General features: G+C 69.4%; 77 protein-coding genes, 1 pseudogene and 1 riboswitch. Of the genes and pseudogenes, 47 read left to right on the forward strand and 31 right to left on the reverse strand.

Translation table 11 applies throughout. The annotated features are described in order from the left end of the window. The first annotated feature begins 14 nt into the window (after nucleotides 1-14). Nucleotides 15-10,307: an amino acid adenylation domain-containing protein gene (locus AB0L97_RS31185; protein ID WP_364436698.1), complete on the forward strand. Its 10,293-nt coding sequence runs from the start codon at nucleotides 15-17 to the stop codon at nucleotides 10,305-10,307. Beyond that, nucleotides 10,304-10,981 carry a DUF6875 domain-containing protein gene (locus AB0L97_RS31190; protein WP_364436544.1) on the forward strand — a complete coding sequence of 226 codons (678 nt, stop codon included), beginning with the start codon at nucleotides 10,304-10,306 and terminating at the stop codon, nucleotides 10,979-10,981. The genes AB0L97_RS31185 and AB0L97_RS31190 overlap by 4 nt, the downstream gene beginning before the upstream one ends. Before the next feature lie 73 nt (nucleotides 10,982-11,054). Here the strand turns inward: AB0L97_RS31190 and AB0L97_RS31195 are convergent, their stop codons facing one another. The 5 genes from AB0L97_RS31195 to AB0L97_RS31215 all read right to left on the reverse strand — a co-directional run bounded on the left by AB0L97_RS31195 (nucleotide 11,055) and on the right by AB0L97_RS31215 (nucleotide 17,144). Further along, nucleotides 11,055-11,972 (reverse strand): trypsin-like peptidase domain-containing protein, encoded by a 918-nt coding sequence (locus tag AB0L97_RS31195; RefSeq protein WP_364436547.1) that lies wholly within the window; start codon nucleotides 11,970-11,972, stop codon nucleotides 11,055-11,057. A gap of 153 nt (nucleotides 11,973-12,125) precedes the next feature. Continuing rightward, the gene (locus AB0L97_RS31200) at nucleotides 12,126-12,494 is read right to left on the reverse strand and encodes a nuclear transport factor 2 family protein (RefSeq protein ID WP_356968530.1); all 369 of its coding nucleotides are present in this window, start codon (nucleotides 12,492-12,494) and stop codon (nucleotides 12,126-12,128) included. A gap of 141 nt (nucleotides 12,495-12,635) precedes the next feature. Next, complete coding sequence (locus tag AB0L97_RS31205; protein WP_364436552.1) at nucleotides 12,636-13,574, reverse strand: CorA family divalent cation transporter; 939 nt, start codon at nucleotides 13,572-13,574, stop codon at nucleotides 12,636-12,638. A gap of 673 nt (nucleotides 13,575-14,247) precedes the next feature. Further along, nucleotides 14,248-16,044, reverse strand: a complete 1,797-nt coding sequence (locus tag AB0L97_RS31210) for a TerD family protein (RefSeq protein ID WP_364436555.1) — start codon at nucleotides 16,042-16,044, stop codon at nucleotides 14,248-14,250. Nucleotides 16,045-16,304: 260 nt separating this feature from the next. Next, nucleotides 16,305-17,144: a helix-turn-helix transcriptional regulator gene (locus AB0L97_RS31215; protein WP_364436558.1), complete on the reverse strand. Its 840-nt coding sequence runs from the start codon at nucleotides 17,142-17,144 to the stop codon at nucleotides 16,305-16,307. Between the two features lie 525 nt (nucleotides 17,145-17,669). Between AB0L97_RS31215 and AB0L97_RS31220 the strand changes: the two genes are divergently transcribed. The 6 genes from AB0L97_RS31220 (at nucleotide 17,670) to AB0L97_RS31245 (ending at nucleotide 23,612) form a co-directional block, all read left to right on the forward strand. After that, the gene (locus AB0L97_RS31220; protein ID WP_364436561.1) at nucleotides 17,670-18,158 is read left to right on the forward strand and encodes a hypothetical protein; all 489 of its coding nucleotides are present in this window, start codon (nucleotides 17,670-17,672) and stop codon (nucleotides 18,156-18,158) included. Further along, nucleotides 18,155-18,553, forward strand: a complete 399-nt coding sequence (locus tag AB0L97_RS31225) for a hypothetical protein (RefSeq protein ID WP_356968539.1) — start codon at nucleotides 18,155-18,157, stop codon at nucleotides 18,551-18,553. The genes AB0L97_RS31220 and AB0L97_RS31225 overlap by 4 nt, the downstream gene beginning before the upstream one ends. Before the next feature lie 377 nt (nucleotides 18,554-18,930). After that, nucleotides 18,931-20,235, forward strand: a complete 1,305-nt coding sequence (locus tag AB0L97_RS31230) for a hypothetical protein (RefSeq protein ID WP_364436565.1) — start codon at nucleotides 18,931-18,933, stop codon at nucleotides 20,233-20,235. A 39-nt stretch (nucleotides 20,236-20,274) separates the two neighbouring features. Continuing rightward, on the forward strand, nucleotides 20,275-20,724 hold the full coding sequence (locus tag AB0L97_RS31235) for a helix-turn-helix transcriptional regulator (protein WP_355078458.1): 450 nt from the start codon (nucleotides 20,275-20,277) through the stop codon (nucleotides 20,722-20,724). A 5-nt stretch (nucleotides 20,725-20,729) separates the two neighbouring features. Next, on the forward strand, nucleotides 20,730-21,140 hold the full coding sequence (locus AB0L97_RS31240; RefSeq protein ID WP_355078459.1) for a VOC family protein: 411 nt from the start codon (nucleotides 20,730-20,732) through the stop codon (nucleotides 21,138-21,140). A gap of 78 nt (nucleotides 21,141-21,218) precedes the next feature. Further along, on the forward strand, nucleotides 21,219-23,612 hold the full coding sequence (locus AB0L97_RS31245) for an excinuclease ABC subunit UvrA (protein ID WP_364436570.1): 2,394 nt from the start codon (nucleotides 21,219-21,221) through the stop codon (nucleotides 23,610-23,612). Nucleotides 23,613-23,650: 38 nt separating this feature from the next. Here AB0L97_RS31245 and AB0L97_RS31250 read toward each other — a convergent pair whose 3' ends face one another. After that, nucleotides 23,651-24,178 (reverse strand): TetR/AcrR family transcriptional regulator, encoded by a 528-nt coding sequence (locus AB0L97_RS31250; RefSeq protein WP_364436573.1) that lies wholly within the window; start codon nucleotides 24,176-24,178, stop codon nucleotides 23,651-23,653. 93 nt (nucleotides 24,179-24,271) lie between these two features. Here AB0L97_RS31250 and AB0L97_RS31255 point away from each other — a divergent pair, with 93 nt between their 5' ends. Beyond that, on the forward strand, nucleotides 24,272-25,222 hold the full coding sequence (locus AB0L97_RS31255) for a zinc-binding dehydrogenase (protein ID WP_355078462.1): 951 nt from the start codon (nucleotides 24,272-24,274) through the stop codon (nucleotides 25,220-25,222). A gap of 147 nt (nucleotides 25,223-25,369) precedes the next feature. Here AB0L97_RS31255 and AB0L97_RS31260 read toward each other — a convergent pair whose 3' ends face one another. The 3 genes from AB0L97_RS31260 to AB0L97_RS31270 are packed head-to-tail and all read right to left on the reverse strand — an operon-like array spanning nucleotide 25,370 to nucleotide 26,643. Continuing rightward, on the reverse strand, nucleotides 25,370-25,813 hold the full coding sequence (locus tag AB0L97_RS31260) for an SRPBCC domain-containing protein (protein ID WP_356968547.1): 444 nt from the start codon (nucleotides 25,811-25,813) through the stop codon (nucleotides 25,370-25,372). A gap of 39 nt (nucleotides 25,814-25,852) precedes the next feature. Continuing rightward, nucleotides 25,853-26,194 carry a metalloregulator ArsR/SmtB family transcription factor gene (locus tag AB0L97_RS31265; RefSeq protein WP_356968549.1) on the reverse strand — a complete coding sequence of 114 codons (342 nt, stop codon included), beginning with the start codon at nucleotides 26,192-26,194 and terminating at the stop codon, nucleotides 25,853-25,855. After that, nucleotides 26,191-26,643, reverse strand: a complete 453-nt coding sequence (locus AB0L97_RS31270) for an SRPBCC family protein (protein WP_364436701.1) — start codon at nucleotides 26,641-26,643, stop codon at nucleotides 26,191-26,193. The genes AB0L97_RS31265 and AB0L97_RS31270 overlap by 4 nt, the downstream gene beginning before the upstream one ends. Nucleotides 26,644-27,254: 611 nt before the next feature. Between AB0L97_RS31270 and AB0L97_RS31275 the strand changes: the two genes are divergently transcribed. Next, nucleotides 27,255-28,847, forward strand: a complete 1,593-nt coding sequence (locus tag AB0L97_RS31275) for a phosphatase PAP2 family protein (protein WP_364436580.1) — start codon at nucleotides 27,255-27,257, stop codon at nucleotides 28,845-28,847. Nucleotides 28,848-28,854: 7 nt separating this feature from the next. Here the strand turns inward: AB0L97_RS31275 and AB0L97_RS31280 are convergent, their stop codons facing one another. Then, nucleotides 28,855-29,421: a hypothetical protein gene (locus AB0L97_RS31280; protein WP_364436583.1), complete on the reverse strand. Its 567-nt coding sequence runs from the start codon at nucleotides 29,419-29,421 to the stop codon at nucleotides 28,855-28,857. A gap of 133 nt (nucleotides 29,422-29,554) precedes the next feature. On the opposite strand from AB0L97_RS31280, the gene AB0L97_RS31285 reads away from it, so the two are divergent. Further along, nucleotides 29,555-30,097 carry a YaeQ family protein gene (locus tag AB0L97_RS31285; RefSeq protein WP_364436586.1) on the forward strand — a complete coding sequence of 181 codons (543 nt, stop codon included), beginning with the start codon at nucleotides 29,555-29,557 and terminating at the stop codon, nucleotides 30,095-30,097. Between the two features lie 26 nt (nucleotides 30,098-30,123). Here the strand turns inward: AB0L97_RS31285 and AB0L97_RS31290 are convergent, their stop codons facing one another. The 6 genes from AB0L97_RS31290 to AB0L97_RS31315 form a co-directional block, all read right to left on the reverse strand. Then, nucleotides 30,124-30,576 (reverse strand): hypothetical protein, encoded by a 453-nt coding sequence (locus AB0L97_RS31290; protein WP_364436589.1) that lies wholly within the window; start codon nucleotides 30,574-30,576, stop codon nucleotides 30,124-30,126. Nucleotides 30,577-30,866: 290 nt separating this feature from the next. Continuing rightward, a complete protein-coding gene (locus AB0L97_RS31295) occupies nucleotides 30,867-32,588 on the reverse strand; it encodes an urease subunit alpha (RefSeq protein ID WP_364436592.1) in 1,722 nt (573 codons plus the stop codon). 60 nt (nucleotides 32,589-32,648) lie between these two features. After that, nucleotides 32,649-32,960, reverse strand: coding sequence for an urease subunit beta (locus AB0L97_RS31300; RefSeq protein WP_355078470.1), 312 nt, complete (start codon nucleotides 32,958-32,960; stop codon nucleotides 32,649-32,651). Nucleotides 32,961-33,010: 50 nt separating this feature from the next. After that, nucleotides 33,011-33,313 carry an urease subunit gamma gene (locus AB0L97_RS31305; protein WP_364436596.1) on the reverse strand — a complete coding sequence of 101 codons (303 nt, stop codon included), beginning with the start codon at nucleotides 33,311-33,313 and terminating at the stop codon, nucleotides 33,011-33,013. 76 nt (nucleotides 33,314-33,389) lie between these two features. Further along, nucleotides 33,390-33,779: a PaaI family thioesterase gene (locus AB0L97_RS31310; protein ID WP_355078546.1), complete on the reverse strand. Its 390-nt coding sequence runs from the start codon at nucleotides 33,777-33,779 to the stop codon at nucleotides 33,390-33,392. Nucleotides 33,780-34,032: 253 nt separating this feature from the next. After that, nucleotides 34,033-34,740, reverse strand: a complete 708-nt coding sequence (locus tag AB0L97_RS31315) for a hypothetical protein (protein ID WP_364436599.1) — start codon at nucleotides 34,738-34,740, stop codon at nucleotides 34,033-34,035. A 131-nt stretch (nucleotides 34,741-34,871) separates the two neighbouring features. Here AB0L97_RS31315 and AB0L97_RS31320 point away from each other — a divergent pair, with 131 nt between their 5' ends. The 13 genes from AB0L97_RS31320 to AB0L97_RS31380 all read left to right on the forward strand — a co-directional run bounded on the left by AB0L97_RS31320 (nucleotide 34,872) and on the right by AB0L97_RS31380 (nucleotide 49,536). Then, a complete protein-coding gene (locus AB0L97_RS31320) occupies nucleotides 34,872-35,918 on the forward strand; it encodes an iron ABC transporter permease (protein ID WP_364436602.1) in 1,047 nt (348 codons plus the stop codon). After that, nucleotides 35,915-37,006: an iron chelate uptake ABC transporter family permease subunit gene (locus AB0L97_RS31325; RefSeq protein ID WP_364436606.1), complete on the forward strand. Its 1,092-nt coding sequence runs from the start codon at nucleotides 35,915-35,917 to the stop codon at nucleotides 37,004-37,006. The genes AB0L97_RS31320 and AB0L97_RS31325 overlap by 4 nt, the downstream gene beginning before the upstream one ends. Further along, nucleotides 37,003-37,902 (forward strand): ABC transporter ATP-binding protein, encoded by a 900-nt coding sequence (locus AB0L97_RS31330; RefSeq protein WP_364436609.1) that lies wholly within the window; start codon nucleotides 37,003-37,005, stop codon nucleotides 37,900-37,902. Before AB0L97_RS31325 ends, AB0L97_RS31330 begins: the two co-directional genes overlap by 4 nt. 71 nt (nucleotides 37,903-37,973) lie before the next feature. After that, a complete protein-coding gene (locus tag AB0L97_RS31335; protein WP_039797864.1) occupies nucleotides 37,974-38,366 on the forward strand; it encodes a BlaI/MecI/CopY family transcriptional regulator in 393 nt (130 codons plus the stop codon). A 43-nt stretch (nucleotides 38,367-38,409) separates the two neighbouring features. Then, entirely contained in the window at nucleotides 38,410-39,348 is a 939-nt protein-coding gene (locus tag AB0L97_RS31340) for a M56 family metallopeptidase (RefSeq protein ID WP_364436613.1), read from the forward strand. A 182-nt stretch (nucleotides 39,349-39,530) separates the two neighbouring features. Then, on the forward strand, nucleotides 39,531-41,132 hold the full coding sequence (locus AB0L97_RS31345) for a DEAD/DEAH box helicase (protein ID WP_364436617.1): 1,602 nt from the start codon (nucleotides 39,531-39,533) through the stop codon (nucleotides 41,130-41,132). A gap of 3 nt (nucleotides 41,133-41,135) precedes the next feature. Then, a complete protein-coding gene (locus AB0L97_RS31350) occupies nucleotides 41,136-41,981 on the forward strand; it encodes a DMT family transporter (protein WP_355078477.1) in 846 nt (281 codons plus the stop codon). A 110-nt stretch (nucleotides 41,982-42,091) separates the two neighbouring features. Further along, nucleotides 42,092-43,528 (forward strand): GuaB1 family IMP dehydrogenase-related protein, encoded by a 1,437-nt coding sequence (locus AB0L97_RS31355; protein WP_355078478.1) that lies wholly within the window; start codon nucleotides 42,092-42,094, stop codon nucleotides 43,526-43,528. Between the two features lie 244 nt (nucleotides 43,529-43,772). Next, the gene (locus AB0L97_RS31360; protein ID WP_355078547.1) at nucleotides 43,773-45,155 is read left to right on the forward strand and encodes a hemolysin family protein; all 1,383 of its coding nucleotides are present in this window, start codon (nucleotides 43,773-43,775) and stop codon (nucleotides 45,153-45,155) included. Then, nucleotides 45,148-46,212, forward strand: coding sequence for a hemolysin family protein (locus AB0L97_RS31365; protein ID WP_355078479.1), 1,065 nt, complete (start codon nucleotides 45,148-45,150; stop codon nucleotides 46,210-46,212). Before AB0L97_RS31360 ends, AB0L97_RS31365 begins: the two co-directional genes overlap by 8 nt. A gap of 37 nt (nucleotides 46,213-46,249) precedes the next feature. Next, the gene (locus AB0L97_RS31370) at nucleotides 46,250-47,164 is read left to right on the forward strand and encodes a 3-methyladenine DNA glycosylase (protein ID WP_364436706.1); all 915 of its coding nucleotides are present in this window, start codon (nucleotides 46,250-46,252) and stop codon (nucleotides 47,162-47,164) included. Nucleotides 47,165-47,317: 153 nt separating this feature from the next. Then, a complete protein-coding gene (locus tag AB0L97_RS31375; protein ID WP_364436622.1) occupies nucleotides 47,318-48,892 on the forward strand; it encodes a hypothetical protein in 1,575 nt (524 codons plus the stop codon). 14 nt (nucleotides 48,893-48,906) lie between these two features. Further along, entirely contained in the window at nucleotides 48,907-49,536 is a 630-nt protein-coding gene (locus tag AB0L97_RS31380) for a DUF305 domain-containing protein (protein WP_364436625.1), read from the forward strand. A 12-nt stretch (nucleotides 49,537-49,548) separates the two neighbouring features. Here the strand turns inward: AB0L97_RS31380 and AB0L97_RS31385 are convergent, their stop codons facing one another. Further along, nucleotides 49,549-50,307, reverse strand: coding sequence for an NAD(P)H-dependent oxidoreductase (locus AB0L97_RS31385; protein WP_364436628.1), 759 nt, complete (start codon nucleotides 50,305-50,307; stop codon nucleotides 49,549-49,551). A 165-nt stretch (nucleotides 50,308-50,472) separates the two neighbouring features. Here AB0L97_RS31385 and AB0L97_RS31390 point away from each other — a divergent pair, with 165 nt between their 5' ends. Next, nucleotides 50,473-51,207 carry a hypothetical protein gene (locus AB0L97_RS31390; RefSeq protein WP_364436631.1) on the forward strand — a complete coding sequence of 245 codons (735 nt, stop codon included), beginning with the start codon at nucleotides 50,473-50,475 and terminating at the stop codon, nucleotides 51,205-51,207. 28 nt (nucleotides 51,208-51,235) lie between these two features. On the opposite strand, the gene AB0L97_RS31395 is transcribed toward AB0L97_RS31390, so the two are convergent. Both AB0L97_RS31395 and AB0L97_RS31400 read right to left on the reverse strand, forming a co-directional pair. After that, entirely contained in the window at nucleotides 51,236-51,751 is a 516-nt protein-coding gene (locus AB0L97_RS31395; protein WP_355078484.1) for a hypothetical protein, read from the reverse strand. A 620-nt stretch (nucleotides 51,752-52,371) separates the two neighbouring features. Then, on the reverse strand, nucleotides 52,372-54,552 hold the full coding sequence (locus tag AB0L97_RS31400) for a malate synthase G (RefSeq protein WP_364436634.1): 2,181 nt from the start codon (nucleotides 54,550-54,552) through the stop codon (nucleotides 52,372-52,374). A gap of 242 nt (nucleotides 54,553-54,794) precedes the next feature. Between AB0L97_RS31400 and AB0L97_RS31405 the strand changes: the two genes are divergently transcribed. From AB0L97_RS31405 to AB0L97_RS31415, 3 genes are read left to right on the forward strand one after another with little or no spacing between them, the layout of a single operon-like run. Beyond that, nucleotides 54,795-55,535, forward strand: coding sequence for an SDR family oxidoreductase (locus tag AB0L97_RS31405; protein WP_364436637.1), 741 nt, complete (start codon nucleotides 54,795-54,797; stop codon nucleotides 55,533-55,535). Further along, nucleotides 55,532-56,581: an alcohol dehydrogenase catalytic domain-containing protein gene (locus AB0L97_RS31410; protein WP_364436640.1), complete on the forward strand. Its 1,050-nt coding sequence runs from the start codon at nucleotides 55,532-55,534 to the stop codon at nucleotides 56,579-56,581. Before AB0L97_RS31405 ends, AB0L97_RS31410 begins: the two co-directional genes overlap by 4 nt. Continuing rightward, the gene (locus tag AB0L97_RS31415; RefSeq protein ID WP_355078488.1) at nucleotides 56,578-57,216 is read left to right on the forward strand and encodes a TetR/AcrR family transcriptional regulator; all 639 of its coding nucleotides are present in this window, start codon (nucleotides 56,578-56,580) and stop codon (nucleotides 57,214-57,216) included. Before AB0L97_RS31410 ends, AB0L97_RS31415 begins: the two co-directional genes overlap by 4 nt. A 206-nt stretch (nucleotides 57,217-57,422) precedes the next feature. Here the strand turns inward: AB0L97_RS31415 and AB0L97_RS31420 are convergent, their stop codons facing one another. After that, nucleotides 57,423-58,121 carry a helix-turn-helix domain-containing protein gene (locus AB0L97_RS31420; protein ID WP_364436644.1) on the reverse strand — a complete coding sequence of 233 codons (699 nt, stop codon included), beginning with the start codon at nucleotides 58,119-58,121 and terminating at the stop codon, nucleotides 57,423-57,425. Nucleotides 58,122-58,210: 89 nt separating this feature from the next. Here AB0L97_RS31420 and AB0L97_RS31425 point away from each other — a divergent pair, with 89 nt between their 5' ends. The 8 genes from AB0L97_RS31425 (at nucleotide 58,211) to AB0L97_RS31460 (ending at nucleotide 63,808) form a co-directional block, all read left to right on the forward strand. Next, on the forward strand, nucleotides 58,211-59,350 hold the full coding sequence (locus AB0L97_RS31425) for an acyl-CoA dehydrogenase family protein (RefSeq protein WP_364436647.1): 1,140 nt from the start codon (nucleotides 58,211-58,213) through the stop codon (nucleotides 59,348-59,350). Nucleotides 59,351-59,430: 80 nt separating this feature from the next. Beyond that, the gene (locus tag AB0L97_RS31430) at nucleotides 59,431-59,967 is read left to right on the forward strand and encodes a DM13 domain-containing protein (RefSeq protein ID WP_355078492.1); all 537 of its coding nucleotides are present in this window, start codon (nucleotides 59,431-59,433) and stop codon (nucleotides 59,965-59,967) included. A gap of 34 nt (nucleotides 59,968-60,001) precedes the next feature. Beyond that, the gene (locus AB0L97_RS31435) at nucleotides 60,002-60,229 is read left to right on the forward strand and encodes a hypothetical protein (RefSeq protein ID WP_355078493.1); all 228 of its coding nucleotides are present in this window, start codon (nucleotides 60,002-60,004) and stop codon (nucleotides 60,227-60,229) included. 54 nt (nucleotides 60,230-60,283) lie between these two features. After that, nucleotides 60,284-60,826, forward strand: a complete 543-nt coding sequence (locus AB0L97_RS31440; protein WP_355078494.1) for an HNH endonuclease — start codon at nucleotides 60,284-60,286, stop codon at nucleotides 60,824-60,826. Nucleotides 60,827-60,854: 28 nt separating this feature from the next. Next, nucleotides 60,855-61,127, forward strand: coding sequence for a WhiB family transcriptional regulator (locus AB0L97_RS31445; protein ID WP_355078495.1), 273 nt, complete (start codon nucleotides 60,855-60,857; stop codon nucleotides 61,125-61,127). A gap of 178 nt (nucleotides 61,128-61,305) precedes the next feature. Continuing rightward, nucleotides 61,306-62,910, forward strand: a complete 1,605-nt coding sequence (locus AB0L97_RS31450) for a VWA domain-containing protein (RefSeq protein ID WP_364436654.1) — start codon at nucleotides 61,306-61,308, stop codon at nucleotides 62,908-62,910. A gap of 77 nt (nucleotides 62,911-62,987) precedes the next feature. Then, nucleotides 62,988-63,329 carry a metalloregulator ArsR/SmtB family transcription factor gene (locus AB0L97_RS31455; protein ID WP_364436657.1) on the forward strand — a complete coding sequence of 114 codons (342 nt, stop codon included), beginning with the start codon at nucleotides 62,988-62,990 and terminating at the stop codon, nucleotides 63,327-63,329. Continuing rightward, a complete protein-coding gene (locus AB0L97_RS31460; protein ID WP_356968600.1) occupies nucleotides 63,326-63,808 on the forward strand; it encodes an SRPBCC family protein in 483 nt (160 codons plus the stop codon). The genes AB0L97_RS31455 and AB0L97_RS31460 overlap by 4 nt, the downstream gene beginning before the upstream one ends. Before the next feature lie 25 nt (nucleotides 63,809-63,833). On the opposite strand, the gene gcvP is transcribed toward AB0L97_RS31460, so the two are convergent. From gcvP to AB0L97_RS31500, 8 genes are all read right to left on the reverse strand, one after another. Further along, nucleotides 63,834-66,644 carry an aminomethyl-transferring glycine dehydrogenase gene (gene gcvP / locus AB0L97_RS31465; protein WP_364436661.1) on the reverse strand — a complete coding sequence of 937 codons (2,811 nt, stop codon included), beginning with the start codon at nucleotides 66,642-66,644 and terminating at the stop codon, nucleotides 63,834-63,836. Nucleotides 66,645-66,801: 157 nt separating this feature from the next. Then, nucleotides 66,802-66,902, reverse strand: a riboswitch (glycine riboswitch). 102 nt (nucleotides 66,903-67,004) lie between these two features. Continuing rightward, nucleotides 67,005-68,357, reverse strand: coding sequence for a M14 family zinc carboxypeptidase (locus AB0L97_RS31470; RefSeq protein ID WP_364436664.1), 1,353 nt, complete (start codon nucleotides 68,355-68,357; stop codon nucleotides 67,005-67,007). Nucleotides 68,358-68,469: 112 nt separating this feature from the next. Next, entirely contained in the window at nucleotides 68,470-69,027 is a 558-nt protein-coding gene (locus AB0L97_RS31475; RefSeq protein WP_067811025.1) for a MerR family transcriptional regulator, read from the reverse strand. A 187-nt stretch (nucleotides 69,028-69,214) separates the two neighbouring features. Next, nucleotides 69,215-69,688, reverse strand: coding sequence for a bifunctional nuclease family protein (locus AB0L97_RS31480; protein ID WP_039797829.1), 474 nt, complete (start codon nucleotides 69,686-69,688; stop codon nucleotides 69,215-69,217). A gap of 159 nt (nucleotides 69,689-69,847) precedes the next feature. Further along, entirely contained in the window at nucleotides 69,848-70,651 is an 804-nt protein-coding gene (locus tag AB0L97_RS31485; protein ID WP_364436709.1) for a MerR family transcriptional regulator, read from the reverse strand. Between the two features lie 93 nt (nucleotides 70,652-70,744). Beyond that, nucleotides 70,745-71,230 (reverse strand): FHA domain-containing protein, encoded by a 486-nt coding sequence (locus AB0L97_RS31490; RefSeq protein ID WP_043690204.1) that lies wholly within the window; start codon nucleotides 71,228-71,230, stop codon nucleotides 70,745-70,747. Between the two features lie 168 nt (nucleotides 71,231-71,398). Beyond that, nucleotides 71,399-71,797, reverse strand: coding sequence for a glycine cleavage system protein GcvH (gene gcvH / locus AB0L97_RS31495; protein WP_355078501.1), 399 nt, complete (start codon nucleotides 71,795-71,797; stop codon nucleotides 71,399-71,401). 42 nt (nucleotides 71,798-71,839) lie between these two features. Then, a complete protein-coding gene (locus tag AB0L97_RS31500) occupies nucleotides 71,840-72,433 on the reverse strand; it encodes a CDP-alcohol phosphatidyltransferase family protein (protein WP_355078550.1) in 594 nt (197 codons plus the stop codon). A gap of 219 nt (nucleotides 72,434-72,652) precedes the next feature. Here AB0L97_RS31500 and AB0L97_RS31505 point away from each other — a divergent pair, with 219 nt between their 5' ends. The 3 genes from AB0L97_RS31505 to AB0L97_RS31515 all read left to right on the forward strand — a co-directional run bounded on the left by AB0L97_RS31505 (nucleotide 72,653) and on the right by AB0L97_RS31515 (nucleotide 76,807). After that, nucleotides 72,653-74,347, forward strand: a complete 1,695-nt coding sequence (locus AB0L97_RS31505; RefSeq protein WP_364436671.1) for a GMC family oxidoreductase — start codon at nucleotides 72,653-72,655, stop codon at nucleotides 74,345-74,347. A gap of 50 nt (nucleotides 74,348-74,397) precedes the next feature. Further along, nucleotides 74,398-75,795 (forward strand): DUF2252 domain-containing protein, encoded by a 1,398-nt coding sequence (locus tag AB0L97_RS31510; protein ID WP_364436674.1) that lies wholly within the window; start codon nucleotides 74,398-74,400, stop codon nucleotides 75,793-75,795. Nucleotides 75,796-75,910: 115 nt separating this feature from the next. Beyond that, complete coding sequence (locus tag AB0L97_RS31515; RefSeq protein WP_364436677.1) at nucleotides 75,911-76,807, forward strand: nuclease-related domain-containing protein; 897 nt, start codon at nucleotides 75,911-75,913, stop codon at nucleotides 76,805-76,807. Between the two features lie 31 nt (nucleotides 76,808-76,838). On the opposite strand, the gene AB0L97_RS31520 is transcribed toward AB0L97_RS31515, so the two are convergent. Then, a complete protein-coding gene (locus AB0L97_RS31520; protein WP_364436680.1) occupies nucleotides 76,839-78,791 on the reverse strand; it encodes an acyl-CoA dehydrogenase in 1,953 nt (650 codons plus the stop codon). A 102-nt stretch (nucleotides 78,792-78,893) separates the two neighbouring features. Between AB0L97_RS31520 and AB0L97_RS31525 the strand changes: the two genes are divergently transcribed. From AB0L97_RS31525 to AB0L97_RS31540, 4 genes are all read left to right on the forward strand, one after another. Continuing rightward, nucleotides 78,894-79,547 (forward strand): TetR family transcriptional regulator, encoded by a 654-nt coding sequence (locus tag AB0L97_RS31525; RefSeq protein WP_355078506.1) that lies wholly within the window; start codon nucleotides 78,894-78,896, stop codon nucleotides 79,545-79,547. Beyond that, complete coding sequence (locus AB0L97_RS31530) at nucleotides 79,547-80,479, forward strand: ABC transporter ATP-binding protein (protein ID WP_364436684.1); 933 nt, start codon at nucleotides 79,547-79,549, stop codon at nucleotides 80,477-80,479. Before AB0L97_RS31525 ends, AB0L97_RS31530 begins: the two co-directional genes overlap by 1 nt. Continuing rightward, complete coding sequence (locus tag AB0L97_RS31535; RefSeq protein WP_364436687.1) at nucleotides 80,476-82,110, forward strand: ABC transporter permease; 1,635 nt, start codon at nucleotides 80,476-80,478, stop codon at nucleotides 82,108-82,110. The genes AB0L97_RS31530 and AB0L97_RS31535 overlap by 4 nt, the downstream gene beginning before the upstream one ends. A 150-nt stretch (nucleotides 82,111-82,260) precedes the next feature. After that, nucleotides 82,261-82,383 (forward strand): hypothetical protein, encoded by a 123-nt coding sequence (locus AB0L97_RS31540; protein WP_364436691.1) that lies wholly within the window; start codon nucleotides 82,261-82,263, stop codon nucleotides 82,381-82,383. 217 nt (nucleotides 82,384-82,600) lie between these two features. Here AB0L97_RS31540 and AB0L97_RS31545 read toward each other — a convergent pair whose 3' ends face one another. Next, nucleotides 82,601-83,455: an LLM class F420-dependent oxidoreductase gene (locus AB0L97_RS31545; protein ID WP_364436713.1), complete on the reverse strand. Its 855-nt coding sequence runs from the start codon at nucleotides 83,453-83,455 to the stop codon at nucleotides 82,601-82,603. Between the two features lie 260 nt (nucleotides 83,456-83,715). Here AB0L97_RS31545 and AB0L97_RS31550 point away from each other — a divergent pair, with 260 nt between their 5' ends. The 4 genes from AB0L97_RS31550 (at nucleotide 83,716) to AB0L97_RS31565 (ending at nucleotide 89,991) form a co-directional block, all read left to right on the forward strand. Continuing rightward, nucleotides 83,716-85,113 carry a threonine/serine exporter family protein gene (locus tag AB0L97_RS31550; RefSeq protein ID WP_364436716.1) on the forward strand — a complete coding sequence of 466 codons (1,398 nt, stop codon included), beginning with the start codon at nucleotides 83,716-83,718 and terminating at the stop codon, nucleotides 85,111-85,113. A 106-nt stretch (nucleotides 85,114-85,219) separates the two neighbouring features. After that, nucleotides 85,220-85,876, forward strand: coding sequence for a biliverdin-producing heme oxygenase (locus tag AB0L97_RS31555; protein WP_355078510.1), 657 nt, complete (start codon nucleotides 85,220-85,222; stop codon nucleotides 85,874-85,876). An 85-nt stretch (nucleotides 85,877-85,961) separates the two neighbouring features. Next, nucleotides 85,962-87,665, forward strand: coding sequence for a bifunctional metallophosphatase/5'-nucleotidase (locus AB0L97_RS31560; RefSeq protein WP_364436695.1), 1,704 nt, complete (start codon nucleotides 85,962-85,964; stop codon nucleotides 87,663-87,665). A 301-nt stretch (nucleotides 87,666-87,966) separates the two neighbouring features. Further along, a complete protein-coding gene (locus tag AB0L97_RS31565; protein ID WP_355078512.1) occupies nucleotides 87,967-89,991 on the forward strand; it encodes an SDR family oxidoreductase in 2,025 nt (674 codons plus the stop codon). Between the two features lie 40 nt (nucleotides 89,992-90,031). Here AB0L97_RS31565 and AB0L97_RS31570 read toward each other — a convergent pair. Beyond that, nucleotides 90,032-90,124: pseudogene (locus AB0L97_RS31570) on the reverse strand (ferritin); the annotation flags it as partial.

Here is a 90,124-nt window from a genome sequence, read left to right on the forward strand (position 1 = left end):
CCCTCGAACACACCATCACCCAAGCATTCACCGACATACTCCACACCAACACCATCGGACTCGACGACTCCTTCTTCACCCTCGGCGGCGACAGCATCATGTCGATCCAGTTGGTCAATCGAGCCAGGGCGGCGGGTGTGGTGTTCACCCCGCGCGACGTGTTCGACCGCAAGACGGTCGCCGGGCTGGCCGAGGTCGCCGTCCGCGGCGGCACCGCGGCGACCGCGCTCGCGGCCGAACTGCCCGGCGGAGGCGTGGGGCCGGTGCCGGTCACGCCGATCGTCCGGTGGCTGCTCGAGCGGGCCGGGTCGGGGTTCGGCCGCTTCTCGCAGGCGGTGTTGCTCGGACTGCCGCCGGGGATCGACCGGCAGCAGCTGGTGGGCACGGTGCAGGCGGTACTCGATCGGCACGACATGCTGCGCGCGCGGCTGCGCCCGACCGACGACGGAAGTTGGGCGTGGGAAGCCTTGCCCGCCGGGGCGATTCGAGCCGAGGACGTCATCCGTCGGGTGGCGATGCCGGAAGCCCCGGGAAGCGCCGAGTTCCGTGCTTCTGTGGCGGCGGAGTTGGACGCCGCCGCGGACCGGCTCGATCCGGGCGCCGGGGTCGTGCTGCAGGTGGTCTGGTTCGACCCGGTAGCCACGACGGAGCCGGGCCGGGCGCTGGTGGTGGCGCACCATACGGCCGTCGACGGAGTGTCCTGGCGGGTGCTGGTGCCGGATCTCGCGATCGCGTGGGCGCGGATCGAGTCCGGCGAACCACCCGAGCTGGCCCCGGTCGGGACGTCCATGCGCAGGTGGGCCCACGGGCTGGTCGAATCGGCCGGAAGCGCCGAGCGGCGCGCCGAATTCGGATTCTGGAAAGCGATGGCCGCCGGAGACGATCCGGTGATCGGATCCCGCTCCCTCGACCCCGCGATCGATGTCGCCGCCACTGCCCGCACGGTCGAGATCGATGTTCCCCCCGAGGTGACCGAGGCGTTGTTGACCACCGTGCCCGCGGCATTCCACGGCGAGGTGAGCGACGGGCTGCTGGCCGCGCTGGCGGTGGCGGTGACGAAGTGGCGGCGCGAGCACGACACGGTCGCGTCCGGCGATCTCGCGGACGTCGTGATCGGTTTGGAAGGGCACGGCCGCGAGGAGCGCGCGGTTCCCGGCTCGGATCTGGCCCGGACGGTCGGCTGGTTCACCACGAGTTTCCCGATGCGCCTCGACCTGTCCGGCATCGATGTCGACGACGCGACCGCGGGCGGGCCCGCGCTGGGGGCAGCGGTCAAGTCGGTGAAGGAACAGTTGCGCAAGGTCCCGGACCACGGGATCGGCTACGGCTTGCTGCGGTATCTCAACACCGATACCGGACCGGAACTCGAGAGCATGCCGACACCGCAGATCGGATTCAACTACCTCGGCCGCGTCGCCACGAAGGTGCCCGGAGGAGCGCCGTCGGCCGGATGGCTACCGGTGGACGACGGCGGGGACCTCTCGGGCGCCGAGTTCACCGGTGCGCTCGATCCGGACCTGCCGATGTCGGCGGTGCTCGACATCAACGCCCTCGTCCTGGACGACGGCGACCGGCGGCGGCTGCGGGCGAAGTGGTCGTATCCGGCCGGGGTGCTCACCGCCGACCAGGTGCACGAGGTGGCGGAGTCGTGGCGCCGGGTACTGACCGCGTTGGCGGCATACAGCCGCCGCGCCGGGACCGGCGGACGGACGCCGTCGGATCTGGACCTCGTCGATCTCACCCAGTCCGATATCGAGCGGCTCGAGACCGGATATCCGGCGCTGAGCGATGTCTGGCCGTTGACTCCGTTGCAGGAGGGATTGCTGTTCCATGCGGTGTTCGCCGAGGAGTCGGTGGACGCCTATGTGGTCCAGCTGGTCCTCGAACTGGGTGGGCGAGTCGATGCGCAGCGGCTGCGCCGAGCCGGGCAGGCGCTGCTGAACCGGCATGCGAATCTGCGCGCGGCGTTCGTCACCGACACCGGGCCGGTGCAGGTGGTCGACGAAGACGTCGAGGCGCCATGGACGGAGCTGGACCTGTCCGGGCTGGACGACGGGGAACGGGATCGAGAGTGGACTCGGTTGATGGCCGAGGACCGCGCGACCCGGTTCGACCCGTCGCGCGCCCCACTGCTGCGCTGGATGCTGGTCACCATCGGGCCGGAGCGCTTCCGGCTGGTGCTGACCAACCATCACCTGCTGCTGGACGGCTGGTCGATGCCGCTGCTCCTGAGGGAGTTGCTGGTGCTCTACGCCACCGACGGCGACGACGCGATGCTCCCTCGTGTCCGGCCCTATCGGGACTTCTTGGCATGGCTGGTGCGGCAGGACCCGACCGCTTCGCTCGACGCCTGGGCCCGTGCGTTCGACGGCGCCGACGAGCCGACTCTGATGGCTCCGTCCGACCCCCGCCGCCGCTACACCGAATCACGAGATGTCCTCGGCGAATTGACCGAGGAACAGACCGCGGACTTGACGAACCTTGCGCGGGCACGCGGAGTCACCCTCAACACCGTGGTCCAGACGGCCTGGGCGATTGTGTTGGGCGCCTTGACATCCCGGACGGATGTCACCTTCGGCACCACTGTCTCCGGACGGCCTCCGCAACTTTCGGACGTCGAATCGATGATCGGGCTGTTCGTCAACACGCTGCCGGTGCGTGTCCGGCTCGACCGCACCGAGAGTTTGGGGCAGCTGCTCGACCGGATCCAGGCCGAACAAGCCGCGCTGCTCGATCACCACTACGTGGGCCTGACCGACATCGAACGGGTGGCCGGGCCGGGAGCGGTGTTCGACACGATGACGGTGTTCGAGTCCTATCCGGTCGATCGTGGCGGGCTCACCGCGGACACCGACATCGCGGGCATGCGGCTGCTCGATGTGAGCGGCACCGACGCGGCGCACTATCCGATCGGCGTTGTCGCCCAGGTCGACACGCGATTGCGTCTCCACATCAAGTACCTGCCCGATCTCTTCGACCACGACATGATGGACGCGACGCTGCGTCGAGTTCTGCGCGTGCTGGGCGCGGTCGCCGCCGACCCGGATCTACCACTGTCCCGGCTGGATCTGCTGTCCTCCGCGGAATACCGCGAGTTGGCGCCCGTGTCGGGTCGTCCGACGGTGTCGGCGCAGGTCTTGCCGGATCTGCTGGCCGCGGCGGTGGCGAACGATCCGGGTGCGGTCGCGGCGGTGTGCGGCGATCGCCGGTGGACCTACGGTGAACTGGATGCGGAGTCGAATCGACTGGCACGCATGCTGATCGGCCTGGGAGCGGGGCCGGAGACGAGCGTCGCGGTCGGATTGCCGCGGTCGGTCGAGTCGGTGCTGGCGGTCTGGGCCGTGGCGAAGTCCGGGGCGGCGTTCGCGCCGATGGACCCCGAGTATCCGGCCGGCCGCATCGCGTACATGCTCACCGATTCGGGTGTGGCGGTGGGGATCACGCTGTCGCGATGGCGGGATCGTTTCCCCGGATCGGTGCGATGGCTGGTGCTCGACGAACCGGCGGTCGAAGCGCAGCTGGCGGAATTCCCGGCAGCGCCGGTGCGCGACGAGGAGCGAACACGGCCGGTGCGGCCCGACCACGCGGCGTACGTGATCTACACGTCCGGGTCGACGGGAGAGCCGAAAGGCGTGGTGGTGTCGCACAAGGGGCTGGCGAATCTGGTGGATGATCAATGCACGCGTTTGGGTGTCGGGCCGGGCACGCGGGTGCTGCACGCCGCGTCTCCGAGTTTCGACGCGGCGGTACTCGAATACCTCTGGGCGTTCGCGACGGGCGGGCAACTGGTGATCGCGCCGCCGACTGTCTACGGCGGGGACGAGCTGGCGCAAATCTTGGCGCGGGAGCGGGTTTCGCACGCGGCGCTGACGCCGACGGCCTTGGCGACGGTCGATCCGGCCGGGCTCGGAGGCCTCGGGACGGTCGTGATCGGCGGCGAGGAGCCCCCACCGGAGTTGGTGTCGCGGTGGGCGCCGGGCCGCAGATTGTTCAACACTTACGGTCCTGCCGAGGCCACGATCCAGACCGACGCCGGGCGCCCGCTGGTGGCGGGTGAGGCCGTGACGACCGGCAGCCCGATCCGCGGGGTGCAGGAAATCGTGCTCGACACCTGGTTGCGGCCGGTACCGGTCGGAGTCGTCGGCGAGTTGTATCTGGCGGGTCCCGCTTTGGCGCGCGGCTATCGCAACCGGTTGGGCACGACCGCGTCTCGGTTCGTCGCCAATCCGTTCGCGGGACCGGGGCAGCGCATGTACCGGACCGGTGACCTGGTGCGGTGGCTGCGGTCGCCGACCGGACATCTGACGCTGGACTACATGGGCCGGACGGATTCTCAGGTGAAGATCCGTGGTTTCCGGATCGAGCTCGGCGAGGTCGAATCGGCGCTGCTCGCGTACGCGGGTGTGGCGAACGCGGTGGCAGCCGTGCGCCGAGGCACGGTCACCGGCGACCGGTTGATCGGGTACGTGGTCCCCGAGTCCGGCGCCGAACTCGACACGGACGCGGTCCGCGAGTTCGCCGCGGAGCGGTTGGCCTCGCACATGGTGCCCGCGACCGTCGTGGTGATCGACGCGCTACCGAAGACGGCGAACGGCAAGCTGGACCGCACCGCTCTGCCCGAGCCGGACTTCACCCCCCGTGCCGGATCCCGGGCACCGGCCACCGAGGTCGAGACGACGCTGGCCGGACTGTTCGCGGAGGTACTCGGACTCGACGAGGTCGGGGCGGACGATTCGTTCTTCGCTATGGGCGGCGACAGCATCATGGCGATTCAGCTGGTCGCGCGCGCCAAGGCGGCGGATCTGCTGTTCTCAGCGCGCGATGTGTTCGAGCACGGAACGGTCGCCGAGCTGGCCCGGGTCGCCGTGCGCGACAGCACCGAGGCCACCGCCCTGCCCGCCGAACTGCCCGGCGGAGGCGTGGGACAGATACCGCTGACGCCGATCATGTGCTGGATGTTCGAACGCGGTGGCTTCGACCGTTTCAGCCAGTGGGCGATGCTCACGCTGCCTGCCGGTATCGACAGCGCCGGAATCGGCGCCACCGTCCAAGCGGTGCTCGAACGCCACGACATGCTGCGGGCGCGGCTACGCCCGGACCCCGCGCACGCGTCCGGCTGGGCGCTGCACGTATCGCCGACCGCCGCACCCGCCGCGGGGCTGATCCGGCGCGTGCCGGTAACCGCGGCGCCGGACAGCAGCGACTTCGCCGCGATCGCCGACGCCGAGGCGAACGCCGCGGCCGAGCGCCTCGACCCCGCGGGAGGTGTCATGCTGCAACTGGTCTGGTTCGAGTGGGCGCGACAGCCGGGACGGCTGCTGATCGTCGCGCATCACCTGGTCGTCGACGGCGTTTCGTGGCGCATCCTGGTTCCGGACCTCGCGATCGCGTGGGCGCAGATCAGCGCGGGGCAACCGCCGCGGCTCGCGCCTGTCGGTACCTCGATGCGACGCTGGGCGCATGCCCTGAACACCGCCGCCGCGCGCCGGGACGAACTCGACTGGTGGCGCTCCACACTCGACGCCGCGGACCCGCCGATCGGCGCACGCCCGATCGACCCGGCCGTGGACGTGCAGGCCACCGTCGCGACCGTCGAGGTGAAGCTGCCCATCGCGGCGACCCGCGCGGTGCTCACCACGCTGCCGGAGGCCTTCCGCGGCAACGTGGACGACGCGCTGATCGCGGGGCTCGCTCTGGCGCTGACCCGATGGCGGCGCGAGCACGGCGACACCGCGCCGGAAACGCTGCTCACCCTCGAAAGCCACGGCCGCCACGACACGGTGCTCCCGCACGCCGACCTCTCGCGCACCGTCGGATGGTTCACCACCACCTATCCGGTGCGACTCGACTTGTCCGGCATCGACATAGACGACGCGTTCGCCGCCGGACCCGCCGCCGGGGCTGTCGTCAAATCGGTCAAGGAGCGTTTGCGGCAGGTTCCCGATCACGGGATCGGCTACGGACTGCTGCGATACCTCGACGCCGATACCGCCCGCATCCTGCGTGCGCTGCCCGCGCCGCAGGTGAGCTTCAACTATATGGGCAGATACGACACCATTCCCGCCGCGTTGCGCGAGGCAGGGTGGATGCCCGCCGGAGGCGGCGGAGTCCAGAACCCCGGCGCGGCCGCCGCATCCGTGCTGGGAGTCAACGCGGTCGTCACCGACACCCCGGAAGGGCCGGCTCTCACCGCCGCCTGGGACTATCCGACCGGTCTGTTGACCTCCGACGAGGTCACCGGCCTCGCGGAACTGTGGCGCGACGCGGTGACCGCGCTGGCCGACTATGCGTCCCGGCCCGGCGCCGGCGGGTTCACCCCCTCCGACCTCGACCTCCTCGAGCTGAGCCAGGACACGATCGACCGGCTGGAGCGCCTGCACCCGGCCCTGGACGACATCTGGCCGCTCACGCCGCTGCAGACCGGGTTGCTGTTCCACGCTCAGCTCGCGGACGGCGCCCTCGACGCCTATATCGTGCAACTCTGCATGGAACTCGGCGGGCACGTCGACGCCGAGCGGCTGCGCCGCGCCGCGCAGGCGCTCGTCGGACGGCACCCCAACCTGCGGACCGCGTTCGTGCGCGACGGCGCGGGTGAAGCGGTCCAGGTCGTGCATAAGCACGTCGACGTGCCGTTCACCCTCATCGACTTGGCCGAGCACGACGATCCCGCCGCCACGCTGGATCAGCTCATGGCCGCCGACCGGCGCGCCAGCTTCGACGTGGCCGCGGCGCCGCTGCTGCGCATGACGTTGGTGCGCATCGCCCCCGAGCGATACCGGCTGGTGTGGAGCATGCATCACATCCTCATCGACGGCTGGTCCACGCCACTGCTCATCCGGGAGCTGCTGACCCTCTACGCCTGCGACGACGACGCCACGGCGCCCGCTCCGGGCCGTCCCTTCCGTGACTACCTGACGTGGCTGCACGCCCAAGACCGGAACGCGGCGGAAACCGCGTGGACGCGGGCACTCGACGGCGTGTCGGAGCCGACTCTGCTGGCGATCGCGGACCGCGGCCGCAGGCACACCACCGCCACGCGCGACGTACGAGTTCAGCTCGGCGAAGACCGCACCTCGGCGCTGGTCGCCACCGCCCACCGACAGGAGGTCACACTCAACACCCTCGTTCAGGCCGCCTGGGGAATCGTGCTGGCCAACGCGACCGGCCGCGACGACGTGGTGTTCGGCACCACCGTCTCCGGGCGCCCGCCCCAGATCTCCGGCATCGAATCGATGATCGGGCTGTTCATCAACACGGTGCCGGTGCGGGTCCGGTTGGACCACCGCGAAACCCTCGCCCAACTGGTGCGGCGAATCCGGACCGAACAAGCCGCGCTGCTCGACCATCACCACCTGGGCCTGGCCCAGATCCAGCAGATCGCCGGTCCTGGCGCGATGTTCGACACCGTGACGGCCTTCGAGTCCTACCCGATCGACTCGACCGGGTTGTCCGAAGACACCGACATCGCGGGAATGCGTGTCCTGGGCGTGCACGGACGCGATGCCGCGCACTACCCGCTCGGCCTGATCGTGCACCAGGACAACAGATTGCACCTGACCTTCAAATACTTGCCCGACCTGCTGACCCGGCAGCAGATCGACGCCATCGCCGACCGCGTGCTGCGCGTGCTCGACACCGTCGCGGACCACATCGACCTGCCGCTGACCCGGCTACAGCTGCTGTCGCAGGCCGAGCAGGCCGCGCTGGTGCCCGTTCGCGGGCCACACGGGGCGGTGATGTCGGTGCTGCCGCAGGTGCTGACCGCCGCGATGGAACCGGAGACCGAAGCGGTGGTCTGCGACGGCGCACGACTGTCCTACCGCGAACTCGACGAAACCTCGAACCGGTGGGCGCGGGTGTTGATCGACACCGGGATAGGACCGGAATCGTTCGTAGCCATAGCGCTACCTCGCTCCATCGACGCCATGATCGCCGTGTGGGCGGTCGCAAAGACCGGCGGCGCGTTCGTCCAGGTGGAACCCAGCCATCCGCGCGAACGCAGCACGACCATCCTGACGGATTCCGGTGCCATGGTCGGGCTTACTCGCGAGCCCTACCGAAATCAGTTGCCGGACACCATCGAATGGCTGACCGTCGACAGCACCTCCTTCGCCGCGACGTCGGCAGAAGTGTCCTCCGCGGCGATCAGCGATGCCGACCGAACAGCCCCACTACGACCACAGCACCCGGCCTACCTGGTCTACACCTCCGGCTCCACCGGAACCCCGAAGGGCGTCGTGGTCACACATACCGGGATAGCGAACCTGGCCGCGGATACGCGGCAACGGTTCGGCATCACTCCGTCCTCTCGGATACTGGCTGTCGCCTCGCCGAGCTTCGATGTCTCGATCCTCGAATGGATCGGCGCCGTATGCGGCGGGGCCACGCTGATCCTCGCCCCCACACCGGTCGGCGCCGGGCTGTCCGAGCTGGTCCGGGCGGAACACGTCACCCATGCCGCTCTCACCCCGACGATGCTCGCCGCGATGAATCCCGACGGACTCGAAACCCTGGTCATCGGCGGTGAGCCGTGTCCGCCGGAGCTGGCGGCGCGGTGGACGCCGGGCCGCACGGTGCTCATCAGCTACGGGGCCACCGAGACCACGGTCGTGAGCTGCGCAGGCACTCCGCTGTCCACCACCGTCGACGGCCCGATCGCCATCGGCGGCCCGATCCGCGGATTCACCGCCGTCGTACTCGATCGCAAGCTCCGCCCCGTTCCGTTCGGAGTGGTCGGCGAACTCTATCTGTCCGGACCGGGCCTCGCCCGCGGCTACCACAAGCAACCCGCGACCACCGCGAGCCGATTCGTCCCCGCCCCGTACGGGCGGCCCGGGACGCGGATGTATCGCACGGGCGACCTGGTGGCGTGGACCGCCGACCGAAGACTGCAATACAAGGGCCGCAGCGACCTGCAGTTGAAGGTCCAGGGCAACCGCGTCGAACCCGGCGAGGTCGAATCCGCGCTGAGCGGCTATCCCGACATCGCCTATGCCGCGGTCACCGTGCACACCCGCCCCGACGGCACCGGCCAACTCACCGGCTACGTCGTACCGACGCCGCACACCACACCCGACACCGGCGCCATGACCACCTACCTCGCAACCCGCCTGCCCACCCACATGATCCCCACCGCCATCGTCGTCCTCGACCGGATCCCGCTCACCAGCACCGGCAAATTCGACTACAAAGCCCTGCCCGCGCCGGACCGCCCCCCGTTCCGCGCGCCGTCCACGCCGCTGGAGGCCACCGTCTGCGCGGCGTTCGCGCGAACGCTCCAGCTCGAACGAGCCGGTTGCGACGACGGTTTCTTCGCGCTCGGCGGCAATTCGCTCGCCGCGACCCAACTGGTGGCGCGACTGGAGGAGTCGACCGGGGTACCCGTGCCGATTCAGTGGGTCTTCAGCGACCCGACACCGGAATCGCTGGCCCGCCGCATCGAGGCTCGGCTGCGCGGGTTCGAGGAACCCGACCCTCATGACGCGCTCGCGGTGCTGCTCCCCCTGCGCGCGACCGGCGTCGAACCGCCACTGTTCTGCGTCCACCCGGCCATCGGTTTGGCTTGGGGTTTCAGCGGACTCGTGCAGCACCTCGGCTCGCAGCGACCCGTCCACGGGCTGCAATCCCCGGCGCTGACCGACCCCACCGCGCGGTTCGACACGCTCGACCAACTCGCCGCCCGCTACGTACAGGAGATCCGATCGGTCCAGCCGCACGGCCCCTATCACCTGCTCGGCTACTCGTTGGGCGGCACCATCGCGCACGCGATCGCCGTGCGACTTCGTCGCGAGGGCGAACCCGTCGCCACCTTGGCGATGATGGACACCCGCGTTGTCGACGCGGGCAGCGCGCAAGCTCCCCTGCCCACCCTCCGCGACATGCTCACCGAGTTCGGCGGCGTGGCCGGTTCCCGAATTCCGGCCGACCTCACCGTCGAGGCCGCGACCGACTTGCTGCACCGGCAAGGCGGTCTCTTCACCGCCCTCACACCCGAGCATCTCGCGACCCTGCACGGCGACTACACCCGGCTCGTCGACCTCACCCGAGATCATCGACCGGCACTCTTCGACGGTGATCTGCTCTACTTCAGCGCCGTCGACGGCCACCCGGACGACGGCCCCTCTCCGTCTCTCGCGTGGCAGGAGTACCTCACCGGCAGCATCTTCGAACACCGTGTTGCCGTCGCGCACGAAAGGATGACCGACCCTGAGGCGCTACATGCCATCGGATCAACCCTGACCGAGCACTTCCGCCGCACCCCCGTCCCCTCACCGGAGCCTCCGATCTCAGCAAGGACCAGCCGATGATGAACACCGACCCCATAGTCGGGACACGCTCCGGCGTCCAGCCGGTCAACCTCTTCGCTCCCGACGCGGAAACAGGCCTCGCCGACCACCCCCGGTTCCCCGAACTCCGTCGGTGGACCCGCGAATACCTGTGCCATTCCCACCCGGATCTCGGCCGGCCCGGTCCCGTCTGCCCCTACACCAGCCACGCCATCACGCACAGGTACCTGTGGGCCGCCTACTTCGATGGGCACGACATCGATATCGGGCGCATCACCGCGATCGCCGACGATCTGTACGACCTGTTCCCGGCCCTGCCACCGCGGGAGGCGCCCGAGTCGCTGTTCAAAGCCGTTCTCGCGGTCTTTCCCGACCTCACCGACTACCCCTCGATCGACGCGGTGCAACGACAACAGAAAACCAAATTCGTCGACAAAGGTCTGATGATCGGGCAGTTCTATCCGGGCTGCACCTACCCCGGACTGCACAATCCGGCGTTCCCGGCGCTCGACGCACCACTGCCCATCCTCGCGGTACGCCACATGGCCCCTACCGACTATCCGTTCCTCGTCGCGCGCCACGAATGGATCGACACCTACCTCAAGCTCTTCGCCCCTACCATTCCCGGATTCGTCGCCACGGCCATGTCCGTCAGACTCGAACAGGCAATCGACGCCCAGAAAGACACTTCCTGAGTCGGTAGTGTGGGCGGGTGCGGACGCCCGGTGACCACCGCCGAGCCGGTCCCGGCGACCGGCTGGACAGCGCTCAGTCAGCCACCAGTTCCACCGGGACCGCGAAGACGTCGACCATGGCTCCGTTGCGCAGCACGGTGACCGGCAGTTGCACGCCGATCGACTCGGCGAACAGCTGCCGCTGAATCCCCTGCGCGTCACGCACTTGCGACCGCGCCACGCTCAGCACCAGATCGCCGCGGCGCAGCCCGGCCAGCTCGGCGGGGCCGCCACGGACCACCTCCACGATGCGCACCCCGGCGGCCTGCCCGGTGCGCGCGGCGACCGGCTCGGGCAGCGGCGCTGGCACACCGACCAAGCCGAGGTATGCGCGCCGGACACGCCCCTCGGTGTGCAGCGTGCCGATGATCCGGCGCGTCGTCGCGTTGATCGGGATGGCGAGGCCGAGCCCGATGCCCGCGACCGCGGTGTTGACGCCGACCACCCGGCCGGCCGAGTCCGACAGCGCGCCACCGGAATTTCCGGGGTTGAGCGCGGCGTCGGTCTGGATCACGTCCTCGATCACGCGGCCGGCGCGGCGGGAAGCCACCGGAACCGCGCGCCCGAGCGCGCTCACCACGCCCGCGGTGACCGAACCCGCCAGGCCGAGCGGACTTCCGACCGCCACCACCAGCTGGCCGACCACCAACTGGTCGGCATCTCCGAGCGGCACCGCGTCCGGCGCGCCGCCGCGTGCGCGCAACACCGCGAGATCCGACAGGGGATCCACCCCGACGACGTGGAAGCGGGATTCCACCCCGTCGGCGAAGACCACCTCACCCTCGCGGGCCGCGCCGACGACGTGCGCGTTCGTCAACAGGAACCCGTCGTCGGTGAAGACCACCGCCGATCCGCTCCCCCGCCTGGTCCGCACGCTGGCCACGTGCGGCGTCACCGACGCCGCCACCGCGATCACCGTGCGGGAGTAGGCATCCAACGCGGCGTTGTCCACGCCGACCACCACCCTGTTTGCCGGAATTGCACTACTGCGTCCAGGATGCCCTCGCGCCGCGGACGACGCACGGTGTTCGCCGCAGGCGCAACCTGGGCCGCGGGTGCGCCGGGCGTGTCGCCGGGATACGGATCGCGGGTCCGGCACCGGGCGCTACGCCGTGGGCACCCGGTCGAGGAAACCGTGCACACTCGTGATCCGGTCGTCGGCTCCGAGGGAGATCACGTCCGAACCCGCGACCGGGGCGCTGCCGTCGGTCGCGGAGACCAGCTCCCAGGAGAAGCGGGCGATGTCGTGGTGGCCGTCGACCGCGCCGAGGCGACGGAACTCGAACCCGGGGAACTGCGCCTGCACGCCCCCGATGGCCGCCGCCAGCTGGGCGTGCCCGCGCACCTCCGCGAGCGGATCGGTGTACGCGCCGTCCTCGGCCCACGCGGCCGCCACCGCCGCGGCCCTGGCGTCCTCGTCGGTGGCGTTCCACGCGGCGAAGTACCGATCGACCGCTTCCTCGTAGCGCGACATAATGAATCCTCCTGTGCGGTAATGATTTTCGGCAACCGTTCGGGTCTTCCGATCGGCTGTCTCCAACCTTGCCGCGCCGCGCGCCCAGAGTCGATTACGCGCGAGGTAATGATCGCCGGAAAAGCGCGCGCGCCCGAGGGCTCAGCGCAGTAGGCCCCGCTTCTCGAGATAGGCCGATGGAATCACCGCCGCCGCCAGAGCCAGCAGCACGGTGATCAAAAGGCTCAGCTGCCAGGGCAATTCGGCGATGTCGAGCAGACCTGCGGCGTAGCAGCCGACGACCAGAACGGGCGGCAGGACGACCGCGGTGGTGACGGTGAACACCTTGACGATCTCGCTCTGCCGCACATTCAGGCAGATCGTCACGGATTGCTGCAAGAAGCGGACGTTGTCGTACGCCGAGCCCGCATACTGCCCCACCCCGTCGATGTCGGCGAGCAGGATGCCGATCGCCTCGTCGAGTTCCGCCTTCCCTGACGACGTGTCGGCCAGCAGATGCCGCGCGGCGCGGGCCAGCTGCCGCTGGGTCTCCTGAGTGCGCGAGACGATGCGTTCGGTCGCGTTCATCCGCGACATCACGCCGCGCAGGTCGGCGAGCTCGATCTCGCGCCGGTCCCGGCCCGTGATCGTCCGCTCGATCTCGTCGCGCAACGCCTCCATGGCGTCACCCGCATGATGTAGCACCCGCTCCGACGCCTCGTTCAGTGCCCACAGCAGCGCGTACATCACGCCGTGCGCGGAGCCGGCGAGCGCCGGGTCGCGCCGCATCTTCGCGACCGCCTTGTCGAAGGGGACGAAATGCTCGGACGGCTGCAGCGTCACGAGGAATTCACCGCCCAGGGCGAAGACGATCGTCTCCTGTTCGATGTTCTCGCCACGCCGGAATCCGGCCGTCACCGGAAAGTAGCGAAAGCTGTCGGTCTCCAGGCCCTGATCGCGAGCGGACGTGAAGTCGATGCCGAGCCGTTCCCGCAGCACCGCCGCGGTGTCGGCGTCGTCGGCGGCGAGCGGAATCCAATGCTGCTGGAGCACTTCGGTATCGAAGTGGTCGGCGGTCACGGCACCGAGAAAGGTCGTCATCGACTACCGCTGCCCGCGAAAGGAGCGCACCGCGGATCCCGCCTGCTGCCGCCGTTCCGGATCTGTTGTGCGAGGCAATGTTTCGGCTTTCTCGGGCAATGTGGCCATAGTGGGTGCTCCAATACTTGCTATCGTGCGGGGCTGGCGCGCTCCTCCGGTACCGAGGACGCACGCAGGGGCGAGCAGCGACGTGATCGGGCGGCGCCGCGGGTCGGGGGCCACGTATCGGCCGAACCCGGACGCGCCGCTCTTACGCGCCGGAGAGATGACGAAGGTTGAGGTCCGTACCGTGTCGGCCGATGGGCGCCGTTGCCCGGCGGGCGATCACACGCGGATCAACGACGCGCCGGCGCAACCTGTTTCGCGAGAGCGGCCCGGCTGTAGACGTCGATACTGTCATCCGGCATCTGCCGCTCACCTCGCTTCGTCGGTCGACCGGCGCACGAATTGCGCCATCCATCATTAGAAACCCGCCCATCGGGATACGTCAATCAGTTGCGCAAGTGTTCGACAGCGCGCCACCGGATGGAAATCCAACGGCAGCAGGGGAAGCCGGACGACCGCGAACGACAGCGGTTTCCGGCGCCGAGCAGCCCAGGCCGTCGGCGGCGGCCACCTGATTGCACTGCCGGTCACGGCCGTGCCACCCTACCGGCTCGCCGCCACCGCGACGTCACTCCGCCACATCCACCCCGTACTGGCGCGCCAGCACCGCGAGATCCGTCGGATAACCCTGGCCCACCGCACGCAACCGCCAGACGTCGCCACGCAGGTAGACCTCGGCGAGCACCAACGTCCGTTCCTCGGTGGCCGCGTCCATCGTCGCGCGCGCGACAACGCCTGCCTCCGCGCCAGGCATCGCCTCGACCTCGATCGCGCCGACATCACCGAAGGTGGCCTCCGCGTCGTCCAACGCGGCGGCCAGCACGATCCGGCGGCAATATCGCGGCAGCTGATCCAGCCGTATCGCGACGGACTGCTCGTCGGGCCCCTCGGCGACGAGACGCACGCCCCGAGTCTCGGGCTGGTTGTAGAAGACGAAGTCGTCGTCGCCCGCCACCTGCTCGTCACCGTCGACGAGGAACGCGACCAGGTCAACCGCCCCGCTGCCGCTGTAGGCCCACGACGCTCGGATCGTCCAATCGATGCCGAAGTCGTCGATCGGTAGATCGATCACCTGACCACGAATCAGCGCAAGAGGCTCGGCGACCGCGCGACGCGATGCCGGCGACGCGTCGGAAGGCTGCGGCGCCGAGAGCAATTCGGCGCCGTGCACCGGGATGCCGAGTTCGGCGGCCCGTACGCAGCGCCGGTCGGCGTGGCCTCCGGTCAGCGCGAGCACGTCGGTTACCCGCCCGGACATGTTCACCGCCGCGGAGCCGCCGAGCTCGGCGATCCGTGAGCGGGCTGCGGCGGCACCGCCATGCGTTCCACCGAGCACCAGCACCCGGCGTCCAGCCAAGGGGCCACCGGGTGCGACCGGCACACGCGACGGTCGACGATGTGTCGAAGAAGTTCGCGCCACCTGATCGCCCTTGCGCTCACCCGGCTCGACACGCTCCAGCAACAACAGAAATCTGTTCTCGCTGACGATCGGGGTGCCGACCTCGACGGCTTTGCGAGCCTTGCCGCTGGTCGAATTCGGCGCGTTGGTGACGAGCACACTGGTGCGACCGCTCACCGCGCTGGTCACCTCTAGTCCGGCCGCTTCGGCACGGGCGACCAGGGCGTCCCGATCGGTCGCGGTATCGCCGGTGAAGGCCACTTTCATTCCCTGGACGAGAGCGCCACCGGTCTCGAACCGGCCCGGATACGTGTAAGGACACGGTGTTTTCGGGCCCGTCCGCTCGGTCGGCAGACCCCACGCGCTCTGGTAGTTCTCCTTCGGCGGGCAGCGCAGCAGAGGCGGCGTGATGCCGAGCCGCGCCGCATCGGCGATCAGCGCTCTGAGCACACCGGCCAGGACGCGGGTGTCGTCCAACGCGTCGTGCGCTTTCGAACGTGAAATCCCGTAATAGGCCGCGAGCGTGCCGAGTTTGCAATCCGGCGTCGGCGGCGCGACCCGCCGCGCGAGGGCAAGCGTGCACAATCGGCGACCCACCGGCAGATCGGCGCCGGTCCTGCCGAATTCGCTGGCGAGGAACCGGTAGTCGAAGTGCGCGTTGTGCGCGACCATCACCCGGCCGGCCAGCAGGGCCGAAAGAGGTTCGCGCACATGCTCGAATCGCGGTGAGCCGCGCAGGATCTCGGCCGTCAGGCCATGGATGTGCACCGGCCCCGGGTCGCAGCCCGGATCGACCAGCGTATGGAATTCATGGACGACCTGGCCGTCGGCGTCCAGGACCAATGCCGCCACCGAAAGCACCCGATGCTCTTCGGCCCGCAGACCCGAGGTCTCCACGTCGACAACGGTGTAGGCGCCGAAACCCGCCGTTGAAGGCGCTTGGCGCACAATCGCATTCCCTTGCACGGCCAACTCATCGTGACCACGGTCCCGAACGTTGCATTGATCGCACCTCGAATTCCGGATACGCCGCACTCACCATGGACGAGGTCGCCGCACGGGCCGGAACCGACACGAACGCCATCTGCCGACGCCGGCCCCATGGCCGGCCCTCCTGGGCCGCGCGATCGCACGAGGTGAAGCCGTCCCCGAAGCCCTGCATCCGCCGATGCCACCGTGGCCCTGGTCCTGCTCCGCAACGAGTTCGTGGTCCGCGGGGCGCAGCGCTACGGGTTCGCGGCGCCGCAGATCGGCAACTCCAGCAGCGCGCTGGGAGCGCGTTGCGGCACCGAGGTGCCCAGGTAGTACTGAATCCACCCCGGATAGTTGCCCGAGTCCAGACGAAAGACTTGAACATGCACCGCGTGCTGTGTTCCGGTCTCGTTATCACGGAAATGCATCGCGGACCGTTCTCTGCCGTAAACGGCTATTCCTTCTGCCCACATCCGGCGAAAGTCGGCGTACTCGGCGAGTTCGGCGAGCAGATCCGCAGGCCATTCCGATTCCGCCGCCGGTCCGATGAGGCCGCGCAGCCAGCGGACCATCAGACCGGCCTCCCGCTCCCATTCCACGATCACCCGGCGCGACAGCGGGTTGCCGAAAAACCATCGCAGGATGTTCATGTCGTCCACCAGGCCGGGAAACGCGCGCGCAAACGGCCTGTTACAGGCGAGAACATTCCATCGGGTATCGACGAAGCCCGCCAGGCCCGGCTCCTGCGCGACGAGCGCCTGCCGCATGTCCTCGGTGATCTCGGCGCACAACTCGGCTATCGACGGCGACCTGCTGATCGAGAGACCGGCCAACTCGTACAAGTGGCGGCGCTCCGCATCGGTCAGCGCTTTCACGCGTTTCAGATAACCGACCAACGCCTCCACGACGACCATGGTGGGACGGGCGCGCTCGCCGCTTTCCAGGTGCGCGACATAGCTCGCGCTCACTCCGGCCGCGAACGCGAGTTTCTCCCGCGACACCCGGCGTTCGTCACGTAGGCGGCGCAGCATACTTCCGAAGCTGGGCGGCTCGGGGCGGCCACTGTCGATTCTGCCCGATACTCGGTGCGTCACTGATCCACTCCTCTGACAACTGTGTTGAACGACGGGACACATCGAAGGAAAAGGTGATGCCGGCGAGGACGGCGACCGCAATCCCCTCCGGCGTCCGGATCGTTGAAAAGAACAAGCCAGGGCGACATTGCCGCAGCAACCCCCGGGAAGATCCTCTGCGCACCGATGTTAAATGCATTCGATCACGATATGAAACCAACTGGACCGGCATGTTAGACAGATCACACACCGCAAGTGCACTCCGGTAACAGGTTGGCCTACAGTACTTTTCATTCCTCCCGGCGACCGGCGCCGCCGCGACTTCCGTTCCTCGCCGACCGGATCACCACTCGCCGAAGAAATCCTCGCCAGGGCGGACACTGCGCGGTATGTATCCGCAAAAGGGTGCGTCGGGAAGATGGACATACCCGAGCGGATTGCATTAGATCTTGGTCGAGAAATTCCCCGGAACGATCGACGATTTCATTTTCGAGCCGATCGCCGGCGGATCGAACTCCGTCATCACTAGAACAGGAGCATTCCGACTTGTCCGCACACGCTCATCCCACGCCGCGCATCACACTGGCGGCCAGCGGCGACGACGAACGAAGAACGTTCGCGGTGTGCGCCGCCGAAGGCAGGCCGCTGTGGTACGGCCCCCTCGAACCACCGCCGGACGACATGGTGGCGGGCCGGCCCGCCTCCGCCCCGACAACCGCCGCGGCGCGCGGCATCTGGCTCGCGGGCCAGGCGAAGACGCAGGCAGGTCTCGGCCATGCGCTGCTGCGCCTGATCGTCACCGACCGGCAGCTCGACATCAGGGCGCTGCAACGTACCGCCGTGCTCACCGGCCTCGCCCTCGAATTCATCGTCACCAAAGAGAATCCGGCGCGTGGCTGGTGCAGTACCTACGGATGGCTCGAGTGGAGCACCGCTTCGCTGGCCGGTCTCGTAGACCGCCGCTCCGGTTTCGGCGTACGCCCTTACGTGGCGTCGGCCCCTGTTCGCCAGAGTCCGAGGAGGACACGCCGATGATCGGCGACATCGCATCCACCGACACCGTCCGGCACATCGATGCGGGCGCGACGTTGCGCACCGCGCTGGAAGGGCTGTTGGTCCACGATGGCGGCGAACTCGACGCCCGGCTACGCCACGCCGTCGCCGCCGTCGTACACCTGGCGGTCGACGCCCGCCCTGGACCACCCGACAGCACCGACGAGTTCCTGGGCAGGCTCGACACGGCGTGGCTGCTTGCCGCGTGGGCGGGGCACGATGTCGAACTCTCGCTGATCGCGACCCTCGCCGGAGGGACCGTGCCCGCGCTGTCGTGGTGTGAGTTGATGTTCACGACGGCGCTGGCGCCGTGGTCGGCTACCGACTCCGCACGACATGCCCGACAGATCTTCACCGCCGACACTCCGGGTGCCTGACCGCACCGGAAGCCGGCCGCAGTCCCCACCCGTTGCTGAAGTGGTCAGACGTCCAGCTCGAGCCGTCGCGGGTTCGGCCGCCTCGCCCCCTCCGGCGCCTTCCGCAGGTCGGCCGGACAGCGGGCGGCTCAGCCGTTCGCGCTGGACAGCGAAGGCGTCCGCGGCCGAACCCGCTCGCGCGGCGCATCGCCGGGTGCCGTGATCACCGAACCCGCCAGTAGGGTTGACCACGGCGTTGCCAGGCCGGATGCTCTTGGTTGGCCGAACAGCTCGAAACCGGACATTCGAACGATCTTCATCGTCGTAGCGCCGAGTTGTGGCGGCGACGACGCCGGTGCGGACCCGCCCCGGTGTCCGGTACTCGAGGGGAGATTCGCGTGACCTACCGCCTGACCGATATCGATTGCGTGAGTGCCCGTGGGCACTCCGCGCTAGGGGGAACCCTCGCGATACAGGCGGTCTGGCGCTACGACCGTGCGGTGGATCTGGCGGCGCTCGAGCATTTCCACGAGGCGTTGCGGCACGGCAGGCTGGGTAGAGCGGTCGCGCCCGCGATGATCCCCGCCGCCGGGGACCGGTGGACCACCCGAGTCGAATTCAGCCCGCTCGAGGTCGCCGAGGAGCCCATTCCCTCGGGCGATCTGGAGGCCTGGATCGCCGAACAGGGAAATGCCGAGTTGCGTACCTTCGGCGGGCCCGCGTGGCGGTTGGCGGCGACCCACCTCGACAACGGGGAAAGCGTGGTGTCGCTGCTGGTTTCCCACACGCTCGCGGACGGCCACGCGTTCTGCACGGCGGTCACGGACGCCGTCGCGGACAAGCGACTCGACTTGTCCTACCGCACAGATGAATTCGGCCGGATGCGCCTGCTCGCCGGTGATCTCCGCGATGCCGCGCGGCGAGCCAGGTCGTTACCCTCCGCCGCCGGTTTGGCGCTGCGGTTGGCCGTCACCGGGCGCGGCGGCGGGACCGGGACCGCCGGCGACGCGCCGGACTTCCGGCTTCCGACCGTCACCGCGACGGTCCCGGCGCAGCTGTGGCATGCGGCGGCACGGGCCCGAGGCGGAACCGGCACCACCCTGGCGGTGGCGATGATGACCGCCATCGCGACGGAGGTCGGCCGCACCGACGAAGAGGGCCGGGTGCGCATGATGATGCCGGTCAGCACCCGCACCGCCGACGATCTTCGGGCGAACGCTCTGACCTCCATCGCCTTCGAAGTGGACGTGCACGACGGCGCACCGGCCGATCTCGCTCCGCTGCGCTCGGTGATGAAGGAAAAGCTCACCGCGGCCGCGGCCAGCGGGCAGGACGTCCCGCCGCTGATCCCGGTCGCGGTGGCGCTGCCGCGCGGACGGTATGCCCGGCTGGCCCGGCAAGCCGCCACCGACCCCGCCTCCACGGTGTGCTCCAGCCTCGGCAAGCTCGACCCCGAAATCCTGCGCATCGACGGCAGCCCGGCCTCGGCGATGATGATCGGCCTGGTCAATCAGAGCCTCGACGCGCGGAGCGTCGTGACCAAACGCGGCGGCAATCTGTACGTCGCGCTGGTCGAGGCCGCGGAGAAGATCACGATGCGCGTCATGGGGTTCCACCCGCCTGCCCTGCTGGACACCGAGCAGCTCACCGAGCTGGTGCGGTCCGCGCTCGCCGAGTACGAGCTCTCGGCGACCTTCTGGTAGCACCTCGGCTTGTCACCGCCATGTGGCACGATCGCGTAAGTGACCAGCCGACCCGCCGCCACGCAGCACCTGCACGACCTCGCGCGGCTGCGCCGCGTTCGCGACCGCATCGATCGCGAGTACGCGCAGCCGCTGGACGTGGAGGCGCTCGCGCGCGACGCGCACATGTCGGCCGGGCACCTCAGCCGCCAGTTCCGGCTCGCCTACGGCGAGTCGCCGTACTCCTATCTGATGACGCGGCGCATCGAACGAGCGATGTCGCTGCTGCGGCGGGGCGACCTCAGCGTCACCGAGGTGTGCTTCGCGGTCGGCTGCTCGTCGCTGGGCACCTTCAGCACCCGCTTCACCGAGTTGGTCGGTGTGCCGCCGAGCGTCTACCGGCGCGAGGCGGCGCGCGCCACGGCGGGGATACCCTCGTGCGTGTCGAAACAGGTGACCAGACCGATCAGGAATCGAGAAGCACCGGTTACCGAGCCGCAATTAGCCTGACTGCCATGGACATCACCATTCACGCGAGCTTCCTGCCGCACGACGACGCGGACGCGGCCCTCGCCTTCTACCGCGACATCCTCGGCTTCGAGGTCCGCAACGACGTCGGGTACGAAGGGATGCGCTGGCTCACGGTCGGCCCCGCCGGCCAGCCGGAAACATCCATCGTCCTGCATCCGCCGGGCGCAGATCCCGGCATCACCGACGACGAGCGCCGCACCATCACCGAGATGATGGCGAAGGGCACCTATGGCGGCATCCTGCTGGCAACCAAGGATCTGGATGGCGCTTTCGAACGGCTGGCGGCCAACGACGCGGAGATCGTCCAGGAGCCGACCGAGCAGCCGTACGGGGTGCGCGACTGCGCCGTCCGCGATCCCGCGGGCAACCTGATCCGCATCCAGCAGCTGCGCTGACCGCCCGGCACGAACCGATCGAACCGAGCCCGGCGACGCCGGCCGCGCAGGCGGCCCCGCCCGACAGATGGAGACACGATGAGCACGGCCACGACGACGGACACGCAGTCGCCCGCGCCGCACGCCGCGGACAGCCACGATTTGATCCGCGTGCACGGCGCGCGCGAGAACAACCTCAAGGATGTCAGCATCGAGATTCCGAAGCGAAGGCTGACGGTGTTCACCGGCGTCTCCGGCTCGGGCAAGAGCTCATTGGTGTTCAGCACGATCGCCGCGGAGTCGCAGCGGCTGATCAACGAGACCTACAGCGCGTTCGTCCAGGGCTTCATGCCGACGCTGGCACGGCCCGAGGTCGACGTGCTCGAGGGGCTGACCACCGCGATCATCGTCGATCAGCAACGCATGGGTTCCGACCCGCGCTCCACGGTCGGCACCGCCACCGACGCCAATGCCATGCTGCGCATTCTCTTCAGCAGGCTCGGAAAGCCGCACATCGGCTCGCCCCAGGCTTTCTCCTTCAACGTCGCCTCGATCAGCGGGGCGGGCGCGGTCACGACCGAACGTTCCGGAAGGACCGTGAAGGAGCGCCGCAGCTTCAGCATCACCGGCGGGATGTGCCCGCGCTGCGAGGGCCGGGGCTCGGTGTCCGATATCGACCTCACCCAGCTCTACGACGATTCCAAGTCGCTCACCGAAGGCGCGTTCACCATCCCGGGCTGGAAGTCGGACAGCTTCTGGACGGTGCGGGTCTACGCGGAGTCGGGTTTCGTCGATCCGAACAAGCCGATCCGCAAGTACACCAAGAGGGAGATGCAGGACTTCCTCTACAAAGAGCCCACCAAGGTGAAGATCGAGGGGGTCAATCTCACTTACGAGGGGCTGATCCCCAAGATCCAGAAGTCGTTCCTGTCCAAGGACCGGGAGGCGATGCAGCCGCACATCCGGGCGTTCGTGGACCGCGCGGTCACCTTCACGACCTGTCCCGAGTGCGACGGCACCCGGCTCACCGAGGCGGCGCGCTCGTCGAAGATCGCGGGGATCAGCATCGCCGACGCCTGCGCGATGCAGATCAGCGACCTCGCCGAATGGGTCGGCGGCCTCAGCGAGCCGTCGGTGGCGCCGCTGCTGGGCGCGCTGCGGCACACTCTCGACTCGTTCGTGGAGATCGGGTTGGGCTACCTCTCGCTGGACCGGCCCTCCGGCACACTGTCGGGCGGTGAGGCCCAGCGCACCAAGATGATCCGCCACCTCGGCTCCTCGCTGACCGACGTCACCTACGTCTTCGACGAGCCGACCATCGGCCTGCATCCCCATGACATCCAGCGGATGAACAACCTGCTGCTGCGGCTGCGGGACAAGGGAAACACGGTGCTCGTCGTGGAGCACAAGCCGGAGACGATCGTGATCGCCGACCATGTCGTCGACCTCGGTCCGGGAGCGGGCACGTCGGGCGGCACCGTCTGCTTCGAGGGCAGCGTCGAGGGGCTACGGGCCAGCGGCACCGTCACCGGCCACCATTTCGACGACCGGGCCGCGCTCAAGGCCACCGTGCGCGAGCCGAGCGGCAAGCTCGAGATCCGCGGCGCGAAAGCGAACAACCTGCGCGATGTCGACGTCGACGTTCCGCTGGGTGTGCTCGTCGCCATCACCGGCGTGGCGGGGTCCGGCAAGAGCTCGCTGGTGCACGGGTCCATCCCCGCGGGCGAAGGCGTGGTCGCGGTGGATCAGGCGCCCATCCGCGGCTCGCGGCGCAGTAATCCGGCGACCTACACCGGATTGCTCGAGCCGATCCGCAAGGCGTTCGCCAAGGCCAACGGGGTGAAGCCCGCGCTGTTCAGCGCCAATTCCGAAGGAGCGTGCCCCACCTGCAACGGCGCGGGCGTCGTCTACACCGACTTGGGGATGATGGCAGGTGTCGCCACCACTTGCGAGGAGTGCGAGGGCAAGCGATACCAGGCGTCGGTGCTGGAATACCACCTCGGCGGCCGCGACATCAGCGAAGTGCTCGCGATGTCGGTGCTCGAGGCCGAGGAGTTCTTCGGCACCGAGGCCGCCCGCACCCCGGCCGCGCACGCCATCCTGAGCAGGCTCGCCGACGTCGGGCTGGGCTATCTCAGCCTCGGTCAGCCGCTCACCACGCTGTCCGGCGGCGAGCGGCAACGGCTCAAGCTGGCCACGCACATGGCCGAGAAGGGCGGCGTCTACGTCCTCGACGAGCCGACCACCGGCCTGCATCTCGCCGATGTCGAGCAGTTGCTCGGCCTGCTCGACCGGCTCGTCGACTCCGGCAAGTCGGTCATCGTCATCGAGCACCACCAAGCGGTCATGGCGCATGCGGACTGGATCATCGACCTCGGTCCTGGGGCGGGACACGACGGCGGCCGGGTCGTCTTCCAGGGCACTCCCGCCGACCTCGTCGCCGCCCGCTCCACTCTCACCGGCGAACATCTCGCGGCCTACGTCGGCGCCTGACCGGGCGCTCGCGAGCAGGGTGGCGGCGATCGACGCCGCTACCCTGACCCGAGAACGCGAGCCGTCAAGGCGAGCACGCCCTCCCGATGGCGTTGCGGGGAGGTCATGTCGGTGATCTCCGGACGCATGCTCGCGAAGATCGCCATGGCCAGGAACTCCGCGTCGGCATCCGGGACGACCTGGGCGATCAACTCCGCCAGCAGCGCCCGCCACGGCGCCCAGGTCTCGGACCGACAGCCGTCGGGCAGGGCGCGCGTCAACGGTTGCAACTCGACCACCGTGAGGTCGAACACCGTGGCGACGAAGGTCTGTATCCGCTCGTCCACCGGCACGGCGGGATCCGCGGCGAGGTCGCGGACGGCCGCCCAAGCCCGGCCGGTCCGGTCGTCGAACAGCGCGCGAATCAGCCCTTCGCGGTCGGTGAATCGGCGGAACAGCGTGCCCTTCCCGACTCCGGCGGCTGCCGCGATCTCGTCCATGCAGACGTTGTCGCGCTGCTCATCGCAGATCAGACGCCCGGCTACGGCGAGAATCGCGACCCGGTTGCGTTCGGCGTCGGCGCGCATCGCTGACCTCCAGTTGACATAAGCGGACCCACAGTCCGTATCATAGCGACACACTAAACGGACCGATAGTCCGTATCCGGAAGGGTGGATCCCATGCGCGCAGTTCGCTATCACGAGTACGGCGGCCCGGAAGTGCTGCGAGTCGAGGAGGTCGACGATCCCACGCCGGGCGAGGGCGAGCTGCTCGTCCGGGCCACGGCCACCGGAGTCAACTACTTCGAGGTGCAGGTGCGCGCCGGGGTGACCCCGGATCCGCTCGGCCTGCCGCTGCCGCACACGCCCGGCATCGAAGTAGCCGGGACGGTGGCCGCGGTCGGTCCCGGCGTCGAGACCCGCCGCATCGGCGAAAGAGTGGTCGGCACGGTCGCCTCCGGCAGTTACGCGGAGCTGGTGCGCATTCCGGCAGCGGCGGCCGTACCGCTCGACGATCGCCTCGGCGAGCATCAAGCCCTCGCGCTGCTCGGCCAGGGCGCGACGGCCGTGGGATTGATCGAAGCCGCGGAGATCGGGCCCGAGGACACGGTTCTGGTGGAGGCGGCAGGCGGAGGAATCGGAACCCTGTTGATCCAGTTGGCCAAACGAGCCGGAGCCCGGGTCGTCGCCGGTGCGAGCGGGGCCGCGAAGCGGCAGCTGGCCGCCGACCTCGGCGCCGATGCCACCGTGGACTACACGCGACCGGGATGGACCGAGGAGGCCGGTCCGGTGTCGGTCGTGCTCGAGACCGTCGGCGGACAGACGGCTCGGGAGGCTTACAGCCTGCTCACGAAACCGCGCGCCCGCATGGTGGTCTTCGGCTCGGCCAGCGGCGTCGCGGTCGAGATCAGCTCGGAGCAACTCCTACCGGTCGGCGCCTCGCTGATTCCCTTCAGCCTCGGATATCGCCCGCAACGGTGGCCGGAGCTGGCCCGCCGAGCCGAGGACCTCACGGTGCGCGGTGAACTCACCCCCGTCATCGGCACGGTGCTGCCCCTGGCCGAAGCGGCGACCGCCCATCGGGCGTTCGAAGACCGCACGGCCATCGGGAAGACCATCCTCACCCCCTGACCGCGCATCGGAAACGTGCGGCCATCGAGCTCGTACGGCTCACGCCAAGGTACGCCGACCGGCCGACGGGCGACAGCATCCGCACCGGTGGCGATGCCGCCGGTGCGAAATGCCGTCGCGGTGCCCCCGACCTTCCCGCGCGGCGCGTCAATCCCAGCTGTCGATCTTGACGTCGTGGGGATGCGGAGCGCCCTTCTCAGTTTCGATCAGCGATTTCAGGCTCAGCAGGTAGACCGCCCACTTGGTGCTGCAGTGGTGCATGAAGTCCACCGGCTCCTTCCACCCCCGGTGCGCGAAGAGCACGGTGGTGTAGTCGCCCGCCTGCTCGAGGCTCCAGTCCACCTGGGTCCCGATCCACTCATCAGGCCCGCCGACCACCTCCCACAGCACTCGCTTTCCCGGGTCGAGCTCGCGCACCCGCATGTCGAATCCACCTGCCGCGAAGCGGAATTCGAGCAAGCCGCCGAGCTCGCCGCCGTCCCCCTCGGTATCGGCCGTCCACCACCCGGCGAGCCCCTCGGTGGTGGTCAAGGCGGCGTAGACCTCGTCCACCGGCGACTTGATGCCCACTTTGTGCAGAATGTCCACCATTTCGATTCCTCTTTCCATTGTTCTCGTAACCGCGTGATCTCACTGCTGGTCTTGTCTGCGCTGAATCGCCTCCGCGATGCGCTTGATACGCCGGAGCCTGGCGTCCCACGCCGCCCCGACCGCGGATAACTGAGCGACCGCGCGCGCGAGTTGCGCCTCGTCCACCCGGTACCGCCGCTCCCGCCCGGCGGGCGTGCCGTGCACCAAACCGACGCGGTCGAGCACGACGAGATGTTTGGCGACCGCCTGCCGCGTGACGGGCAGCCGCTCACTGAGGCTGGTGGCCGTACCGTTCCCCTCCGCGAGGAGCAGATCGAGCATCCGCCTGCGCATCGGGTCCCCGATGGCGGACCACAGGTCGTCGTCGACTGCGGCGGTCACGGCGTCGACACCAGCCGCACGATGTACTCCCCGAGGCGGGGGACGAAGGTGTCCCATCCCACGCTGTGGTCGCGGTACTGCTCCTCGAGTTTCGCCACCTCCCAACCCATTTCCCGGAACCCCGTCTCGGTGAGCCGGATCCTGGTGCCCGCGCCCGACGGGGTGAGTTCGAAAGTGACCAGCAGCGAGCCGGCGGAATCGTCGATCGCGCCGCCCGGATAGCACCAGCGGAACGAGAACAATCGCGGCGGCTCGGCCCGCACCACCCTGATCGGGACGACATCGACGCGGTCGCCCCAGACGAGTTCGCCGACCGCACCGGGCGCCGTATCGAACTCGGCTTCGTCGGTCCACCATTCCGAGATGTGCTCCGGGCTGCTGACGACCTCGAAGACCACCTCGGGCGAGGCGTCGACGTGTATCTCGCGTTCGATGCTGCCGTACTCCATATCCACGACCTCCATATGCAACGTTTGGTTGCGCTTGACGTTAGTCGACCACCGGGCATAGCGCAACCATCGGTTGCATATGCGCCGCCGTCGCCGATGCCGGACCTCGCCGCCGCACACCTCGCGCCGACCGACGCCATGGCGGTATCCCCTGCCCGGCAATGGCTTCAGCAACTGAGACATGCCGCGCCCAACCGCCGATTCGGCGCATCAGCAACTTTTCAGCAATCTCGCATCGCTACGATAGCCGCGTGCTGCGCGGAGTGCGGACGAATCGGCGATCAGAAGATCCGGCGACAACAAATCGTCGCGACCGCGGGCGCCGCCGAGCTGCCATGCGGGAGCCGGGATCGACACATCGCCCGGTCAACCCGTAGCCGCCACGCTCACGGCGATCACTGTCACCGCCCGCACCGACGATCGTCTTCATCGGCGTCCCTTTCGGATTCCCGGCAACTGGCAGTCGGCGTCTCGAGAATTCCTTTGCAACACCGGTTCTCGTGGCAGGTGTCGGCTCAACGACCTCTCGCCGAGCCCTGGGTCTCGCCGACACCGCGGCAGTCCGCTGTGCGTCCACGTTTGTGTGCGCGGTGATCGGTAATGTCGGACGAGTGAGTAGCTGGGTGCGCCGGAAGTTTCACGGCATCGGACGAATCGATCGAGCGATCGGCGGCGCGGTCGCCGAACTGCCTGCCTCGGTGGTCGACCACGGATTGCTGCGGCTCACCGGCAGCGCGAATTTCAGCGGACTCTGGCTGGTTCTCGCGACGCTGCTCGCCTCCCGCCAAGGCGCGCCGCGGCGGGCCGCGCTGCGCGGCGTCGTCTCCGTCGCCGGAGCCAGTCTCGTCGTCAACGTGGGCCTCAAATCGCTGATCGCCCGGCGCAGGCCTGCCGCCGAACTCCTGCCGGTGCACCGGCGACTCGTTCCGACTCCGCGCTCCTCCTCCTTCCCCTCGGGACACAGCGCTTGCGCCGCGGCATTCGCCACCGCTGTCGCTCTGGAAAGTCCCCGTACCGCACTGGCTGTCGCCCCGCTGGCCGCCACCGTCGCCTACTCTCGGGTGCACACCGGTGTGCACTGGAGTTCCGATGTGCTCGTCGGAGCGGCCGTGGGTTCCGGTGTCGCCCTGGCCACGCGACGCTGGTGGCCGGTACGCGAATCCGATGAGGCGCAGGCCCGCCCGGTTCGCGAAGTGCCCGCGCTGGTGGAGGGCAAAGGCCTGGTGGTCATGGTGAATCCGGTGTCCGGTGACCCGAATTACGATCCCACCGACGACGTGGTCGCGGCCCTGCCCGCCGCCACCGTGCTGCGCACGCAGCCCGATCTGGACTGTGCCGACCAGCTCGAGCGGGCCATCGCCGAGCACGGTGAACCGGTGCTTGCGGTCGGCGTCGCCGGTGGTGACGGCACGGTGGCCGCGGTGGCCGCGGTCGCGTTGCGCCACGAGCTGCCGCTGGTCGTCATCCCCACCGGCACGCTCAACCACTTCGCCCGCGATCTCGGCGTCTACGACCTGCGCGAAGTAATCGATGCCACCGGTGTCGGCGAGGCGGTGGCGGTGGACATCGCCGGCGTCGAATGCGAGGACGACACCGGTTCCCGCACCCGGCATCTGATCAACACCGCCAGCCTCGGCGCCTATCCGGACCTGGTGCAGCTGCGCGAGAAGTGGCAGTCACGCTGGGGCAAATGGCCCGCCTTCGCCGCCGCGCTCGTGGTGACCCTGCGCCGGGCCGAGCCGATCGAGATCTGCCTGGACGGACGCTGGCAGCGGGTGTGGTTCCTGTTCGTCGGCAACGGTCCCTACCACCCGCACGGCGCGGTGCCCGCCTTCCGTGACCGGCTCGACGCCGGACTACTCGATATCCGCTGGCTGCGCGCCGATCTGCGCTGGTCGCGCACCCGCGCCGTACTCGCGCTGTTGCTGGCGGCGATCGGCCACAGCAAGGTCTACGGCGAACGCCAGTTGCCCGAACTCTTCGTGCAGCTACCCACGCCGGAGGCGCTGGCGACCGATGGCGAGGTGGTCGGCAAGGCCACCCGACTGCACTTCCGCATCGCCGGGCAACTCGCGGTCTACCGCCGTGACGAATCCAATCCGCTCTGGGCCGACCGCAGCCGCCCGCATCACCGCCGAGCTCCCTGGCTGCGGGACGTCTTCCGAGCCGAGCTACCGTTTCAGCGGCGAGCGGGCGAAGACTGAGCGCGCGCTACTTCATCAAGCGCAGCAACCCGAGGTTCGGCTCGAGCGCGCCGTCCTGTCCCAGCGCCAGGAAGTCCGCCTCGACCGCCTCGCGCTCCAGCACCCCGGCCCGCACCGCGTGGTAACGCACCACCGACCAGAGGAAGACATCGAGGTCGTCGAAACGAGTGCCCTCCTCGACCACTTCCTCCTCGTGGAACCAGATCGCGACCTGCCCGTTGCTGAGCACCACGTACAGGTTGCCGCCGCCGTCCGCGCCGATCGAGTACACGTCGCCGTCGGTGAGCTCGGTCTCGTAGTCGGAATCCAGTATGCCGCAGTTATTTCCGGCGAAGTCGAAACCGTAGGACCAGTCGTGGACATCCAGGAACCGCGGCATCCGCCCGGACCGCACCCGGCGATCGAAAGCCGCCAGCGCCGCCGCGGACGCGGGCGCCAGCCGTTCGAGGAAGGGCGCCACCGGCCGGGTCGCTTCCGGCACGGTGACCGGCGGCCGATCGGCGAACCATCTGGCCAGGTCGGCGTCGAGGTCGCGCTCGACGTATCCGGCCAAGTCGTCACGAGTAAGTGTCACCGCCGAATCGTAAGCGTCGTCAATGACATTCACTGAACACCGGATCGTCCAGCCCATCGCCGACAGCTTGCGAAATCATCGCTACCGCGCTGCCTCGGGGCTGATCGCCGGGCGGCGATAAGCTCTTGCAGCTATGGCACTCAGCGCGACATTGCACAACTTCGCCGTCCAGTTGGCCGACGTCGATCGGGGCGTCTACCAGGAGCTGGAGTTGCGGGTGGCGCGGCACCCGTCCGAATCCGCGGAGTTCATGCTGACCCGAGTGCTCGCCTATTGCCTCGAATACGAGCAGGGCATCGCCTTCAGTGACGGTGGGGTCTCCTCCACCGACGAGCCAGCGGTGCTGGTGCGCGACCTCACCGGCCGCCTCACCGCCTGGATCGAAGTCGGCGCTCCGGACGCGGAGCGGGTGCACCGAGGCAGCAAACTCGCCGACCGGGTCGCCGTCTACACTCACCGCGACCCGGCCAAGGTGCTGGCGCAACTCCCCGGCAAGCGCATCCATCGCGCCGAAGCGATACCGCTCTACAGCTTCGATCGCGACTTCATCGATTCCGCCGTCGCCGCGACCGAACGCCGCAACACCGTGACCGTGTCCGTCACCGAGCGCCTGCTGTACCTGGACCTCAACGGCACCGCGTTGAGCGCACCGATCCACGAGCACCGGCTCACCTAGTTCTCGGATCCGTTCCTAGGTGCCACTCATCGGATCCGGCGTTCGCACTCCTCGAATTCGGCTCCGGTTCGAAGGCAGTCGTAGAGTCCGCTCTGCACGTCGCCATTGGTGGGCGGCTCGCCGCAGAGAACACCGCATCGCTGGTAGTTCGGGACGGCGCTGCCGTCGGGCCAGTGGCAGGCATCGCCGTCGCAGGTGTAGCCGCGCGTATTCGGGTCGCGAGGGATCGGATTCCGGCTGAAGGACCACACGAACGCGTCGGTGTTCTGTACCTGCGTGCAGTAGACGGTCCGGCCGTCGGCGAGGCGGCCCACCGCACCGGAATCCTGGCAGTAGTCGTTCAAGGTGACCGTGACACCGCCGTCGGACGGCAGCGGCGCGGCCGCGGAGGTCACGAACATCGCGGCCAGAAACGTCCCCGCGCCGACAACACCCGTCAGCGCCCGACGCGCCGCCTTACGCTCGCCCGGTCGAGGCATGCTTCCCTCCCTTGCTCCAGGTCCAGCGGACTATACGCCCGGCGTCCACGAGTGGCACACCATTGAGACGTCCTCGCGTACCTCGCCGCAGCCGTGTGCGACTCGCGGGGGGTTCAAGCGGCGGCGGCGGCGAAGGGCGGGTAGTTGTCGGCGGCCCGTTCGCTCGGCGGCGTCGATGTAGTGGGCGAGAGCGTCGCGGGACACGGTGGGGAGCAGTATCCCGTGCTGATCGAGGAGTTCGGCAAGCCCGGCGAGGACCGACCGATCGGTCGAACCCGTACCCGCGCCGGTCAGAACAGGAAATAGCGCTGGGCCATGGGCAATTCGGTGGCGGGTTGTTCGCGCCAGACCTCGCCGTCGATGCGGACGGTGAAAGTGTCCGGCTCGACTTCGATGCGCGGCATGGCGTCGTTGTTCGGCAGATCCGTCTTCCGCACGCCACGGACGTCGCGGACCGGAACCAGCCTCCGCTGGACCCGCAACCGGTCGGCGAGGCCGTCCTCGATCGCCTGCTCGGAGACGAAATGCAGTGCGGTCGCGGCGGCGGCCGCCGGGGCGGCGCCGAACATGGGGCGCGGCAGCACCGGCTGCGGCGTGGGGATGGAGGCGTTGGCGTCGCCCATCGCGGCCCAGGCGATCGCGCCGCCCTTGAGGACGGCATGCGGGCGGACACCGAAGAACGCCGGCTCCCACAGCACCAGATCGGCGAGCTTGCCCACCTCGACCGACCCGATCTCGTGGTCCAGGCCGTGCGCGACGGCCGGGCAGATGGTGTACTTCGCGATGTAGCGCTGGACCCGGGCGTTGTCGGCGGCGCCGTCGCCCGGCAGCGCGCCGCGGCGGCGCTTCATCACGTGCGCGGTCTGCCAGGTGCGCAGCACCACCTCCCCGATGCGGCCCATGGCCTGTGAATCGCTGCCGATCATCGAGATGGCGCCGAGATCGTGCAGCAGGTCCTCGGCCGCGATGGTGGAGGGGCGGATGCGGCTTTCGGCGAAGGCCAGATCCTCCGGGATCGACGCGCTCAGGTGGTGGCACACCATGAGCATGTCCAAGTGCTCGTCGAGGGTGTTGATCGTATGCGGACGAGTCGGGTTGGTGGAGCTGGGCAGCACGTTGGGATGGGCGGCGACGGTGATGATGTCGGGCGCGTGTCCGCCGCCCGCGCCCTCGGTGTGGTAGGCGTGGATGCCGCGGCCCGCGATCGCCGCCAGGGTGTCCTCGACGAAACCCGCCTCGTTCAACGTGTCCGAGTGCAGCGCCACCTGCACCCCCGCCGCCTCGGCCACGGTGAGGCAGGCATCGATCGCGGCGGGCGTGGAGCCCCAGTCCTCGTGCAGTTTGAAACCCGATGCGCCCGCGCGTAATTGCTCCCACATGGCCTCGGCGCTGACGGTGTTGCCCTTGCCGAGCAGCACGATGTTCACCGGCCAGCCGTCGGTGGCCTCCAGCATGCGCGCCAGATGCCACGCGCCGGGCGTCACGGTGGTCGCCTTGCTGCCCTCGGCCGGGCCGGTGCCCCCGCCGATGAGGGTGGTGATGCCGCCGCCGAGCGCCTCCTCCAACAGCTGCGGGCAGATGAAATGCACGTGACAGTCGATCGCGCCCGCGGTGAGGATGCGGCCGTTGCCGGAGATCACCTCGGTGGACGGCCCGACGACCAGGTCCGGGTGCACCCCGGTCATGGTGTCGGGGTTGCCCGCCTTGCCGATCGCGCTGATGCGTCCGTCGCGAATACCGACGTCCGCTTTGATGATTCCCCAATGATCGATGATCACCACGCCCGTGATCACGGTGTCGGGAGCGCCCTCGGCGCGCGTCGCTCGGGACTGGCCCATGGATTCGCGCAGGACCTTGCCGCCGCCGAACACGGCTTCGTCGCCCGCGCGCCCCGGTCCCCCGCTGCGGTCCTCGGTGATCTCGATCAGCAGATCGGTGTCCGCCAGACGAATCCGGTCGCCCGTCGTCGGTCCGAACAGTTCGGCGTACCGCGCCCGGCTCAGCTCACTCATCGCGTCCTACCTCCTGAGCCCGCGTACTCCGCGCCGCCCCGTTCCGGGTCCGCATACGCACTAGCCATCGAGACGGCCCGGTGGGGTCGGGCTGATCCCGTGCACCTCGCGGGCGCCGCCCAGCGGCACCAGCCCTACCCGTTGCCCGAGACCGGGTTCGAAGCGCACCGCGGTCCCGGCCGGGATGTCGAGGCGGTGGCCGTGCGCGGCCGCGCGGTCGAACTCCAGCGCCGTGTTCGCCTGCGGGAAATGCACATGGCTGCCGACCTGCACCGGCCGGTCTCCGGTGTTGACCACGTCGAGTTCGAGGCGCCGCGCGCCCACGTTCAGTTCGATGACGCCCTCGGCGCAAAGGTATTCGCCGGGGATCACGCCGGGCCTCGGTCCGGCTCGGGGGCGCTCGCAAACCGCATACCGCCCGCCTATCCGATCGGGTGGTGCACGGTGACGAGCTTGGTGCCGTCCGGGAAGGTCGCCTCGACCTGGACGTCGGGGATCATCTCCGGCACGCCTTCCATCACGTCGTCGCGGGTGAGGACGGTCCGTCCCGAGGACATCAGGTCCGCGACGGTGCGCCCGTCCCGCGCGCCTTCCAGCACGTGGTCGGTGATCAGCGCGACCGCCTCGGGATGGTTCAGCTTGAGTCCGCGCGCCCGCCTGCGCCGGGCCAGCTCGGCGGCGTAGCTGAGCAGCAGGCGCTCCTGCTCATGCGGTGACAGTCGCATCCGGGCTCCTCACCGGTTCACAGTGACGGGTGACGCACATTCTGGCACGCCCGTTCCGCCGTCGCCGGTCGAGCGGTCAGGACCGATGCGGCAGATTCTGCAGTCGCACCTGACCGCGCGCCACGGTGCGGCCCTGCTCATCGGTGATGACGACCTGCCACAGCTGCTGCAGCCTGCCCCGATGCAGCGGCGTCGCCTCGCCTGTCAGGGTGCCCTCGCGCACCGCCCGCAGGAAATCGGTGTTGTTGTTCACGCCGACGACCGTGCCCTGGTCGCCGAACCAGACACCGCCGGCGATGCTGGCGAGCGTCTCGACGACGGTGCAGTACACGCCGCCGTTCTGGATGCCTGCGGGCTGGTAGAGGTGCGGTTTCACGACCCACTCGCCACGCACGCGATCGGGGCTCAGCTCGGTGTAGCGCAGGCCGATCAGGTCGGCGAAGGTGCCTTCGCTGTAAGCGTTCATCTGCTCGGGCGTGACGTCCGCCAGCGAGCCGACCTGGCGAGTCTCCTGCTGTGTCATGTATTCACTGTCGCACAGCACCCTGCGCGCAACGCCGCGGCCTCATCGCAGGCCAGGGCGGTGCCCCGCCGAAGAGATCGACACAGAGCGGCGGGCCCCACCGGAAGTGGAGCCCGCCGCGGCACGGGATCGGGGGTCACCGCAGCCCTCGGGACTCGCACGCGATCCGTACGCCGGAGATGAGTATAGGTCAGGCTTACCTAACTAAGCAAGAACCCGACCGCCGCACGGGCAGCCCGCGCTCGGCCATCGCCGCCAAGAGCGCCTGGCCACGACGCGCGCCGGTGACGGAATCGGTCCGCGCCAGATCGGGCACGTAAGTCGAAGCGCCCGCGACGGATTCACCGACGAGGGACCAGAATCGCCCGGCGCTCAAACCGGAGCAGCGAGTCAGGTTCCGCTGGACGACGGTCAGCGCGGGCTCGCAGCGATGCGCGAGCCAGACGTACATCGCCTCCGGGCACGGCAAGGCGACCACACCGGGACCGCCCGCAAGCGGATCACCGTCGATCACGCGAATCGTGGTGTCCGACAAGCCCGCCCAGTCGATTCCGCCGTCGTTGTCGGTATGGATCCATAGGTTCTCCAAGCCCGGATCCCAGGCCCGCCCTTCCGCCACGAGCAGCGCGACCACCCGACCGGCTATCGCGTGGATCAGCGCCGTGGCAACCACTTCCGCCGCGATGCCGGCACTGATCATCTCCGCGGCATGCCGCCGGTACATGAGTTCGACGCGCCCCTCGCGCACTCCGTCCGCCAGCTGCCACCACCGTCGTTTGCCCTGCTCGGCGATCGCGGCGACGGCATAGACCCGCGGGTGCTCCGGTTGCAGCGCGCGCAGCCGGGCACAGGCGCGTCCGAACTCCGTCGTCGAGCGATGTGGCGTGGTGATGAGCTCGGTCATCGAACCTCCTCGGGGATCGGCTCCGTCGCGCGGCGCGGCGGACATTCGGCCATGCCCGTCTGTCCGCGAAGATAGGTTAGGCTTACCAGACCTAGCAACCGTATCGCTGATTTCAGGAGCAGCTCGTCGCCGTGACTTCTCTTGCCACCGTGAGGCGGCGACGTCTTTCCGGACTTCTCGTCTCGACCGTCCTGCTACTGCTCGCCGTGCTGGCCGGCGTGGCGGTGGGCGCCCGCTCGCTCGCGCCCGGGACCGTCTACGACGCCGTGCATCATGCGCTCACCTGCCCCGGCGGACCCTTCACCTGCGCAGCCGGTTCCACCGAGGAAGAGATCGTGCGAGGGCTGCGGCTGCCGCGCACCGCGTTGGCACTGGTCTGCGGGGCGGCCTTGGGAATCGCGGGCGCGCTCGTCCAGGGCTACACCCGCAATCCGCTCGCCGACGCCGGGTTGCTCGGACTGAACGCGGGTGCGGCGTTCCTGGCCGCGTTGAGCGTGTACCTGTTCGCCTTCGCCGCGCCGGAACAATACATCTGGTTCGCGCTGGCCGGAGCGCTGATCGCGGGGGTGGCGGTGTTCGCGACCTCGTCCGTGGGCGGCGGCAAGGCGAGCCCGCTGACCCTCGTGCTCGCGGGTGCGGCGGTCACCGCGTTCCTGCAGGCCATGACCAACGCCGTCGTGCTGTTCGACGCCGCCGCGCTGGACACCTACCGGTTCTGGGTGATCGGCGCCGTCGCCGGCCGCGACGCCGCGGTGTTCTGGCAGGTACTGCCGTTCCTGGCCGTGGGCATGTTGCTGGCGGTGCTGGCGGCGCCCGGACTGAATCTGATCGGCCTCGGCGACGACGTCGCGCGTGGGCTCGGCGTGCATGTCGGCCGCAGCCGCGCGCTCGGCCTGGCGGCCGTCGTGCTGCTGGCGGGCGCGGCGACGGCGGCGGTCGGGCCGATCGCCTTCCTCGGCCTGGTCGTGCCGCATCTGGCGCGGACGATCACCGGGCCCGACCATCGCTGGCTGATTCCCTATTCCGGGCTGCTCGGCGCGTTGCTACTGCTGATCGCCGATGTGGCGGGCCGGGTGGTGGCTCGCCCCGGCGAACTGGAGGTCGGCGTAGTGGTGGCCCTGCTCGGCGTGCCGTTCTTCCTCGCGTTCGTGCGCAGGCGAAAGCTGGTGAACCTGTGACGGTCTCGCTGCGAGCCTCGAATGCCCGCCCCGCGCTGCGCGTCGGGCCGGTGTCGACGGTGCTGCGACCGCGGATGATCCTGATCGTCGCGGTCCTGATCGCGCTGGCGCTCGCACTGTTGTGCCTGGACGTCGCGGTGGGCGAGTCCCGTCTACCGCTCGGGCGCGTGCTGGACGTCCTGACCGGCGGCGGCACCAGGGCTCAGCGGTTCATCGTGCTGGAGTCCCGGCTGCCGCGCGCGCTCACCGCGCTCGTGGTCGGCCTCGCGCTCGGGCTCGCGGGCGCTGTCACCCAGTCCATCCTGCACAACCCGCTGGCCGCGCCGGACATGCTCGGCATCACTTCGGGCGCGAGCCTGGGGGCGGTCGCGGTGCTGGTCGGCACCGGAGGCGCGAGCACCGGCCTGGCCGCCTCGGTCGGCGCGCCGGTGGCGGCCCTGGCAGGCGGGCTGCTCACCGCCGTCGCCATCTACCTGCTCGCCTGGGGACGCACCGCCACCGGCGCGTACGGCGCCACCGGGCTGCGGCTGGTGCTGATCGGCGTGGGCGTGAACGCCCTGCTGACCGCCGGGATCAGCTGGCTGCTCACCCGCGCCAGCCTGGCGGATGCCCAGCGCGTGCAGTTGTGGCTGAACGGATCGCTCAACGCGGCCGACAACGCGCGCCTGGGTCCCGCGGCGATCGCCGCGGGAATCGCCGCGCTCGTCGCGCTCGCCTCCGCCCGCACGCTCGCCGCGCTGCGCCTCGGCTCCGACACCACGCGTGCGCTCGGGGTGCGCATCCAGACCCAGCAGGCCGTCCTGATCGGAGCGGCGGTCGTGGCCGCCTCGGTGGCCACCGCCGCCGTCGGGCCGGTCGGTTTCGTCGCCCTCGCCGCGCCGCAGATCGCACGACGCCTGCTGCGCACACCGGGCGAGCCGCTGGTCGGCGCCGCAGTGACCGGCGCCGTCCTGGTGGTCGGCGCGGATGTCGTGTCCCGCACGGCGTTTCCGGTCGACCTACCCCTCGGCGTCGTGACCGCGGCATTCGGCGGGCCGTTCCTGCTGTACCTGCTCGTGCGTATGAACCGGAAGGCCACGCTGTCATGACGATCGCGGACATCACCGCCCCTGACGCCACGGAGCGAGCGAGCGCTCCTGCGCACCGGCTCGGCGCCGAGGCGGTCACACTCGGCTACGGCGACCGGGTGATCGTCGACGGGCTGAGCTTGACCGTCGCTCCCGGCGTCGTCACGACCGTCATCGGGCCCAACGGTTGCGGGAAGTCCACCCTGCTGCGTTCGCTCGGCCGCCTGCTGCGCCCCCGAGAAGGCCGAGTGTTGTTGGACGGCAAGGCTATTTCGACGATGAAGACCAAGGACGTCGCCCGCATCGTCGGCATGCTGCCGCAATCGCCGGTCGCCCCGGAAGGGCTCACCGTCGCCGATCTGGTCGCCCGCGGCCGCCACCCGCACCAGTCCTGGTTCCGGCAGTGGTCGGGCACCGACGAATCCGAGGTGACGACCGCGCTGGACCAAACCGGGATCGCCGACCTCGCCGGCCGGCCGCTCGATGAGCTGTCCGGCGGCCAGCGCCAGCGCGCCTGGATCTCGATGGCGCTGGCCCAGGGCACCGACATCCTGCTGCTCGACGAGCCGACCACCTATCTGGACCTGGCGCACTCCATCGAGGTGCTCGACCTGGTGGACCGATTGCACGCCGATCTCGGCCGCACCGTCGTGATGGTGCTGCACGATCTCAATCTCGCGATCCGCTACAGCGACCAGCTGGTCGTCATGCGCGACGGACGCGTGGTCGCCGCGGGCGCCCCCGGCGAGGTGGTGTCGGTCGAGCTGCTGCGCGAAGTGTTCGACCTGGACGCGAAGGTTCTCGAGGACCCGGTGTCGGGCCGCCCGATGATCGTGCCGATCGGCGCCAGGCACGTGCGCGGAAAGGTGGGCGGACCGGCTGCCACAACGCCCGAGACCGCGCCGTATGAGAAATGACACACCAGCTATTCCATAGTTACGACACCCTGTAGTACGCATCCTCGTCGTTGAGTACCTAAAATTAGGGAATGGCAGGTCTTGGTGAACTCGAGAAAGCGGTCATGGACCAGTTGTGGTCGGCCGACGAACCACAAACGGTCCGGCAGGTGCACGAGGCGCTCGCCGCACGCCGTGAGCTCGCGTACACCACGGTGATGACCGTGCTGCAACGCCTCGCGAAGAAGAACCTCGTGGTCCAGCGGCGCGACGACCGCGCGCACCGCTACGCGCCGGTGCACACCCGCGACGAACTCGTGGCCAGCCTGATGGTCGACGCCCTGCAACAGGCCGACGCGGCGGGCAGCCGCGCCGCGGCCCTGGTGCACTTCGTGGAACAGGTCGGCAAGGACGAGGCTGCCGCTCTGCGCGAAGCACTCGCTAAGCTCGAAGCAACCGAGGACTCGGCGCCCCCGCCGCAGTAGACTCCTCGGGCGCCCTGGCCCCACAACGCAGTGAGCTGAGTCGATGAACGCAACCGCGCCGGTATTCGCCGGACTGGCATTGCTTCTCGCGGGGCCTGTCCCGGCCTTGCTCAGCCGGGCGACCTGGACCTACCGGACGCCCCGAGCAGCGCTGGTGCTCTGGCAGGCCATCGCGCTCGCAGCCGTGCTCAGCGCGTTCGGCTCCGGGTTGGCCATCGCCGCCGAGCTGCTCGTGCCCGGTCCCGACGGCCGCCCGACCACCGCGCCGACCAGGGAGATCGACGCGCTCGGCCTGCCGCTGTGGCTGGCGTACGTGTTCGTCTTCGCGCTCACGCTGCTGATCGGCGCCCGGTTGATCTACGCGATCATCCGGGTCGGCGTGCACACCCGCAGGCGGAGGTCGCGCCACCGCATGCTCGTCGACCTGCTGGACCAGAGCGGTCCGCACCGGCGCGCGGCCGACATCCGGGTGCTGGCCGCCACCGAGCCCATCGCCTACTGCCTGCCCGGCCTGCGCCAGCGCGTCGTGCTCAGCGAAGGCACTCTGACCAATCTCGCCGACGCCGAGGTCACCGCCATCGTCAGCCACGAACGTTCGCACCTGCGGGCCAGGCACGATCTCGTGCTGGAGGCGTTCACGGCCGTGCACGAGGCGTTCCCCCGGGTGGTGCGCAGCAAGGCGGCGCTCGGCTCGGTGAAACTGCTCATCGAGTTACTCGCGGACGACTCGGCGGTCAAGGTCACCGGACCGAAGCCGCTGGCCCGCGCCCTCGTCGCCTGCGCGAAGTCCACCGCGCCGCAAGGCGCGCTCGCCGCGGGCGGCCCCACCACGCTCATCCGCATCCAGCGGCTGAGCGGCCGGATCGGGGACCTGCGCATCGCCACGGCCGCCTACCTCGGCTCGGCCGCCATCCTGGTGGTGCCGACGCAGGCCGTGGCCGTACCCTGGCTCGTGGAACTGAGTCGGCTGTTCCACGGCTGACTCCCCGGCACGTATCCTGGACCTTCGGCCCGCCTCCGGTCGGCCGCATCCTCTCGCTTTACCCGGCGCGCGTCATCGCCCGCGCCACCGCGCGGTGAAACCGCATCGCGCACCGTTCTCCATCCCACCGAACAGCGCGATCCGCGTGGAACGCGCCGTGCGACGAAAGGCACATCCTCCTCGTGACCCCCTCGACCACCGTCGCCGCGGCGCCCCCCGCGACCTTCGCGGGTCTGGGCCTGCCCGCCGTGCTCGTCCAGGCACTGCGACGCGACGGCATCGAGACGCCGTTTCCGATCCAGGCTGCCACGACGCCCGACGTCCTGGCAGGCAAGGACGTGCTCGGCCGCGGGCCGACCGGTTCCGGAAAGACCTTGGCCTTCGGCCTCCCGATGCTCACCCGGCTGGCCGGCGCCGCGGCCAAGCCGGGCCGCCCGCGCGGACTGGTCCTGGTGCCGACCCGCGAGCTGGCCGCACAGATCGAGCGGGCACTGGACGAACCGGCGCTTTCGCTCGGCCTGCGCGTGGCCTCGGTGGTCGGCGGCGCCCCGATCAAACGCCAAGCCGACCGGCTCGCCCGCGGCGTCGACCTGCTCATCGCCACGCCCGGACGGCTCGCCGACCTCCTCACCCAGGGATCGGCCGATCTGTCCGACGTGACGATCACCGCGCTCGACGAGGCCGACCACATGGCCGACATGGGATTCCTGCCGCAGGTGACCAAGCTGCTCGACCGCACGCCGCGCGACGGTCAGCGCCTGCTGTTCTCGGCCACGCTGGACGGCGAGGTCGACAAGCTGGTCAAGCGTTACCTGCGCTCCCCCGTCACGCATTCCACCGCACCGCCGTCGGCCTCGGTCACCACGATGTCGCATCACCTGCTCTACGTCGGCGACAAGGTGACCAAGCGGGCGGTCGCCACCGAGATCGCCGCCCGCGACGGGCTGACCATCATGTTCGTCCGTACCAAGCACGGCGCCGACCGGCTCGCCAAACAGCTGCGCGGGGCGGGCATCGCCGCGGGCGCGCTGCACGGCGGCAAGGCGCAGAACAATCGCACCCGCACCCTCGCCGCGTTCGCCGACGGCTCGGTGCCGGTGCTGGTCACGACCGACGTCGCCGCGCGCGGCATCCACGTCGACGGGATCTCCCTCGTCGTGCATGTCGATCCGCCGCCGGAGCCGAAGGCCTATCTGCACCGGGCCGGGCGCACCGCCCGCGCGGGTGAGGACGGCGTGGTCGTCACGCTGGTGATGGACGAAGAGCGCCGCGACGTCGAGTCGATGGCCCGTAAGGCGGGTGTCGAAGTGGACGGAGTCGCGGTCCGTCCCGGCGACCGCACCCTGGTCGAGATCACCGGCGCCCGCCGCCCGTCCGGAACTCCGGTGGTTCCGGCTTCCGCCGCGCCCGCGACCACCCCGGCGACGAAACCCGCACGACGTCAAGCGAACCGGCGTGCGGAGACAGCTCAGGCCGGTGGCCGCGGCGCCGGTGCGGCGAAGCAGTCCCGGTCGGGCTCGATGCCGAGCCGTGGTGGCGAATCGGTCACCGCGCCGGGGCGTCGTCGCGGCCAGGCGAAAGTCGCCGGGAAGCCCGCCACCGGCAGCTCCGCCGGGCACAGTGCGGGTTCGGTCGAGGGTGCGTCCCCCCGCCGTTCCGCTGCGGCGGGCGGATTCTCCGGACGCGCCGCAGGGCACGCCTCCGGCGACACGCCGGGCCGGACACGGCGACGCGCCGTACGCGCGCAGCAGTCACCGCAGCGGGGCAATCGCGGAGCAAACTAGAGCGTGTCGACTCACGCGGCAGCCGCCGTCCTCTGCGCCCTGCTCGCGGCGCTGCTGTTCGCGGTCGCCGCGGTGGCGCAACAGCACGCGGCGGCCGCGGTGCCGGAGGGCGCGTCGCTGATCCGCTCGCTGATGCGTACCCCGCGCTGGTGGGCGGGCGTCGTCGGCGACGCGGGCGGATACGCCATGCAGGTCGTCGCGCTCACCTTGGGCGCGGTGCTGCTGGTGCAGCCGATCCTGGTGAGCGCGCTGGTGTTCGCGCTACCGATGTCCGCCCGGCTCAACGACCGCCGCGTGGCGCCGCGCACCTGGGCGACCGCCCTCGCGCTGACCGCCGCGCTGGCCTGCTTCCTGCTCGTCGGCAATCCGACCGAGGGCAACACCGATGCGCCGCTGCGAGATTGGCTCGTGCCCCTGGGCATCCTGCTCGGCCTGATCGCCGCCGCCACCGCCGGTGGCATCGCCGCGCGCGACCCGGCGTGGCGCGCGCTGCTGATCGGCGCCGCGAGCGGCGCCCTCTACGGACTCGCCGCCGCGCTCACCGACTACGTCACCGACCTGTTCGAGCACGGTCTCGGGGATGTGCTCAGCGGCTGGCAGACCTGGGCACTCATTGGGGCCGGTGTCACCGGCGTCTACCTGCAGCAGCGCGCCTATCACGCGGGACCGCTGACCGCCTCCTTGCCCGCCGTCACGGTCGTCGAGCCACTGGCCGCCGCGTTCATCGGCATCGCCGTGCTGGACGAGCGGTTGCGGACGGACACCGCGGGACTGGTCATCACCGGAGGCGCGGTGCTCGTCATGGCCGCCGCGACGATCATGCTCTCCCGCTCGCAAGCCGCCGCCTGAGCCCACCGGCGAAGAAAGGCCGACGGGACAGACGACGCACCGCATATCCGCACTGTCGAGCCCCGGGCAGAACGGCGCACACCCGTCGGCGCGCGGATATCATCGGTCGAGTGCGCTTTCTTCCCGGTCATCAGCCGCCGTACGACCTCACCTACGACGACATCTTCCTCGTCCCGAATCGGACGGACGTCGCGTCGCGCTTCGACGTCGATCTGTCGACGACCGACGGGTCGGGCACCACCATTCCCATCGTCGTGGCGAACATGACCGCCGTGGCCGGGCGCAGAATGGCCGAGACGGTGGCCCGCCGCGGCGGCATCGTCGTCCTCCCCCAGGACCTGCCGATCACCGCGGCCGCCGACACCATCGCCTTCGTCAAGAGCCGCTCGCTCACCGCCGACACTCCGGTCACCCTCGCCCCCGACCGTTCGGTCTCCGAGGCGGTCGCCCTGATGCACAAGCGCGCGCACGGCGCGGTCGTGGTGGTGGACGAAGGACGCCCGGTCGGCGTGGTGACCGAGGCCGCCTGCGCCGACGTCGACCGCTTCGCCCGGCTCCGCGAGGTCGCGGTCACCGATTTCGTGCGGGCCCCCGCGACCACCACCCCGCGTGACCTGTTCGACCTGCTGCACGCCGAGCACGCCGACTTCGCCGTGCTCACCGCCGAGGACGGCACCTTGGCCGGCGTGCTCACCCGCACCGGCGCCCTGCGCGCGGGCATCTACCAGCCCGCCGTCGACGCCGCGGGCAAGCTGCGCGTCGCGGCCGCGGTCGGCATCAACGGCGACGTGGCCGCCAAGGCCAAGTCCCTCGTGGATTCGGGCGCCGACCTGCTGGTCATCGACACCGCGCACGGACACCAGGCCAAGATGCTCGAAACGCTCACCGCCGTGCGCGATCTCGGGCTCGGAGTCCCGCTGGTCGCGGGCAACGTCGTCTCCGCCGAGGGCACCAGGGATCTCGCGGCGGCGGGCGCCGACATCGTCAAGGTCGGTGTCGGCCCCGGCGCCATGTGCACCACCCGGATGATGACCGGCGTCGGCCGCCCGCAGTTCTCCGCGGTGGCCGAATGCGCCACCGCCGCCGCGGAACTCGGCGTGCACATCTGGGCCGACGGCGGCGTGCGCCATCCTCGCGACGTGGCGCTCGCGCTGGCCGCGGGCGCGTCCAACGTGATGATCGGCTCCTGGTTCGCCGGTACCTACGAGTCCCCCGGCGACCTGCGGGTCGATCGCGACGGCAACGCGTACAAGGAGAGCTTCGGCATGGCCTCCAAGCGGGCCGTCGCCGCCCGCACCGCCTCCGACAGCGAATTCGACCGAGCGCGCAAGGGACTGTTCGAAGAGGGCATCTCCAGCTCGCGGATGCGGCTGGACCCCGAGCGTCCCGGCGTCGAGGACCTCATCGACCACATCTGCTCCGGTGTGCGCAGCGCGTGCACCTACGCGGGAGCACGGACGCTCGCCGAGTTCCACGACAAGGCAGTGCTCGGCGTGCAATCCGCGGCCGGATTCGCCGAAGGCCGCCCGCTGCCCAGCGGTTGGTGAGCGCCGACACACGAATCGCACCGGCACCGGCCCACGCCACTCGGCACGTGGGCCGGTAGCATGGTGGTTGCCGGACACCGGCACCACGACTCGTTTGCGAAAGGATCCAGTTGTCACCCGCGTCCGAGGGCGCCGCACAGGAGGGCTCCTCTACCGAGCCGGGTGACCAACCCGGCGTCCTCCTCCCCGCAGTAGTCCCATTCCGCACAGGCCGTCACGCAGCACCGTTCGGGTGGTGCTGACCATGTCCGTCGCGCTCACCGCGCTCAGCCTGATCGGATTCATCGCACTCACCGTCGGCACGGCCCTGTTCGTCGCCGCGGAATTCTCCCTCACCGCCCTGGAGCGCAGCACCGTCGAGGCGCACGCCCGCACCGGTGACGTCCGCGCCCGCATGGTCCGCAAGGCGCATCGCACGCTGTCGTTCCAGCTGTCCGGCGCCCAGCTCGGAATCACCATCACCACGCTGATCACCGGTTACATCGCCGAGCCGGTACTGGCCCGGCTGCTGCATCCGGTGTTCGCCGGCATCGGGCTGAGCGAAGCCGCCGCGGGCGGCGTCGCGCTCACGCTCGCGCTGATCCTGGCCACCTCGCTGTCGATGATCTACGGCGAGCTGGTGCCCAAGAACATCGCCATCGCCAAGCCGCTCGCCACCGCCCGCGTCACGGCCGGACCGATGGTCAGCTTCTCGGTGGTGTTCAAGTGGATGATCCATTTCCTCAACAGCACCGCCAACTGGGTGGTTCGCAGGCTCGGCGTCGAGCCCGCCGAGGAGTTGCGCTCGGCCCGTTCGCCGCAGGAACTCGGCTCCCTGGTGCGCACGTCCGCGCTGCGCGGCGCGCTCGACCAGCCCACCGCCCAGGTGATGGACCGCTCGCTGCAGTTCGGCGAGCGCAGCGCCGAGGAGCTGATGACTCCGCGGGTGAAGATCGAGTCACTCGACAAGGACGACACCATCGCCGATCTGATCGACGCGGCGGGCCGCACCGGTTACTCCCGATTCCCGGTGATCGACGGCGATCTCGACAACACCCTCGGCTTCGTGCACGTCAAGCAGGCTTTCACCCGCCCAGTGCACGCGCGCCGGACGACCCCCCTCTACCGGCTCGCCCAGCCGGTGCCGATCGTGCCCGCCAGCTTGGACGGCGACGAGGTGCTCGAACGGGTCCGCGCCGACGGCATGCAGGTCGCCCTCGTCGTGGACGAGTACGGTGGGACCGCGGGCCTGGTCACCATGGAGGACATCATCGAGGAGATCCTCGGCGACGTCCGCGACGAGCACGACGAGGAGGAGCGCGACGTACGGCGCGTCTCCGACGGCTGGGATTGCTCGGGCCTGCTGCGTATCGACGAGGTCTCCCGGGCGACCGGGTACGACGCGCCGGAGGGCGAGTACGAGACGCTGGGCGGCCTCGTGCTGACCCGGCTCGGCCGCATCCCGGTGCCCGGCGACGAAGTCGTGCTGCCCAACCCTCGCTCGCAGCAGTGGACGGCGCCGGAGAACCACGGCTCCGGCGGCTGGATCGCCCGGGTGGAGCGCATGGACGGACGGCGCATCGATCGGGTCCGGTTGATCCCGGTGGACGCCGACGCCCTCGCGACCAAGGAGCACAGCCATGGGTGACCTCTTCGGCGTCCTGCTCACCGTCGTGCTGCTGGCAGGCAACGCCTTCTTCGTCGCCGCCGAGTTCGCGCTCATCTCCGCCCGCCGCGACCGGCTGGAAGCGCTGGCCGCGCAGGGCAAGCGCAACGCGAACACCGTCATCCGAGCGGGCGAGAACCTTTCGATGATGCTCGCCGCCGCGCAGCTGGGCATCACCATCTGCTCGATCCTGCTCGGCCGCGTCGGCGAGCCCGCCGTCGCGCACCTGCTGGAAGGCCCGTTCGACCTACTCGGCCTGCCGCAGCAACTGCTGCACCCGGTGGCGTTCGCGCTGGCGCTGACCATCGTGGTGATCCTGCACATCCTGTTCGGCGAGATGATCCCGAAGAACATCGCGCTGGCCGGACCGGAGCGCAGCGCGCTGCTGCTGGTGCCGGTGCACCTGATGTGGCTGCGGCTGGCCCGCCCGCTCATCGCGCTGTACAACCTGGCCGCCAACCTGTCGCTGCGCCTGCTGCGGGTCGAGCCGAAGGACGAGCTGGAGGCCACCGTGTCGACGGTGGAACTGGCCGAGATGATCGGCGAGTCCCGCTCGGAGGGACTGCTCGACGAGGAGGAGCATCGCCGCCTCACGCAGGCGCTCGGCACCAGCGACCGGGTGGTCGCCGACGTGATGGTGCCGCTGGACGCGACCCGATCGATTCCGCTGCGCGGCAACGGGACCACACTCGGCGACATCGAATCCGCGGTCGCCGAGACGGGTTTCTCCCGCTTCCCGGTGCGGGCGAACGACGGCTCGCTGGTCGGCTACCTGCACGTCAAGGACGTGCTCGACAAGGTCGCCGACGAGAGCGCCGGTCCGGGGACGCCGATCCCGCGCACCGATATCCGCCCGCTGCCGACGGTGGGCATGGGCGCCACGCTCTACGAGGCGCTGGCGCGGCTGCGGCGCACCAACAGCCATCTCGGCCGCGTGGTCGACGACCGGGGCAACACCACCGGCATCGTCGCCTTGGAGGACTTGGTGGAGGAATTCGTCGGCACCGTCCGAGACGGAACGCATCGGGTGGGCGAATGACGATTCGGGCAGCGTGCCCGCGCGGGGTGCGATGACCATGCGGGTGTTGTCCGGTGCGCGGTGGCGGGAGTCCGCCGCCGCGCACCGGGCCCGGCTGGACGATCTGGTCGGGCCCTATCTCGAGCGGCGGGCGCAAGGTTCGTCGCACCCGGTGATCGACTTCTTGTTCACCTACTACGGGCACAAACCCGCCCAGTTGCGGCGCTGGCATCCGGGATACGGCATCGGGATGGCCGATGCCGCCGAATACCGCGATGCGCGCGGGTATCACCACGTAGTCACCGATTCCGGCGCTGCGGGCTTCTGCACCGCCGATCCCGCATACCTGGACAAACGCCGCGATACCGTCGCGTTCGTCGCGGAGTTGCTGCGTGCCACCGCGTCCCGGCCCGCTCATCTGTCCTGCTTCGGGCTGCACGAATGGGCGATGGTGTATCGCACCGACGACATCCGCCACCAGAGGGTGCCGCTGCGGCTGGGACGCGCGGGCACCGACAGCGTGCTCGACTCGATGTCGCTGCGCTGTACGCATTTCGACGCCTACCGCTTCTTCACCCCGGACGCCGTCGGCCGCAATTCCGAGCCGCTCACCCGAGCCGACCAGCTGCGTCGCGAACAGCCGGGCTGTCTGCACGCGAATATGGATCTGTACAAGTGGGGCTTCAAGCTGGTCCCGCTGATCTCGTCGGAGCTGCTCCTGGATTGTTTCGAGTTGGCTTGCGCCGCAAGGGAACTGGACATGCGCGCCAGCCCGTACGACCTGTCCGGCCTCGGCTACCAGCCGGTTCGCATCGAGACACCCTCGGGGCGGGCGGAGTACGTCCGCGCCCAGGCCGAGTTGGCGGAACGCGCAGCCGGACTACGACGCGTCTTCCTGGGTGCCTGCGACGAACTCCTGTCGGAGCACCCGAATTCGGCCACGCTCGGCACCGGACCGACCCAGTCGCGCTGACCACGCGGACCGGAAAACTTCGCGAATCGTCTGCGATTCGACGAAACTCACCCTCGGGCCGACGGAAATCATTACCATTCAGTCAGTTCAGCGGTGACTGTCCCAGTCACCCTGGGTAGCCAATCTCGACGACGAAGTTGGGGGGTCGCGACGATGCGCCCGTTGGCCAGACTGTGCCGTGCCAAACCGCTGGCTCTGCTCACCATCGGCATGGTTACGGCCGTGCTGCTGCCCATGAGCGCTTCGGCCGATCCGCCATCGGACGTTCGTAACGCGGTCGAGGAGTTCCTCGACGTCGGGCGCACTTCGGTTCCCCGCGCCGACTGCGGCCCCGGCGCCGCCCCCGAGAGCGGACTGCAAGGCGATGTCACCGCCGCCGACCGCGACAGCGGGCGCAGCACGCAGGGCTACCGGTGCAACATCTCCTACGTCGGCGGCTACGCGGGACGCGGCGCGGGCATCACCTCCACCAGCTTCGAGCATTGCGCCTATCTGGGCTCGTTCTTTCCCGGCGACCTGATCAGCGAGGGCCGTGGCGTCCAGGTGCTCGACGTGTCCGATCCGGCGAATCCGCGTCCGACGGCGACTTTGACCGAGCCCGCGATGCTCGCGGGCACCTGGGAGAGCCTCAAGGTCAACACCGAGCGCAAGTTGCTGGTCGGCACCGGCGTGCCGGTCGGCGAGGGTGTGGGCTACCTGTCGGTCTACGACATCTCCGATTGCGCGCATCCGCGGCTGCTCAATCCCGGTCCGGGGACGAATCTGGCGACGCCGCTGCCGATCACCACGCACGAGGGCGGCTTCTCCCCCGACGGCAACACCTATTGGGCCTCGGGAGTCGCGCCCGGCTTCGTCAGCGCGGTGGACCTGAGCGACCCCGCCGACCCGCATGTGGTGTGGCAGGGCTTGACGGGCATCGAAGCGCACGGATTCGGCATCAGCCCGGACGGCGATCGGATGTACATCTCCGCGCTCGGCGGATTCACCGTCCTCGACATCAGCGCGGTGCAGCGCCGCGACCCCAACCCGCAGGTGCATCATCTGGGCCGGGTGTTCTGGACGGACGGCTGGGCGACCCAGCACAGCATCCCGGTCTTCTACGACAGCAAGCCCTACCTCTACACCGTCGACGAAGGCGGTTCCGGCGGCGTCAAACTCATCGATATCTCCGACGAGACGGCGCCCAGGGTGGCCAACAAGATCAAGCTCGAGATCAACCTGCCGCAGCACATCGACAGCAATATCGGTTCGTCGATGGGCGGTTCCGCCTTCGCCTACGAATCGCACTACTGCGCCGCCGACCGGCAGGACAACCCGACCGCCTTGGCCTGCGGATGGATCTCCTCCGGCATCCGGGTGTTCGACATCCGCGACCCCTACGCCATCCGCGAGATCGCCTACTACAACCCGCCCGCCCGCACCGGGCAGAACATGAGCCTGTGGAACTCGCCGCACGCGCTCGCCTCGCTCATCGGCGTTCCGCTTATGAGCACCCCTCCGGCGGTACGCGCCGTACTGGAGGGACAGTTCAACCCCTTGGATGCCACCACCCCGCGCACCGGCCGCCTCGCCTTCGGCGATGTGTCCACCGACTGGTGCTTCTCACCACCGGAATGGCGCGGATCACAGCTGTACGTCGCGTGCTCGGACAACGGGTTCATGGTGCTGCGACTGGACGACGACGTGTACTCGCCACCGGCGGACCAGCGGTCGATCGTCGGGTCGTAGCGATGCGGCGCTGGATGTCGACCGCCGCCCTGGTCTCGGCGGTCTTCGCGCTGCTCGTGCTCGGCGCCGCTCTGCGGCCGCTGGTGTTTCCGGAAAGTCGTTCCGCCGCACCGGTGCTCACCGATGTCGAGATCGGCTTCGTACAGGACATGACCACCCATCACCAGCAAGCGCTGCTGATGGTGCAGCGGCTGGATCGCTCGGTCGATCCGGCGGTCGCCCGGCTGGCCGAACAACTCGACCGCACACAGCGCCTGGAGATCGGCACCATGCTCGGCTGGCTGCGCCTGGCGGACGCGCCGCCCAGCTCCGTACACCCGATGGCGTGGATGCACGGCGCGGACGCGTCGGCGCATGGCCATCAGGCGATGGCCGCGCAGACGGCACCGCTGATGCCCGGGATGGCGAGCACGGCGGAACTGGACAATCTGGCAGCGGCACATGGCCGGAACGCGGAGATACTGTTCCTTCAACTGATGTTTCGCCATCACCAGGGCGGTGTCGCGATGGCCGAGGCCGCCGACGGTCTCCTGGGCTCCGGGCCGGTCAAAGAGATCGCACGTTCCATGATCCATGGGCAAGGCCAGGAGGCGGGGGTGATGGGCATGCTGCTCACCCAGCGCGGAGCGACCCCACTGCCCTGATCACCCGGGCGGCTACGACGCCACGTGCAACCCGAAGCCGGTCGCTCCCCGCGCTTCGCGACCAGCCACGAGACGCAGAGTCCGGTCGTAGTCGCCGCCGCCCTGCGGGCGGTACCGGATCGGCTCCAGTTCGGCCAGCTCCGACATCCGCCGCCGCAGGTCGTACGCGACGTCGTCGAAGCGCGCGGCGTCGAGGCGGATCGTGTCGTGCACCACGAACGGCGGCAGCACGTCCATGCCGGTGTAGTAGAGGATGCCGTGGTGGATCGGGAACAGCAGATCTTCGACGGGGCCGTTGATCCCGCGATCGGAGTAGGACGGCTGCCTGCCCCCGACCGAGACCACCAGCATCGCGCGCCGCCCGGCCAGGACGCCCGCCCCATATCTGGGCAACGCCTTACCCCCGGCTCCATAGGCGAAATCGCAGGTGAGAACCCGGTCCACCCAGCCCTTCATGATCGCGGGCATGCCGAACCACCAGAGTGGGAAATGCAGGACGACGGCGTCGGCCCACAGCAGTTTCTCCTGCTCGGCGCGTATGTCGGGACTCAGCGTCCCGTCGCGGTAGGCCACACCCGAGGCCAGCATGAAGTTGGGCTCCTCGACCGCGCCGAAATCGTCGGTGTCGGCGGCGGCCTTCCACCCCATCGCGTAGAGGTCGGTGATCCGCACCTCGTGCCTGTCCGCCCGCAACTGGCGCACCGCAACGTCTTTCAGAGCGCCGGTGAGTGAGTCCGGCTTCGGGTGGGCGTACACGATCAGTACGTTCATTCCAGCGTTCGTCACATGTCGGCGCAACAGCGTGCGGAGCGTCGGATATTCCGTCGTCCCCTCGACCTGCGTCGACAGGTGGCCCGGCGACGGCCCGGCGACACCGCGACGGTATGGTCGGCTGAACCGGGTCATGATCGTCGGCCGGGAGAGGTTGGGCAACAGATGATTCGGACCGATGCGATCAAGGTGCCCGCGCACGTGCGCGGATACCCGGGTGTGGCGTTCGGCGGGTATGTAGCGGGACTACTCGCCGCCGCGAGCGGCGCCACGCAGGTGCGCGTCGACTTCCGCCGCGGCGTGTCCGTGGACACTCCGCTGGTACTGGCGGCCGACGGCTCCGGCGGCGCGTCACTCACCGACCTCGACGATGCGGTACTCGCCGAAGCGTCCCCATCGACGGTCACGGTCACGCCGCGGCCCGCGCCCAGCTGGGAACAGGCTCGAGCGGCGAGCGCGACCGCAGGCGCGCTGCGCAAGATGAGCCACTGCTACGGCTGCGGTGCGGCCTGCGCGCCCGGACGTGGATTGCGCTTGTCGCCTTGGGCCATGTCCACGCACGACATGGTCATCGCCGCCTGGACACCGGATCTCGCGCTCGCCGGACCCGATGGGTTCCTCTCCACCGAGAACGTCTGGTCCGCTCTGGATTGCCCCGGCGGCTGGGCCGCGATGGCGCTGCGCGACCTGCGCCCCGGAGCGGTCACCGCCGCTCTCACCGCCACGCAGCTCGAATCGGTCCGCGCCGGCGACCCCTACCTGTCCTACGGGTGGCCGATCTCATCGGACGGCCGCAAGCACACGGTCGGCGTGGCCTTGTCACGAAGCGACGGAACGCTGTGCGCCCTCGCCGAAGCGCTCTGGATCGAGCCCCGCCGACCGCTCCCGTTCGAATGGTGATCGGTCCCCCCGAATCTGCCGACCGCGCTCAGTGAGTATCGACGAAGCGGTACCACTGGCCGTCGAAAGCGGCGTATTCGATGCCGTTGGTGGCGGGTGGGCCGAGGTGCGGTGGGGTGGCCGGGTCGCGGAAGAAGGCGAAGCCCTCCGAATTCGAGTCACCCGTTTGGGTGTAGAACAGGCAGCCGCCGTCGCGGGGCGTGATGAAGGTGATCGTGTAGACGCCGAGGCGGCTGCGGTGGCCGGAGTGCGCGCAGTCGACGGCTTGATCTTCGAGGATCCCGCGGGAGAGGCGCCAGCCGGTGTCCTCAGGGACGTCGTAGAGGGCCGACGCCACGAGGGCCGCGATGAGCACGGGCGAGGCGAGACTGTGGAACACGGCACGGTAGCGCAGCAGCCCGAGCAGTCCGAACAGGACGGCGATCCCACCGAGCACACCGAGCACCGCCCAGAGCACGACGAGGGTCGGGAACGTGCCCTCCGCGGCGAGTTGCCAGAACAGCGCCGCGCAGCAGAGCGCGACCAGGGCGGTCAGGAGCCCCATCCACAGAACGAACCAACGAGGAATACGCGACCGTGTGCGCACGGACCCTGCGGAGTTCACGTGTTCAAGATACGAGGGGCAGGAGCTTCGCGCGCGGGATCGGCGGCGAAATCCCCCGGGGCACTGGCGATCACGGCGACGCGGGAAGCGGGCGGAAAGCCCGCGCGGTCCAATTCCGGAGACCGCGCCCGAGTTCGCATGGTCCAGATGTCCGGCGAATTCCGGCACCGATGACTACGCACTTCACCAGGCGGCGAGATCCATCAGTGTGAAAACAAACAATTCGGAACGTTTCCCGATTCCGGCCGGAATAGAAAATCCCCCGGCCAGCACACCTGACCAGGGGATTTCACTACTCGCAGCAGATCGTGGACCGCACGTTCACAGCGGAGGGAAGCCCGCCGATCCGGTGGCCATCCAATTCCAGAACATCGCCGCGCGATTAACGACCAATGCCACGATGTCGAGCACAACGCTTCCCATGAATCTTCCTCACAAATCGACGATCTCGTGCGGCCCCCAGAGTAACGGACCGATATACAAGAGTCGAAACTCCTGGTCGCCCGAGAAAGCGCGAATCCCCCGGCCGACGGGACCGGGGGATTCGCGGCGCGCGGAGACTAGACGCAGGCCAGCGCCTTCGCCTCACGGCGACGGCGGTGCAGGATCGGCTCGGTGTACCCGTTGGGCTGCTTGGTGCCCTCCAGGATCAGTTCCTTGGCCGCCTGGAACGCGATGCTGCCCGCGAAGTCCGGCGCCATCGGCCGGTAGTTCCGGTCGCCCGCGTTCTGCCGGTCGACGACCGGGGCCATCCGCTCCAGGCTGGCCACCACCTCATCGGCGCTGACGATGCCGTGACGCAGCCAGTTGGCCATCAGCTGGCTGGAGATGCGCAGCGTCGCACGGTCTTCCATGAGCGCGACGTCCTTGATGTCGGGCACCTTGGAGCAGCCGACGCCCTGGTCGATCCAACGCACCACGTAGCCGAGGATGGACTGCGAGTTGTTGTCCAGCTCCTGGCGCTTCTCCTCGTCGGTCCAATTCGGCGCGGCGGCCAGCGGGATCTCCAGGATCTCGTCGACGGTGGCGCGGCGACCGCCCTTGGCGATCTCCTGCTGCCGCTTGAACACGTCGACCAGGTGGTAGTGCGTCGCGTGCAAGGTCGCGGCGGTGGGCGATGGCACCCACGCGGTGTTCGCGCCCGCGCGCGGGTGACCGATCTTCTGGGTGAGCATGTCGGCCATCAGATCCGGCATGGCCCACATGCCCTTGCCGATCTGCGCCTTGCCGGGCAGGCCGGCGGCGAGACCGGTGTCGACGTTCCAGTCCTCGTAGGACAGGATCCACTGCTGGGACTTCATGTCCGCCTTGCGGACCATCGGCCCGGCCTCCATGGAGGTGTGGATCTCGTCGCCGGTGCGGTCCAGGAAGCCGGTGTTGATGAACACCACACGTTCGGCGGCGGCCTGGATGCAGGCCGCGAGGTTCACCGTGGTGCGGCGCTCCTCGTCCATGATGCCGACCTTGAGCGTGTTGCGGCTCAGCCCGAGCACGTCCTCGATCCGGCCGAACAGCTCGTCGGTGAACGCGACCTCGTCCGGGCCGTGCATCTTCGGCTTCACGATGTAGACCGAGCCGGTGCGGCTGTTCTTCAGCTGCACGTCGTCGGCCAGGCTGTGCTTGGCGATCAGCGAGGTGATCAGCCCGTCCATGATGCCCTCGGGCACCTCGTTGCCCTCGGCGTCCAGGATGGCGTCGGAGGTCATCAGGTGACCGACGTTGCGCACGAACAGCAGCGAACGGCCGTGCAGGGTGAGTTCGCCGCCGTCCAGCGCCGTGTACACGCGGTCGGGGTTCATGGTGCGGGTGAAGGTCTTCTCGCCCTTGGTGACCTTCTCCGCGAGGTCGCCCTTCATCAGGCCGAGCCAGTTGTGGTAGCAGAGCACCTTGTCCTCGGCGTCCACGGCGGCGACCGAGTCCTCGAAGTCCATGATCGTGGTGACCGCGGACTCCAGCACGACGTCCTTGACGCCCGCGGTGTCGGTGCTGCCGATCGGGGACTGCGGGTCGATCTGGATCTCGATGTGCAGACCGTTGTGCTTCAGCAGCACCGAACTCGGCGCCTCCGGATCACCGAGGTAGCCGACCAGCTGGGAGGCGTCGGCCAGACCGATGCTGGTGCCGTCCTCGAGGCCGACCTCGAGCTCGCCGTCGACGATCTTGTAGGACGTCGAGCCGATGTGCGAACCGGTGATCAGGGTGACCGAGTCGTCGAGGAAGTTGCGCGCCCACTCGATGACCTTGTCGCCGCGCACCTTGTTGTAGCCGGTGCCCTTCTCCGCGCCGCCCGCCTCGGAGATGGCGTCGGTGCCGTAGAGCGCGTCGTAGAGCGAGCCCCAACGCGCGTTGGCGGCGTTGATCGCGAAACGGGCGTTCATCACCGGCACCACGAGTTGCGGGCCCGCGGTCGCGGCGATCTCCTCGTCGACGTTCTGGGTGGTGATCTGGAAATCGGCGGGCGCGGGCCGCAGGTAGCCGATGTCGGTCAGGAAGTTCTTGTAGGCGGCCTTGTCGTAGTTCGCGCCGGGGTGCTCCGCGTGCCAGGCGTCGACCTTGCCCTGGATCTCGTCGCGTTCGGCCAGCAGAGCGCGGTTGCGCGGAGCGAGATCATTGATGACCTGCTCGGCGCCGGCCCAGAACGCGGCGGAATCCACGCCGGAACCGGGGAGCGCCTCGTTCTCGACGAACTCGTGGAGAACGCGTGCCACCTGGAGCCCGCCGACCTGAATCCGCTCTGTCATCTACTGCCTCACTTCCGAGAAAACCGAGTGGGAAAACAGTGTCATGTTACCCGTGGGTAGCGGTGTAACCGCGCGCCGGGTCGCCCATGCCTGTGCCCGAATCCGTCGCCACGCCGAGGTGAGCTGTTCGTTGCGCCCGGCGGGTCGTGAGCCGTCGGCGGTCGGCCGGACAGCCCCTTGATCGTAACGCGCGCCGGATTTAATGTACTGATCGGAACATTTTCGGAGATGCAGGAGTCAAGGTGCCACTCACCGACAAGGTCGTTGTCGTCACCGGGGGAAGCCGGGGGCTGGGCAAACAGATGGTGCTCGCGTTCGCCGAAGCGGGCGCGGACGTGGTGATCGCAAGCCGCAAGCTGGACGGCTGCGCCGCGCTGGCGGATGAGGTGACCGAGCGGTTCGGCCGCCGCGCCCTGCCGGTGGCCTGCAACGTCAGCGACTGGTCGCAGTGCGACGCCCTGGTGCAGACTGTCTACGACACATTCGGCCGGGTGGACGTGCTGGTCAACAACGCGGGCCTCTCGCCGCTGTACCCCAGCCTGGACCAGGTCACCGAGGCGCTGTTCGACAAGGTCATCGGCGTGAACCTCAAAGGACCGTTCCGGTTGTCCGCTCTGATCGGCAGCCGGATGGCCGCCGACGGCGGCGGCTCGATCATCAACGTCTCCTCGATCGAGGCGATCCGGCCGGAACCCTTCGCGGTCCCCTATTCGGCGGCCAAGGCCGGTCTCAACGCACTGACCGGAGGGCTGGCCCAGACGTTCGCGCCGAACGTGCGGGTCAACACCATCCAGTGCGGGCCTTTCGAAACCGACATCGCCACGGCGTGGCCGGACGAGCTGCGCGCGGAACTCACCAGACACAATGCCCTGCGCCGGGTCGGCAGGCCGGAGGAGATCGTCGGTGCGGCGCTGTTCTTCGCCACCGAGGCCTCGGCGTTCTGCACCGGCGCCACCCTCCCGATCGACGGAGGATGGCGATGAAGGCGCTGGCTTATGACGGACCGCGACAGATCTCCTACGGCGACCGGCCCGATCCCGCGCTGCCCGGCCCCGACGGCGCGATCGTCCGGGTCACCGCGGCGGGCATCTGCGGCAGCGATCTGCACATCTACGCTGGACACGGATTCGTCGCTGGCGCCGGTTACGGCGTCGGGCACGAAGCGGTCGGCGAGATCGTGGAAGTGGGGCCGTACACCCGAGGATTCTCCGTCGGCGACCGCGTGCTGGTCGCCGCCTCTGCCGGCTGCGACAGCTGCGCGCAGTGCCGAGCCGGGATCGTCACCGCGTGCGCTCGCCATCCGTTGCCGGTGGATGCCTGCTACGGGCTCGGCGGCGCACTGGCCGGATGCCAGGCCGAGTTGCTCGCCGTCCCGCACGCCGCGGGCAATCTGGCGAAGTTGCCCGACGAGGTGAGCGACACCGCCGCCGTCGTGCTCACCGACAACGCGCCCACCGCGTGGTACGGAGCCCGGCGCGCCCGGATCGCGCCGGGCGACACCGTGGTGGTGATCGGGCTCGGCCCGGTCGGTCTCATGGCGGTCCAGTCCGCGTTCGCGATGGGCGCGGCGCGGGTACTCGGCGTCGACCTGCTGGCCGAACGCCGCAAGCGCGCCGCCGAGCTCGGCGCTGAGCCGGTCGAATCGGACGATCCGAAGCAGGCGATCCGCGAAACGCTGCGCGGCGGAGCGGATGTCGCGATCGAGGCGGTCGGGGCCGACGAAACCATCAAGCTGGCGATCAGCGCCGTCGGGCACGGCGGCCGGGTCAGTGTGATCGGCGTGAGCCACAACCGCGCCTACCCGTTCCACATGATGGCGGCGCAGGTGAAGGACCTCGAATTCCACATCGGGCTGTGTTCGATCCAGTACGAACTGCCCGCGCTGCTGAAGCTAACCGCGGGCGGCAGGCTGCGGCCCGAGGCGGTGGTCACCCACCACCTTCCGATGTCCGACGGGTCCGCCGCCTACCGGATGTTCGCCGAGCGGGCCGACGGGGTGGGCAAGATCGTGCTGGACCCGTCGAAATGACCGCACCGTCCCGTAGGCGGGGCCGTCCGCCCGCGGCCGAATCGACCGCGAGCGACACCAGGGCGCGGATCGTGCGGGCCGCGATCGACCTGTTCGCCGAACGGGGCTTCCACGGCACCGGTGTGGCCGAGGTCGGCGAGCGCGCCGACGTGCAGCGCGGCGCTCTGTACTACCACATCGGTTCCAAAGAAGAGCTGCTCTGGCAGATCCTGCGCGACTACACGCAGCTCATGTTGACCGAGGCCGAACAGATCGCCGACGGGCCCGGCGATCCGGTCGCCAAGCTGCGCAAGCTGATCGACAGTCACGTGCGGCTGATCGTGCGGCATCAGCGCGAGGTGGCCATCCAGCTACGCGACGTCGGCGCGCTCACCGGCGAGCGCGCCGCGCAACTGCAAGACCTGCGCGACCGGGTGCAGCAGTGCTGGCAACGCGTCATCGACGCCGGTCACGCCGAGGGGCTGTTGCGCACCGACGACCACGTGGTCACCAACAGCGTGCTCGGCATGTTGAACACGGTGTCGTTCTGGTACCGCCCGCACGGCGGCCGCTCCCCCGGCGAGATAGCCGACATCCTCGCGACCACTTTGCTCGACGGCGTGGTGACCGGCACCGCGCGGGACACGAAAGGCTGACCGGGGCTTGGGATTTCGAGGCCAACCCGGAGCACCGGCGGAAGCTGGACTCGGCCGCGGAGTTCGTCCGCACCGAAGAAGAACTACGCCCCGGGCGACCCGGTGTATCCGAGCGGGTACCGGCCGCGCTGCGCGAGAAGGCCCGCGAACTGGTGGCCCAGCGCCTCGAGCGCATCGGCGGGAATCTCTGAGCAGGCCGCCGGAGTTCAGGATGCGCGCTGAGTGGCGGCGTCCGGGTGCGACGTGTCCGCGTACCCGGCGACGGGGCTGAGCCGCAGCACCGAGGGCATCCGGCAGGTGAGCGCGGGCGTGCCGGTGAACGCCACCCGGCCCGTCCGCAGCGCGTGCGCCAGCGGCAGCCGCCCCAGCCACACCTGGTACAGCGAGGCGACATCGGAGCTGATCGCGACGTCAACGGGATAGCCGGGATCGGATTCGCACACCGAGGGCACCCCCGCCTCGATCACGATCCAGAATCGGCGCAGGTCGTCGGTGAAACGCACGTGCAGCACGTGGCGACGGCCCGGGAACGACGAGGTGTCGACCCTGGTGTGCATCCACCACACCAGCAGAGCGGGGTCACGCTCGTCCTCGCGCGGCGTGCCGAAGGTCCAGCGCGCACCCCATTCGCCGAGGCCGAACAGGATGGGCTCCAGTTCCCGCCCGGCGTCGGTGAGCAGGTACTCGCCGACCAGTTTCTCCACGAGCCCGGCTCGCTCGAACTGCCGCAGGCGTTTGGCCAGCAGGCTGCGCGACAGGCCGGGCAGTCCGCGCGCGAGGTCGTTGAACCGGGTGGTGCCCAGCAGCAGGTCGCGCAGGATCAGCAGTGACCAGCGCTCGCCCACCACGTCGAGTGCCCGGGAGATCGGGCAGTACTGGCCGTAACTCGGCGTCGAAATCGTCATGGCACCTCGCGAACGCGGTCTCGGTTCTGGACCGGGGCGGTCCACTTTCTGCACTATCCGGTTATCGCGGCCGTTCCTAACTTCGAAACATGACCACTACAGCTCCTGCCCCCACCGACACCACAACCGACTGGATCGCCAGCGCACGCCGCGTCGGCGAGGCTCTTCATCCCGAGGTCGCCGCCCGCGACCACTCCGGCGAGATCTCTCTCGCCGCGTTCGATCTCCTGCGCGAGAGCGGACTGTCCGCGGCGCTCGTCCCCGCCGAGTTCGGCGGCGGCGGGGTCACCCACCGCGAGATGGGCGCGATCCTGCGCGAGCTGGGCCGCCACGACCCCTCCACCGCGGTCGCCTTCGCGATGCACACCCACCTGGTCGCCGCCAAGGTGTGGCGGCACAACCACGGCATCGATGCCGCACCACTGTTCGCCAAGGTGGTCGCGGGTGCGATCCTGGTCAGCACCGGAGCATCGGACTGGGTCGGCTCCAACGGCCGCGCCGAGCGGGTCGACGGCGGCTACCGGGTGCACGCGCGCAAAGCGCCTGCCAGCGGATGCGAGGCGGGCACCGTCCTGGTGACCAGCGTGCGCTGGGATGACGCACCCGACGGCCCGCAGGTGCTGCACTGCGCCATCCCGTTCACCGCCGACGGCGTACGGATCGAGAAGACCTGGGACACTTTGGGTTTACGGGCGAGCGGTTCGCACACCGTGGTGCTCGACGATGTGTTCGTGCCCGACGCGGCGGTATCGCTGACCCGCCCGGCATCGGTGTGGCCGCCGTTGCTGAACGTCGTGATCGGCGCGGCGATGCCGCTGGTCATGGCGGCCTACCTCGGTATCGCCGACGGCGCGGTCGATATCGCGACCACGCTCGCCGCCGGGCGGGCCGACGCGCCGACCGTCCAATTGGCCGGCGAGATGGCCACCGCGCACACCACCGCGGGCGACCTCGTCGACGCCATGTTCACCGGATCGGAGAACCTGCACTTCGCCAACACCGATCAGTACGCGAGCCGGACGCTCAGCCGTAAGACCGCCGCGGCGGACGCACTCGTGCACACCGTGCGCCTGGCCATCGAAACCGTTGGCGGACTCGGCTATTCGCGCGACTGCGAGCTGGAGATGCGCTACCGCGACGTGCACGGCTGCCTGTTCCACCCGCTGCCGCGGGCCAAGCAGACCCACTTCACGGGCCACGTCCTGCTCGGACACTCCCCGATCGGATGACGTTCTCCGTCGACGCCACCCCCCGCTCGCCCCCATAATCGGATGGGGGCGAGTTTCCCTGAACACTCCGAGGAGAATCCATGGCGTCCGCACGGGGCATCGCTCGATCGCCGATCACCTGGGCCGTCGTGGCGTTGCTGATCGTGGGTCTGGGCGCGGGACTGGCCGTTTTCCAGCCATGGCGGCTGTTCACCGACACCACCGTGCAGGAGGCCGCGCCGTCGGCATCCCCGGCGCCCGGTCCGGGCGGGACCGAAGCCCAGCCGCGCACCATCGCCCGGGGCAGGTTCATCTCGCACGAGCACGCCACCGCGGGCACCGTCGCGGTCCTGCGACTGGCCGACGGCAGCAGAGTGCTGAGACTGGAAGACCTCGACACCTCCGACGGCCCCGACCTGCACGTCTGGCTCACCGACGCGCCGGTGCGCGAAGGCCGCGACGGGTGGTTCGTCTTCGACGACGGCAGTCACACCGACCTGGGCAGGCTCAAAGGCAACCAGGGCAACCAGAACTACCCCATCCCCGCCGACGCCGACCTGGCCCGGTTGACCAGCGTCGCGATCTGGTGCGACCGGTTCAACGTCTCCTTCGGCGCCGCCGAACTGCGACCGGCCTGACCGCCGGGATCACCCTCCGTAGCACCGCCGAAAAATGACCCGACAACGGCGGGTGCGCTGTGCCACCATGTGTTTCGACACCGGCCACCACCTCGAGGTGGCCGCCGAGCAGTGGAGAGGAGGGGCGGCAGTGATTCCGGAGACGACGAAGCGAATGAATACCCTCGCGGCGCGATCGTCGGCCGCGGGCGACGCGATCGGCAGGCCGTTGCGCGCACGGCGCGGCGAACCGGTCGACAGCCGCCTCCAGATCCTCGGCTGATCGCCGCATCGCTCTCCTCCTTCGCTCGAATTCGCACGAAACATGGTGATTCCCATGACGTTCCGCCGTGCCGCCGATCAGGCGACAACCGCAGACAACTGGATACACAGCGGGGTACTCGTCCTGAACGCCTCCTACGAGGCGCTCGACGAGATCAAAGCCGACCGGGCCGTCGTGCTGCTGGTCGCCGGCGCCGCGGAGACCGTGGCCGACCGCAGGCCGCACTTCCCGATCCGGTCACGGCACGTGGAAATCGCTCTGCCACAGACCATTCGATTGCTGCGCTACGTCTACCTCGAGCACGCCGTGCTGGTGCACGACGAGAGCAGGGCAACCCTGGCGGGCGTGCTGCGTCGCGACCGGAACCGGTGCGGCTACTGCGCCGGGTGGGCGCGCACCGTGGACCACATCCGGCCGCGGTCGAGGGGCGGCCCGAACACCTGGGGCAACCTCGTGGCCTGCTGTGCGCCGTGCAACACGGCCAAGGCGGACCGCACCCCGGAGGAGGCGGGCATGCGCCTGCTCTGGGAGCCGAAGGCCCCTACCCATCGGATCCGGCAGCAGCGCCGGATCTGGAAGCAACTCGCCGCGACCTGACCACGAGCCGAGAAAGGAGAAGATCGCGATGACGAGCGCCGAGACCACCGCCGTCGCGGAGCCGACCCTGGCCGACCTGCTCCCGCTCTCGGATTCCCGAGGGTGGCACCGGGCGGCCTGCCGCGGCGACCCGAACCACGAAGCCTGGTTCCCGTACCCGTCACAGGACTTCGACTACGCCCGGGAAGTCTGCGCGCGCTGCCCGATCCGGGATGCCTGCGGTGACTTCGCCGCGCGCACCGGGCAATCCGGCGTCTGGGGCGGGCACGAGTTCGACCGCGGACGGGTGATCCGCCACTGAGCGGTCCCGCCGTCGTGCCGTGCGGCACGGCGGCGGGCCAACACGACCGCGCGCACCCGCGCCGGTATCGGGGAGCCTCGCCGACTTCGTTCGGCGCCGCTGACCATACACTGACCGCGTGGGCACTCATCGCAGCGCAACCAGATCCCGGGGCGTCAGCAAAGGTCCGGTTATCGCAGTGGTCGTCGTTGCGTTACTGGCCGCGATCGTCGTCGTCTGGTTCCAGCTGCGCGATCGCGCGGCGAACCAGGACAGTGCGGCGGCGGCCGAATGCGTCGAGGGGCCCGCGACACTCTCCGTGACGGCCGATCCCGGCATCGCCGCGCAGGTGCGGGCCGCCGCGGACAGCTACAACGCCACCCGGCCGAAAGTACGCGACCACTGCGCGCGGGTCGAGGTGACCGCACAGCCGTCCGCGGCCGTCGTCGCCGCGTTCACCAGCGGCAAACCATGGGACAAGGCGCTCGGCCCGCAGCCGGCGCTGTGGATCGCCGATTCGACCCGTTCCATCGAGTCCATGCGGGTGCCCGGCCTGATCGAGGGCACGCCGGTACCCATCGCCACCAGCCCGATCGTGCTCGCGATGCCCGAGGACCTGCGTCGTGCGCTGGAGCAGGCCGACGTGTCCTGGGCCGACCTGCCGCGGCTGCAGCAGGGCTCGCTCGCCGATGTAGGCCTGAACGGATGGGGCGGGCTACGGATGGCCCTGCCCGCGGGTGACGCCACGCTCGCCGCGGCCACGGCGGTCGGCTCCGCGGTCTCGGGCGCGGAACCGCTCAGCGAGCAGGCGGCGCAGTCCGGTCAGGTGGTCGCCGCGATCTCCGGGCTCGCCGCCGACGCTCCCGAGGCGTCCGACACCACGGCCGCGCTGACCGAGCTCACGGCGCAGGACGCGCCCATGCACGCGATAGCCGCTACCGAGCAGCAACTGAAGGGTCTGCCCGGCGTCGTGGCGTTCCGCCCCGCCGGGTCCGCACTCGTGGCCGATTACCCGGCCGCGTTGATGTCCGGCGCGTGGGTGGACAAGACGCAGAATCTCATCGCCGGACGGTTCACCGACTATCTACGCAAGCCCGAGCAGGCGCAGGCCTTCGTCACGGCGGGATTCGCCGCCGCGCCGCAGACCGCGGCCGCCGTCCCGCCCCGTGGCGCGCTCGACAAGGTCCGCGCCACGCTGGCGAATCCGGTACTCGGCGTGCGCTCCACCGTCCTGGTCGACGTGTCGGCGTCGATGGGGACGGCGGAGGGCGCCACGACGCGTCTGGCGAACGTTCTGGCCGCGCTGAATTCCACGATGACGGTCATGCCGCCGGAGTTCGGACTCGGCGTGTGGACCTTCGGCAAGAACCTCGACGGCACTACTCCGTACCGGGTGGCCGCCGCCACCGCCCCGCTGACCACCGACCAGCGCACGAAGATCGGCACCGCGCTGACCGCGGTGCGCCCGAGCGAGAGCCGGTCGGATCAGGCTTACCCGTCGCTGATCGCGGCGTACAAGAGCGCCGTCGCCGGGTACACGCCGGGCCGCACCAATTCGGTGCTGCTGATCACCGACGGACCCGACGACGATTCCACGGTCACCGGCACCCAACTGGCCGCGGACATCGCCGCGGCGACCGACCGCACCCGGCCGGTGCGCGTCGACGTCATCGTGGTCGGCGGCAGCGGCACCCAGACCCTCCAGGCCCTGGCGCGGCAGACCGGCGGGAACTACACCCGCCTGGCCACCTCCGACGACATCGGTTTCGGCTCCGCGGTCGTCCAGGCGCTCACCACGCCGTAGCGCGCCGCCCGCGCGAAGACAGAACCGCCGCCTCGCGCTATAGACAGCCGCTATTGGTAAGTCTAAACTTACGGTTCGTGGGGACTTACCGAGATGCGGCGCTGTCCGCGCTGGGTGACCCGACGAGGCGGGCGATCTTCGAGCGCCTCGGCAAGGGGCCGTGCGCGGTAGGGCAGCTGGCCGCGGATCTGCCGGTGAGCAGGCCCGCGGTATCGCAGCACCTCAGGGTGCTGGAACAGGCCGGATTGGTGACCCACGAGGCGGTCGGCACCCGCCGGGTGTACCGCTTGAATCCCACCGGTATCGACGCGCTGCGCGTGTACTTCACGCGGTTCTGGACCACCGCGATGTCGGCTTTCCAGGACGAAGCAGGCCGGAGGGCCGCCGAAGAACCAGCTACCGACCAGGAGCAGTCATGACACAGCAGGCCAGCGACAAGGACGTACGCGTCGAACTCGTCGTCGACGCACCCATCGAGACCGCCTACGACGTGTTCACCACCGGCATCGACAGCTGGTGGCCGCGCGAGCACCATATCGGCGCGGGCCGGCTCGCCGAGGAGGTGATCGAGCCGCGCGTGGGCGGCCGTTGCCTCGGTCGCGAGGACGACGGCACCGAATGTCCATGGGGCACCGTGCTGGTGTGGCAGCCGCCGACCCACTTCGCGTTCTCCTGGGCGATCGGCCTGGACTGGAAGCACGAAACCGATCCGGAGCGGGCCAGCCGCGTCGATGTCACCTTCTCGGCGGTCGCTCCCGACCGCACCGCCGTCACGCTGGTGCACTCCGGTTTCGATAAGCACGGACCGGGCTGGGAGTCCATGCACGACGCCGTGGGTAGTCCGGGTGGTTGGCCGGACCTGGCGAACACCTATGCAAAAGTGGCCGCCACGCGGTGAGGTCGATACGCGACCGGACCGGCGGTCAGTCCGCGTACGCCTCCAGCGGTGGACAGGCGCAAACCAGGTTCCGGTCGCCATAGGCGCCGTCGATCCGGCGCACCGGCGGCCACACCTTCGCCCTGGCATGCCCGAGACCTCGGGGATACACGGCGACTTCCCGGCTGTAGGGGTGTTCCCACTCCCCCACCAGCGACGCCGCGGTGTGCGGCGCCCCACGCAGCGGGTTGTCGGTCACCGGCCACACGCCCGCGGCGACCTGGGCGATCTCCGCGCGGATCGCGATCATCGCCTCGATGAAATCGTCCAGCTCGGCGAGGTTCTCGCTCTCGGTGGGCTCCACCATCAACGTACCGGCCACCGGAAAGCTCATGGTCGGCGCGTGGAACCCATAGTCCGCCAAGCGTTTTGCCACATCGTCGACGGTGACGCCGGTTCGCTTGGTGATCTCGCGCAGGTCCAGGATGCACTCGTGCGCCACCATGCCGCGCTCGCCGGTGTAGAGCACCGGGAAGTACTCGTCCAGCCGCCGCGCGATGTAGTTGGCCGAAGCGATCGCCGACAGCGTGGCGCGGCGCAGCCCATCGGCGCCCATCATGCGGATGTAGGCCCAGGTGATCGGCAGCATGGAGGCGGAGCCGTACTTCGCGGCCGACACCGCGTGCGACCCCGCTTCCAGCGGGTCGCCGGGCAGATACCGCGCCAGGTGCGCGCGCACCGCGACCGGACCGACGCCGGGACCGCCGCCGCCGTGCGGGATGCAGAACGTCTTGTGCAGATTCAGGTGGCTCACGTCGCCGCCGAACCGGCCCGGCCGGGCGAGGCCGACCAGGGCGTTCAGGTTCGCGCCGTCCACGTAGACCTGACCGCCCGCGTCGTGCACCAGCGCGCACAATTCGGCGACCTCGTGCTCGTAGACGCCGTGCGTGGACGGGTAGGTGATCATGATGCAGGCCAGGCGATCGGCGTGATCGGCGATCTTGGCGCGCAGGTCGTCGAGGTCGACGTCGCCGTTGGCGCGACACTTCACCACCTCCACGCGCAGCCCGGCCATGGCCGCCGACGCCGCGTTGGTGCCGTGCGCGCTGGACGGGATGAGACAGGTGTCGCGGTGGGTGTCGCCGCGATCGAGGTGGTAGCGCCGGATCGCCAGCAGCCCCGCGTACTCGCCCTGGCTGCCCGCGTTCGGCTGCAAGCTCACCGAGTCGTAGCCGGTGATGTCCGACAGCCACCGTTCCAGGTCCGCCACCACCCGCAGCAGGCCGGGCGCGTCCTCGACCGGCGCGTAGGGATGCACGCGCGCGAAACCGGGCCAGGTGATGGCCTCCATCTCCGCGGTGGCGTTGAGCTTCATGGTGCAGGAGCCGAGCGGAATCATGCTGCGGTCCAACGCGATGTCCTTGTCGGACAGTGCGCGCAGATACCGCAGCATCGCCGTCTCGGTCCGGTACTTCGTGAACGCGGCGTGCGCCAGGAACTCCGAGGTCCGGCTCTCGATCGCCGCGACCGGCGCGGGCGCCCCCGGCTCGGACGACACCGCGGTGCCGAAGGATTCGAGCACGGCCGCGACATGCGCGTCGGTGGTCGCCTCGTCGCAGGCGATGCCGACGTGGTCGGCGTCCACCAGGCGCAGATTGATGCCGCGCGACTTCGCTTTCGCCACAACGGCTTCCGCGCCGCCGGGCACGTGCGCGAGCACCGTGTCGAAGAAGCTGTCGTGCACCACCGCGCCGTCCAGCCCGGCCGCGATCGCCGCGGCGTGCGCGTGCACCCGGCGGGCGATCGCCCGCAGCCCTTGGGCACCGTGGTAGGAGGCGTACATCGCGGCCACGACGGCCAGCAGCACCTGTGCTGTGCAGATGTTGGAGGTCGCCTTCTCCCGGCGGATGTGCTGCTCGCGGGTCTGTAAGGCGAGCCGGTAGGCGACGGCGCCGTCCGCGTCCACCGAGACGCCGACCAGGCGGCCGGGCAGCTGGCGGGCCTGCGCTTGCCGCACCGCGAGGTATCCGGCGTGCGGGCCGCCGAAACCGAGCGGGACACCGAAGCGCTGAGTGGTGCCGAAGCATACGTCGGCGCCCTGCTCACCGGGCGGCGTGATCAGCGTCATCGCCAGCAGATCGGCCCCGACCGCGACCAACGCGCCCCGATCGTGTGCCGCGGCGATCAACTCGGTCAGGTCCACGACGCGACCGGAAGCCCCGGGAGTCTGCGCCAGCACACCGAAGAACTCTCCGTCGGGCAGCTCTCCGGCGGACAGGTCCGCCTCCACGATCTCCAGGCCCAGCGGCTCGGCCCGAGTGTAGAGCACCGTTCTGGTCTGCGGGAACAGGTCGCGGTCGATGATCAGGCGTGCGGACTTCGATCGGCCCGCCCGGCGCAGCAGTGTCATGGCCTCGGCGGCCGCGGTGGCCTCGTCCAGCATCGACGCGTTGGCGACGTCCATGCCGGTCAGCTCCGACACCATGGTCTGGAAGTTGAGCAGCGCCTCGAGCCTGCCCTGGCTGATCTCGGGTTGATAGGGCGTGTAGGCGGTGTACCAGGCCGGATTCTCCAGCAGGTTGCGCACCAGCACCGGCGGGGTCAGCGTGTCGTAGTAACCCAGCCCGATCATCGAGGTGGCCACGGTGTTGGTCCCGGCGAGTTCGGCGAGTTCGGCGAGCACCTCGTGCTCGGAGCCCGCCGCGGGCAGCCCGGCCAGGCCGTCGCCGTCCAGGATGCTCGCGGGCAGCGCGACGGCAGCCAGCTCGTCCAGCGACGACACGCCGACGACGTCCAGGATCCGGGCCAGTTCCTCCCGGTCGGGTCCGATATGGCGGTCGGCGAACGAGCGAGTCACAACAGCTCCCAAGGTCGGGCGGGGTCGACCAGGCGGTCGACGGGTACCGGCCCTCCCCCTCTGTCGTGGCGCCTGAGAGATTCGGGTCCCGCGACCGGTGGCCGAGACCCTTTCCCCATGGGCGGGCGGCTCGAAGCCGCCGCTTTCCAGAGGCGTCGAAGCCCGCACGGTCCTTTTTGCCTGAGAGATTGACGGGGAGGTGCTGCTCCTTCGGCGCTCGGACTCGTTTCCGGACCGAGGCTCTCCCGCACGGCGGCGACGCACCGTCAGTCTAAGCCGACGACACGCCGGAGCGCGCCACCGGACCCCGCGCGCACCGTGTCGTTCTGGTCACTCGGGGGACCGAGCGGGCATCACCCGTCAGATGGCGAGTCCGGCGCGCAGCCGCGCAGCCGCCAGCACGATCGACTTCGCTTGGACGCCCACCAGACGGGCCAACGGCACCGCGACACCGGGTGCGTTCTGCTCCACGTCGGTGCACCATTGATCGAATACCGCGGCGAACCGGTCGCGCTCGGCGGCCAGCGCCGTACCGCCGCCGAGCGCGTATTCGTCCTCCAGCAGGCGCAGTAGCATGCCGCCCAGCCGCAGGCGCAGCATCGCGGTCCAGTCGTACTGCTCGACGAAGATCTCGCCCCGGGTCGCGATCCGATTTCGTTGCGGCACCGACTGTCTGCTCACGGCGAGACCCGGCAGCCCGGCGACCAGCGCACGCACCGACCGCTCGAACGGACTGCGACCGCTCAATGTGCCGTCGACGCGAGCGAGCACCTCGGAGGCGACCTCGGCCATGGCCCGGTAGTCGGCGGCGGTAGCGTCGAGCAGGTCGCCCAGCACTCGGTCGCCCGCCGAACCGTCGCCGATCCGCGGGTCCACCCAGAGCGGCAATTCGCAGACCAGGATCGCCGTGCCGTAGCGCGCGGCGTAGTCCCGGCAGCCGCCCCCGCCCAGCGCGGTGACCGAGTCGAGGCCCTGGGCCGCGAGCAGATCCGCCATCGCCTCGAACAGCGGCAGCTCGAAGACTCCCGGAGCGAGCGTGCGGGCGCCCGGCGCGTCGGGTTCGCCCTGGTAGATCGGCACGCCGGCGGCGGAGAGGCCTGCGGTCAACGCCGACCAGTACCCGGGATCACCGCCAGAGGTGTAGAAGAAGCCGCCGCCGAACTCCGCGTTGTGCAGGGAGGCGATCAGCGCGGGCCGCGTGCGGTCGATCAGCGCCATCATCGCCTTCGTCTCCGGCAGCGGCACCCCGACGCGCCGGCCGCGCCATTCGGTGGGGAAACACCATTCCGGTTGTTCGGCCGCGGGCGGCCGGTAGAAGCCGCGGGCGACGCCGGTTCTGGTGTGCGGTCCGGCGAACCACCCCTCGTTCAACCGCGTTCCGTCCGGATCTACGCACAGCAGGAAATGCCACGTGGCGCCCACGGTCACCGTCTCGTCCGCGGCCATCCGGCCGAGCAGATGGCGAATCGTGGCCATGCCGATGGGCTCGTTCGGATGCGGATTGCCGAAGACCAAGATATGCCGGTCGCCGGATCCGACCGTCACCTCCCGAATCGGGTCACCGCCGCGCGAACGTCCTAGCTCGGTGATCGAGATCCGGTCCGGATGACCGGCCGCGAGAGCGTCGGCGAAGGCATTCAGTTCGTCGACGGTCGGAAACGCGTCGATCCGCTCGATCGGCCCGACGAGCCCGGTGATATCGCGTGCCTGCACCGCGCCCCCTCTCGCTGCCGCCCCGGCCCTTGCCCGCCACCGACGGCGCTGTCACGCACCACGGCCGGGGAGGCTGCACGCCTTGCCCGGCCGTGAAAGCGTTGTGCGAATCCTAGCCCGTCTTGCGGTTCATCCGCGCCTTACGACGGAACGACAGCTCGTCCTCCGGACGCTCGGTGATCGCCGACGCGCGCTCCGCGGGGAAGTTCGCGATGGCGCCGGTCAGCTCGCGCATGGCGCCGCTCACGGCGATCCCGAACACACCCTGCCCGCCCTGCAGTAAATCGACGACCTCCTCGGCCGACGTGCACTCGTACACCGAGGTGCCGTCGGAGAAGAGGGTGATTCCCGCCAGGTCCTGCACGCCGCGGCTGCGCAGATGATCGACGGCGATCCGGATGTTCTGCAGCGAGATGCCCGCGTCGAGCAGCCGCTTGACGATCTTCAGGACCAGGATGTCCTTGAACGAGTACAGCCGCTGGCTGCCCGAACCCGCGGCGCTCCGGATGGAAGGCACCACCAAACCGGTGCGCGCCCAGTAGTCGAGCTGCCGGTAGGTGATTCCGGCTACCTGACACGCACTGGGAACGCGATAGCCGACCATGTCGTCAGGTACCGAGTCGTCGGGGAACAGTCCTGGCTGTACCACATCCTGCGATTGCTCTGCCACTGACCACTCCCTTGCTTCGCCGACGCATTCCCAGCCTCATCGATGACCCGGCGCCGTCACCGACCGAATCGGTGCGGATTCGGCCGAAACGGTCGTGGCCCAACTGTCGAGATTACTCCCCACGATTGTCCAGCCCGCGGCGTCATCGAGCCAAACGCGACGCGCGGGGAAAGTCTCGACCTCTACTTCAGCTATCGGTCGCCTTGAAGTCGTCGGGAGACACCGACTCCAGGAATTCCTTGAACTTCTCCACCTCGTCCTCGCGCTCGTCCGGCATGACGAGACCGGCTTCCTCGAGAACCGACTCCTCGGCATGGATCGGGCAACCCACCCGCAAGGCGATCGCAATCGAATCCGATGGCCGCGCCGAAATCCGCAGATCGTTCTCGAAGACGAGATCCGCGTAGAAGGTGCCCTCCTGCAGATCGACGATCCGCACTTCCTTCAATGTGTGCCCCAGCTCGGTGATCAGGATCTTGATCAGGTCGTGAGTCAGCGGGCGGATCGGGGTCACCCCCTCCTGCTCGAGGACGATCGCCGTCGCCTCGGCTTGCCCGATCCAGATCGGCAGATACCGGTCGCCCGCCACTTCGCGGAGCAACAGCACGGGCTGGTTCTGTGGCTGCTCGACACGGATGCCGATCACGCGCATTTCGCTCATCGCACTGCCTCCCATACTCGCCGCCGGCCCGGCATGACCGCCGCAGAGCTCGCCGTACCACGAGTCTAGGCGAACCCGCACCGGTCCAGCGATCCGTCTGCACAGCAGAAATCAGGGTGTCCGTTCGCCGGAACCTACGGACCGTGGCCCCTCGGGGGGTCAGCCCCCGAGCGAGCCCCGGACCGAGGACTTGACCAGACAGGTGTGCAGGGTCAGCGACAGCGCGGCCAGTTCACGCACCGTCTCTTCCGCGCGGGCGCGCGCACCCGCGTCCCGGCTCTTCGCGATCGGGGCGACGATCTGCGCCACGAGCGCGGCCTCCCGGTCGGCGGCAAGCTTGAACGCACGCAGATGCCGTGCCTCCAAACCGAATTCGGCCATCGCCCGCGCGGTCTTGGCCAGCGTGACCGCGTCCGCGTCGAAGTACCCCGCCGGGCCGGGTGTGATCAGATTGGCCCGGATGAGGTCGCCCAGGAACTTCTCCTCGATCCCGGCCTGGTCGAGCAGATCGGCCCGGGTGACCCGGATTTCGTGATCGAACCGCAGATCATCCGGGGAGATCTCGCTCGGCACGACGCCGAGCCTACGAGGCGCGGCCACCGGGCGCACGCCACGTTCGGAAGCACCCACGGCCGGTTCCGCATCGGGCGTGCCGCGCCCGGACTCCGGCGCACCAGGGCGGACGGAGTGCGCTCGGGCGCGGGCTTCCCGCACACCGAGCGTCGCCGCACCGCTATCGATTGCCTCGAGCTGCTCCTTGATCACCTTCAGCGGGAGGTATTGATCGCGCTGCGCGGTCAATACGAACCGGAGCCGTTCCACATCCGCCACGGAGAACCTGCGGTAGCCCGAAGGCGTCCGCTCCGGCCGGATCAGGCCCTCCGCTTCCAGGAAGCGGATCTTGGAGATGGTGACGTCGGGAAAGTCGGGGCGCAGCAGGTCGAGCACGGAGCCGATCGACATCCCTCCGCGTGCCCACTGCGCCGCACCGGTCACAGCGCCAGGTCCTTCATGACTCCGAGCCTTTCATGAGTGCGCGACCCGGCACCGACGCCGTCATAGACTCCCCGCGCCCGCCGACGAGTCGGTCACCTGGGCGCGCGGTCCGGTGAGGAACACCAGCCGGAACTTGCCGATCTGGACCTCGTCACCGTTCTGCAGTTCGGAGGAGTCCACCGGCTCCCGGTTCACATACGTGCCGTTCAGGCTGCCCACGTCGACGACCTGGAAGGAATCGTCGTCCTGACGGAACTCGGCGTGCCGACGGCTGACGGTGACGTCGTCGAGAAAGATGTCACTGTCGGGGTGGCGCCCCGCCGACGTGGTCGGCTGATCCAGCAGGAACCGCGAGCCCGCGTTCGGGCCGCGCTTGACGACCAGAAGGGCCGCGCCCACGGGCAGACCCTCGACCCCTTGGACCGGCTGTTCGCCGGTCGGCTCTCCGGAGCGCGACGCGTCGACCTCGTTCAGGAAATCCGCGCGGAAGACCGACGTCGTCTCGGCCGCGGTCTCCCCGTAACCCGGGTCTTTGTTCTCGCTCACCGTTTCTCTCCTCCTCGAACCTGATTATCCCTGCAAGCAGGTGATACCTCTGGTACCACGACCTGCCGTCGAGTCACTAGATTCCCGGCACAGCCGCCGGGTGCATCTGTTGGCATTGACCGTACCCTGCCGGGCCGCACCCGTGCAGGTAGAACTGGGAAGGCTGCTTCAGCCCCCGATAACTCCTTGATAACCTGCGGCATCCAGCAGTTCACCGAGCGTCGCGTCGAGACTCGCCGCATCGCCCACCTCCAACTCGAACAGCCATCCGTCACCGTAGGGATCGGCGTTCAACGTCTCCGGCTCCGAGTTCAGCAAGTCGTTCACCGCAACGACTTTCGCGCTCAGCGGCGCGTAGATGTCGGACACGCTCTTGGTCGACTCCACCTCCGCGATGCTGTCCGCGGCGACCACCTCCGCGTCCGCCTCGGGCAGCTGCACGAACACAACGTCACCGAGTTGAGACTGGGCGTAGTCGGTGATGCCCACCCGCACCCGGGTCGGCGCGATCCGGCGTACCCACTCGTGCTCCTCGGTGTAGCGCAGATCCTCGGGGGTCTGGGTCACAGGCCGTCCTTTCGTTTGAACGTTGCACGCAAACTCTATCGGCTACGCCGTCCGATGCCCCACAGCCGGTATCGCTCTTGCGACCGCGATGGCTTTGCCGGTGTACAGCACGCCGGTCCAGACGTAGACCGCGGTGCCCCAGATCAGTAGTGCCCCGCCGAAGGCGCGCCCGAAACCGGCGGCAGCCCAGTCCATCTGCCCCGCCAGCAGCCAGGGCAGCGCGGACATCAGCGCGAAGGTGGCCGCCTTGCCCAGGTAGATCACCTCCGGCGGGGGCAGGTCGCGGCGCTTGTACACCGACAACGTCGCGGTCAGCACGAGGTCGCGGCCGACCAGGATCGCCGCGACCCACCACGGGATCAGGCCGCGGATCACGAAAGCCGCCAGCGTGGCGACCAGATAGAGCCGGTCGACGAACGGATCCAGCAGTGCTCCCAGCCGTGAGGACTGCCCCAGCAGCCGGGCGAGTTTGCCGTCCAGGAAGTCGGTGACGCCGCTGACGACCAGCAGGGCGAACGCCCAGCCATCGGCCCGCTCGATCAGCAGCAACCACAGGAACAGCGGGACGCCCAACAGGCGCAGCACGCTCAGCACGTTCGGCACGGTCAGGATGCGGTCGGCGAAGACTCCCCGCACTCCGCCGTCGGCGGCGCGTTCCTCCGGTTGGGCTGTGCCCGATTCGGTTGTCACGCCCCGTGCATACCCCACCGACCCCGTTCCTCGCCATCTTCGCGGGCCGAATTTTCCGGATATCGACGCGGCATGCCCGTGCGAGGATGGTTTCCGCCACAGCGCGACGGTGACAGAATGATTTGGAATATTTCTCACTATGTGGCCGGTGAGCGAGAGGAAGTCATGTCCGCATTCGACTACGACGTGGTGGTGATCGGCTCCGGCTTCGGCGGCAGCGTCAGCGCCCTGCGGCTCACCGAGAAGGGTTACCGCGTCGGGGTGCTCGAGGCAGGCCGCCGATGGAACGCCGAGGACATCCCGCGCACGAACTGGAATGTGCGCAAATCGATCTGGGCGCCGCGCCTGGGCCTCACCGGTCCGCAGCGGATCAGTCTGCTCGGCAAGTGCGCCGTGTTCTCCGGCGCCGGGGTCGGCGGCGGCTCGCTGATCTACGGGAACACGCTGTACGAGCCCCTGCCGAACTTCTACACCGACCGGCAGTGGGCGCACATCACCGACTGGCGCGCGGAACTGGCGCCGTACTACGACCAGGCCAAGCGCATGCTCGGCGTCGCGCCCAACCCGCGCACGACCCCGGCCGACGAGGTGATCCGGGAGATCGCCGAGGACCTCGGTGTGGCCGACACCTACCATCCGACCGATGTCGGCGTGTTCTTCAACGAGAGCGATCCGGGCACGGAGGTCGACGATCCCTACTTCGGCGGCGCGGGTCCCCGCCGCAACGGCTGCGTGCACTGCGCGCGCTGCTTCACCGGGTGCCCGCACAACGCCAAGAACACCACCACCACGAACTATCTCTACCTGGCCGAACAGGCCGGTGCGCAGGTTCACCCGCTGACCACGGCCACCGCCGTGCGGCCGCTGCCCGGCGGCGGATACGCCGTCGACACCGAGCGGTCCGGCCGCTGGATCCGCAAGCAGCGCAGAACCTTCACCGCCGAGCAGGTGGTGTTCGCCGGCGCCGCGCTCGGCACCCAGAAGCTGCTGCTCGAGATGCGGGACGACGGCGTGCTGCCGCACCTGTCGCCCCGGCTCGGCGAACTGACCCGGAGCAACTCCGAGGCCATCCTCAACGTGGTCAGCCGCGCCCGCCGCGACTTCGCCGAGGGCATCGCGATCACCTCATCGATCCACCCGGAGCCCGACACCCACGTCGAGGTGTGTCACTACGGCAAGGGTCAGAACGCGCTGTTCCCGATGTCGGTGCCGATCGTGGACGGCGGCGCGTTCCGCTTCCTGCGCTTCCTGCTGGCGATCCTGCTGCACCCGCTGGTGTTCCTGCGCAGCCTGAACGCACGGCACGCCTCGGAGAAGTCGGTGATCCTGCTGATCATGCAGTCGCTGGACAACTCGCTGACCTCGTTCCGCCGGCGCGGGCGGCTGCGCACCAGGCAGGGCACCGGCGAGCCGAACCCGACCTGGATCCCCCTGGCCCACGACATCGGCAGACGGTTCGGCGCCAAGGTCGACGGCGACACCCACGGGCTGATCATGGACGTGTTCGACATCCCGGCCACGGCCCACTACATCGGCGGATGCGTGATCGGCGAGAGCCCGCGCAGCGGCGTGGTCGACCCCTACCAGCGGGTCTACGGTCATCCCGGCCTGCACGTGGCGGACGGCTCGGCGGTGACCGCCAATCTCGGCGTGAACCCGTCGCTGACGATCACCGCGCAAGCCGAGCGCGCGATGGCGTTCTGGCCCAACCGCGACGAACCCGACCCGCGGCCGGAACTGGGGTCGGCCTACCGGCGGATCGCTCCGGTGCCGCCGACGCGACCGGCGGTGCCCGCCGAGGCGCCGGGCGCGCTGCGGTTGCCGATCGAGCCCGCGTCGCCCCGCACCCAGGTGAAGTGAGGCCGACACCACGCGGCATGAACGGTCGCTGGAGGCTAGCGTGATCCGTTGTGTCAGACAGTGGTATCGATCTGCGCTCCTACGTGCCCGCGGAGGAGGTGCGCGCCCGCGGACGCGCGTTGCGTGAGCGGGTTCCGGTCAGCGCAAGGGATCGGGCGGCCACCGGAGTACGGCGTCCGAGCGTGTTCGATTTCGTCGCGATGAGCAATGCGGGCAGGCTGGAGCACCTCATACCGCTGCGGATCGGGCGGATGATCGCCTCGCCGTTCACCTTCTATCGGGGCGCGGCGGGGTTGATGGCGGCCGATCTGGCAGGTGGCCCGGACAGTGGGCTCACCGCCCAGCTGTGCGGTGACGCGCACGCGGCCAACTTCGGCCTGTACGGCACCGCGCGCGGCGAGATCATCATGGACATCAATGATTTCGACGAGACTGTGCCCGGTCCGTGGGAGTGGGATCTGGAGCGCCTCGCGGCCAGCCTGGTACTGGCCGGGCGGGAGGCGGGCGCCGACGAGGACGAGTGCCGCACCGCCGCGCGCGACGCCGCCCGTTCTTACCGCCTGGCCGTGGCGGATCTGGCCGCGATGCCGTTCATGGCGTCCTGGTCCGCGCTGCCCGACGAGTCGGTGCTCGCCAGGGCCGAGGCCGACGACCTGCTCGACGACTTCAAGAAGGCGGCCAAGAAGGCGCGCAAGAACACCAGCGCCAAGGTGGTGGCCAAGTGGACCGAGCACCTCGAGGACCACCAGACCGGTATCCGCAAGCACCGCTTCGTCAGCGATCCGCCGATTCTGACCGCGGTGGACGAGCGCGTCGCGGAGGCGGTGATCGGCGGGCTGGAGCGCTATGCCGACACCTTGCCCGAGTCGCTGCGCAATCTCCTGGCCCGGTTCGCCGTGTCCGACATCGCGTTCCGGATCGTCGGGACCGGCAGCGTCGGGCTGCGCAGCTATCTCGCGCTGCTGCACGGCAACGACGGCGAGGCGCTGGTCCTGCAAGTGAAGCAGGCCGCGGCAGCGGCGCTCGCCCCGTTCCTGCCGACGGCCGCCGTACGGCACGAGGGTGAGCGAATCGTGCGAGGCGCCAGGCTTGTTCAGTCCGAGTCGGATCTCCTGCTCGGGTGGACGTCCCTCGACCCGGTCGGCGACGGCGTCGAAATGCCGTTCATCGTCCGGCAATTCCGCAATATGAAGGGCGGCATCGATCCCGCCGAGTTGCCCGCGGACGACCTCGACGACTACGGGCGGCTGGCGGGCGCGCTGCTGGCCAGGGCCCATTCCCGGTCGCTGGATCCGCGCTTGCTGTCGGGATATCTGGACGGCGACGAACGCTTCGACGACGCGGTCGCCGCGTTCGCGGTGCGTTACGCCGACCGCACCGAAGCCGACCACGCCGAACTGGCCGGGGCCGTGCGTGCGGGCCGGATCGACGCCGAGGAACCGGAGTAGCCCGGCCGCAGTGCCTCGCGCCCGACACGCCGTCCGTCGGCACGGGCGCGGCGAATCCGTTGCGGCACCTCGTATCCTGTCCACTGTCGAGTGTCGACGTGAAGGGTGGCCGCCAATGCTCGTGCGAGTCCAGAACGCCGCAGGTACCAATGCCGAGCGGGTGCTGATCGATTGGCTGCGCACCTGGAAGGACCCGGGGAGTCCGCACGGTGTCGCGACGATCACCTGCAGCTTGTTCCACAAGGATCGGCTGCACCAATTCGACGCCGTGGTCTGGACCCCGACCAGCTGCGTGGTGATCGAGGCCGATGCACTGGTCGCCCGCCAGGATGGCGTGCTGGAGGTCCCGCTCAACGGCGAGTGGACGATCAACGGCGAGCCGGTGGCGATGGAGAGCCGCGACCGCAGCACGCCGCTGGACAAATCCCGCGAGCACACTTTCGCGTTGCAGGAATGGCTGGCTGCCCGCGGCCTCGGGCAGCGGGTCGTGCACGGCGTCGCGCTGCTCGTCCCGCTGTCGGGCGCCCAGTTGCGACTCGAACAGCGGTGGGCCGATCCGAGTTTCGACGTGATCATCGGCGACGACCCGGGCCGGCTGCGGCACTACTTCGACTCGCTCGCCACGGAGGAGAAGTTCCTCTGGACGGCCAACGACGTCGCCGTCGCGTTCCGCGGTCTCGGCATCCTGCCCTACCTGCCCGCGCCGCAGGAACTGCTCAACGAGGGCTTTCTCGGCCCGATCGACATCACGCTCTGGCACGGTGGGCCCAACCAGGCGCAGGCCGAGGCCTACGCGGAGGAACTCGCGCAGGCCGAGCGGGAAGCGCAGGCGTCCGCATTCGTCATCCGGGCGCCCTGGTACAGCCCGTGGAAGCTGTATCCACGCGAGTCCGGCGACCTCGACTTCGGGCGCGCGGTGATGCGCACCGTCCTGGCCATCGGCATGATCGTCGCCTTCGTCTGGATCGTGTGGTTCGTGGTCACCGCGCTCACGGCGTACGGACCGGGCTGAGCGGCCGCCGACGGGTGCGACCGCCCGGCCGCTAGGACGACGCCGAGATCGGCTGGTCCCGCTGGAAGACGCTCGCGTCGTCGAGCATGGCCGCGCGCAGCATCCGCTCCGGCACGCCCATGGCCTCGACCAGGGTCGAAGCGTGCGGACGCAGCCGGTCGACCAGTTCGTTGACGCCGCGGCGCACCGTCTTCGCCCGGTCCACCGACATGAACCGGTGCATGATGTACCAGGCCTGGTTCTCCTCGATGGTGGAGTAGACGAACAGGTCGCACATCCAGTCGGCGAGTTCACGCGCGGCCGGGTCCTCGATGTCGGAGATCCCCTCGATGAACGCCTCCAGCACCAGCCGGTCGATGTGCGCCGAGCCCGCTGCCAGGATGTGGTCTTGGGCATTGTTGAACGCCTCGAACGGGCCGGTCTCCTCGGCCCTGGCGCGCAGCCGGTGCGCCGCGGTGCGGACCAGGTAGTCCTCACGGTCGGCGAACAATTGCAGTTGCACCGCCCGGCGGGACAGATCGCCCTCATCGATGGAATCGTCGCCGCGGTCACGGAGGGTCTGGATCAGCTGGCGCACGCCCGAACGCTTGCGCACCACGTCACCGGCCATGGTCGCGGCGAAGCGCACCCAGCCCAGGGCGTCCAGGTCGCGCACCTCGTCGGCGTAGGCGGTGAGCAGTTCCTTGGCCACCAACTGGGTGAGCACCACGTTGTCACCTTCGAAGGTGGTGAACACGTCGGTGTCGGCCTTCAAGGTCACCAGCCGATTCTCCGTGAGATAACCCGCGCCGCCGCACGCTTCGCGGCACTCCTGGATGGCGCGGGTGGCGTGGTTGGTCTGCGCGACCTTGAGGCCTGCCGCGCGCTTCTCCAGTGCGCGCTGTGCGCCCGGCTCGAGATTCTGGCCGGTCTGCACCAGGTGCATCCGCCGCACCAGGTCGTTCTGCGCGAACGCGAGCGCATACGACTTCGCGACCAGCGGCAGCAGACGGCGCTGGTGGCTGCGGTAGTCCAGCAGCACGGTTTCCACCCCGGTGTCCGGGTCGGAGAACTGGCGGCGCAGCAGCGCGTAGCGCACCGCGATGCTCAAGGCGACGCGCGCGCCCGCCGCCGCGGCGCCGCCGACGCTCACCCGGCCGCGCACCAGGGTGCCGAGCGTGGTGAAGAACCGGCGGCTGGGGTTGTCGATTTCGGAGCTGTAGGTGCCGTCGGGGGCGACGTCGGCGTAGCGGTTGAGCAGGTTCTCCCGGGGCACGCGCACGTGATCGAAGACGATGCGCCCGTTGTCCACGCCGGGCAGGCCGCCCTTGAGGCCGTCGTCATAAGTGGTCACGCCGGGCAGGTCGGCGCCGTTCTCGTCGCGGATGGGCACCAGCAGGCAATGCACGCCCTTGTTCTCGCCCTGCGTGATCAGCTGCGCGAAGACCGCGGCCATCCTGGCGTGTTCGGCCGCGCCCCCGATGTAGTCCTTGCGCGCCGACGGCGTCGGCGAGTGCACCACGAACTCTTGGGTCTGCGGGTCGTAGGTCGCCGTGGTCTCCAGGTTCGCGACGTCGCTGCCGTGCCCGGACTCGGTCATCGCGAAGCAGCCGAGCAGATCCAGCGAGATCAAGCGCTCGATGAACTCCCGGTGCCGTTCGGTGCCGAGATTCTCCACGGCGCCGCCGAAAAGACCCCACTGCACGCCCGATTTCACCCACAACGACAGATCCGCGTACGCGAGCATCTCCAGGCCGACCACCGCCGCGCCCGGCTCACTGGTACCGCCGTTCTCCCGGCGGAAGCCGCGCTCGGCGAACCCCATCGTGGAGATCGCCTTCATCTGCTCGAGCACACGCGCCCGGGCTGCCTTGTAGTCCTGGTAGGGATCGGCGGTGAACTCCTCGCCGGACAGCAGGGTCCTGGCTTCGTCCCGGACGGCCGCCCAAGGGCCGTCGAGTGCCGCGCGTAGGTGGTCCGCCGTCGTTGCCGTGCCGCTAGTCATGTCTCGACGATAGCCCGGTACACGGGCGGCAAACCGTGATGCGCGACAAGTCGGCGACAGGTCTTGCTAGACCGTTGAACAACTGTTTAATATACTGAACATGTGTTTAACCAACAGCCCGTTCCGCAAGGATCCGCCGACGATCTGAGCACCGCGGCGCGCATTCGCGATACCGCGATCGAGGTGTTCGGCGAACACGGATTCCAGGTCGGAGTCCGCAAGATCGCCGCCGCCGCCGGCGTCTCCCCCGGCCTGGTCAACCATCACTTCGGGTCCAAGGACGGCCTGCGCGCCGCCTGCGACGACCGGGTGCTGCAGTTGATCCGCGACGAGAAGGTCAAGGCGATCACCGCGTCGTCGATGAAGGCGGGCATGCTCGACGCCCTGGCCGAGATCGAGTCGTACGCGCCGCTGGTCGCCTACATGGTGCGTAGCCTGCAGGCAGGCGGACCGATGGCGGAATCACTGTTCGAGCACATGGCCGCAGATGCCGAGGGATACCTCGAGAAGGCGGTCGAGGCGGGCAGGATCAAACCCAGCCGCGACCCGGCGGCGCGCGCCCGATACCTGATGATGCTGAACGTCGGCGCGACCATGCTGTACATGCAGATGCGCCAGCACCGCGACGAGACGATCGACTATCGCAAAGCGATTCGCGAACTCAGCGAAGAACTCACCCCACCGGCCCTGGAGTTCTACACCCAAGGGCTGCTCACCGATCCCACGATCTTGGACACATTCACCAAGGAGAAGTGATGTCCGACATCATCGAAGTCCGCGATCTGCGCAAGACTTTCGGTCACGTCACCGCGCTCGACGGCCTCGACCTCACCGTCACCGAGGGCGAGATCCACGGCTTTCTCGGCCCCAACGGCGCGGGCAAGTCCACCACCATCCGGGTACTGCTCGGCATCCTGCGCGCCACCGGCGGGCAGGCTCGACTGTTCGGCCGCGACCCGTGGGCCGACGCGGTCGCATTGCACCGCGAATTGGCTTATGTGCCAGGCGATGTCACGTTGTGGCCGTCGCTGTCGGGCGGGGAGACCATCGATCTGCTCTCCCGGATGCGGGGCGGTCTCGACGAGAAGCGGCGCGATGAGCTGATCGAGCGCTTCGATCTCGACCCTCGCAAGAAGGCGCGCACCTATTCCAAGGGCAACCGCCAAAAGGTCTCGCTGGTCGCCGCGCTGGCCTCCGACGCGCCGCTGCTGCTGCTCGACGAGCCGACCTCGGGGCTGGACCCGCTGATGGAGCAGGTCTTCCGGGAGTGTGTGCACGAGGCGCGAGAGCGCGGCGCGACCGTCCTGTTGTCCAGCCACATCCTGTCCGAGGTCGAAGCGCTCTGCGACCGGGTCACCATCATCCGCGCCGGGCGCACGGTGGAGAGCGGGTCGCTGTCGGATCTGCGCCACCTGTCGCGCACGTCGATCACCGCCGAATTGACCGGCGACGCGGGCGATCTGAGCCGCATCCCGGGCGTGGAGGATATCGAACTCGATAACCACACGCTGCGCTGCCAGGTCGACAACGAGCACCTCGGCGAGCTCATCCGGGTGCTCGGCGACGCGGGCGTGCGCAGCCTGACCAGCACGCCGCCCACGCTCGAGGAGCTGTTCCTGCGGCATTACCACGTCGACGGCCACGGCGCCGACTCCGGCGCGGCCACCGGGGAGAAGGTGCGAGCATGACCACCGCCATCGCCGGCCGCGCCACGGCGGCGCGGGCATTCGGCGTGTCCGGCGACTTCGCGGGCACCGGGCGATTGCTGCGGCTGTACCTGCGGCGCGACCGGATCGTGCTGCCGCTGTGGACGCTGCTCATCGGCCTGATGCCCGCGTTCCAGGTCGCCAGCATCAAGGGTCTGTACGACGACCAAGCGTCCCTGGACAGTTTCGCGCGGACCACGGCCGACAGTCCCGCGCTGATCGCCATGTACGGCCCGGTGTTCAGCTCCGCGCTCGGGTCGATCGGCACCTGGAAAGCAGGCGCCATGTACACCATGATCGCCATCGCCACGGTGCTCACGGTGATCCGGCACACCCGGGTCGAGGAGGAGACCGGCCGCGCGGAACTGGTGGGCGCCACCAGCATCGGACGCTACGCCGGTCTCACCGCCACCCTGCTCATGACCTATTCGGGAGCGTTGCTCGCCGGGATCGTGTGCGCCCTGTCGCTCTACGGCACCGACCTGCCCGGCGCGGGATCGATGGCCTTCGGCGCCGCCCTGGCCGCGTCCGGCATCGTCTGGGCGGCCGTCGCGGCGGTCGCCGCCCAGGTCAGCGCCGGTGCGCGGGTGGCGCGCGGCGTGGCCTTCGGCGCACTCGGCGCGGCGTTCGCGCTACGGGCGGTCGGTGACGCCGGAAACGGTGTGCTGTCGTGGTTGTCGCCGATCGGCTGGTCGCTGCAGATCCGCCCGTACGCCGGGGAACGCTGGTGGGTGTTGCTGCTCTTCGCCGCTCTCGCGGTGCTGGGCACCGGCGTCGCGTACGCGTTGCTCGGCAACCGCGACGTCGGTTCCGGGCTCATCGCCGAGCGTCCGGGGCCGTCCACGGCGGCGGCGATCCTGTCCGGTCCGTTCGGGCTGGCCTGGCGGTTGCAGCGCGGCACCCTGCTGGCGTGGACGGTGGGCTTCGCGCTCTACGGCCTGCTGATCGGCGGCGCGGTGAACAGCGTCGGCGACATGCTCGACGGCAGCGCGTCCATCCGGGACATGGTCACCCGGATGGGCGGCTCACAGCAGCTGCAGCAGTCCTTCATCACCTACGCGATCACGATGCTCGCCGCGGCCGCGTCCGCCTACTCGATCTCCGCAGCCCTGCGGTTGCACGACGAGGAGACCAGCGCCCGGGTCGAGGCCACCCTGTCCGGCGCCGTCGGCCGCGTCCGCTACGCGTTGAGTCACATCGGCTTCGCGCTGCTCGGCCCCGCCGCCGCATTGCTGGTCTCGGGCGTGGCGATCGGCATCGTCTACGGCGCGGCGGACGGCGACCTCGGGACGAAACTTTCCCAATCGCTGGCCGCCGCCGCCGTGCAGGTGCCCGCGGTGTGGGTCGTCACGGGCATCGCGGTCGCGCTCTACGGTCTCGCACCGCGGTTCGCACCGGTCGCGTGGGGCGTGCTCAGCGCCATGGTGGTGATCTTCTTCGTCGGCTCGCTCGACGGCCTGCCGCACTGGATGCTCGATCTCGTGCCGTTCGTCCACCCGCCGAAGGTGCCCGGCGCCGAATTCCAGGCGCAGCCGCTGCTGTGGCTGCTCGCGACCGCCGTGGCGCTGCTCGCCGTCGGCATCACCGCCTTCCGCAGCCGCGACCTGCGCTGACGGCGTTCTCCGTGGCCCGCGCGAACCCGTTCGCGCGGGCCACTTCTCGTCAGCGGGTCGTTCGGCTCGCCGTCTGCCTGAGGCGGCGCTCGCTGCGCCCGGCGCGTGGGCACAGCCCGGCCGCACCGAACGGCCGACAGGATATTTGCCGTGACCGACGGTGGGTCGCCGAACGTGGCCGCGCCGCTCCCTGGCGGTGGCCGCTACACCGGCGCCGACGCCGTGCTGCCGACGAAAGACGCGCGCCGCCGGTGCCGATCCGGCTGGGCCTGACGGTCGTCAGCGACAGGAGGGCGGGCCGGTCTACGAGGATGGCGTTTGCGGACGGTGTCTTCGGCGCGCGCACCACCCCGCACCGGCGGCCGTCGCCGACGCGGGCGCGGAGCCGGGACGACGATGGCTGCTGGTCGCGGCGGGCGCTATCGTCGTGGCCGGTGCCCTGGTGAGCCCTTGTTGTGATCCGCGGACGCGGTTGGTCACGCCGCGCGTGTCACCCGGCGTGCTCGATTCCCAGTTTTCCCGCCAGGCGCGTGAGGTAGGCCCGGACGTCCTCCGCGGAACGGTCGGGCAGTCCGAAAACGGCTTCGGTGACCCCGGATTCGGCCCAGCGCGCCAGCTGCTGCGCGTCGTGCCGCCCGGCGAGCGCGATGACCTCAGGATTGTCGGCACGCCCCTGCTCGCGCCAGATCCGGCGCAGCACCGCGATCTTGGGGTCCAGGTCGTCCTCGGTGGGCGTGGTGATCCATCCGTCGGCGTACTTCGCCAGCCAGGTGAAGTTCTTCTCGGTACCCGCCGCGCCGAGCAGGACCGGAATGCGCTTCTGCACCGGCTTCGGCCAAGACCAGCTGGCGCCGAAGGTGACGAACTCGCCGTCGAAGCCGGCTTCCTCTTCGGTCCACAGCACGCGCATGGCCTCCAGATGCTCCCGCAGCACCGTTCTGCGTTTGCCCGCGGGCACGCCGTGGTGGGCCAGTTCGTCGGTGTTCCAGCCGAATCCGACGCCGAGGCTGACCCGGCCGCCGGACAGGTGATCCAGCGAGGCGATGGTCTTGGCCAGCGTGATCGGATGGTGTTCGGCGGGCAGCGCCACCGCGGTGGACAAGCCGATGCGCTCGGTCACGGACGCGGCGGTGCCGAGCGCGACCCACGGGTCAAGAGTCCGCAGATAACGGTCGTCGGGCAGGCTCGCATCGCCGGTGCGGGGGTGCGCCGCGGCCCGGACCACCGGAATGTGCGTGTGCTCGGGCACATAGAACGTGTCGAATCCGGCACGCTCGGCGGCCAGCGCCGCATCCGCGGGGGTGATGCCCCGATCGCTGGTGAACAACACGATTCCGTACCGCACCGTACGCGCTCCCATCGCTGAAATTAGAACAAGTTCTACCACGAACCGACGGTCCGACCAAGGGGTGATCGCGACCGGCGCGCCCGCCGCGACCCGCACGGATGCCGAGAAGACATCGGATGACTAGGTTCGCCTCCATGAGTCCTGAGGCAACTTCCGTAGGCGATGTCACCACCGGACGGGTGGATCACCTCGGCTGGCGTCGCGGGCTTCGCCTGCGGCGGGCCCGGCCGATTCCGGTCGTCACCCAGGCCGTCGGCATGCTGGTCGCGGACCGGCAGGCGACCGCGGACACCATCGTCACCGCGCCCACGCCGTTGCAGCCGATCGACCTCACCGACGACGCCAGGGTCGCCGAAGTCCTCGACCTCGCGGTCCGGGTCGGCGAAGTGGTGCTGGCCTCCGGCACCGGCGTGGTGGACACCACCACGACGGTGCGGTTCATCGCCGCCACCTACGGGCTGTCCCGGTGCAGCATCGACGTCACCTACGACGCCATCCGCATCTGGGCCGACCGCGGCGCCGCGCTGCCACCGGCCAGCACGATGCGGATCGTGCACTACCGCGCCCTCGATTTCACCCGGCTCGCCGCCGTCGACCGGCTGACCCGCCGTATCCGCCACGAAGTGGTCCCTCCGGTTCAGGCCCGCGCCGCACTCGACGCGATCACCTCGGCGCCGCACCCGTACCACCGCTGGACCGCCACCGCGGCGTGGTCGCTGATGGCGGCGGCGATCGCCGCGTTGCTCGGCGGCGGCGCCCTCGTGGCCGCGGTCAGTTTCGCGACCACCGCGGCGATCGACCGCACCAATCGCGTCCTCAATCGCTACGGGCTGCCGTTCTTCTTCCAGCACATGGTGGGCGGCGCCATCGCGGCGATCCCGGCCATCGTGCTGGCGAGCCTCGCCGCGCGCTTGCGGATCGACGTCGACCCGACCCTGATCATCGCGGCCGGTATCACCGTGTTGCTGAGCGGATTGCAACTGGTCGGCTCGGTGCAGGACGCGATCACCGGCGCGCCCATCACGGCCACTGCCCGCATGCTCGAGGTGATGATGATGACCGGCGGCATCATCGCGGGTATCGCGCTCACCCTGCGCATCGCGGATCTCGTCGACGCCACCGTGCCCCCGGTGTACCTGACCTCCACCCGCGACATCACCGACCTGCCGGTGAAGATCGCGGCCGGTGCGGTGGCGGCCCTGGCGTTCGCGCTCGCCTGTTACGCCGAACGCCGGGCGCTGGCCGCGGCCGCGGGTAGCGGCGCCGCGGGCATCATCTGCTTCCTGCTCATCCAGGAGGCGGGTTTCGGCCCGGTGATCTCCTCCGGCGTCGCCGCGACGCTGGTCGGCCTGGCCGGTGGCCTGATGGCCCGCCGCGCGCTGACCCCGCCACTGGTCGTCGCCGTCGCGGGCATCACTCCGCTGCTTCCCGGCCTCAAGGTCTACCGCGGCCTCTACGCCCTGCTCAACGACGAACTGCTGATCGGAGGCAACCAGCTGCTCGCGGCCGTCGGCATCGGCTGCGCGCTGGCGGCGGGCGTGACTCTCGGCGAATGGTGCGACCGCACCGTGCGCAGGCCGCGGATACTGCGCCGGTTCGGCTCGCTGCGCCGCCCGATCGTCCGGCGCCGCCGCCGATCGACGCCCGCGCACTGAGCCGCGAGGTGCATGCGCGCGCAACTTCCGACCGGTAATCTCTTATCGAACTGGTCAGGGCCCGCGATTCGGTGGCGGCCCCGCTGTGAGGTGAGGTGGTCCGGACATGTCGGAGGCAGTACCGTTCTCGGCGCAGATCCGCACCGCCACCGCGCAACAGCATGCGGAGGCGGAGAACTCCCGCTTCATGAGCGACATGCTCGGCGGATCGCTCGGCGTCGACTCGTATCACCGCTACACCGGCCAGCTCTGGTTCATCTACCGCGCGCTCGAACAGCGGTGGGCGGCGCTGGCCGACGACCCGGTGGCCGGGCCGTTCATCCGGCCCGAGCTGGCCCGCACCGCCGAACTCGAGCGCGACCTCACACATCTGCTCGGCTCCGGCTGGCGAACCGGCTTGGAGCCGCTGCCCGCCACCGCCGCCTACGCCGAACGCATCGACGAGTGCGCGCGCGACTGGCCCGCCGGGTACATCGCCCACCACTACACCCGCTACCTCGGCGACCTGTCCGGCGGACAGGTCATCCGCGGCACCGCGGAGAAGCTGTGGGACCTACCGCATCGCGGCGACGGCGTCCGCTTCTACGTCTTCGACGGAGTCGGCAATCCCGCCGCGTTCAAGCGGGAATACCGCGCCCTGCTCGACCGGCTGCCGCTCGACGACCTGGAGCGCCGCCGCGTGCTCGACGAGGGCAGGCGCGCCTTCGCGATGAACACCGCGGTCTTCGAGGAACTCGCCGAGGAATTCCCGGCCGCGCAGTAGCGGGATCGGGCGCGGCGCATCGCCGTGCGGCAGGCGGCATTTCGGCTGTCGTGCGCGAACGTCGCCGACGTGGGACAGTCGTGATATGAGAGCGCGTCGCCGCATCGCCGTGGTTCTTGCCGGTCTTGTCGGTGTCGGTCTGGTGGGGGGTTGCGGCACGACGTCCGACCCCGGCGCCGGTCCCGGCTCCTCGACGGCGGCCGGGATCGTGCCGTTGATCTCGACGAACGACCTGCGTGCGGCGCAACCGGACGAGGTGCACCTGTTCGGCTTCAACGATCTGCACGGCAATCTGCAGCCGCCGAGCGGGTCCAACGGCAGGATCGCGCAATACGACGCGGGCGGAGCCGCGTATCTCGCCACTCATCTCGCCCGGCTGAAGGCCGCCTATCCGTCCAGCGCGGTGGTGGCGGCCGGGGACAACATCGGGGCCAGCCCGCTGATCTCCAGCCTGTTCCACGACGAGCCGACGATCGACTTCCTCGACAACGTGGGAGTGGCCGCGTCCGCGGTCGGCAACCACGAATTCGACGACGGCGTGCTGGAATTGGCGCGCTTGCAACAAGGCGGATGTGCCTTCGACGGATGTTCTCCCGGCGCTCCCTTCACCGGCGCGAAATTTCCCTATCTCGCGGCGAACGTCATCGATGCGCAGGGCAACCCACCGCCCGCGCTGCGCCCGTGGACCATGCTGGAGGTGGGCGGCCATCGGATCGGCGTAGTCGGCACGGTCACGCCCGAAACCGCGAGCATCGTTCTGCCCGAAGGCATCCGGGGCTTCCACTTCGGCGACGAAGCCGCCGCGATCAATCGCTATGTGCCGGAGTTGAAGGCGGCGGGCGCCGAAGCGATCGTGGCGCTGGTGCACGACGGCGGTTCCCAGCGGCCGGAGCGGAACGCGGCCCTGGACTACAACGGCTGTGCGAACGTCACCCCGAACGTGACGGGACTGGCCGAGCGGATCGACCCCGCGGTCCGGGCGGTGTTCACCGCCCACAGCCACCAGCCCTACGTGTGCACCATCGGCGGCAAGGTGATCACCCAGGCCGCCTCGTACGGGCGGCTCGTCACCGACGTCACGCTGCGTTTCGGCGGCGACGGCGTGCAGGCCTCGGCGGTCAACCGCGTGGTGACCCGCGAGGTGACACCCGACGCTCAGACGACCGCGCTGATCGATTTCTACACCGAGCAGTCCCGGCCGCGCGCGGGCCGCGTCGTCGGCGCGGCCGCGAACGCCCTCCCACACGACCCGCGACCGGCGGGCACCTCGCCCCTGGGCGACGTGATCGCCGATTCCATGCTGTCGGCCACGGCGGGTCCGGCCGCCGCCGTCGCCGCCTTCATGAACCCCGGTGGCGTGCGCGCCGATCTGAAGCAGGGGCCGGTCACTTATGGCGACCTCTACACCGTCCAACCGTTCGGCAACCAGGTCGTCACGCTCACGCTGACCGGCAGCCAGATCCTGCGCCTGCTGGAACAGCAGTGGAACAACACCGGCAAATCGACCATTCTGTCTCCGGCGGGAATCAGCTACGCCTATTCCGACACCGCCCCCACAGGCGCGAAGGTGATCGCCGACAGCGTCCGTATCGCAGGTCAGCCACTGAATCCCGTCGCGACGTATCGCATCACGACCAACAACTTCCTGGCTTCGGGAGGCGACGGATTCACCGTCTTCACCGAGGGAGCCGATACCGCGGTGGGCCCGACCGACTTGGACGCCTTCGAGACGTTCCTGCGCGACAAGCCTCCGCTGCAGACGCCACCCGCCCGCGTCGAGAAGAAGTAGCGAGACCGGACGCTGCCCAGTTGCTGGACACTCGACCAGAACTCGGGTAACTGGAAATCTTTGTAACACATACCGTTTGACCTGCGCCGACGGTGACCAGTCCCACAGGGTGAACGGGTCATGATCGCTTGCCGGGGCCGCACGCGGTCGATTACTGTTGAGTAATAAGTCAGGACGAAGGTGTTCCTACTTTCGGCCCGACGTCTGTCGCTGGGGGCCGAATCGACGCTGTCCGCATCCATTGCCGCATGCCGGATGAATTGTGCGACAACAAGGTTCGACTGAACAGCAGGAGAGTGCGATGGCCACTTACATCGTGACGGGCGGGACCGGTTTCCTGGGCAGGCGGGTTGTGCAAGACCTGCTGGACAACGACGCCGAGGCGATCGTCCACGTACTGGTGCGTGAGACGTCACTGGGCAAGTTCACCGACATCGCGGCGGGCTGGCGCGGCGCCGAGCGGGTCTACGCGCTGATCGGCGATCTCACCGCCGAAGGGCTCGGTTTGGCGTGCGAAGCGCCACGGGCCGACCACATCGTTCATCTGGGCGCGGTCTACGACATGACGGCCGACGAGGACACCGCGCACGCGGCGAACGTCACCGGCACGCGCTCGGTGCTGGCCCTGGCTCGCGAGCTGGGCGCGGTGCTGCACCACGTGTCTTCTGTGGCGGTGGCGGGCGACCACAAGGGCAAGTTCTTCGAGGAGGACTTCGACCTCGGACAGCAGCTGACCTCGCCGTATCACCGCACCAAGTTCGCCGCCGAGAAACTCGTCCGCCAGGCGCGCGGCGTGCGCTGGCGGGTCTATCGGCCCGCGATCGTCGTGGGCGATTCCCGCACCGGCGAGATGGACAAGATCGACGGCCCCTACTACTTCTTCGGCGCGATCGCGCGGCTGGCCACGCTACCGTCCGATCTGCCGTTGCCGCTGCCCGATCTCGGCGCCACGAATATCGTTCCGGTCGACTACGTCTCGGCCGCCATGAGCGAACTGATCCGTCGCCCCGGCCTGGACGGACGCACCTTCCACCTGGTCAACCCCGAGCCGCAGCCCTTCGGGGAGGTGTATCGCGCGCTCGCCGCCGCGGCGGGCGCCCCGACCGGCGTGGGAACGGTGCCGGGCAGCGGTTTGGCGCTCAGCGGACTCGCGCACATCCCCGGCGTCACCACCGTGCGCGATTTCCTGCTCGAGCAGGTGGGCATCCCGGCCGAAGTCGCTCCGCACACCTCGTTCTCCGCGGAATTCATCAGCGATTCGACCCGCGCCCAGCTGCGCGGCTCCGGTCTGACCGTCCCGTCGTTCGACAGCTACGCCGAGCGGTTGTGGCAGTACTGGCGCGACCACCTCGACCCGCAGCGCGGCCGCGTGTCGGTCACCGGTGACCCGCTCGCCGGGCGGGTCGTGCTCATCACCGGAGCGTCCTCCGGTATCGGACTGGCCACCGCGCACGCCGTCGCCCGGCGCGGCGCAACGGTCCTCATGGTCGCCCGCGGTCACGACGACCTGGCGGCCGCCGCCGAGGCGGTGCGCGCGGAGGGCGGTGTCGCGCATACCTACCCGTGCGACATCACCGACTCCGAAGCGGTCGAGAAGCTCGTGCAGTGCGTCCTCGACGACCACGGCCACGTCGACTACCTGGTGAACAACGCGGGCCGTTCGATCCGCCGCTCCGTGCTCAACTCCACCGACCGGATGCACGATTTCGAGCGCACCATGGCGGTGAACTACTTCGGCGCCGTGCGGCTCATCCTGGGACTGCTGCCGTCGATGCGAGCGCGCCGCTTCGGGCACGTGGTCAACATCTCCTCGATCGCGGTGCAGACCAAGGTCCCCCGGTTCGCCGCCTACGTGGCGAGCAAGTCGGCGCTGGACAACTTCAGCGACATCGCGGCGGTGGAGAACCGGGATGCCGGTATCACGTTCACCTCGGTGCGGATGCCGCTGGTGCGGACCCCGATGATCGCCCCGACCGACCTGTACCGCTCGCTTCCGGTGCCGGATCCGGATCAGGCCGCGGCGATCGTGGTGCGCGCGCTCGAGGACCGGCCGCATCGCATCGACACGCCCGTCGGCACCTTCGCCCAGGCGGTCGAGTTGCTGATGCCGTCGGTGAAGCGTCAGATCATGCACCAGGGCTTCCGGCTGTTCGGGGAGTCCCGCGCGGCGCGGGGCGGCTCGGACCGCCGTCCGGCCGATCCGTCGCCCGCTGCCGAAGCGCCTGGCGGCGCGCTGTCCGCGCTGGCGCCGGTGATCATGCCGCTCATGGCGCTGCCCTCCCCCGCGGCGCGCGTCGCGCGCGTGGTTCCGGGCTTGCAGTGGTGACTGTGCAGGACTGAGGGGTGGGACCGACCTCGGGTCGGTGCTCGGTGACCGTCTTCTCCTGGGTCAGTGCGAGCGCGATCGGCTCCCTGGCGTTCTCGAACCGCGATTTCGCGGCATCGATGCCGGAAATATC

This window comes from Nocardia sp. NPDC051911 (genome assembly GCF_040681035.1).
Classification (GTDB): Bacteria; Actinomycetota; Actinomycetes; order Mycobacteriales; family Mycobacteriaceae; genus Nocardia; species Nocardia sichangensis.

Excerpts from the sequence above, each read along its gene's own strand:
- AB0L97_RS31285 (WP_364436586.1), top strand. The coding sequence starts at position 29,555 with ATGGCACTCAGCGCGACATTGCACAACTTCGCCGTCCAGTTGGCCGAC.
- AB0L97_RS31305 (WP_364436596.1), bottom strand. The coding sequence starts at position 33,313 with ATGCGACTGTCACCGCATGAGCAGGAGCGCCTGCTGCTCAGCTACGCC.
- AB0L97_RS31245 (WP_364436570.1), top strand. The coding sequence starts at position 21,219 with ATGAGCACGGCCACGACGACGGACACGCAGTCGCCCGCGCCGCACGCC.
- AB0L97_RS31515 (WP_364436677.1), top strand. The coding sequence starts at position 75,911 with ATGCTCGTGCGAGTCCAGAACGCCGCAGGTACCAATGCCGAGCGGGTG.
- AB0L97_RS31200 (WP_356968530.1), bottom strand. The coding sequence starts at position 12,494 with ATGTCGCGCTACGAGGAAGCGGTCGATCGGTACTTCGCCGCGTGGAAC.
- AB0L97_RS31505 (WP_364436671.1), top strand. The coding sequence starts at position 72,653 with ATGTCCGCATTCGACTACGACGTGGTGGTGATCGGCTCCGGCTTCGGC.
- AB0L97_RS31295 (WP_364436592.1), bottom strand. The coding sequence starts at position 32,588 with ATGAGTGAGCTGAGCCGGGCGCGGTACGCCGAACTGTTCGGACCGACG.
- AB0L97_RS31270 (WP_364436701.1), bottom strand. The coding sequence starts at position 26,643 with ATGGAGTACGGCAGCATCGAACGCGAGATACACGTCGACGCCTCGCCC.
- AB0L97_RS31460 (WP_356968600.1), top strand. The coding sequence starts at position 63,326 with ATGACACAGCAGGCCAGCGACAAGGACGTACGCGTCGAACTCGTCGTC.
- AB0L97_RS31530 (WP_364436684.1), top strand. The coding sequence starts at position 79,547 with ATGTCCGACATCATCGAAGTCCGCGATCTGCGCAAGACTTTCGGTCAC.
- AB0L97_RS31410 (WP_364436640.1), top strand. The coding sequence starts at position 55,532 with ATGAAGGCGCTGGCTTATGACGGACCGCGACAGATCTCCTACGGCGAC.
- AB0L97_RS31260 (WP_356968547.1), bottom strand. The coding sequence starts at position 25,813 with ATGGTGGACATTCTGCACAAAGTGGGCATCAAGTCGCCGGTGGACGAG.
- AB0L97_RS31430 (WP_355078492.1), top strand. The coding sequence starts at position 59,431 with ATGGCGTCCGCACGGGGCATCGCTCGATCGCCGATCACCTGGGCCGTC.
- AB0L97_RS31400 (WP_364436634.1), bottom strand. The coding sequence starts at position 54,552 with ATGACAGAGCGGATTCAGGTCGGCGGGCTCCAGGTGGCACGCGTTCTC.
- AB0L97_RS31420 (WP_364436644.1), bottom strand. The coding sequence starts at position 58,121 with ATGACGATTTCGACGCCGAGTTACGGCCAGTACTGCCCGATCTCCCGG.
- AB0L97_RS31565 (WP_355078512.1), top strand. The coding sequence starts at position 87,967 with ATGGCCACTTACATCGTGACGGGCGGGACCGGTTTCCTGGGCAGGCGG.
- AB0L97_RS31480 (WP_039797829.1), bottom strand. The coding sequence starts at position 69,688 with ATGAGCGAAATGCGCGTGATCGGCATCCGTGTCGAGCAGCCACAGAAC.
- AB0L97_RS31335 (WP_039797864.1), top strand. The coding sequence starts at position 37,974 with ATGGCAGGTCTTGGTGAACTCGAGAAAGCGGTCATGGACCAGTTGTGG.
- AB0L97_RS31535 (WP_364436687.1), top strand. The coding sequence starts at position 80,476 with ATGACCACCGCCATCGCCGGCCGCGCCACGGCGGCGCGGGCATTCGGC.
- AB0L97_RS31205 (WP_364436552.1), bottom strand. The coding sequence starts at position 13,574 with ATGACGACCTTTCTCGGTGCCGTGACCGCCGACCACTTCGATACCGAA.
- AB0L97_RS31310 (WP_355078546.1), bottom strand. The coding sequence starts at position 33,779 with ATGAACGCTTACAGCGAAGGCACCTTCGCCGACCTGATCGGCCTGCGC.
- AB0L97_RS31360 (WP_355078547.1), top strand. The coding sequence starts at position 43,773 with ATGTCCGTCGCGCTCACCGCGCTCAGCCTGATCGGATTCATCGCACTC.
- AB0L97_RS31560 (WP_364436695.1), top strand. The coding sequence starts at position 85,962 with ATGAGAGCGCGTCGCCGCATCGCCGTGGTTCTTGCCGGTCTTGTCGGT.
- AB0L97_RS31380 (WP_364436625.1), top strand. The coding sequence starts at position 48,907 with ATGTCGACCGCCGCCCTGGTCTCGGCGGTCTTCGCGCTGCTCGTGCTC.
- AB0L97_RS31415 (WP_355078488.1), top strand. The coding sequence starts at position 56,578 with ATGACCGCACCGTCCCGTAGGCGGGGCCGTCCGCCCGCGGCCGAATCG.
- AB0L97_RS31390 (WP_364436631.1), top strand. The coding sequence starts at position 50,473 with ATGATTCGGACCGATGCGATCAAGGTGCCCGCGCACGTGCGCGGATAC.
- AB0L97_RS31255 (WP_355078462.1), top strand. The coding sequence starts at position 24,272 with ATGCGCGCAGTTCGCTATCACGAGTACGGCGGCCCGGAAGTGCTGCGA.
- AB0L97_RS31395 (WP_355078484.1), bottom strand. The coding sequence starts at position 51,751 with ATGGGGCTCCTGACCGCCCTGGTCGCGCTCTGCTGCGCGGCGCTGTTC.
- AB0L97_RS31375 (WP_364436622.1), top strand. The coding sequence starts at position 47,318 with ATGCGCCCGTTGGCCAGACTGTGCCGTGCCAAACCGCTGGCTCTGCTC.
- AB0L97_RS31330 (WP_364436609.1), top strand. The coding sequence starts at position 37,003 with ATGACGATCGCGGACATCACCGCCCCTGACGCCACGGAGCGAGCGAGC.
- AB0L97_RS31240 (WP_355078459.1), top strand. The coding sequence starts at position 20,730 with ATGGACATCACCATTCACGCGAGCTTCCTGCCGCACGACGACGCGGAC.
- AB0L97_RS31250 (WP_364436573.1), bottom strand. The coding sequence starts at position 24,178 with ATGCGCGCCGACGCCGAACGCAACCGGGTCGCGATTCTCGCCGTAGCC.
- AB0L97_RS31555 (WP_355078510.1), top strand. The coding sequence starts at position 85,220 with ATGTCGGAGGCAGTACCGTTCTCGGCGCAGATCCGCACCGCCACCGCG.
- AB0L97_RS31365 (WP_355078479.1), top strand. The coding sequence starts at position 45,148 with ATGGGTGACCTCTTCGGCGTCCTGCTCACCGTCGTGCTGCTGGCAGGC.
- AB0L97_RS31315 (WP_364436599.1), bottom strand. The coding sequence starts at position 34,740 with ATGACCGAGCTCATCACCACGCCACATCGCTCGACGACGGAGTTCGGA.
- AB0L97_RS31435 (WP_355078493.1), top strand. The coding sequence starts at position 60,002 with ATGACCCGACAACGGCGGGTGCGCTGTGCCACCATGTGTTTCGACACC.
- AB0L97_RS31445 (WP_355078495.1), top strand. The coding sequence starts at position 60,855 with ATGACGAGCGCCGAGACCACCGCCGTCGCGGAGCCGACCCTGGCCGAC.
- AB0L97_RS31225 (WP_356968539.1), top strand. The coding sequence starts at position 18,155 with ATGATCGGCGACATCGCATCCACCGACACCGTCCGGCACATCGATGCG.
- AB0L97_RS31425 (WP_364436647.1), top strand. The coding sequence starts at position 58,211 with ATGACCACTACAGCTCCTGCCCCCACCGACACCACAACCGACTGGATC.
- AB0L97_RS31385 (WP_364436628.1), bottom strand. The coding sequence starts at position 50,307 with ATGAACGTACTGATCGTGTACGCCCACCCGAAGCCGGACTCACTCACC.
- AB0L97_RS31370 (WP_364436706.1), top strand. The coding sequence starts at position 46,250 with ATGCGGGTGTTGTCCGGTGCGCGGTGGCGGGAGTCCGCCGCCGCGCAC.
- AB0L97_RS31290 (WP_364436589.1), bottom strand. The coding sequence starts at position 30,576 with ATGCCTCGACCGGGCGAGCGTAAGGCGGCGCGTCGGGCGCTGACGGGT.
- AB0L97_RS31550 (WP_364436716.1), top strand. The coding sequence starts at position 83,716 with ATGCTGGTCGCGGACCGGCAGGCGACCGCGGACACCATCGTCACCGCG.
- AB0L97_RS31340 (WP_364436613.1), top strand. The coding sequence starts at position 38,410 with ATGAACGCAACCGCGCCGGTATTCGCCGGACTGGCATTGCTTCTCGCG.
- AB0L97_RS31520 (WP_364436680.1), bottom strand. The coding sequence starts at position 78,791 with ATGACTAGCGGCACGGCAACGACGGCGGACCACCTACGCGCGGCACTC.
- AB0L97_RS31440 (WP_355078494.1), top strand. The coding sequence starts at position 60,284 with ATGACGTTCCGCCGTGCCGCCGATCAGGCGACAACCGCAGACAACTGG.
- AB0L97_RS31485 (WP_364436709.1), bottom strand. The coding sequence starts at position 70,651 with ATGTCGATCGGCTCCGTGCTCGACCTGCTGCGCCCCGACTTTCCCGAC.
- AB0L97_RS31190 (WP_364436544.1), top strand. The coding sequence starts at position 10,304 with ATGATGAACACCGACCCCATAGTCGGGACACGCTCCGGCGTCCAGCCG.